Raw genomic sequence first — 112,799 nt, 5'->3', positions numbered from 1 at the left:
AACGTCTAAATATAACGAGTATTATGTTATTTTAGGAAAAGACTATCAAACAAAAATGGGGGTGTAACTCTACAGATAGTACCAATGCATGTTTGGTGAGCCGGTTCCGAGTCAGTGTCCAGAGTGTGGAGTCGTCGCTGTCCGGATACACAGGGTTGCACCGTCCTTTCACGAGCGTGGAGACGAGTGGAGTATCCGCGCCGAGTGCTGCGATTGTCACGATTACACCGAGTGGTTCGACTGACTGGAAACGGGCCGTAAGCGTGGTGTTGCAGTCCACCGCAGTATCTGGGATGGTGCCGGGAGCGGCCGTTGACATTCCTTATCGTCCCCCTACTGGGTAGTTACCACTGTCCTAACTGTGTGGCCTCTCGGAACTGCAACCAGACAGTCCTGTTCTACAGGAGTTGTTGACTGTACTATGAGTTGTACGCTGCCGGTCAGGTTGTCATTCAGGGGGAAAATAACATTACTGACAACTGAGAAGTGTATAGTAACCAAGAGGAAGCCATACGATGTCCAACTCCAAAATTCCAGGACAGTGTCCGAAATGCGGCTCAGTGAACGTTACCGTGATCAAGGTGGCACCGTTGAACCACGATCGCGGTGAGAGATGGGCGACCCGCGTGGAGTGCGACGAGTGCCCGGACTACGTCGAGTGGGTTGACTGATCGCGGTTAGCCGCCAGAGAACGAGAACGACGGCGTCGTCAGGAACGCTGTCTCGTATCCCTCGTGGCGAGACACCTGCGGCGGGGCAACGATCTCAACACCAACAGACGGCTCTTGGGCTGTTGTCTCGACGATTGCGCCGTAGTGATAGCCGATTTCGGGATGCACGGCGGCGGTTAGCGCGTCCTGGAACACCGTCTCACCGTCGGCGTCTACGGTTCCGTCCAGCGACATCATCGGCAAGGGGACGCGATTGTACGGCGTCCGAGCCGAGACGGCGAGATACGACTCATCGTCGGCGAGGAACGCGGCATCCTGCAGCCAGGTGACGGCGTAGACACCGTCGCTTCCCTTGTCCGTCCCGAGCACCGTTCCGGGCAGGGCCGATACTTCGGGGACCTGCGAGGTCGGCACCATGTCCATGTTCATCAGGTCGATCGCCGCGCGTTCGCCCTGTGCGTCCGGGAACTCTTCGAAGGAGAGCTGGTCGCGGGTACTCTGTGCGAAGTCAAATTCGACCGTTGCCTCGCCGGCCTCGCCGAACCGACCGTCGAAGGCCCCCAGCCGGCGCTCGCCCATGCCGTTGACGCGGACCGAGAGTTGATAGACGCCGTCGCCGTCGAGTGCGTAGTTGTCGCCGTAGTGAAACCCCATGTTCTGGGAGATCATCGGCCACGGGGACTTGTCGGCGACTGTCTCGCCGTCGCGCTCGACGGTGATTGACAGCCCGGCTGACACCGGGAGGACCATCTCCGTCTCGGGGTCCCAGACGGTCGCCATCAGGTGAACGCTGTCCTCGCTCCGGATGTCGACCTTTTCGGCCGTCGTTCCGGTCACCGTCCAGAAGCGGTGCGGAAAGGAGTAGCTCAGTCCGACCATGTACTCGCCCGCTTGCGCCATTCCGGCCATCCCCATTCCTTCAGCGTGGGTTGGGCGGTACGTGGCGTCGGGGCGGTTCTCGACCAGCGGTGGGGCGCGTGTCGACTGGGAACTCAGCGAACCACACCCCGCCAGGATCGTCGTGCCGGCGAGACCGGCACTGGCGAGGAACTGTCGTCGATTCATGGACCGCCTTTGGGCCCTCATCTGAAAGACCGTTCTGGTACGATAGCCGAATGCCGTGGCGGGATCTAGACGGCACAAGGCACTTGTCACCGGTCAGTACATTTTCGCACGTGCCCTCCCAATCTGTTCGCCTTGCAGTCCTCGGGGTCGTCGTCCTGACAGCAGGCTGCTTCGGCGCGCCGTCGCCGGGGTCACCGACCCCGCCGGAGGCAACGACAACCGTTGCTCCCCCGACAGGGACCGTCGAGTTCAACGACGGACCGAAAGAACGGCCCGACCGGCCCACAGTACTGAACGAGTCCTCTGTCCGGAAGTTCGTGTACGAGTACCAGTACCGGAGTGTCTACAACGGTCTGTGGCAGGGTGAATATACCGAAATGAGTCTCGCCTGCCGCGTTGATACCGTCACCGAGCGGTCGTGGGGGTACGATGTCGTCATCACCTGTACCGGGTCTTCGACGACTGACCCGCCGGTTGGGTCGACGGCGACGGAAGGACCGATATCCGACTACTTTACCCAGTCATATCGCTACAGCGTCAGTGCTGACGCCCTCGCTCGCGAGTCGGTCGAGAATCGTGATCAAGTATCCTGACGACAACGGAGCCCTCAGGCCGGATCGGCCGGCGGGAGTGCCCGCAGGTCACGCGGCGGGAGCAGGTAGTTCCCGCGTCGCGTGACCGTCATGTACTGGAGGATACCGTTGTTCACCCGCTGACCGACGGCGGATTCGTTGGCGACGTCCGTTCCGTTCATCGCCTGTTTCGTTCCGACGAAGTCGGCGATAGAGCGCTGCAGCGAGAGGAAGTGCAATCCCGCTTCACCGCCGTCGGTCGAATCAAAGTCCCGGCGGAGAATGGTCGGCGTCCCGTCTTCCCTGACGCGGGACATCTTCTGTGCGTGGCCGACGACGCCCTCACGTCGGCCGCTGTCGACCACGTCTTCGGGGCACTCGCCGGCACCGTTGTCAGTGCCGAGGTTCTCGCCGACGCCTTCGACCTTATCTTCGGCGGCGTGGGCCGGACAGAACATCTTTGAGACGCGCTGGTCCCGGGAGTCCTGTTCGTACCACTGCTGGAGCTGTAGCCGGATCTTCGAGAGGTGCTGGGTCGCGCCGCCGGCGAACGGTCCCGAGTCGACCGTCACTCGGTCCTCGGAGGCCTGATTTTCCTTGAACCCGGATTTGAATCCCATGAACAGCGGGGCCTCTTCGGGGACCGGTTCGGAGTCCGGAACTCCGTCGACGTCCTGGTTCTCGGCGGGCAGCCCGGCCCCGACGAATCCTGTCCGTCGCTCTACCTCGCTGAGGACGCCATCGACGGTCGCGCTCATCTCGTGGTCGTTGGCCGTCTCTTGATTGCCCTTCAATGCTTCTTCGGCCTCGATAACGACCCGCTCATCGTCGCTTGCGAGGTGCAGCAGTGCGTCGGGCGTGTCGAGTTCGGGGTCTTCGAAGGGGGCAAGCGCCATTGGCTCGGGGAGGTCGACGCCGGCTACGTCGGCCTCGAAGCGGTCGAAGTAGGCCGGACTGTACCCCAGCGTGAACAGCAATCCATCGTTGCTCCACTCGTAGGCCCGTTCGAGGTCCCGGAGCGCCGTCTCGACCTGTTCGCGGTCGGCATCAGTCGGCGTTCCGTTGCCGGTGTAGTCCAGCAACAGGAGGACATGGTGGCGCGACAGCCGGTGGTTCCCTGCGTCGTCTGTCGCCAACGACGCGTCCCAGGCGTGCTGGCGCTCTGGGAGAGACGAGGGATCGTCGGTTCCGTCCGGGACTGTCCCTGACCCGCGGTCGAGACAGGCGGCCAGCGCCGCGGTGCCGCCGATGGCGACGGCGCTCTTGGCGAACTCGCGTCGGGAAATCCCGCGTTCAGTCATCACCCACACTATGGGCTGCCCGTGCAATTGGGTTGTGGTACAGGACTCGAAATCGGCCACTGTCCGCGGGTAGTCGAGCTAGCCGCTCTCGAAGAGGCGGTCGAGTAACCGGGTGAATCGATCCGACAGGCGGTCGGGGGCTTTGGGGTCAACCGCCGCGAGCAGTTCGACCGTCAGGTCCGGGCGACAGAGCGCCAGCGTCACCCGTCCCTCGCTCCGGCGCTTTTCGACGATATCGTGCTCGACCAGCCCGCTGAGATGGTGTTCGAGCGTACTCCGTGCGATATCGAGGTGGTCGGCCACCTCGCTGGGGCGAGCGGCTTCGCACTCTATGAGCATGACGAGAGCGTCTCTCGCTGTCTCGCGACGGAGAAAGGCGATGGCGTGGCGTTCCCAGGGGTCAAACGACGACGTGTAGTAGTGCGTGCGCCCGTTGACCGACTCGCTGTGAACGCGGTCAAGTCTGGCCAGGTGGTACTGCACCTGCCCCGTCGCGAGGTCCAGCGCCCGTGTCAGCTCTCGGAAGTGGACGCCGGGATGGGACTCGATATGCCGGTAAATCCGTGATCTGGTATCGCTCATAGTCCCTCCTCGTCGAGGCGTTTCTCGACTGTGCGGGCGTAGTACACTGCGCCGAGGACGAGGACGACAAAGACGGTATCGAGCGCGTGTTCGAGGAGATGGTGGGTCGGTGCTGAAACCACTGAAAACCCCGACAACAACGCGATGAGTGGCCGGGCGAACAGCGCGGCAAGTGCGAGCGCAATCAACAGATACGCACGAGTCCCGCGCTGACGGTACGCGGCGAGGGCGAGTCCACACAGGACTGCCCCGGCCACAGCGGAGAGGACGACGACGGCGGCGATGTCCCAGCCCCCGGCACCGAGATGGCCCCCAATACTGAGCGGTTTCATTAGGCGCTCACTTCGGAACCACGGTGCCTCAGTCGTTCGGTTTTGCGCGGCTTTTTTATCGGACCGCTGAGACGTGGCGGTATGGACTGCATCGGCTTCATCTGCGAGCCTGAACACCCGGTGTTCGGTGCCGTCGCAGAGCGGCTCTCCGCCCGGGGGTTTGATGTCCAGTTTCTCCGCCCCGGAAACCCGGTCGCCAAAGCCGATATCGACGAGCTGGCCGCACTCGTCAACACGACGCTCCGGCCCGAGTCGTTCAGCGCTCTCAGATACGCCGACAGGGCTGGTATCGAGACGTGGAACGGGTTCTTGCCGACGACGGCGCTGTCCTGCCGACTCGTCGCCCTGCACGGGCTGGAGCAGGTCGGCTGTCAGGTCCCGTCCGTCTGGTTCGAGAAGCCGGATCGCGATTACATCGCCCGGACCCGCTACTCTTGGGACGGAATGCCGGTGAACCGTGACGAGGGCGATTTCTACCAGGCCCAAGTTCGGGAGGAGCCGGTGGAGTACAAGTACTTCGCCGTCAACGACGGCCGCGAAACCCATCTGCGTGCGATTCAGGTCCGGTCGGAAGTGTCCGGGCTGGACCACGTCATCAGCGAGGAGACCGTCGAGGTGACACTCGCGGCTCGCGTCCGGGAGTTACTGGACCGCTTCGGTGCGCGCGCACTCTGTGTCGAGTTCGTCGAGAGCGAGGAGGGATTCTACGCGCAGGGTGTCGACCCCGCACCGGGGTTCACCGGGACGGGGATGGAACGCCGTGTTGCCGACTCTATCGCCTCATTGACGACGATTGGGGCCTGAGCGGGCAGTGCTGCCGGATGTGTTTGATAACATAGGCCCTGTTGCCAAGGCACAAGATTATACAGGCGTACCGACGTGGTAGCGACCGGAGCTTCACATGAGCACGTTCGTTCATCTCATCGCGGATTACGGCCCGGCCGACCCGGCCTTTTCAGAGGTCGTCCATCGTCTCACTGCCGCCGACCCGACGATGACCGTCCAATCGACCGAGATCAAGCCGTTCTCGACGGTCGCCACGGGGTTCTGGATCGCGCAGCTCGGCATCCACAATCCGTCGTTCGACGACCTGCTGATTTACTCGAACACGGCACCGCGAACAACGGAATCGACACCCGAGCGGCCCGATACCGGCGGGGCGCTCTGCTATCTCGAACTGGACAACGGCGTCCCCGTCGTCGCCGTCGACGCCGGCTACAACCTCTCGTTTATCGCCGACCACGCCACGACGTTCCGCGAGATCGAACTGCCGGCCGACACCGGCCAGTTCCGGTCGCGGGACGTGTTCCCGCGCCGTGTCGCCGAAATCGCGAACGGGAATCACTCGTCGCTCGGCCCGGCGCGGTCACTCGATGACGTGCCGGCCCCGCCCGAGTCCGTCGTCTGTCACGTCGACGGCTACGGGAACGTCAAGACCTCGATTCGGACCTCGGAGTTTGACCCGGCAGCGGAAACGGTCACTGTCGAACTCAACGACAAGTCCCATGAGGTCGTTGTCAGAGATGCCGTGTCAGCCGTTCCAGAGAGGACCCTCGCTATCGTCCCGGGGTCGGCGGGCGGGGGCGACCCATATCAGGAGCTGTTCCTGCGCGGCGGCTCCGCAGCGGCGGCCTTCGGTGATCCGGAGCCCGGCGACGAACTCACGGTTCGGCCGGAACAGGGGTGAGGCGGTGACGGTGATCCCGCTGCCGCAGAGTCCGGCGCAGAACGGGCGGTCGGCGTGCCAGCGGTTCACCACCCTTCGGGGAGTTTATTAGCGCCGTGGGCTACGACACACTTAATGAGTGGCGAGCAGGAACTCGGCATCACCGAGAGCAAGGAGCATTCACCCGGCGAGTGGTACGCCGAGGTCGTCCAGAAGGCCGGCCTCGCGGACTACGCCCCTATGGGCGGATTCATCGTCACGCGCCCACGTGGCTACGCCATCTGGGAGCGTATCCAGAACAACCTCGACGGCTGGTTCAAGAACACTGGCGTCCAGAACGCCTACTTCCCGTTGTTCATTCCCGAGAGCTATCTGGAGAAGGAGAAAGACGTTGTCGAAGGATTCGACCCCGAGGTGGCGTGGGTAACCCACGGCGGCCACGACGAACTCGAAGAGCGTCTCGCGGTTCGGCCCACCAGCGAGTCCATTATCGCGCCATTCATGGCGCAGTGGACCCGCTCGCACCGGGACCTCCCAATGCGACTGAACCAGTGGTGCTCGGTCGTCCGGTGGGAAGCAACGGAGACGAAGCCGTTCTTCCGCACCAAGGAGTTCCTCTGGCAGGAGGGTCACACCGCCCACGCCGACGAGGACGGCGCGTGGGAGGAGACGATGACCCGTCTGGACCAGTACGCCCGCCTCTACGAGGAGGTCATGGCGATGCCGCCGCTGAAGGGACGCAAGCCTCCTCATGATAAGTTCCCCGGCGCGCACACGACGACCACCATCGAGACGCTGATGCCCGACGGCAAGACCGTGCAGGCCGCTACCTCCCACTACCTCGGGACCTCCTTCGGTGAGGCGTTCGATATCACCTACGCCGACGCCGACGAGGAGGAGAACACCGCTCACACGACCTCGTGGGGACTGTCCTGGCGCGCGATGGGTGCGCTCATCATGACCCACTCCGACGACCAGGGACTCGTCCTTCCGCCCGCACTCGCGCCCGATCAGGTCGTCGTCGTGCCGATCTGGCAGGAGGACAACAAGGACGAAGTCATCGACTACGCCGCCGACCTCGCCGCCGAACTTGACGAGGACGGCGTCCGCGTCGAACTCGACGACCGCGAACACCGCAATCCCGGCTTCAAGTACAACGAACACGAACTCCACGGCGTTCCTCTCCGGGTCGAAATCGGCCCCCACGAGGTCGAGGACGGAGAGGCCACGCTGGTCCACCGACCCGACGGCGAGACGGAGACCGTCGACCGCGACGGCATCGCTGACACCGTCACCGACCACCTCGACACTGTCCACGCCAAGCTATACGCCGACGCCGAGGAGACGCTGGAGGGCGAAATCCGTGAGGCTGAGTCCCGCGAGGAAATCCTTGGTACCATCGGCCAGCACGGCGGCTACGTGAAGTGTGGCTGGTGTGGCGACGAGGACTGCGAGGAGCCGATCAAGGACGCGATTGCGGCCGAAATCGTGATGGTGCCCCTCGACCGCGACGAGGAGCCAATCCACGACGACTGCGCCATCTGTGGCGAGGACGCCGAGGAGACGGCGTACTTCGCGAAGAGCTACTGATCAGGTGGTTCGGTTACGTCCTCCGGCACCCGCTCCAGAAACGCGTCCGCTTCGGCTCGGCCCGTTTCCATGAGGTCCTCGATGAACCGGAGGTCGCGGTCGCGTTTCGAGGCTGCTGTCAGCTTTTCATCGAGTTGCAGTCGCCGTATCTCCACGTGTTTGAAATCGTCCGGGAGATACCCCTTTTCGACCCAGTCGTTGACTTTCCGGACGAAGAACAGCTCCTGATTCAGCGAGAGATTCCCGGACAGCTCCTGCCGGCGGTCGGTGATCTCTGCCAGCGATGTTGGGCGATCGTCGCGAGTCTGTGGCTCGATCTGGATGACCCAGATCTCGTCCGGTTTCGGCCGGTCGCCGGTCAGGAACTCCCGAATCGGCGGGTTCTGTGAGAACAGGCCGTCCCAGTGCCAGTGGCCGTTCAGCTCGACGGCTTTGTACAGCAGCGGGAACGCAGCCGAGGCCAGCACCGCCTTCGGTGTGATGGCAGCGTCGGTGAACGTCTCGAACACGCCGTTGTTGACGTTGACTGTGCCGACGGTCACGTGTGGCGGGGCCTCCTCGGCGAGGCTGTCGAACTCCTCGAACGCGATGTGGCGGTCAAGCAGCGACAGGTACCAGTCGTGGCCGACAGCGCCCGATGCCGCGTAGGGCGAGATATCAGCCACGGGGAGCATCCGGTTCTGCAGTCGCTTGTGCCACACGAGAGATTCGTTCAGCAGGAACGAGGGTGGCGTCGTCGCGGCGACATCACACCAGACCTCCTCCAGTAGCGCCCCGGCATAGTCGGGGCCCTCACTGAGCAGGCCGTACCAGGCCGTGACTGCACAGAGAGCGCCGCCTGAGGTGCCACTCAACCCTACGAGATTGTACTCGGCGTTGACCGCTGGTAGGAGTTGTTGCAGCGCACCGGCGGTAAACGCGCTGTGGCTGCCGCCGCCCTGACAGGCGATGGCGACGCTGGGGCCATGACCAGACATGGTTTAATTCATATACGAAGAGCTTGCATAGATAACTGCCGGCTGATGCTGCCGTGAAGCACATTGCTACCGCTGAGGGAGTGTGTGTCTTCACAAAGGTACAGCCAGCAATCTGAAGGAAGGATGGGGTCGGGGAGCGTGTGACATTTTCCTCCGTGCCCCCGATACTTTCTGCTGTCCCTATGTATATAAATAGCCGTCAGACTACAGTCATACAAACGCCAAACGGCGAACAGATACCGTCGTGGGAAATGTAGCACTTCAGACAGTACATGACAGCAGCGGAGGATCAACAGCCCTGATGCAAACGATCAGTTGGAGTGGGTGTCGGAGACAGCGGGCGATTAGTTGAGTGGGTACATCCGTCGCAGCGAGTGACGAATATTATGACCTTATATATTTCCCAGCAAGTGAAATGGATAGATATCCGGAACCAACACGGTTATATCTCGGCCTATGTTATCAGCTGTCATGGACGACGTGTTTGTCGGACGAATTATGTCATCGCCTGTCACCACTGTTGCCGCCGATGCGAACGCGAAAGCGGTCGCCAAGCGGATGCTTGACGAGAACATTAGCTCCGTTGTCGTCGTCGACCCTAACGGAGCGTTGCTGGGGATTCTCACCTCCACAGACTTCGTCGAAATCGCCGCAGAAGGAGGCGATACGGCGGGGTTAGACGTGTCCGAATTCATGACGACGGACTTGGTTACGGTAACGGCAAACGACCCCATCGAGGCGGCCGCAAGCGTAATGCTGGACCACAGTGTCCACCACCTTCCTGTCGTCGACGAAACGGAAGGAGTGGTCGGAATGTTGACGACAACTGACATGACGGCGTACGTTTCGGGTATCGAGCAGTCATCTGCACCCGTGCTCGGCTGAACACGATGTAAACCGCCAGCCTCGGTACGATTATTTATAAATGGTGATACAGTTCAAACAATCGTGACAAATATATACTCCCTAATGTGGGGTTAAACAACACTAATACCATTAGGATTACCCTCTTATAGTGGCATCCCCAGTCGTGAAACACATGGTTGAGCGACAGACAGGTCTCTCTGCAGGCGACGCCGGGCTTGCAGATCCCACGGACGAACGGTCGAACTGTGGTGTCGGGGTCGTCATGGACCTCGACGGCGACAGCGACCACTGGGTTGTATCGGACGGACTCGAACTCCTCGACAACCTCGAACATCGAGGGACAACGGGTGCCGAGCAAGATACGGGCGACGGAGCGGGCATCATGCTCCAGATTCCACACGAGTTTTTCGCCGCCGAAGTCGACGCCGACCTGCCACCCGCTGGCGAGTACGCCGTCGGCACGCTCTTTCTCCCGCAGGACGACGAGGTTGCCGAGAGTCTGAAAGACCTCGTCGAGACGGAACTCGCCGCGGAGGATCTGGACGTCCTGGCCTGGCGCGACGTTCCCACAGACAACAGCGACCTCGGCGCGACGGCGCTCGAATCCGAGCCCGACATCGTCCAGTTTTTCGTCACCTCCGCGACGGGCAAGACCGGCGACGCCTTCGAGAACCAGCTCTATATCGGCCGCCGGTCGCTCGAAAACACTGTTGAGGAGGAAAAGCCACCGGGCCACGAGCGCTTCTACGTCGTTTCGCTCGCAACCGACGTCGTGGTGTACAAAGGCCTGCTCAAGGCCGAACAGCTCGAAGACTACTATCCAGACCTCGAAGACGAGCGGATGCAGTCGACGTTCGCGATGGTCCACGCCCGGTTCTCGACGAACACGCTTGGCGCATGGCACCTCGCCCATCCGTATCGTCGCGTCATCCACAACGGCGAGTTCAACACGATTCAGGGGAACATCAACTGGATGCGCGCTCGGGAAACTGACATCCAGAGCGACGAGTTCGAGGGCGATCTGGAGAAGATCAAGCCCATCATCGACGACCCCGAGCAATCTGACACCGCGAGCGTCGACAACGCGCTCGAACTCCTGCTCCAGGGCGGCCGCGACCTCCCCCACGCCCTCCGGATGCTTATCCCCGAGGCCTGGCGCGGCGAGATGAACGACGTGACCGGTGACCGTCGTGACTTCTACGATTACCACGCCTCGCTGGTCGAACCGTGGGACGGCCCGGCGCTCGTCGCAGCCACTGACGGCGACCGCATCGGTGCCGTGCTGGACCGGAACGGCCTCCGCCCGTGCCGCTACGACGTGCTTGAGGACAACACGCTCGTGATGTCCTCTGAAGCCGGTGCGCTGGAGCACGACGCCAGCGAGATTCAGGAGCGCGGGCGTCTCCAGCCCGGACAGTGTTTCCTCGCCGACCCCGAAGAGGGACGTGTTATCCCTGACGCGGAAGTGTTCGATGACATCACTGACGACAAGTACGGTGAGTGGGTCGCCGAAGAACAGGTTGACATCGACGAGGTCGCCGACCGCGAAGACAACGCACCCCGGGACCCTGCGGACGCACTCCGGAGCCATCAGGCGATGTACGGCTACACGTACGATGAGGTCGACCACCTCATCGAGCCGATGGCCGAGAAGGGGAAAGACCCCGTCGGCTCCATGGGTGACGACACGCCGCTGTCGGTGCTCTCGCAGTTCAACCGCCCGCTGTTCACCTACTTCAAGCAGCTGTTCGCTCAGGTAACGAATCCGCCGCTTGACTACATCCGCGAGGAACTCGTCACCTCGCTGGAGTCCCGGCTGGGCCACCAGCGCAACATCCTCGACGAGAGCCAGGGCCACGCTCGCCAGCTCGTGCTGGACTCGCCGATCCTCACCGACGAGGAGACCCAGTCGATCAAAGATCTGGACGCCAACGGCATGTCCACGAAGGTCATCGACATCACCTACGAGAAGGACGGGGACCTTCGCCAGGCCGTCGAAGACGTGCGGGCCGAAGCCGACGCCGCAGCACGGGAACACGACATTCTCGTGCTCTCGGACCGTGCGGCCAGCGAAGGCCGCGTGCCCATTCCGAGCCTCCTTGCCGTCGGTGGCATCCACCACCATCTCGTCCGCAACGGTCTCCGCAACCACGTCGGGCTCGTCGTCGAGTCCGCTGACCCGCGTGCGGTCCATCACTTCGCGACGCTCATCGGCTACGGAGCCGGGGCCGTCAACCCGTACCTGGCCTACCAGACTATCGAGGACCTGGTGGCCGGACCGGACGGCGCGGACCTGGCTGATGCCATCGATGCCTACATCACTGCCGTTGAGGACGGCCTGCTGAAGACGATGGCCAAGATGGGTATCTCCACGGTCGAGTCCTATCAGGGTGCCCAGATCTTCGAGGCCGTCGGCCTCTCCTCGGACTTCATCGCCGAGTACTTCGAGGGGACGACCTGCCGGACCGACGGTATCGGCATCGAGGAAATCGAGGACGACCTCACCCAGCGCCATGATGTCGCCTGGAGCGAGGAGGAGCCCGACATGCCCCGCCAGGGCGAGTACGAGTTCCGCTCGAACGGCATCCACCACCAGTGGAACCCCAACACGGTCGGCAAGATCCAACAGGCCGTTCGCATGGGTGACTACGACACGTACAAGGAGTTCGCTGAACTGGTCAACGACCAGAACGAGGAACTCCAGACGCTGCGCGGCCTGCTCGAATTCGACTCCGACCGTGAGTCCATCCCCATTGAGGACGTCGAGCCGGTCGAGGACATCGTCGAGCGCTTCGAGACGGCGGCGATGTCTCTCGGGTCGCTGTCGCCCGAGATGCACGAGAACAACGCCATCGCGATGAACCGGCTCGGGGCCAACGCTAACACCGGCGAAGGCGGCGAACCGCCCGAGCGGTTCGACACCGAGAAGGAGTGTACGACCAAGCAGGTCGCCTCCGGCCGCTTCGGTGTCACCTCCGACTACCTCGCGTCGGCCGACGAGCTCCAGATCAAGATGGCCCAGGGGTCAAAGCCCGGCGAGGGCGGCCACCTGCCCGGCAAGAAGGTCAACGAGATGATCGCTCACGTCCGGTACGCGACGCCGGGCGTCGGCCTCATCTCGCCGCCGCCGCTGCACGATATCTACTCTATCGAGGACCTGAAGCAGCTCATCCACGACCTGAAGGCCGCGAACCCCGAGGCCGACATCAACGTCAAACTGGTCTCGGAGGATGGCATCGGGACTATCGCGGCCGGCGTCGCCAAGGCCAACGCCGACGTGGTCCACATCTCGGGCCACGACGGCGGGACCGGCGCGTCGCCGAAGACCTCCATCAAGAACGCTGGCCTCCCATGGGAGCTCGGTGTTTCAGAGGCCAACCAGATGCTCCGGGCGACCGGCCTGCGCTCGCGCATCAAGGTGACGACCGACGGCGGCATGAAGACCGGCCGCGACGTGGCTGTCGCCGCCTTGCTCGGTGCCGAGGGGTACACCTTCGGGACCGCCTCGCTGGTCACCTCCGGCTGTGTGATGGCCCGGCAGTGCCACGAGAACACCTGCCCGGTCGGCATCGCCACGCAGAACGAGAACCTCCGCGAGCGGTTCCCCGGCGAGCCACAGCACGTCATCAACTACATGACGTTCGTGGCTCAGGAACTGCGAGAGATCATGGCCGAACTCGGCTTCGAGACCATCGACGAGATGGTCGGCCGGCCGAGCGTGCTGGCACAGCGCGACGACGTGAGCCAGCCCAAGGCCCAGAAGCTTGACCTCTCCTCAGTCATCGCCGAGCCGGCCGACAACGATGGCCGCTACAAGCAGCGCGAGCAGACCCACGAGGTCGACGAACAGCTCGACTGGGACCTCATCGACGCCGCCGAGGACGCCATCTACAGCGGTGACCCGGTCGCAATCGACACCGATATCAGCAACGTCGACCGCGCGGTCGGGGCAACACTCTCGAACCGTATCTCCCGCGAGCACGCCAGTGACGGCCTCGCAGACGACACTATCCGGGTCGACTTCGATGGCACGGCCGGCCAGTCTTTCGGCGCGTTCCTCGCACAGGGCGTGACGATGGAACTGACCGGGACGGCCAACGACTACGTCGGCAAGGGCCTCTCCGGCGGGAAGCTCGTCGTGAACACGCCGGACCAGGCTTCCTTCGATCCGATGGAGAACATCGTCATCGGCAACGTCGCGCTGTACGGCGCGACCCAGGGCGAGGCCTACGTCAACGGCATGGCCGGCGAGCGCTTCGCCGTCCGCAATTCCGGCGTCAAGGGCGTCGTCGAGGGCGTCGGCGACCACGGCTGCGAGTACATGACTGGCGGTGCGATCGTCGTGCTGGGCGAGACAGGCAAGAACTTCGCGGCCGGGATGTCCGGCGGCGTCGCCTACGTCTACGACCCCGACGGCGAGTTCGAAGCAAAGGCAAACACCGGCATGGTGTCACTGGCCGATACGCTCGAAGGGAAGGACCGCCAGATGATCACCCGACTCGTTGAGAACCACGCGGCCTACACCGACTCCGACCGGGCGGCCGAGCTGCTCGAAGACTGGGACACCGAAGTTGAGAACTTCACGAAGGTGATGCCCGACGCCTACGCCGAGGTCATCGCCGACCGCGAGCGCGACGACGTGCGCAACGAGCCACCGGCCAAGGCCGCGCCGAGTGCCGAAGCCGCCGAGGCTGACTTCGCCGCCTCGACAGACGACTGAAGCGCCGTTATTCCACGTTTTTGTAGACGTTGTCGGTCACAGCCCGCTTCTTTGCGACTACAATCGAATGAGTTCTGGTAGCTGTGATGCGACACTGTGCCAATCAACCGCTGGTCCTATAGCTGTCGGGCCAAAGTGCTGGACATGGTCCCCGTACAACCAACTGTCGTATCGCATCGGAGCACAGCATGAGTGACATTCCCGGACCTGACCCCGATTCTGGATCGGATATCGACATCGATGTCGGCCGAGGTCTCCGCATTGCGGTCAGTGTCGTTGTCGCCCTCGCCGTCGCAATAGCCCTGTTTGGTGGCTACCATCAGGTCCCCGAAGGCCACGTCGGTGTCCAGAAATCGTTCGGCGCGGTAACCGGCGATCAACTCCAGCCGGGCGCACACATCATCGTGCCAGTCAAGGATTCGGTTCAGGACGTGGAAATCCGGCCACGGACCTACACCATGGCCAACACAGAGGGCGAAGGCGACAGACCGTCACAAGCCGATGCGGTGACCGTCCAGACGATCAATGGGACGACGGTCGACATCGACATCACCGTCCGGTACAAGATCCAAGAATCAGACGCATCAGGATTCGTCACTGAATGGCGGACCGTCGGCCAGGCGGAGGAGCGACTTATCCGACCGTCCGTCCGGTCGCAGCTCCGTGATGAGGCCGCAGGTATCCAGACGAGCGAGATATACACCAACGACGGCCGCGAGCGACTCGGCGAGGCAGCACAGCAGAAACTCGAATCTGCGTTCGAGGGCGAAGCGCTCGTCCTCGAAGAGGTACAGGTTCGGACCGTTGACCTCCCGGACTCGTACGACCAGGCGCTCAACGACAAGGAAATCGCAAAGCAACGTGTCGAAGAAAAGAAATTCGAGATTCAACAGGCTGAACGCGACAAGGAACGGCAGGAGATTCAGGCCGAAGCCGACGCCCGAGTCATCGAGATTCGCGGTGAGGCGCTTCGGGACAACCCGGTGGTGCTGAAACAGCAGTACGTCCAGAGCATCGACGATTCGGATAAGGTAATTCTGGCGACTGACGACGAAGGAACGCCCATCATCCTGCAGACTGGCCGAAGCAGCGGCGGAAATACTTCCAGCGCCGATACTGGGTTCTCGACGAACGTAACGAACGCGACGGCCGGCAACTGATCGCAGACACGAGGGTACGCCTCGTTCGTTTTTTCCGCCCCGCCGTTCGTCAAAAATGGCTACCGGTCTTGCGCAGTGGCAGATCGATATCGGGACACAGCGTACCTGTCGAGTCACGCAGTTAGTTGCTGCTGGATAATAACCGCGTTTGACGGGGTGTGCACGACTCGGACGGTCACTGTGTCGCCCGGCTGCAAGTCACAGTCCCCGCCCGCTATCCGGAAGACAATCACATCTCCGGGGCGGAACTCGTCTATAACCAGAGCCCCGGTATCATCAGCACCGCGCTCTGTAAGCGAGCCAGTGCTCTCATCAAAGATGTCATCGCCCTCGATGTTGTCGCTCTGTGGCCGGTCATCGGATTTCACTGGGAGATTGACTAACCGCCCGTGCTTTTCAGTCCCATCGCCGCCACAGTCAGCACTGACGGCCACCTCAATCTCGGAGACGCGGACGATATCTCCAGCAACGTGCCTGATACGGACGATGCCCCCGTCGAACCCATTCTGCGGGGCGAACTCACCGTCTGATTGGCTGATCACAGGCGCTGTGTCATCCAGGTTCTCCGCGAGGCCGAGCGTCGCCACTGACAGCACTGCTGCGAGAACGACAGTTACCGCCACGAGGAGGATAACCGAAATAACTGAAGAGACAGCACGCAACTTACCTGTCACTGCATCTGTTACTGCCCGACTACGTAAAAATATCTGCCCCCTGAGATGTCGTCCTACACCGTACACTGCCGACTCTATCGCCCGTTCTGATGATGGGGTGTCGGTCGTCATGCCACCTCGGTAAACACTCGGTGTCAACTGTTGGACCGCGGCAGACGCTGTCGGTGAGCCACACTGTTTTGCTGGTCCCGTCCGAGCACGGCGTATGGACAGTGTCCTCGTCATCGGCGGCGGTCGGTTCATCGGTCGGCACACAGTCACCGAGTTCCGCGACGCAGGCTACGACGTAACGATGCTCACCCGCGGACAGCGTCAGAATCCGTTCACAGACACCGATGTCGCCCACATCGAGGGCGACCGGACCGACCGGGAGACACTCGAAACCGCTCGTGAGCGGGTCGACCCGGACGTGGTCGTCGACTGTGTGGCATACTTCCCGGAGGATGTCCGGGTGGCGACCGACGTGTTCGCCGATGTCGACGCGTACGTGTATATTTCGAGCGGTGCGGCCTACGGCGCTGAACGGACACCCAAGCGGGAGGGGGAGACACCGCTCGCAGGCTGTACTGCCGAGCAGGCCACAACTGACAGCGCAGAGACCTATGGTCCCCGGAAAGCCGAAGGCGATCGCGAAGTGTTCGCCGCCGCCGAAGACGGCGTGCGGGCGATGAGCGTCCGACCGACCGTCGTGTACGGCCCCCACGACTACACCGAGCGCTTCGCCTACTGGGTCGACCGCGTAGCCGAGTACGACCGGATCGTGGTTCCCAGCGACGGCCTCAGCCTGTGGCAGATGGTCTACGTCGAGGACGTGGCCAGTGCGCTCCGTCTCGTCGCGGAGCGGGGGACGGCCGGCGAGGCCTACAACGTTGGCGACGAGCACGCGCCGACGCTCCGGGAGTGGGTCGACCTACTCGCCGGCGTACACGAGACAGATGTCGAAACAATCGGGGTCGGCGAGCGCGAACTCGGGGCTGCGGGGCTGGAACCCGATGATTTCCCCATCTACCGCGAGTCACCACATCTGCTGTCGACGGCGAAGCTCCGCGACCTAGGCTGGTCATCGACGCCCCACGAGACGGCACTGGCCGTGACTGTCGCCGAGCATCGGGAGAACGACCGAACCGGCCGGGAGTTCGGACCGGACCGTGACACGGAGGCAGCGCTCATCGACCGCCTGACAGTATAGCAGCGATCTGCAGCGGCGCGCCACCTGTTCGTCATCGCCAGCGCGGAGTGAGGCCACCTGTTTCTCCTTCGTCGCACCTAAACTGTTTTCACGCGTGCCCGGAGACAGGCAACCATGTTCGAGAAACGCACCTGGATCCGCCTGCCCCGGAACGTCGTGGTCGGGCACGGGGTCCTCGGCCGGACAATCGAGGCCGTGAGCGAACTCCATCTGACCGGCAGGCCGCTGGTCGTCTCCAGTCCGACGCCACATGATGTCGCCGGCAAGCGGGTCGTCGAACAGTTCGAGGACGAGGGGTACGACCCATCCGAAATCGTCATCGATGAGGCCAGTTTCGACGCCGTGCAGCAGGTCATCGACCACGCGTCGGAGATCGACGCGGGCTTCCTGCTGGGCGTCGGCGGCGGGAAGGCCATCGATATCACGAAGATGGCGGCCGACGACTTGGGTTTGGGATTCGTCTCGGTGCCGACGGCCGCGAGCCACGACGGTATCGTCTCCGGTCGCGGCTCAGTTCCCGAAGGTGACACGCGCCACAGCGTCGCCGCAGAGCCGCCACTGGCCGTCATCGCCGACACCGAGGTGCTGGCGGAGGCCCCCTGGCGGCTGACCACCGCCGGCTGTGCCGACATCATCTCCAACTACACCGCGGTCCGGGACTGGCAGCTCGCTCACCGGCTCAAGAACGTCCACTACTCCGAGTACGCCGGTGCACTCTCTCAGATGACTGCCGAGATGCTCGTCGAGAGTGCCGACTCGATAAAACAGGGGCTAGAGGAGTCGTCCTGGATCGTCGTGAAAGCGCTCGTTTCTTCGGGTGTTGCGATGTCCATCGCAGATTCCTCGCGTCCGGCGAGCGGCGCGGAACACCTGTTTTCTCACCAACTGGACCGGCTCGTCCCCGACGGCGCGCTTCACGGCCATCAGGTCGGTGTCGGCTCGATCATGACCGAATACCTCCACAGCGGCCAGAAAGGGAAGTGGAAAGACGCCAGAGATGCACTGGCCGCCATCGGCGCACCGACAACGGCAGACGAACTCGGTATCGACGACGAAACCGTGATCGAAGCGCTGACCTCGGCCCACCAGATTCGCGACCGCTACACAGTGCTCGGTGACGGCATGAGTGAAGAAGCGGCTATCGAAGCAGCGACCGTTACCGGCGTTATCTAAACCAGTTCTGCGACCGCGACATCGCTCGCGTCGTCCCACCGGATCGACGCGTCAGCGCCGTCGGCTGTTTCGGTAGCATCGCTGTCGAGCTTGGCGCTGTTGATTTCGGCGTCGAACACGATGCTGAGCCGATACACCGTCTCGGCGTCCGGGTCCGCCTCGTTTCGCACGCCACAGATGGTCGCCCGCACCGCGTCTCGAATCGTACACGCGACGCCGGCCGTTTCGGTGACGACCCGCTCGACCGCTGCCGCCGGCCGCTCACCCCCTTGTGTCTGGCCCTGAGGAATCTCCCAGGACCCGTCAGCGTCGCTCAGCAACACGTCGCCCGACTCGTTGTGGACGAACGCGTGGACGTCTACCTGTCCTTCCCGTGAGCGCTCGACAGCACGCTGGTACGCCTCCGAACCCACCGAAAAGGTGGTCTGGTCCACCGGCGTCGAGCCGAACTCCTGTTCGAGACGGGCGAGGCGCTCCTGAACCCGCGCTCGCGAGCGCTCGGCTATCTCCATACGAAACGGTGCTTCGGCAGCGTAATAAATCCGCCTGAACGCTCTCACAGTTTGAAACCGCCCTATGGGCCGGCTGTGATCCCTGTAATCCACGTCCGCCACAGCACTCGGCCGGATGTCTCAGACATGCTCGTCGAGGAACTCGACGACGGCGGTGTACGCCTCGATGCGGTTCTCCCGCTTGCTGATGCCGTGGCCCTCGTCGTCGAAGACGAGCTTCTCCACGGGAACGCCCTGCTCAGCCGCTTGCTCGGCAATTTGCTCGGCCTCGCCAACCGGGACACGCGGGTCGTTGGCTCCGTGGAGGACGAACAGCGGCGCGTCGATGCGATCGACGTTGTTGATAGGTGAGATAGATTCGAGGAACTCGCGGTCCGTTTCGAGGGATCCGTACTCGGCCTCGCGGAGTTCGCGCCGCCAGTCGCCGGTGTTCTCCAGAAACGTCACGAAGTTGGCGATGCCGACCACATCGACGCCGGCCGCCCAGAGGTCCGGGTACTCGGTCAGGGCCGCAAGCACCATGAAGCCGCCGTAAGACCCGCCCATCGCCACGATTCGGTCGGGGTCGACAGCCGGGTGGTCGTGGAGCCAGTCGACACCGGCCCGGAGGTCTTTCACCGAGTCCATCCGCTTTTCGACGTCGTCGAGGTGCGTGTAAGCCTTCCCGTAGCCGGTCGACCCGCGGACGTTCGGCTCGAAGACGGCGTAGCCTCGCGAGAGGAAGTACTGGGTCAGCCCCGAGAACGACGGGCGCCGCTGGCTCTCCGGGCCGCCATGGATGTCGACGATGACCGGCGTCTCGCCGGCAGTGCCGCTCTCGTTAGCTGCACCGTCCGGCAGCGAGAACAACGCAGGAATTTCTCGTCCATCGAAGGAGTCGAATCTGACGACGTCTGGCTCGATGAACGTCTCACGCGGGATGCCGGCCGTCGAGGCGGCCGTCCACTGCTCGCTCTCCCCGGTTTCGGCCTCAACGACGAACACATTGGTGTTGACCGTCCGGCCGGTGACGCTGACGGCGAAACGCTCGGCGTCGGGTCCCCAGGAAACGCCGCCAGCCAACCCTCCCGGCAGGTCCGGCGTCGGGAATGTCTCGATGGTCGTCGGCCCCGTCAGTTCGCCGACGGTGAGTTCGTTGTAGCCGTCGACGTTGCGCGAGTACACGAGGCGGCCACTGTCCTTGTCCAGCGCGACGCCGTCGATGTTCCACTGATCGTCCGATCGGACGATGTCGAGGTCGCCGTCGAGCGAGAGGCGAGCCAGTTCGAGCGTGTCGCTTTCGGCGTCGGTGACGAGATACACTGCATCGCCCTCCGGCCCCCACGACGCGCTCGTGTAGCGGACTTTCCCTTCATGTGGCGTGAGATGGCTGAGGTCCCCGTTGTCGATGTCCAGCACGTAGATGTCCTGGTCGAAACTGGAGTGGGCTTCGCTGACCAGCAGGCGCTCGCCGTCGGGCGAGAATCCGCCCACCGAGAGCCAGCCGTCGCCCTCCCAGACCAGTTCCGCGTCGTCACCGGTCGCGTCGCGGTCCTGTACGTAGATGTCGAAGACAGCCTCGTCGCGGCGGTTCGACGCGAACGCGAAGCGCTCGCCGTCGGGCGACCAGCCGCCCCAGCGGTGTTTCGCGTCGGGCATCCCGGTGAGTTCGTGGACGTGTCCGTCCGCGTCGAGCCGGTATAGCTGCGCTCGCTCGTTGCCGCCCTCGTCCATGCCGAAGACGAGTTCCTGGCGCTCGGGCGAGTAATCGACGAAACTCACAGTGTCGTCGTAGAACGTCAACTGTTCGGGCCAGCCCTGTGGTTCGGTAAGCGACCAGAGCTGGGCGACGCCGGTCGTGTTCATCAGGAAAGCGAGCGTCCCGTCCGGCGCGAACGAACTACCGTAGGCGCTCCGGACGTTGAGATAGCGCGAGAGGTCGTACGCGGTCACAACGGGAGGGAGGGCAGGCATGGCCAAAACCCTTTGTGGCGGCCGCGTGGTCGAATCAGTGCCGTGCAGCGGTCTAGCCAGACAGTCGCTGGAGCGGCTTTTCGCCCTGCCAGCGGGCGTACGCGTACGAGGCAACGAGCAGAATACCGCCAAGCACGAGGAACGAAAGGGTTCGAGCGAGCGTATCGAGCCCCCGCGTGTCGTAAAGGAACACCTTGGTCGTCACCAGGCCGAGGACGACGACGCCCTGAAGCCGGCGACCGCGGTCGTCCAGCGCAAGGCCGACCCCGACGAATGCGAGCCCCAGCACTGCCCAGGCAACCGACAGGCTCGCTCCCGAAAGCTCCAGTCCCAGAAGTACCACTGCGAGTCCGGTCGCGGTCCAGGCGTACGGAGCGGCCACCGGGAGTTCGCGGTCAATGCCGGGTACCGTCGTCGATGCGCCGCCAAACCATCGACCGAGCACGTAGAAAACCGCGATTCCCAGCAGGTAGGCGGCCGGCCGTCCCGTCACGGTCGCAAGCGAGAACGCCGGTAATCTGGTCGCGTCCACGGCGAGCAGTTTGGCGACGGTTCCGACAGCGACGAGGTGCCCGCCGATGCGAACCGCTCCCGCATCGCGACTGGTTCCAAGCGCCAGCGCTCCACAGAGCAAGACGAGGAGGCCGACGGTTTCGGCGAACGGGTCGGCCGCGAGGATGACACTGATCGCGAGTAGAACGACGGCAAGCACCCCAGCGGCGCTGTTTTGCTGTCTCAGGCGTGACTCCGTGACGGCGTAGATACCGCCGAGGGCGAGTCCGACTGCGCCGACAGCTACTCCGTCCGGTGCCGTCGGGAGAAGGCGACGAACGACGCTTTCCAGTAGGATCGCGGCGAACACGGCATTGGACGCGGTCGTCGCTTCCACCAGTCGGCGGTGCCACCGGTCCGTTCGGTCGCTCGCACGGAGTACGTACACACCAGCGGCGTAGACAGCGAACGTTGCGGCGAGGACGACGGCGGCGACCGTGTCGGGTGGCTCCAGCCTGTTCGTCCAGGCGACGTGGAGCACGTAGGCCGGGAGGACGCTGCCGAGGACGAGCCGGCTCCACGGGCGGACAGCGGCGATGGTCACGAGCCCGGCCGTGAGAAGCACGACGTAGGCCGGCGAGACGACGAAGGAACCGGCGTCGAGTCCGACGTAGGCAGTGACGTATCCCAGCAGGAACGCCTCGCCGGCGACAGCCGGTGCGTGGTCCCGGACCGAGAGCGCCGCGGTGGCGGCCACGAGAGCTGTCAAGACCAGCAGCACCGCCCACAGTGGCGCTCCGATGGCAGCGCGGTACGACTCGAAGCCGTAGGCTGCGTAGACGCTGAAATACGCGATTGCGAGGCCAGTCCCGGCGACGAGTCGTCCCCACCGGCTGTAGCCCTGTGCCTCGGCGGCGTACCGGCCGCCAGCGAGCAGTATGAGCCCACCTGCCGTGCCGGTGAGTACACGCCCGAGCGGGCCGAGGTAGCCCGCCTCGATGGCCATCCGAATGAAGAAGACGACGCCGACCACCAGCGCGAGGCTGCCGACCCCGCCGAGCCACTTCATCCCGATGTTGCGCTCCCAGTTCCGTTCGTCGGCCGGTGCGTTGCCGGCAGCTGTCTCGCGGGTCTCTGTCCCTGGCTCCGAACCATCCCCGGACTCCGATTCGGGAGTCGCCGTGTCCGACCCGACTACTGTGCCGGCAGTTTCAGCCTCGATTGACGGCGGCGGGTCGGTGTTTAGCTCCGACTCAAGGGCGGCGATGCGTGTGTGGAGGGCATCGACCTCGGCGCGGAGGTCCCGTACCTCCGCACGGAGGTCGTCTTCATCGCTCATACACCGACACATTGCGGAGTTGCTGTAATAAACCTCCAGCCGAACGACAGCGTTCTGGAGCGTCGACCTGCCGTCTACCGCCGTCAACCGCGAACGGGTGGATTTTTGAGCGGCCACGTCGTCGCCCCTGTATGCGTGTCGCGGTCGTCGCCATGGAGACGAGTCAGTACCGGGACACAGTGGGCCGGACCCGACTGGAGCGAGTGGCTACCGAACTCGCCGCTGCCGGCCACGACGTGACCGTGTTCTGTTCGCAGTGGTGGCCAGGGTTCGACAACCAGCGCGAGCGCGACGGCATCACGTACCGCGCCGTCACCGTCTCGCCGACTGTGCCGTCGTTCTGTGTCCGCCTGCCAGTCATGCTCGCGCGATTCCGACCGGATGTCGTCCACGTCCACCCGACGCCGGCGTCGGTCGCGCTCGCGGCCAAGGCCGGCGCAACGCTTTCGCGAGCGCCGCTTCTCACGGAGTGGTACGGGGACGAGGACGTACCCGAGAGTCGCCGCGCCGACCTCGCGCTCCGGGCCTCGGACTGCCTCGTCACACCATCTGAACTCGTCCGTACGCGGGTCCGCGAACGGGGAGCGACGGCGGACCAGACTGCGATACTCCCACAGAGCATCGACATGGACCTCGTTAGAGAGGCTGACGTCGACGAAGAGATCGACGTGGTGTACGCCCACCGACTGGACGGCAGCGCGAACGTCGAGTCGCTACTGCTCGGGCTGGCGGAACTTAGACAGAAGGGCTGGTCGGCGACGATCATCGGCGACGGTCCGGAACGGGAGTACTACGAACAGGAGGCTGCCGACCTTCGCATTGACGACCGCGTGACCTTCGTCGGTGCGTGCGACACCGAAGAGCGCGTCTCGATTTACAAGGGCGCGCACGTGTTTGTCCAGACAGCGTTCCGGGAGTGCTTCGCCACGGACCTCCTCTGGGCGATGGCCTGTGGCTGTATCGGCATCGTGGAGTACCAGGCCGAGTCGTCTGCTCACGAACTCATCGAACAGCGCGACCGTGCGTTCCGAGTGACGAACCCGCAGGAGATCGCCGACAAAATCACCGAATCGGCCAGTTTCGAGCGCCGGACCGTCGACGAGTCCTTCGCCGAGTTCGACCACGCACAGGTCCGGGCGGAGTACGAAGACCTCTACGAGAAGCGAATCGAGAGTATCGGTCTATTCTGATCGACACGGTGCTCAGACGCACTGACGGCGAGCAGAAACGCGCCGTCAGTCAGTACGGGATGACGCGGAACCCTTCGGGGAGCACCAGCCCGAACACGAGGAACAGCACGGCTGCGATACCTGCTGCCATGATAGCGTAGGGCGCTTGACTCCTGACGTGGACCATATGATCGCTTCCGCTGGTCGACGACGCTAAGACGGTCGTGTCGCTGATGGGCGAGGTATGGTCACCGAAGATGCCGCCACTGAACACCGCGCCGAGCACGAGCGGGAGGTTCGCGCCCGTCGAGAACGCCAGCGGGATGGCGATGGGGAACATGATGCCGTAGGTCGACCACGACGACCCGTCTGAGAAGCTGACAAAGGAGGTCACGAGGAAGACGCCGACTGGGATGATGAACGCCGGCACGCCGCCGAAGACGTTCGTCACGAACGACGAGACACCGAGTATCGTCACCGCGTTCTGGATGGAACTGGCGAACATCAGGATGACAGCCGCGAGGAGGATGCCCTTGAAGCCGACCATCATCGCATCGGTCGCGTCGTCGTTGGACGGGATGTCGCCCTTCCATCGATACAGCAGGAAGCCGACGATGAGCGCGGAGAACGAGGCGAGACCCAACTGGACGCCCCCGATGTTGAATGCCCACGGCCCGCTCGGCGGCGTGATTAGCTGCCAACTGCCGAGCTGGAGCAGCGTGGCCCCCATCCCTTCCTTCCCCTTGACGTAGATGACGGGGCTGGCCCGCCAGAACATCGCACCGAGGCCGACGACAATCATCGTGAGGATCGGCCAGGCGAAGTTCCGCCAGTCCGGCGTGGCGGTTTCGGACACCTCGTATTCGTCCATCTCCGCGGAAATCATCGGGTCAGCGTCGTCGCCGACGACCTTCCCTTCGTTTCTCGCCCGGGACTCTTCGGTTCCCATCCCGTAGATGTTTGGCACGACTTGCCACGCGACGAGGCCAGCGAGGCCGAGCGCGATCCACGAATAGAAGCCGGTAAACAGCGTGTTGAAAAACAGCGGCCAGACAGCCCCGGTCGCCGCGGTGACCTGATCACCGCCAGTGTTCACGAAGTTCGTCATCCCGGACGGCAGCGTTCCCTGCCGCTGTGCCTCGACGAGGCCGCCCCCGATGAAGCCGACCATCGCCGCCCCCCACGTCGAGTAGAACGCAAGCCTGGACGCTGGTGACCCCGCCGAGTCGACGTAGTAGGCCAACTTGGCCCGTGACACGTCGAACTTGTCGGTCAACGGTCGCATCATCGAGCCGACCACGAGGCAGTTGAAGTAATCGTCGATGTGGATTGCGATACCGGCCAGGAACGCGGCCTTCTCGGCGTCTGCGGCGGAGTCGGCTCTCGCCACCAGCGCCTCCAGCACGCCCTGGATCGCCCCGGCTCGGATCATCAGCCCGATCAGCCCACCGATGGCAAAGATGGCAAGCAGGACGTTCTTGACGTACCACTCCCCGAACAGCGGGGCCGTGGCGATGATCTCCGGAACGAGCTTCAGCCCGAAGATACCGCCGAGTACGATGCCACCGACGCCGACCGTCCAGGGACTGCCGTCCTCGGCCTGCGGCTGGACGGTCGCAACCTCACCGCCAGCGGTGATCAGGTCCAACGGGACCCCAACAGCCTGAGGATGTAATGCGCCGACCAGCATGCCTGTGATGACGATGCCTACGAACAGCCCGATAAGCGCGTCCCGGGTGTACCAGGCGAGACCGATGGCGACGAGCGCGGGAACGATCGACCACGGTCCAGCCGCGATTCCCTCAACCATGCCGGCAGGTCTAGGTGGCGCTATATTAAGGTATGTATTCGCAACCGCCTCAGTGAGTGTCCAGACGAAACCCGTTTGAGCGTCGACACCCTCCAATCAGTAGTGACAGCTGAGGAGCCAGCCGACCGAGACGACGACTCGGACTCCGCCACGGAACTCGAACTCGACGCCGTCTACGACGCTATCGACGCCGTCGGTCGTCCGCACCTGACGGCGACGGAGTTCTCCCGAAAGACGGACCTGACACCCGACGAGGCGCGGGCAGAACTGGAGCGTCTCGCCGACGACGGCGACATCGAGCGTCAGGACGTGTCCGAGGTCGAGTCTGTATGGTATCCGACGGACATCGCCGAGGTAACCGACCGAGAGCGCGTGGTCCTGTTTCCCGACCGCAGGGAGGTCGTTGTCGAACACCCCGACCAGTTCACGCGGGCACAGCTCTCGCAGTTCGCCCGCCTGCAGGACACCAACCGCTCGGGCGGCTACGTGTACGAACTCCGCGAGGAGGACATCTGGGCCGCACCGCACGAATCTCTGGAGGACCTGCTAGCGACGATGCGGGACGTGCTGGGCGAGCGCTCGCCCCACCTCGAAGAGTGGGTGACGAGCCAGTGGGAACGCGCCCGGAAGTTCCGCCTCAAGACCCACGAGGACGGGTACGTCGTGCTCGAAGCCGACAGCGACGACCTGATGGGCAACGTCGCCCGGCCGAAACTCGACGACGACCACCTCCGAGCCCCCATCTCGGACTCCGAGTCGTGGGTCAACGAGGACGCGACCGCCGAAATCAAGCGCACGCTGTACGAGGCAGGCTATCCGGTCCGGGACGACCGCGACCTCGAAACGGGCGACGCCATCGAGATGGATCTGCGCCTGCGCCTGCGGGACTACCAGCAGGACTGGGTCGAGCGGTTCACCGAGCAGGGCTCGGGCGTGTTCGTCGGCCCGCCCGGGTCGGGCAAGACCGTCGCTGCGATGGGCGCGATGGCCGCTATCAGCGGCGAAACGCTGATTCTCGTCCCCTCGCGGGAACTCGCGACCCAGTGGCACGACGAACTGGTCCGGCACACCTCGCTGACTGACGACGATATCGGCGAGTACCACGGCGGTGAAAAGAGCATTCGGCCGGTCACCATCGCCACTTACCGGACCGCGGGGATGGACCGGCACCGGAAGCTGTTCGACCAGCGCAAGTGGGGCCTCATCGTCTTCGACGAGGTCCACCACGTCCCCTCGCCGATTCACCGCCGGAGCGCGGACCTCCAGACCAAACACCGGTTGGGGCTGACCGCCACACCGACCAGAGAGAGCGACGACGAAGAGGAGATATTCACGCTCATCGGCCCGCCAATCGGCACGGACTGGGGCAAACTGTTCGACGAGGGCTACGTCGCCGAACCGGAGGTCGAAATCCGCCTCGTGCCGTGGGGGAACGAAACCGAACAGTCCGAGTACAGTTCCACGTCGGGCCACGACCGACGACAGGTCGCCGCCAGCAACACCGGGAAAATCGACGAGATACGCTACGCGCTGGCCGAGAACCCCGCCGCGAAGGCGCTGGTGTTCATCGAGTACCTCGACCAGGGTGAAGCCATCAGCGAGGCCATCGATGCGCCGTTTATCAGCGGCGAGACGCCACACGCCCGCCGGGAGAAGCTGTTCGACGAGTTCCGCCGTGGCGAACTGAACACGCTGGTCGTCTCCCGCGTCGGCGACGAGGGGATCGACCTGCCGGACGCCGAACTCGCGCTCGTCGCTTCTGGTCTGGGCGGGTCTCGTAGACAGGGCGCACAGCGGGCCGGGCGGACGATGCGCCCAGCTGGTGACGCCCGGATGGTCATTCTCGCGACGCGAGGGACGACGGAGGAAGACTTCGTCCGCCGGCAGATGCGCCACCTCGCCTCGAAGGGCATCCGTGTGACCGAGACAGAAGCCGAGGCCGTCGAGCCGCCGGCGAAGACGGAGTGAGCAGGCGAGGGGCTACGCTCGCGCCCGGAAAAACGCGAACACCCCACCGAGTTCGTCGTCGACGGTCTCGACATCGGTGATTGAGAAGCCGGCCTCGGTCAGTAGCTCGCGATTGCGCTCGCGGCCGTGAAAGCTCCAGGCCATCTCGGTCTCGGTTTCCAGCCAGTCCTCGTTGTTGCCTTCCCATTGTTCGTTGCCCAGCGCGGCCAGTAATCGACCGCCCGGTTCGAGCACGCGCTCGAACTCGGCGAAGACGGCGGCGTGTTCCGCTCGCGGGACGTGGATGACCGCGTGCAGTGAGACGACCGCATCGAACGTGTCTGCCGGGAACGGCAGCGCTGCCAGATCTCCCTGACAGAGCCGCGATCCGGGGAGCCGCTCGCCTGCCATCTGTAGCTGCTCGCGAGAGATATCCAGCCCCGTGACGGTGTGATCGGTTGCGAGAACGTCCATCGCAGGCGTCCCTGCGCCACAACCGGCATCGAGGACCCGACTCTCGGCAGGCAGCCGATCCGCGAGGCCCGCGACCAGACCGCGCTCGCGACCCTCGCCGTCACGCTCGGCTGCGTAGGTCGCGGCGATATCGTCGTAGCCGTCGCGGACGATGTCGCGTCGGTTCATACGCGGTGCTCTCGACTGTCCGGAATAGGTTTTTGGGTGGTGTGTGAGCGGGGACACTCCGGGCTCGTCCCCGCATACACGGCTGGCCAGCGATTGAACTTCCGGCGTATAATCGAAGTTACGCCGTATCTGTGTCGAGTCGACGCGCGGTTTCGGCCACGTCCTGAATCTTCTCCGTCTGCCGTTCGTTCGTCGCTGCGAGGTCGTCAAGCTGTGCCGACATCTCGTCGATACCGCTCGACAGTTCGTCGATCATGCTGGCGACTTCCTCGGTCGACGCCGCTTGGTCGTCGGTCGCGGCCGATACTTCCCGTATTCCCTGTGATGCCTCGTTGACTGCCGAAACAATCTCTTCGAGTTGTTCGGCTGCCGTCTCGACCTGATCGATGCCCTCTGTCACCTGCTCGGTCACAGTTTCGAGGCTCTCGACGGCGTCGACGGTCTCGTCCTGAATCTCCGTGACGGTGTCTTCGATCTGGTTCGCGTGTTCCTGTGAGTCCCCAGCGAGCGTTTTGATTTCGTCGGCGACGACGGCGAACCCGTCGCCCGCTTCGCCAGCGCGTGCGGCCTCGATGGAGGCGTTCAGCGCGAGCATGTTGGTCTGGTCCGCGATGTCGTTTATTACTTCGACGATGTCGTCGATCTCGTCGGCCTGCTCCTGTAAGCCCGCGATGTCAGCCGACACCGTATCGACGGCGTCGTCGACATCGTTCATCATGGCCGCGGCCTGCTGTGCGGCTTCGTTCCCGCGCTCAGCTTTCTGCTCGGCCGATGTGCTGGTACTCGCGACTTCCTCGGCGGTCGAGGCAATCTCTTCGATTGTCGCGCTCATATCCGCGACCTCGCCCGCCACTTCGTCCATCGACTCGGACTGACTCTCGGCGGCGGCGTTAATCTGCTTGTTCGTCTGGGCGACCTCCTCGGCGGAGGTGCTCAGTTCGTCGATAGGCTCCTGCAGTCCGCTTTCGACGTCTTGCATCAGCGTCTGCTGGTCATCGATTGCCGATTCCAGACGCTGGCTGTAGGAGTCGATGTAAGTGTCCATCGCGACCTGCTGGTCGAGGTTGAGCAGTTTGAACACTGACAGCGCCCGCGACTGCATTTCTTCGAGGGCCTCGTCCCGGGCAGCGTCGCCCGATTGCAGGTCTTCGACGATGGTCCGCAAGAAGTGTTCGAAATAGATGGTGTAGGCCCCGAGATAGATCTTCGGGCCGAGGTCGAGCATATCGTGAATCTTCCCGATACGGGCCCGGTTCTCGAAGTACTGTTTGTCGTAGGTCCCGGCGACGAGGTCCCGGAGGTACTGCGACTGTGTGTTTTTGAGCTGGTCGACTGACTTGGTGGACCGCCCAAAAATCTCGACAGTCTCGTCGAACGACTGGAGGTGATCGTAGAAGTCGTCGACGACAGATTCCGCCCGGGCGTTCGTCTCATCTGCCATCGCGGTGAGATTGTCGGCGTCAGACTCGTCAAATCCAGTAAAATCCTTCCGCCAGCGTATCTCCCCAGCGTCCAGTCCGATACGATCGGTCAGTGTCTCGCCGTCGACGCCAGACCTATCAGATTCAGTGATACGTTTCCGAGAGCCCGTACTCTCGCTCTGGAATGCCATGGAGAAGAGTCAACCGACATAGGGGTTATATGTTCGCCCCTGATTCTCACCATTGAGAAATATAAAAATGGTGGCCAAATATTTGGGTTGTCGGTCACGTCTGGCGATTATCCGGCCGCCTGTTTAGCAGTCAGAATCAGTCCTCGAACTTCTGTGGATCGCGGGCTGCCTCGGCGACGCGAACGGCGACAACGTTCTCTGGGACATCGTGGACACGAACGATGTCAGCCCCCCGCTCGGCCGCTAGCGTCGTTCCGGCGATGGTCGCCTCCAGACAGTCGCCCGCCTCCTGCCCGACAAGCCCGAACAGCGACTTGTGGGAGTGGCCCACCAGAATCGGGCAGCCGAGTGCCTCGAACTCCGGGAGGCGGTCGAGTAGTTCGAAATCTTCTGTGGGCGATTTCCCGAAGCCGATGCCTGGATCGACGATAATCTGGTCGCGGTCGAGCCCGGCCTTCTCCGCGAGCAGAACGCGCTCGGTCAACTGGTCGATGCAGTCCTGCACCACGTCGTCGTAGTGGATATCGCTGTCCGGGTCGACTGGCGTCTCGATGGAGTGCATCACGACCACCGGCACGTCGTACTCGGCGGCGACGAGGCGCATCTCCGGGTCTTCGAGCCCAGACACGTCGTTCAAGATATCTGCACCGGCATCGAGCGCTGCTCGCGCGACAGGGGCCTTCCGCGTGTCGACGGAGATGGCGACGTCAAGCTCCGAAAGCGCCTCGATAACCGGCACCACACGGTCGATCTCCTCCTCGACCGGGACGGGTTCGGCACCGGGCCGTGTCGACTCCCCGCCGATATCCAGGATGTCCGCGCCGGCCTCGACCATCCGCTCGGCGCGGGCGACAGCGTCCTCGACGGCGTTGTACTCACCGCCGTCGTGGAAGGAGTCCGGAGTGATGTTGCAGATACCCATGACGGCCGTCCCATCGTCCCAGGGGTACGCTGTCGACGTGTCCGACTCGGGCTGTTGGATAGATAGCGCCGACCGCAGTTCGTCGGCGAACGATGCGAGCCCGTAGGGCTGGCCGTCGAGTTTCCCGGCGAGCCGCCTGTACTGGGCCATTGTCGCCATCGTGACCACATCGAGTGACTCCTCGTCCTGACTGCTCAAGCCGGAAATCGCACATTCGCCGCCCAGCGACAGCAGTTCCTCCTTGAGATACTGAGCCTGTCGCGGCTGGACGCGGGTGTGCAGGACGCGGTGGACGCCCTTCCCCCGCATCCGCTGGGTCCCGGCTGCGGTGACGTGGGCGCTCTCGATGGCCTCGCGGGCCTCGGCCAGCGAGTCGATCTGTTTGGGGACCAGCGAGCGCGACCAGTCGGCCCGGGCCTCTCGTACGGCGTACAGCGACCCCACCACGAGGACCGCATCACCGGACTCCGCGGCGTCGAGGGCGAGATCGAGCGCCCCTGCAACGTCGCTGCGCGTTTCGACCGCCGCGTCGGTCGCGTTCTCCACCGCGGTCGCGACGACGTGGTGGGACTCCGCCCGGTCGACGTTCGGCCGGCAAGCGACGACGTGGTCTGGGTCCGGCAGCGCCGCGACGATACGTTCGTGATCCTTGTCAACCATCGCACCAATCACAACGTGGAGGTCGTCGTAGTCGAACGACGACAGCGTCTCCGCGGTGCGCTCGATGCTTCCGGGGTTGTGCGCCCCGTCAAGGACGACCAGCGGCGACTCGTTCATCACCTCGAACCGACCGGGCCAGTGGGCGTTTCGCAGACCGCGTTCGAGGGCTGTCTGTGAGACGTCCGCGACCTGCCGACACAGCGTGGCCGCGATGCCGGCGTTCTGTGCCTGGTGTGCGCCAAGCAGCGGGAGGTGGGTATCGACGCGCCAGTCGGGACCGTCGACCGAGACTGCCCCTTCCAGCCCCTCGCGACCGCCGTACGTGGCCGTCACGTCGGCGTCGTCGCCCTCGCTGACAGTCACAACGTCGTTGGCGACCTCGCGGACGGCGGCGAGTGCGTCGCCAGTCGTCCCGGTCACCAACGGCCCGTCATCGGGGACGACGTGGGCCTTGTCGTGGGCGATTTCCTCGACAGTGTCGCCGAGGATGTGGGTGTGTTCGAGCGTCACGGACGTGACAGCGCTGGCGACCGGGTCGACCACGCTCGTGGCGTCGTATCGGCCGCCGATACCGACTTCCAGCACCGCGACATCGACGTCCTGACGGTCGAACTCCCACAGTGCCATCGCGGTCATCGTCTCGAAGAAGGTGGGCGAGTCGTTGGCCGCGCCCTGTTCGGTCACGTACGTCCGGACCGATTCGACGAACTCGACGAGGGCGGCCTCGGAGAGTTTCCGCCCGTTGAGACGGATCCGCTCGCGCACGTCGTCGAGATGCGGCGACGTGTACAGTCCGACATCGAGGCCGGCTTCCCGCAGCGTTCGTTCGACCATCCGCGCGGTGGACCCCTTTCCGTTGGACCCCGCAATCTGGACGCAGCGAAGCCCCTCATGTGGGTCACCGAGCGACGATAGCAGGTCCTGCGTGGCATCAGTACCGGCTCGCGGGGCGAACCGGCGCAACTCGAAGAGGAAGTTCGCGGCCTCGTGGAACTCCATGGTCGGGCTATCGGAGCCGTTCGCTTTAGCCTGTCGGACTGTTGCGTGTCTCCGGCGTGAAGACGCCCCGAACGCCCGTTTCCTTACCAGTAGTTGGTAATCCAGTTTCTTTATTCAGCTAACCCTCTGAAACTGAAACGGCTGTATCTGTCAGTGCAGGGAAAGAAGACCGCAGTACGATGAAGATACAAACGACACTACGCTACGGTAGTTCTTTGACAGTTTCAACGGCAATCGGGATGGCTTCAACGCCATATTCGATTCGCTCGGATGCCTCCGCCGAACTCATCCCTGGTCCGATTATCCCGAATGCCACGGGGGTATCACGCTGGAGGCTCACGTCACTCAGTTTTCGAGCTGCGGTATGTGCGACAACCTGATCGTGGTCTGTATCACCGGATATTACAGCCCCTAACACGGCAACCGCATCAATCTCGTTCCGGCGCGCAAGGCGGTCAGCGGCCAGTGGGCTGTCATAGACCCCTCGAATAGACACTGTCCGAGCGATCTCGGCATCCAGTTGTGAAGCCTTATTGAGCGCCTGTTCTTCCATTGACTCCGCAATATCCTCGTAGAATTGAGCAATGACGAGGCCAAGTGATACCATTGCGAATCAGAAGTCACCACCTCTCCACAAATATATTATGGATCTCAATTTTGGGAAAGTGATATTTCTCTATTTGTCAGTCGTTGTTACTCCGTTCGCAGGCTCACTGAGCGGGCATTTCACCTCTTCTGCTGAGTAATGAAACCGTATTGTCACAGCTAACCAACACAAAGGCTACTTTCTCACCCTGTGTTGGTTAGCGTACGAGCCACGAAGAAAACGCCCACCAAGCCCTGTCGGCGTTGGAGCGGATCAACGTTGAGGCACTCGACCAAGACGCTCGCGATGCCTACGAACTTTGGTGGGGCACGATCTCGTCCGCGTCGTCGACGACCAAGCGGAAGTCGGCGAACTCGTGGCCGGAGCGGTAGTTGTCTAGCAGCACCGCCACGAGGAGCGTGTGGTACTTCAGACTCGTGTCTGTCTCTTATACACATCTCTGATGNGAGATGTGTATAAGAGACAGGTCCAGCCCCGCCCGATGCATCGTTTCTGGGTCGTTTTCGGTCAGGAGGTCGCGAACGGCGCTCTCCACGCTGTTGTGCGTGAAATCCTGTGGGTCGTACCGACTCTCGCCCTCGACGAGCGACAGTCGAAAGAGCGTCTCGTGGTTCCCGACGGTCTGCTCAGGCTGGCCGCTGGGCCGGCTGAGTGCCGACGCATCTCCGTCCGCGCCGTGAGGAACGCTGGTCTCACGGGAACGCCCGCGAACGTCTCTGGGGCGCAGTCGTGCGGCTGGCCGTTCATCTTGTGAGCTATCACCAAATGAAGAGTTCGACAAGTCCTCGCCTCTCACTCGCTAAACGGGACCGCCGCAATAACTAACCCCGTCGGTGATTTTATTGACTCATATATCGAGTAACTACCCGTGCTCCAGACAGAAATAGAGGGGTATCTTCGGGAGCAGTATCAAGAGGGCACAGCGCTCTATCCGGCATACGACGACTACTGCTTCGCTAATATTCCTGGTACAGCCGCAAGCGTTTTGAACGTCGATGTCGGACCAACGCTCCCTAACGACGTGTTCGGTAATATCGATCCTTCGGCCGAGCACGTCGTGGTTATTTTGTTAGATGGTCTCGGATGGAAGCGTTGGCAGCGAGATTCCGACGACCCGGTCGTTTCGAGTGTCTCGGAGCAGGGTGTCGTGACTCCCCTTACCAGTATTGTCCCCTCCGCAACGGTAAGTGCTATCACTACAATTCATACGGCACGTCCGGCTGGCACTCACGGTGTGTTTGGGCGGAGTTCCTACATTCCGCCTCACAATAGCATCGTACACTCGTTTTCGTTTTCAGAACACACAAACACGTCGGCGTCGTCGTCGACTCCATCTTTTCCACCGCGTGACCTCATCACGGCCGATCCGATCTATCCACGTCTAGAGCAAGCCGGCGTCCGAACACAGATCATTCAACCAGCCCCAACTCTTGGAACCAATTATGCGAACGTCGCCTTCCGGGGTGCCACCCAGATGCCGGTCGAAGGACCAGCAGAGACAGCAGCTAAGCTCAGAGAAGTACTCGAATCGGCCACTGCTCAGACCTACACTTACGTCTACCTTCCACAGATCGATACAGTCACCCACGATCAAGGTCAGGATTCAGAGGCGTACCATCGAACACTGGCCGACATTACACGCCCGTTCAAACGCGAGTTGGGTGAGAAATTAGACGCCGAGACAGCGGCCGACACACTCGTGTTTGTCACCGCCGACCACGGGATGATCGATATGGAACCAGGCCCGCCTGGCTGCCTCGACCTCCGAGACATAGAGGCCGTCTACGACAACTTACGGCGAGTTAATGGTGTGCCTGGGATCTACGGAGCCCAGCAGATGACACACCTCTTGGTGGATCCGGAAACGCAGGACACAGTGATTACAGCCCTCGAACGAGAGAACGTTGACGTCTACCTGAGAAAGACTATCGAGGATGGTAGGTTCTTTGGCGGTGGCTCAGCTGTCGAACAGCGCTGTGGGGATCTTGTTATTACGCATCGGGACCACAAACTCATCCACGACTGGGCCGAATCCGTGATCCCGACTATCGGTCAGCACGGCGGGTTGAGACCGGGAGAAATGCTGATCCCGTTCGGTGTGATCCGTGGGTCGAAATTAAAAACGTGAGCCTGAATCTCGCCAGATTGCTCGATGGGCAGGCTCACTGAGCGGGCGTTTCACCTCTACAGCTGAATAAAGACAGTATATTGGCAACTACTGTTACCTATCGCCACTACCGGTGACAACTACGCCTGGTCGCTCCGGTCACGCGTGGCCCACCGACCGAGCGCGCTCGACAGAATCAGGAACGCGGCACCCAGCAGCGGTGCCGGGTCGATCTTCGCCTCCGGACGCTCGTCCGCGTCCGTCTCAGTGGGCTCCGGCTCCGCTTGCTCCAGAGTGTCCATCTCGGTCGCCGACCCGGCAACGCCGGCCGGCTCGGTGTCTCCACTGCTGTCCTGCTGTCGGTACCCGGACTCACTTTGTGGCATTTCTCCGGCCAGCGCAGTTTCCTCCGCCTCTGGAGTCGGCGTGTCCTCGGTCTCTTCTACCGCTGCTGGTGGCTCGAACTCCGTGTCGGTCGGCGACGGCGTGTCGACGCTCGGCTCAGCCGGCGGTGGCGTCTCGCTTGGACGTTCCGTGGCCCATTCCGGCGTGTCCTCGTCGGTGCTACCGACATCAGTTTCGGCAGCGTTGCGACGGCGGTACCACCAGAGTCCGGCTGTCGCCGCGCCGAGCGCGATCAGCGACAGCCCAGTGCCGAGCAGCCCCCACTGCCGCCACAGTGACCCGAGACGGTCCGTGAGACCGGGACCGGAATCCTCCGTTGCAGCCGGCCCTGTTGGTCCAGATGCGGGGACAGCAGTGGCGTCGTCGACAACGGCGACGCCGGGGACGGCGTCGAGCACCGAGGCGACGGCGTCCCGCTCCACCTCGACTTCGAGAAACGTGGGTGTGTCCATATCTGACCTGTCGTCGGGCGCGTATGTAAAACCCGCTCAGTATTATTCCCGGGCCGGTTCGTACTCGGTGTCGGTTGTCGTGGTCCGCGACAGTTCGGTCTCGATATCCGCGTCGTCCTGTAGTTCAGTCTCCGGGGCCTCGTCTTCGCCGAGAAGCGCCTGTAGTTCTCGCTCGTATTCGGCCTCGGAGAGTTCTCCCTCGACGTACCGGCGCGTCAACGCCTCGTGTCGCTCCTCGGTTGTCGGCTCCGGCGGTGCGAACACGTCCGAGAGGCCGAGCGATGCCAGCGGTGGCACGACGGATTCCAGACGGTCGAGCCCACCAGCGACGCGCTGGCTCTTCGGCACCGACGCCCGCCGGGCCAGCGCACGGACCAGCGCGACCGAGAAGACGATGTCGACGCCCACGAGCAACAATGTGCCAAGCAGGAATCCGGCGAAGGTCTGGATGACCGCGCCGCCACCGAGAAGCGCCCCGACTGTTGCGACGACACCGACGATTCCCAGCCCGACAGTCCCCAGCGTCGTCAGAACGACGGCGGCAAACAGAAGTAGCAGCCGGTTATCTCTCACCCAGTTCACACCAACGATAGCCGGAGGGCGTTGAAATGGTTTGTGTCAGGGTTCCTCTTCTCGTGACTCCGGCTCGCTCCGGGGAATTTCGTCGGTCGCCGGCACGTACGAGCGGCCCGAAGCGGACCACCCGCCCCAGATCCACTCCCGGATGGTAAGCTGGCGCTTGGAACCCTGATCCCGCGCTGTTTCGAGCCGTCGTTCGGTCGTATGGAAGTAGTTGACGACGGTCACGAGGACGACGCCGCCGACGGAATTGCCGAGAAGTACTGGGAGAACGAACTGCCAGAGACCAACAGACAGCGCCAGTTCGCCGATGAACACCAGGTAGAACATCTCCGTCGCGGAGACGACGACGTGATAGAGGTTCCCAAATGGGATCGCCAGAAAGGCGATGTAGATCAACATAAGCCGAGAGATACTGTCCCGCAACGAGTAGTCGACCCAGACGACGCCGGCGACGATGAGGCCGGCGAACACCGCCTTCGAGAACAGCGTTAGCTGTGACGTTGCGATAGCTTTCTGTGCGAAACCGGCGGCGGCCGCCGCCGCGTCGTCGGAAAGAACGTCGGTCGTCGCCAGTGCGAGCGCGCCGAGCATCCCGCCGAATACGTTCGAAACCAGGACGACGCCCCAGATGCGAAGCATCGACGGAATGCTCGACAGCCGTTCGAGGACGAGCGCGACCGGCGGGAGCGTGTTCTCGGTGTAGAGCTGGTAATCCCCGAGAATGATGAAAATAAACCCGAGTGGGTACAGCAGCGCGCTCAGTATCGGGTCGCCGCCGGTCGTGCCGTACAGCGACGCGTACAGCAGGAACGTCACTGTGATAGCGAACCCGCCGGCGAGCCCGCTGAAAAACAGCTCCCGGGTACCGGATGTCACCTCCTCGTCAGCCGCCACGATGATACGCTGGAATATCTCGTCGGCGGAGAACCGATCACGGATGACGCTCCCACCCGCCGGGGCACCGCTTCGAGAGACGTCCACGGCATCGCGGACGGCTTCCTCCCTGTCGTTGTTGTCTGCCATCGAAGGCCGGTTCAATAGCCGGTAGCAAACCTCTTTCGTTGCCGACAATCAGCCCGGCGAAGCCTTGCATTCGAAAAAGTCTGCCGTCAGTCGTGTCTGAACCACCGATAGACTTGCTGCACTCGACTATCGAGGTTCAGCCACTCCCTCGGTGCTGCTCAGTCGTGTCTGAACGACCGCTGACCGGTGAACACCATCGCCATGTCGTGTTCGTCTGCAGCCTCGATGACGCTCTCGTCGTTCTTCGAGCCGCCAGGCTGGATGACAGCCTCGATGCCGGCGTCGGCGGCCTCCTCAATGCCGTCCGGGAACGGGAAGAAGGCGTCCGAGGCCATCACCGCGCCTTCGGCGTCCTTCCCCTCGGCGTGTTCGTCGGCTTTCATCGCGGCCAGTCGGACGGCGTCGACCCGTGACACTTGCCCCATCCCGATACCGACCGTCTCCGTCCCCTTGGCGAAGAGGATACCGTTGGACTTGACGTGTTTGAGCGTGTGCCAGGCGAACAGCAGCGACTCGATCTGCTCGTCGGTCGGCTCGCGTTCAGTGACGACTTCGAGGTCGTCAGCCGAGAGGTGCTGGGTGTCCCGCTCCTGCACGAGTCGGCCACCGACCAGTGGCTTCTCGGTCAGGCTGTCTGTGACCTCGAAGTTCTCATTCACGTCCAGCACCCGGAGGTTGTCCTTCTCGAACAGCACGTCGAGCGCCGCGTCAGTGTAGCCGGGCGCGACGACGACTTCCTTGAAGGAGTCAATTATCTGCTCGGCAGTGGCAGCGTCACATTCGCGGTTTAGCGCGACGATGCCGCCGAAGGCGCTCATCGGGTCTGTCGACAGCGCCTTCTCGTAGGCGTCGGCCACACTGTCGGCGGTCGCACAGCCGGCCGGGTTGGTGTGTTTGATGACCGCGGCGGCGGGCTCCTCGAACTCCTTGATGAGATTTAGCGCGCCGTCGGCGTCGTTGTAGTTGTTGTACGACAGCGCCTTCGCGCCCTCGTTGAGCTGGTCGGCATGGACGACGCTGGCCTCTGAGACGGTCGTGTCGGTGTACAGCGCGGCGTCCTGATGTGGGTTCTCCCCGTAGCGCAGGTTCGACGCGAGGTCGTCCGAGACGATGCGGCGGGCAGGGAAGTCTCCGCCCTCGTCGCCCTCTACCGAGACCGTCCCTTCATCCCAGTCGACGGTGACGCGGTCTTCGGCGAACCACTCGATGACCCGCGGGTAGGCGGTGAACTCGCCTTCGTAGAGCACGCGCTCCTTGAGGCTGTCCTCGTCGTCGTCCTCGAAGACGGGGATGGGTTCCTGCGTGACGATGGGGCCGCCGTCGACGCTTTCATCAAGGACGTGGACGGTACAGCCCGTCACCTTCACGCCGGCGTCGAGGACCTGCTCGTGAGCGTTCGCCCCGGTGAAATTCGGCAGGAGACTCGGATGGACGTTCAACGCGGTCGGTGTCCCTTCGAGGAACGTCTCGCTGAGGACGCGCATGTAGCCGTCCAGCGTGACGAGGTCGAAGTCGTACTCCGAGAGCGCGTCGAGAACGCGCTCCTCGTGGGTCTCGCGCGATTCGTCCGCGTCGTGCTCGACAACTTCGGTCGGGATGCCGCGTTCGGCGGCTGCTTCGAGTACCGGCGCATCTGCGTCGTTAGTCAGAACGACGGCGAACTCCGCCCCGCCCGGGGCGCGGTCCGCGATGTTCATGAGGTTTCGGCCGCGGTTACTGGCCATACCGGCGAGTTTCATGTGGGACTGACCGACCGGACCGTGCAAAGTTGTTGCGAAACCCCCGGCTGGCCTGTTGTGTGCGACCGAGACACACTATTTATGTGTGTTGTCGGCGTGTACCGGTTCGGTGCGCATTTGTAGCCCGCCGCCAACTCGCCCGTATGACGAAGCTACGGTGTCAGCGCGCGGGTGCGGTCGCCGCCGTCGGTGGTGTCGTCTGGGTCGGCTGGGCCGTGGCGCTGTCCGTGACCGGTCAGACCGAAATGAGTACCCCCATCCTCGCCGGAACCACCCTCTCCGCACTCGGCGTCGTAGCCGGCCATTATGCCATTGAGGATTTCTACGGCGCACGGATGAAGCGACCCGGGACCATCGGCGCGTGGGCCGGCGGCCTCGGTGGTCTCGTCTTCGCAGCCGGACAACTGGTTCGCCTCCTCAACGGCGGCGGCGAGGCAGTCATCGGAATCGGCGTGCTCGTGCTGGTCAGCGGGTCACTGCTGGTCGCCGCTGGCCTCGTCAGGACACGTATCCAGCCGCCGTGGCTGGGCGTGTTGCTGGGCGTCGGGACCATTGCGTTTCTCGGGTTCGGGATCCAGCCAGCGACGGCGACCGTCTACGGCCTTGCGTGGGCCGCACTCGGACAGGACCTCTATCGCTTTGACCCGCCGGACGGCCGCTTCGGCGATGCCGATGGCGACTACGGTTGGCTGAACTGAGGATTGCTCGCTAGCGGGACCATCTCTTCACTTTCTTTCGAAGGTACTTCGATGCGGACGGTCCTGAGTATATTTGATATGTTTCGACGGCTTTGGCAACTGTGGATGGGTATCTAAAAGTAATCTAGACGTGTCCTGTAAGAACTACTACCCCTCAAAAATGGGGGTATGGCCCCTCTTAGTGACACATCTATTGTAGCTTAAAAACCATAATATTCATTAGTAAGATATTCAATGCTATTAATGTAATGCAAGCAGTACTACTAGAAGAGTTTCAGGAACCGCTAACAGTACAGGACGTCGAACGTCCCGAGCCAGAGCCAGACGGTGCCGTCGCCGAGGTCATCGGCTGTGGTATCTGCCGGTCTGACTGGCACTGCTGGCAGGGGGACTGGGACTGGTTCGGCTACCGGCCTGATCCGCCACACGTCCTCGGCCACGAGCCGACAGGCCGTATCGTCTCCGTCGGCGATGATGTCGAAAACGTCGAGGAGGGTCAGGAGGTCGCAATCCCGTTCAATTTCGCCTGCGGGAGCTGTGACCTCTGCCGGAACGGGCGTGAAAACATCTGTGAGAACCACATCGGGCTCGGCTTCATGAATCAGGCGCCCGGCGCGTTCGCCGAGGAAGTCCACATTCCCAACGCCGACCTCAACGCCGTGCCGCTCCCGGACGATATCGACGCCGAATCGGCCGCCGGAATGGGCTGTCGGTTCATGACCTCGTTCCACGCGATGGCCCACCGGGCACCGGTCAGTGCCGGCGACGACGTGGTTATCCACGGCTGCGGTGGCATCGGGCTCTCGGCGGTTCACATCGCGAACGCCCTCGGTGGCAATGTCATCGGGGTCGACCTGATGGACGAGAAACTGGACCGTGCGGAGGACCTCGGCGCTGTCGCCACCGTCAACGCACAGGAGGTCGACGACCCCGCAAAGGCGGTCAGGGACATCACTGACGGCGGGGCCGACGTGTCCGCAGACGCCCTCGGTATCGCGACGACCTGCCAGAACGCGGTAAACTCACTGCGTAAGGGCGGCACACACGTCCAGATCGGACTGACCACCAGCGAGGAGGAAGGGATGGTGTCGCTCCCGACCGACGAGTTCGTCGCTAAAGAAATCGACTTCAAAGGGTCGCTCGGGCTCCAGCCGTCGCGGTACAGCGAAATGCTCGATATGGTGGAGTCCAGCAAACTCGACCCGACCGCGCTGGTCGAGGACACGGTCGACATCCATCAGGTGCCCGACGAACTGGCCGCGATGAGTGACTACAACACGGTCGGTATCCCGGTCTGCAACGAGTTCAGTAACTGACGACGCACCCCATTTTACCTGAACCCCCGTTTCTGTCCCGTTGCACTGTCACGCCACGCGTCGCAACTGCATCGCGTCGCGGTTGCGGGAGAACGACACGCTTTTTCGCGCCTCCCGCGCACACTCGGGTATGACCGAGAGAGGGCCACTGGCCGCCGTTTCGCCGCTCGACGGCCGATACGCCCGCTACACCGAACCGCTCGTCCCGTACGCCAGCGAGCGGGCGCTGATGCGCGCCCGCGTCGAAGTGGAAGTCGAATACCTGATCGCGCTCGCCGACCTTGACGCCACGCCGCTGTCGATCAACGACGACCAGCGCGCGACGCTCCGGGCGCTGTACGAGGAGTTCGACGACACGGACGCGGGCGTCGTCAAGCAACTCGAAACTGAGGGGTACGGGGAGTATTCGGCGACCAATCACGACGTGAAGGCCATCGAGTACTTCATTCGGCTGGGGATGCCCGACGACCTCGACGCCGACAACTGGATTCACTTTGGGCTGACTAGCGAGGACGTGAACAATCTCGCCCAGCGGCTGCTGGTCAAGCCAGCCGCCGAGGAGGTGCTGGTACCCGAGCTCCGCGAGATTCGGGATACACTGGTCGAGATGGCCCACACCTACGCCGACGTGCCGATGCTGGCCCGCACCCACGGGCAGCCCGCGACGCCGACGACGTTCGGCAAGGAGATGGCGGTCTACGCCTCGCGGCTGGGGCAGGCCATCGGTCGCGTGGAACGGGCCGCCGAGAGTCTCTCCGGAAAGCTTGCTGGTGCGTCCGGTACATACGCGGCCCATGTTGCCGCCTACCCTGACGTGGACTGGCCGACGTTCGCTGAGTCCTTCGTCGACGACCTCGGACTGGAACACGAACCGCTGACGACACAGGTCAACCCCTGTGACGACCTCGCGGTCCTGTTCGACGCGCTCCGGGGCGCGAACAACATCTTGCTTGATCTCGACCTCGACGTGTGGCTGTACGTCTCGGATCGCTATCTCGGTCAGGAGGCTGTCGAGGGCGAGACTGGTTCCTCGACAATGCCCCACAAGGTCAACCCCATCGACTTCGAGAACAGCGAGGGGAACCTCTCGAAGGCCAACTCCGATCTGGTCTTCCTCGGCGACTACGTCACGAACTCCCGGCTCCAGCGGGACCTCTCGGACTCGACTGTCAAGCGCAACATCGGGGCCGCCTTCGCCCACTGTCTCATCGGCTACAGCAAGTGCCAGAACGGGATGGCGAAGGTCGTCCCCAACGAGCAGGTGATGGCCGATGACCTCGCCGCGACGCCGGAGATCATCGGCGAAGCCGTCCAGACGATCCTCCGACGCGAGGGGTACGCCGACGCGTACGAGCAGGTCAAAAAAGCTACACGGGGCCGCGAGGTCACAATCGAGGACTTCCACGAGATGTTCGCCGACCTCGACGTGAGCGACGAGGTCCGGGCCGAACTGGAAGCGCTGACGCCGACCGACTACACGGGCATCGCGGAGCAGCAGGCCGACGACAGTTGAGGAGCGCTGTCTGGCGGACACCGTTTTGGCGTCGACACTCACCCCCACGGCGAACGCAACTATCACGAGTGTGGCCGCCTTCGTCAGCAATAGATGGTTCTCGGCACTGACTCACGGGTTCTGACGCTGGCGTTCGCCCGGATGGCGGACGCGCTGGGCAACTCGTTTCTCATCATCGTGCTCCCCCTGTATATCGCCAGTGGACAGGTTTCACTCGCCGGCATCGCCGGCCAACAGGTACTCGGGCTCACGCTCCAGACGGAGACGCTGATCGGGCTGGTGCTGTCCCTGTTCGGTCTGCTGAACAGTTTCGGCCAACCCTTTACCGGGCGCCTCTCGGACCGGACCGGCAAACGCCGGGTTTTCGTCCTCACCGGTTTGGTACTGTTCGCTATCGGAAGCGCGGCCTACCCGTTCCTCTCCTCGTACTGGACGGTGCTCGCCGCGCGGGCCTTTCAGGGGATCGGTGCGGCATTCACGATTCCGGCGACGGTCGCGCTGGTCAACGATTACGCCGCGAGCGACGCCGAACGCGGCGGGAATTTCGGCGTGTTCAACACCTTCCGGCTCATCGGCTTCGGTTTCGGACCGATTATCGCCGGCGTCGTCATCACCGGCGGACTCAGCGCGAACGACGTGGTGACTTACCGGGTCGCCGGCACCGCTATCTCCGGCTTCACCGCCGCCTTCGCTATCGCCGTACTGGGCGCTGTTGTGAGCTTTGCCCTCGTGTGGGCGCTGATCAGAGACCCACCGTTCGAGGCGGAGGCCGGAAAAGACCTCTCGATAGCGATTCTGGACCGGGAGGGCGAAGGGCTGGATTCGGTATTCGTCCTCGGTGTTGGCACGTTCATGATGGCCTCCACTATCGCGCTGTTTGCCACGCTCGAAGGCCCAGTTCGAATGCGGCTGGACGAATCGACCCTGTTTTTCAGCGTTCAGTTCGCCGCCGTCGTCATCGCCAACGTCGTCTTTCAGGTGCCCATCGGCCGAGCGAGCGATCGGTTCGGCCGGCGGCCGTTCATCGTCGCCGGGTTCGTCATCCTCGTCCCGTCGGTGTTCGCACAGGGGATCGTGACAGGCCCGTGGCTCATGCTTCTGGCCCGATTCGTTCAGGGCATCGCCGTCGCGCTCGTGTTCGCCCCGTCGCTCGCACTTGCTGGTGATCTGGCCGGTGCGCGCGGGTCCGGAACGACGCTGTCCGTGCTGACGATGGCGTTCGGTCTCGGCGTCGCTATCGGGCCACTGGCGTCGGGCTTGCTGTATAACTTCGGGTCGTTCAGTACGCCCTTCACTGCCGGGGCCGCGCTCGCGTTCGTCGGACTCGTTCTTACGTACTCGCAGGTCGAGGAGACGCTGGACCTCGGGCAGGGGTCGGACCAGCCGGCACCGCAGGACTAAGCATGAGGACTCCGGCCGACTGCGCGGCCGGTCGCCAGCCAGAGAGACCGCTAACCGGAACGATTAGGATGCACGATTCCATATAATGTGGTATGTTCACAGACCGCTCGGATGCGGCGCAACAGCTCGTGGCCGCGCTGCGCCGGCGGGATGTCGTCGGCGATATCGTCGTCACGCTTGCACCGAACGGCGTCCCCGTCGGCAACGTGGTCGCTGACGCGACCGGGCTCCCGATGGATGTCATCGTCATACAACGTATACGTGCGCCGAACCATCCGAGCTTGACTATCGGAGCCGTCGCGCCGGGTGGCTTTTCGTGGATCAACAGCCCGATGATGCGGTTTCTGGACGTGAACTGGGAGTATATTCAGGAGGCGAAGACGCACGCGAGCGACACCGTCGAGTCGCGAGCGGTCGACTACGGCGAGACGTGGGGGCCACTCGATGTGGCCGGCAAACGGGTTCTGCTGGTCGATGACGGGATTCCGACGGGTGCGGCGATGCGCGTCGCAATTCAGCGCCTCCGGAAGGCAGGTGCGAACGAGGTCATCGCCGCTGCCCCTGTCGCACCGCCGGACGTGCTTGAGGAGGTACAGCGGTGGGCCGACGACGTTGTCGTTCCGTTGAAACCGGCGGCGTTCCAGGATACCTCGGACTACTACGAGGAGTTCGACAGTGTGACAGACGAAGACGCGACGACAGCGCTCTCTGATCTCGTCCAGCGGCGGTCGGCGTAGGCCAGCCCATCGGCGAGCCGCCACTCAGACCAGTCGTTCAACCGTCTCCCGAACGGCACGCGCGGCGGTTCGAACTTCAGAAAGGCGGACATACTCGCGTTTCGAGTGCGCGACAGCACCCATTTCGTCGCTCAGAACACCGGGGCCGAACACCACAGTCGGCCCGTTGGTCGCGAAATACGAGGCTTCCGTTGCGGCCCCGAACTGCCGGACCGCGCCACCGCTAGCTTCCTGCAGTGTGCGAACCAGTTCCGCGTCAGTGTCGGTCGCAAACGCCTCGGGAAACGGCGTATCCGGGCGGATGAGGTCCACGGTGAGGCCCATCGATTCCGGGAGCCACTGTTCAAGATGGGCCTGCAGGTCCGCACAGAATGACTCGCTGGTCTCCGGCGGGACGCTCCGCCGGTCGAACGTGATAGTGCATTCGGCTGGGACCTGATTGGTCGCCTCGCCGCCCTCCACCATCGACGGGGTGAGAATGGGGTAACCAAGCGTTTCGTGTTCGCCCGGCCCTTTCTTTTCCTCGTAACTCTCCATCGCCTGCAGTATCGGCGCGGCGGCCCGAATCGCGTTGTGGCCGCTGCCGGGGTCGGCGGCGTGGGCACTCTCGCCGTGGATGGTGACCGTTCCCTCGAACTGGCCGCGGGCGGCCGTACACACATCGAGGCCAGTCGGCTCGCCGACGATGTAGCCGTCGGCGTCGATGGTGTCCGCGAAGTGTGCGCCACCGGTCTGTGTCGTCTCCTCGTCAGTAGAAATCGCCAGTGTGACCTGTCCGTCGTCGGGCGTCACGGCGAGGAACGCATCGAGGAGCGCCGCGAGCGGCCCTTTCGCGTCGCAGGCCCCGCGGCCACAGATGATGTCGCCGTCTCCGCTGCCGCCGGTCCCGTCGACTGTCTCGTCCGGCCCCGGCGGCTCCGTCCGCCGCTCGTAGGGCAGGTGTGGCGGGACGGTGTCGATGTGCGTGTTGAGGAGTATATGCGTTCCGTCGGGGTCTCCCCGAGAGGCGATCACGTTCCCGAGGTCGTCGACCTCCGGGTACTCGCCGGCATCTTCGAGTGTGTCGACCAGCAGCCCCCGCATGTCGTCGACGCACTCTTCTGACTGCGTTTCGATGGCTCGCCGGTGGAACGAGGGGATGTCGAACGCCATTACTGCTCCATGCGGGTCACATCTGCCAGCGTCTCGCGCTCCCTGACGACTCGCGTCTCGCCGCCCTCGAAAGCGATTTCGGCAGGGCGGGGCTGGGAGTGGAACTGGTTCGCCAGTTCGTAGCCGTACGCGCCGGCGTTGCCGATAGCGAGCAGGTCGGTCCGCTCGGGTCGGGCGATGGGTCGGTCGGTACAGAACACGTCGGCGCTCGTACAGCAGGGACCGCCCACGGACACCGGTTCGGCTTCCCGTTCCGGCGCGGTGACGTTCCGGATCGGATGGTAGGAGCCGAACATCGCCGGTCGGATTAGTGTCGCCAGCGAGGCGTCGACGCCGACTACTGTCGCCGCCGGCGTCTCTTTGACCGTGTTGACCTCCGTGAGGATGCACTCGGCGTCGGCGACGACGTACCGGCCGGGTTCGAGTTTGACCTGTGCATCGAGGTCCCCGACCGCCTCGCGGACCTTCTCGCCGACGATCTCCATGTCTAGTGGCTCGACATCTTCCCGGTACGGCACGCCGAAGCCGCCGCCGAAGTCGACGAAGTCCAACTTCGCGCCGTCGGCTATGACCTCCCGGCCCATGTCGGCGACCTTCCCGATAGCCCGACAGTGGTCGTCTAAGTCGTCGTGGAGGACGCCGCTGCCGGCGTGAGCGTGCAGGCCGACCAGCTCGAACCGCTCGCGCACGTCCGCGGCGACCTCGGGCACCTCGTCGTAGGGGATGCCGAACTTGGCGTCTTTCCCCGTCGCTACTTTCTCGTGGTGTCCCGTTCCGATGCCGGGGTTGATGCGGATGGCGACCCGGCCGTCGTAGCCGCGCTCTTCTAGACGGTCGAAGGTGTCCCGCGCACCCGCAGTAATCGTCAGGCCGGGATTCTCGGCGGCCAGCTCGACGGCGTAATCGAGGTCGTGATCCGGCGGATTGACGGCCGTGTACTGCAGCGTGTTCGGGTCCGCGCCGGCGTCGATGGCCCGCTGGAGTTCTCCCCAGGCGGCACACTCGATGTCAGTGCCCGTCTCAAGCAGTTTCGAGAGGACAGCCTGACCGGTGTGGGCCTTCGCAGCGTACATGACGTGGGCGTCGGGAAACGCCGCGGCGAACCGTTCGTAGTTCTTGGCGACGCGGTCGAGGTCGACGACGTACAGCGGCGTGCCGTGCTCGGCAGCCATCGCCTCCAGACGCTCGTGGTTCCAGTCCGCGAGGCGGCGGACCGGCGGCGAGTCGTGGCTCATTGGGGAAACCACGGTGTCGGCGGCTAACAAGGGTTCCGTTTCGATACACACAGCACCCCAACCGGGCATCGCCGCTATCGGGTGACGCTGGCTGGGGACGGCGCTGCACGCAACAACCGTCTGTCGGCGTGCGAGGCCACACCGGTATGTGAGCTGTGCCTGTCAGTTCGAGTCAGGGGTACTGTCGTTAGATGGTCTTCCCAGTCACTCTGAGTGTTCTGCCGACTGCTCTCGAACGTGTACGACACCGTCGTTTGTCACATCGATGCGGAGTGGCACCTGCACCATGTCCTGCTGAATCGCACCATCGACGGAGTCATCGATGAGTTGCAACAGATTCGAGGAACCGTAATTGACCTCCACACCGGCTTCGTCACACGCAGCGTACACCGTCTGTGGAATATCGTAGATATCGGTCCCGGCCTCGATGTCAACACGAACAGGGGCTGTGAGGGTGTTCGCAAAGGCGACCGTCTGGCGTGCCTTTTCGACGTTCTCTCGCGCATTCCGCTCTATGCTCGAAATATTCGCGCGTGACGTGCCGAGCAACTCCCCGATATCGCTCTGACGGACATCGTTTTCGCGGAGCGCCAGCACTTCCGCTTGACGACGCGTTAGCACGCTCTCGTCCGCATCAAAACCGACACCAGCGAGCAGTTCGTCCGGGTCGATTCGCTCATCCATAGCCACAGGTCTGCGGCTGGAGTGAAAACAACGTTGTTGCCGGCCGCGGGCCGGCAGCCCTGATTTGTACTATGGGAGGTGGACCGACCCTGAGCGACAGGGCTGCTCACTGCCGAGTTCACTGTTCGGTAATGGAGATAGTGCTTGGCGACTGCCAGCGGGTCACGTCGCCGCTGGGGTGGCGTGCCATGACAATCGATTCAGCGTCGTGTGCCCGGGCAAACCGCTTTACGATGGCCGTGTCGGCGAAGTCATCCGGGGCATCGATGTACACACGTCTGGTCAGCCCGTCCGTGTGCAGTGACACCCAGCCGGCCAACGCCAGTTCGGTTTTGGGGTCCAGTGTCCCCTCATCAGCGTCAGGCACCACCGCCCGGCACAGCCGCTCGTGCATCCCTGATGGAACGACGTATTTCGTCCCGTCGGGGGCGATGGACACGTTGGCGGCTTCGATCTGCCCGGGTGGGACTTGCGGGAACGGAACCGTCACATCAGTCGAGCGAGATATTCACTGTCTTCGTTTGTGTGTAGTGGTCGATAGTTTCCTCGCCGATCTCTCGCCCGATTCCCGACTGTTTGTATCCGCCGAACGGCTGGCCTGCCGGGAAGTCGTTGTAGGTGTTGACCCAGATGTTCCCCGCTTCGATGTCTTTTGCACACTGGTGCGCCTTCGAGAGGTCTTCTGTGAGGATGCCTGCCGCGAGCCCGTAGTCGACATCGTTGGCCAGCCGGATCATGTCGTCGTAGTCGCTCCAGCTGAACACTTCCTGAACCGGGCCGAATATCTCTTCTTGGACCGCTTTGCTGTCGTGGTCAATCTCGTCGATGAGCGTCGGCGCGACGAAGCACCCATCCGAGAGGGCTTCGTCGTCCGGCTGACTCCCCCCGGTGACGAAGGCCGCCCCTTCCTGTTCTGCCTCCTCAATGTATCCCAGCGTCCGCTCGACCTGCTCCGCGGTTACTTTCGGGCCAAGATCTGTCGATTCCAGCAGTGGGTCGTCCACAGTCAGGTCTTCTGCTGCGGTCGCGAGCTCGTCCAGGAACTCGTCTTTGATGTCTTCATGGACGAACAACCGTGACCCGGCACAGCAGCACTCGCCGGTGTTGAAGAAGATCGACGTAATCGTCGTCTCGACGGCCTGTTCTAGGTCTGCGTCGGGGAACACGACGAGCGGGCTCTTTCCGCCCAGTTCCAGCGTCACGTCGGTGATGTGTTCGGCGGCGCTTTGCATCACCTTGCTCCCGATCTCTGTCGACCCGGTGAACGCTAGCTTCCGGATATCCGGATGTTTCGAGAGGGGTTCACCCGCATCCGGACCGAACCCGGTGACGACGTTGACGACGCCGCCAGGAATCACGTCTTCCGTGATCTCCATCAGTTTGAGAACACTCAGTGGCGTCTCCTCGGCGGGCTTCAGTACGACAGTGTTCCCAGCCGACAGCGCCGGGGCGAGCTTCCAAGCCGCCATCAGCAGCGGGAAGTTCCACGGGATTATCTGTCCAACAACCCCGTACGGCTCTCGGAGTGTCTGGACGTGTCGGCTGTCGTCAGTCTCGATGGTTCGTCCCTCGCCCGATCGAGCGAGACCTGCGAAGTACCGGAAGTGGTCGATAACGAGATCGATATCGATCCGCGCCTCGGTAATCGGTTTCCCGTTATCTAAACTTTCGAGCTTCGCGAACTTCTCGCTTCGCTCCGCAATGGCGTCTGCGATACCGTCCAGCATCGTCTGGCGTTCGCTCGTGGACATCTCGCTATACGTCTCGTCGTACGCGTCCCACGCGGCCGCAACTGCCCTGTCGATGTCCTCGGCGGTGCCGGCTTGCACCTCCGCAAGTGTTTCACCGGTTGTCGGGTCTATCGTTTCGAACGTCTCCCCGGCGCTGCTCTGGACCCATTCTCCACCGATGTACAGTTCCCGCCGATCCGGCAGCACTTCGTTTGCCGCCTGTTCGTGCCGCTTCTTTATCGCTGACTTCCGCTCTGTGGCGCTCTGACCTTTGCTGTCACTAGACATATCTACGGCCGGTATTTGCTACTATTAATACTTAAAGTTGTGCGGTGATGTAGCCAGTAGCAATTACACACGTCTAAATTCCGGAACAGATGAAACCAATATAGGTTTCGTGCTGGCTACACCAGCACGATGGTCGCAATGACACACCACTGGAGGCCGTTACCTCGCTTGCCACGCCACTCTCTGAGTGCGTTCTCTCACTCCGTCACTTCCGGCGTCCCTTCTTGCCGTCGGTGGCGACGACACCGCCGCGACGTGAATGCCGACTGACCGGAGGCGACGACCGTCACGCCTCGCTCGCCACGCTGTCGGGAGTTCTGTAGCCCCTGGCTGCGGCGTAGGTCCAGCCGAGGAGCAGGCCGTACACGAGGTGGGCAACGCCCACTGATGCCACGACGAGGGCGCTCCCGAGCATGCCCGGCAGCGGGACTAGCGGTTCGGGGAACGACTGGACCCCCAACGCGCTCATCGAAACCGGGAGCAAGAACCCTGTCGAGAGCAGGCCGATGGCGGCCGCGAAGACCACGCCACCCGCGACGCTCTCCCCGACGGACTCGATCTGGCCATGAAACACCGACCGGGAGACGACGAACGCGAACAGCAGGCCGGCGAGGACGCTGTTCAGCAGGTGGACCACCCACCCGCCGAGGACGGACGGCCAGCCGTACAGTGCCCCGATGAACGGCATGAGGTTCGCGCCGGCGTGGAACACGACGCCCATCCCGACGCCGGCGACTAGCCCACTCGCACCGCCAGCGACCCATCTGTACCTCGTCACCGCCGAGACGCGAGAGACGGTATGTCCCTGGCTCATGCGACAAAATTTGTGGTATGGTAACAAATATATAGACGATCGTTCACGCCGCGGTAACGAGTGCTTGTTCGCACGACCATAGCAACACACCCGGAGACGATACGTTACAGCCCATGATATTTGCCTTGTCGAGCGCTGCGATTCGCGCGTCCCACTACTCCACGGCTCACGAGGTTCGCCGTTCCGCCGAGGTTCTTCGCTCCGCTCAGAACCTCGCTACTCCCGAAGCGCGTCTTCTCGCTCCGTCGCTTCCAGCGTCTCTTCCTCCACGTCAGTCGCCACGACGGCGGGCTTGTACGCCCCGCCGGGGATCAGGTCGTTCTCGCCGACCGAGGAGTCGACGAAGCGCTGGAACGCACGGCGCTCCGGCGGCAGTTCACCGTACAGCACCTCGTCCTCGACGAGGTCGTACACCGGAATCCGCGGCGTCAGGAGCGTGTTCTCGCCGACGATGGAACCCTCACCGACGACGAAGCCGCTGGTGACGCGACAGCCAGCGCCCAGCGACACCTCGTCTTCGACGATCACCGGCGCGTTCTCGACCGGTTCGAGGACGCCGCCGATGAGCGTGTTCGCGCCGAGTTTGACGTTCTCGCCGATCTGGGCGCAGGAGCCGACGGTGTCACAGGAGTCGACGAGCGTCCCGTCACCGACGTAGGCTCCGATGTTGACGAAAGAGGGCGACATCATGATGCAGTCCTCGCCGAGGTACGCGCCGCGGCGGATGGTGGTCCCGTCCGGGGTGTTGCGCGTTCCGCGCTCGCCGAGGTCCGCGGTCTCTCGGAGCGGGAGCACGTCGTGGTAGTCGACGCCGCCGTACTCGCGGGCGACGGTCTCGCGCAAGCCGAAGTTCAGCAGAATACCTTGCTTGACCCAGGCGTTCGCCTCCCACTCGCCGCCTGACTTCTCCGCGGCGCGGACCTCGCCGGCTTCCAGCGCTGCGAGGAACTCTGCAAGTACATCGAGATGGTCGTCTGTTGCGTCGGTCGCTGAGAGGCCGTCCTGTTTCCGCTGCCAGAGGTCGTCGATGTCCGCTTTGAGGCTCATGGGGTTCACTATTTCGCGGATGGTATTACTTGTCGGGGTTTCGACTCAGAGTGTCTACCAGCGGCGCGAACGTCCAACAATACAGCTACGCCGGTGGCGACAACCAGAAGTGGACGTTCGAGCAGCTGTAGCCTTCGTATCGCCGTCTCATCCGCATGAATCCCCACTGTTCCGGGTGATGTCTCAATGCAGTCGACCACAAGTACTGCGACCGAAACGGTTCGCAGTCAGACACCAGTGCTCCGGCGGCAGCTAGTACCGCTTCAGTCGGCCCCGTGACCGGGAATGTAGCCACACTCCGGACACATACTGATTCGCGGGGCCGTTGCTTCGAACGAGGTTGCACATCGGGGACAGTCGGACGCGGGGAGTCGGATGGATTGGTTCGTAGCCATACGAGATTATTGCAGAGAGCGACGTATAAGGGTAATTCTAATATTTATCGTAGTGTACTAGGCTGTATAATCGGGTATGGAGATCACAGCATCAACCGTGCTACGCGTCGACAACGTCGCCGAACTCGTACCAGCCGGCGTCACGGCCGACGAGCCACGCCGCCGCATCGAGTGCGCCGGCGGCGAACACGCCGCGGTCCTCGGCCCGGTGGGAGAGCGAGAGGACTTCGTCGTTGCCGGCCAGTACGAGTTCGTGCTCCCCACGAATATCGCCGGCCCGACGGGCGAACACACCGATTTCGTCGTCTTCACGCGGTGCGTGTCCCTCCCGACCGTACACCGGTTCCACGTCGCGCTCTTCCTGAATTACGTCGAGGATGCTGCTGGCAGTTCCCGACGGGGCGTCGACTTTGCGGTTGTGATGAGTCTCCATGAGTTCGAGGTCGTAGTCCTTGAGCGTCTCGACGGCCTCGCTGATGAGACGCTGGAGGACCTGAATCCCCTGTGAGAAATTCGTGGCCTTCAGGAGCGGAACCTCCTCGCTGGCGTCTTTCAAGCGACCCATCCCGTCCTCGTCGAAGCCGGTGGTTCCGACGACCATCGGGACGCCCACCTCGACGCAGGCCTCGGCGACGGTCAGCGCGCCTTCGGGGACAGCGAAGTCGACGACAACGTCCACGTCGTACTCCCGGAGCGCAGCGGCGGCCTCGGCGGGGTGGACGACCGGGACGCCGTCAACCGCATCCGTGTCGCTGGTCGCGAAGCCGACCACGACCTCGCTGTCGATGGCGGCCTCGATGACGGCCCCGCCCATCTGGCCGGTGACGCCGTTGACCGCCACTCGCGTCATCGCTCGGCCTCCGCGTACTCGTCTTCAAGGTCTTCGGTTTCGAGCGTGGCGAGCACGTCACGCAGGTGGTCGAGGTGTTCGTCCGAGAGGCGAGTGAGTGGGGAGCGGAGATACGCCGGGCCGTAGCCCCGGATCCGCATGGCCTCCTTGACCGGGATGGGGTTCGTCTCGACGAACATCGCACGGAACAGCGGGCCGAGTTCGTGATGAATTGCCCGCGCTCGCTCGAAGTCGCCGGACAGCGCCGCACCGACCATCGCACAGGTACGCTCCGGCTCGATGTTGGCCGAGACGGAGATACAGCCGGTCCCGCCGACCGACAGCACCGGCAGCGTCATCCCGTCGTCACCGGACAGCACCGCGAAGTCCTCGTCTCGCGTGCGTTCGATGATCTCGGAAATCTGGTTCATATCGCCGCTCGCGGCCTTGTAGGCCCGGATGTTCGGATGCGAGGCGAGTTCGACCGCCGTGTCCGGCTCGATGTTCTGCCCCGTCCGCGAGGGGACGTTGTAGACGATCTGTGGCAGGTCGACGGCGTCGGCCAGCGTCGTGTAGTGGTCGACGAACCCCTGCTGTTCGGGCTTGTTGTAGTACGGCGAGATGAGCAACAGGGCGTCAGCACCGGCCTCGGCAGAGCGCTGCGATAGCTCCAGCGCTTCCTTGGTGTTGTTCGACCCCGAGCCGGCGATGACCGGCACGTCGTCGACGGCGTCGATGACCGCCTCGACAACCTCGATGTGTTCGTCGTGGGAGAGCGTCGCCGACTCGCCGGTCGAGCCGACGGGAACGAGGCCGTCGACGCCAGCGGATTCGAGCCGTTGAGCGTCGTTTCTGAGTGTTTCGAAATCGATACTGCCGTCCTGGTGGAACGGCGTGCACATCGCCGGGAACACGCCGCGGAAGTCGATAGCTGTCATTGCTGAGTGTGGGGTGTCGCTGTGGGTTCGGTTGTTCGGTCGGAAACGGTGCGATAGCCGGCCGATACTACCGGCTGTTGTGTGTCAAACGACCTGACCCGAGACGGAGTCGCCACGTCCGCCACGAGCCGCTAAAACATCGGCTTGCGTTTCGCACGGACGACGCCCTCACCAGGGAGCCACGAGGCGGTTCCGGACTGACGGCGTCGTCGCATGGTCGAGTAACTGCGTGTGACCGACTTAGCTTTTGTGTTCTCGTTGCCGCCTTTCAGGGTGTGCTTGAGCGACTACTGGGGTCTCGAATACGTGTCGTTCTTTGGCTACGGTCAGACTGGGTGGTTTGGTAGCAAAACGGGGTGAGCCCAATATCAATATTGGATATCTCTAAGAAACCATTAAATAGCAAGCTTCGAACGCACTCATATGCCCAGCCGACGGAGGTTTTGTACACAAACTGCAGCAGCAGTTGGGGGCTGTTTACTGTCAGGGAGTGCGGTTGCGCAGACGGATTCGACAGCCGTGAGCGCTTCGGTGGTGGCGGAAACCGGAACTGCACTCACTGACAGTCACGTAGTCTTCGCTGATCGGGAAACGCACGAATGGTATCGCGCCGATATTGACGAGGATGGTAATTTCAGCGCGGATCTCCCGAGTAACACCGGGTACGATGTCATATTCTTCCATCAAAAGCAGGGTGACCTGATACGATCTGCGTTTGATGGAGTCCCCGTAATTGCCGACCTCGACCAGATCCGTGTCGAGAAGGAGCCGATGGAACTTGGCAACTACACTGTCCCAGAGGGGTTTGTGACGACGATTCAGGTTGTTGATTCTAATGGGAACCCACTGGAGAACGTCCCGCTGTCGTTCTACACGCAATACGGTGCTGGAACTGGTCCGCGCTCATTTACCACCAACGCAGATGGGTACGTCACGCACGCAGCGAGTTCGGAGGCGGGAATCGAACTGGCTGGGTCTATGACGATTCGTACGCATCCAGCGAGTGCCAACGGGGAACTGTTAGATACTATCTTCGTTGACGAAGAAAAGTCACTAACTGTCACCCTCCGGAATCCAGAAGAGTACAACGGCATTGTTGTGCACGACGACTCAGGTGACGTGACAGAGCCACCGCCAGAGACACAAACACCACCGGCGTCGGATTCAACAGCACAATCGATACGGACGAAACCTGAGCAAACAGCAGCACAGCAATCATCCAGCGAGTCCTCGACTGGCGATAATTCGAACGGTGTGCAGCGTGGGTTCTTTTCGAACGGTGCCAACGAGCCGGAAGCCCTCTCAGACCCGATGAATCTCACTGTCGGTGGCTTCTTGCTCTCTGTGGCTGGTATCGTGTTTCAGATGGTAGGTGGGAAATAATGGCTCGTGGGCTTCCCGCCGTCTGGAGCGTGATCTTCAGCGCCCCCTTCGTTCTCGGTGGCGCGCACATCTACATCGAGGACCCCAGCCCAACTGTCCCTGCGCAGGTCGGTCTGCCCATCATCGGCTTTGGGTTGTTCATCGTGATTCTCGGGCTCTACATTCACTTCGTGGCCTCACCTGACGAACCAACCATGGGTGAGAACGAACACGTAATCGATACGAGAATGCCGGCACAGCGGGCTGCTGTGGCGAAGACGGTGATCGGGTTTGCTGTCCTCCTCGTAGCAGGGTATTACCTGTTTTTCACTCTGCAGCCGTACGTGTATCCGACTGCGATGTTCATCGGTGGACTCTACCTGTTCTCCACAGGCCTGTTTACCTACTGGACGAACACGCTCACGACGTACTATGTCACAAATGAGCGGCTTATCAAGGAGTACCGGTTCATCTCGCTCGTCAGGCGTGAGCTGCCCTTCAAAAAGGTTCGTGGAGTCGAACAGCGGAAATCTATTTGGGAGGCGTTCGTCGGGCTCGGGAACGTCCGCGTTGCATCAGGTGGCGGTGGGTCGCTGGAAATTGTCGTGAGTAACATCTACGGATCGAGTTCGTTTGCCGATGAGATTCGACAAGCGTTGTAACGAGCTTTCCGCGCTATCGTTACAAGCTTGAAGATCCGTTTTAACGGTTCGAACTGAACTGATACACGGGCTCTTGAGAAGGCTGTAGATGACAGATCGAGCGGCGTCGTAACTACTGCCCTGTCCGGACCAGTTCGACCGACCGACAGCGCTGTTGTCTCCCTCAGTCGGGAGCTACAGTATCGTTACAGCCATGTTTCACGTTTGTATCCCGAAAGCATATTCGGGCCGATAGCCAATACCTGATATGACAGTTTCCCAGCCGGGACAGCGTGTGGCCGTACTGGCCGACGCGCAAAACCTCTATCACACTGCCCGGAGTCTTTACTCGCGGAACATCGACTACGAGGCACTACTCGAAGAGGCCGTTGACGGCCGTGAACTGACCCGGGCGATCGCCTACGTTATCCGAGCGGATTCGCCCGAAGAAGAGTCGTTTTTCGAAGCGCTTGTCGACATCGGCTTCGAGACGCGTATCAAGGACATCAAGACATTCCAGGATGGATCGAAGAAGGCCGACTGGGATGTCGGGATGAGCCTCGACGCGGTCTCGCTAGCGAATCACGTCGATACGGTAGTACTCTGTACCGGCGACGGGGACTTCGCCCGTGTGTGTCGGTATCTCCGCCACGAAGGCTGTCGCGTCGAAGCGATGGGCTTCGAGGAGTCGTCCTCCGAAGACCTCAAAGCAGCTGTTGACGGGTTTATCGACATGAGCGACGATTCCGACCGATTCCTGCTATAGCCGACCCAGTCTGTGGGCAGTCGCTCTGGCGCTGTCTCCACCACTGGTTCAACAAGTAACTGGAGTACTTCCTGCAGTTCAACGGACTCAGAGCTACTTATGCTTGGGTTTCGAAGGAAACGGTTCTCGGCGGTTAGACCGGGCGACCGTCTTCTGACGTTCCCACGAGGAGGGCTCCTGCGGCCAGCCCAAGTGCAGCCAGCGCTCCGGCAGCGGCCGGGATGCCGATGTCGATTGCCCCTGTACCAAGGATGAGCACGGTGCTGATCGCCAGCAGCGCAGCCCCCAGAACCACTTTTCGCGTGTCTGTAGCCATATCACCCCTCACTTGGAAGTCATCCGGTATAAATTTCCCCAAAATCGACGGAGGAAAGTATGGTACAAGACAGCAATGTCCACATCCCATCTGAGAGACGCCACCACTCCGGCCCGGCAGAACGGTATTTCCGGCCCACCTGCATAACTGAAGCAGCAAACACATCCCCTTGTAGCGCCCCCGACCAGTTGGGTCACAGAGACGGTATGTTGCCACGTGCTGAGGATGGTCGGTACACCCTCGCGCTCGTCACGGAACAGGCGCGAGACGAAGACCCACTGCAGTTCCAGGCGTCGTGGTCGGATCACTGACCACGGATCGGATACAGAGGCACGCGCCCCGTGTACTCGGGCCGGGGCAACTGATGGAGCGAACCAATGGCATTCCGGTTCGCGACTCCGTCACCGATAGGACCAGACCGTTGATTCGGAACGGATTAGGGGGAGTGGCATTCACTATTGCCACACGATTTCGGTCGGCCGTGGTTCGGGCAGCCACGGTCGGGCAACCATTTCATTTCGGACTGCGTCGAACAGTGGCACGAGCAGAACCGAAAGGCGGTTTATCACCCGGCATCGAACACGGGCAATGAGTGACGACGAGTTCCGCGGGCTCAGGCGCGCGGCCGACTACCAGTTCGGCGGTGGCGGCGGGACGGCGCTGTTCGCCGGCGCTGACGCCCTCGCCGTAACACACACTAGTTCCGGCCGGCCGCGACAGGTCCATGCATCGGATGGCCGCATCGCCACGTACGGTGACGACGGACGCTTCCGACTCGGACTCGCCGGCGGGAGCAGACTCCTCGATGCCTTCGACGGGCCGCGACACCGCGTGGTCGTTGGCGACGAGAGCGAGCCCTTCATCCGTGAGGGCCGCAACGCCTTCGCGAAGTTCGTGCAGTCCGCCGATAGCGCCCTCCGGCCGGGCGACGAAGCGCTCGTCGTCCACGAGGACGGCTATCTGCTCGCCGTCGGCCGTGCGGAGCTGCCCGGCAGCGGCATGGACGACTTCGAGACGGGGATGGCTGTGAAAGTCCGGCAGGGCGCAGAGGACTGAAGCGGAGTGGTGTCGTGACTTCCCGGTACGCGCCGGCCACCGGGGTGGCACTCTCCAGACCTGCTCGACACCACCTCGTATGACAGAAAGCATTTGCTACTCCCGTCGGGACGAGCGATATGCGCCGCCGCACGCTCCTCGCCGTGCTCGCGCTCTCTCCAGTCGCCGGCTGTGTTGCGCCCGGTGACGACACAGTGACGAACAGCTCAACGCCACCGGCAGCCACAGCGACGCCAACGAAACAGTCGACAGCACCGGTGAGCGAGACCCCACAGAATACGCCGACACCGACAGTAACGCCCGCCCCCGACGACCCGATCCTGTTTGTTGTCGACAACGACACGGACAGTGAGCAAACTGTCACACTCACCATCACACGGGACGAAACGACGGTTCTCGATGAGACGGAGACGCTGGCTGCTGGCGAGTCTGCCGAGTATGACCCGATGATCGGTACGACCGGCGAATACACGATTGCCGTCGAAGTTGTCGGCGGCCCAAGCCGAACTATTGAACGGACGATTGGTCGGTTCGCGGTTAGCAACGGCTCGAATTACTTTGTCGATATTACCGCCGACGAGATTAGGATATACTGGGAAGAGTAGTCACAGCACCAGTCCGGACTGCAGCACCCACACCAGCAGCGTGACCGTTACCGCACTTGCGATGGTCGTCAAAAACACCGTTGCGCTGACGAGTTCACCCGGCGACTGGTCTCCTGCCCCGTGGCTGAACGCGCCAACGAGGATAATTGTCGTCACGCCGGTCGGCGTCGCCAGCAACAGCACGACCACCCGCGCGACCGTCTGGTTCTGGAACCCGACCGCGAGGACCGCGGCGAACGCGAGCACCGGCGCGAGCAGGAGTTTCAATGCGCTGGCGATACCGACGGACCGGAGATCGCTGTCCCCGTCGACGTTCGATAGCTGGAGGCCCAGAATGAGCAACATTACTGGAATCGAGGCGTTGCCAAGCAGTTCCAGTGTCTGCATCACCGTCGACTCCGTCGGCGGCACCGCGCCGACCCATCGGAGTGCCAGCGCCACGACGACGGCATAGACGAGCGGGACCCCGAACACGCGACGCATGTCCGCGAGCGGGCTGCCGCCGCTGCCCCGGGCGGCGATGTAGATGCCGACGGTGTAGAGCAACACGCCCTGCAGTGCAGTCACGAGGACGGCCGTACTGCGCCCGGTCGCACCGAAGGCGAAATCCGCCAGCGGAATGCCGTAGTTCCCGGTGTTGGGGAAGATAGAGACGAGGACAAACGCGCCCAGAAGCGGTTCCGAGTGCCCTGTGAGGCGGCCGACGCCCTCCGCGAGGAGGAGCATCGCCGCGGTGAAAAGCACGACAGCGAGGACGACACTCAGGATCGTGTCGCCGGCCAGCGCCGACGTGGCAAGGCTGTGGACCACCAGCGCCGGCGCGAGGACGTACACCGTGATGGTGTTGAGCGCGTCGGGGTCAGTGCCTTTCACCCGGCCGAGCACAAAGCCGGCCGCAGCGACGGCGACAACCGGGAGGATCGCCGTGGCAAAGATAGACAGCAGTGACACGGCGGGGATGGACGGGCGAGCCTTAGAATCGTTACGAAGCCGTGGGAGTGTGCCGGTTTCGTCCGGTCGGCGAGCCTGTCCCGCGACGAACGCCGGTCCAGGTCCGGGTCGCTACGCTTTTCTGCCCTGCCCCGCCAGTCCTACGTATGTTTGGCGGAGGCGGCGGGATGAACCCGCGCAAGATGAAGCAGATGATGGAACAGATGGGCATCGACATGGAAGACATCGATGCGCAGGAAGTAATTATCCGCACCCCGGACGAGGAACTCGTCTTCGACGACGCGGAGGTCCAGCTCATGGAAGCGCAGGGCCAGAAAACGTATCAGGTCGTCGGCGAGCCCGAGAGCCGCGAGCTCGACTCCGGTGAGGGCTCGGCCGCGGCCGACGAGGCTGACGAAAGCAGCAGCGATCCCGGCGTCGACGAGGACGACGTCGAACTCGTCGCCATGCGGGCCGGCGTCGACGAAGACACCGCGCGAGAGGCGCTCGAAGCCAACGACGGCGACCTCGCGGACGCGGTCGACGAACTGGAGTAACGTGGCGTACCTCTTCGTCCACGAAGACCGCGAGTACCTGCTGGACCCCGGCGAGCGGTTCGAATCCGACCTCGGCATTCTGGAAGTGCCCGAGGACGTGGAACCGGGCGATGTCGTCGAGACGCATCTGGGGACTGGTTTCACCGTCCGCCGACTGCGCGGCCCGGACCTGTTCACCCATCTCGAACGCACTGGCGCGCCGATGATGCCCCGCGACGTGGGGCTAGTCGTCGGCAAGACCGGCGTGGCAGCGGCAGATCGCGTTCTTGATGCCGGCACCGGGACCGGCATCCTCAGCGCGTACATGGGTCGCATCGGCGCTGATGTGGTGACCTACGAGCAAGACCCCGAGTTCGCCGAGGTCGCGCGCCAGAACATGGAGATCGCCGGCGTCGCGGATACCGTCGAGGTCCGGACCGGCGACATCACCGACGACCTCGACGACCTCTCGGGCTTTGACGTGCTGACACTCGACACCGAAGACGCACCGACCGTCGTCGAGCGAACACCCACGCTGCTGGAACGCGGCGGGTCGCTGGCGGTGTACTCCCCGTTCGTGGAGAACACGCGCGAGGTCGTCGCAACGGCCACCGAGGTCGGCCTCGGCGGCGTCGAAACGCTTGACACCATCCAGCGGGAGATGGACTTCGACGACCGCGGCTCCCGCCCATCGACCGGTGGCGTCGGTCACACCGGATACCTGACATTCGCGCGGCGGCCCTGACGGCCTCCGTCGGTCTGCTCACCCCCTGTTGTTGGGGTCGACTTTAAACATGTAGGAGTGCGTATGGTATACTGCATGAGCGAATCAGAGACGCCGATGGAGACGACAACCTGGCCAGACCTCGCAATCGGGCTTTACGACCGCCTGACCGGACGCAATGCGGAAATCACGTACGACTTCGACGATATGGAAGTCGATGTCCCGAGCAAGGCCGGCGAAGACGCCGAGCACGCTCGCTGGCGGGTCGACGGCACGCTGACTATCACGACACGCGATAACGACTGACAGTGGTCACCACGACGAAGGCGGTCGGCGATCTGTTCGACCTGATCGAGCGAAAGCCGGACCTCCTCGTCGACGCCGACCTGACCGTCGAGCGGGACGGGGTCGCGTTCACCGTCAGGGGATACGACGACCTCGTCGCCGTCGACCTGCCGTCGTTCGGGGCGGCGTTCGCCCTCTTTCGGGACCGACCGGTCGAGGGAGCCGACGCCGCCGTGGCACTCGCGGCTGCCGGGCTGACAGCCGAAATCCGCGTTCGCGGAGCGCCCGTCGCTCGCCTCGGTGCGGATGCAGTGCCGAGTCCGCTCGCGAAGCGACTCGGTTTCGGGCCGATCCAACTGTTCCTCGACGGCGTACTGCTGGCGATTACGCCACGGCGCGGATGAGAGCAAGCAGTTCGGTCCGATAGTCCGACGGTGTCCGCCGGAGCGGCTCGGGCGGGTTTTCCACGTTCAGAAGTGTCGCCAGCGATCGGTCGGGATACGCGCCGGCGGCGATGCGGAAGCCGTCGCCGTGCCAGACGCCAACCCAGCCGGTAATCGACAGCGTCGCATCGACCGGTTCGAGGTCGAGTTCGGCGCTGTAGGTCCGGAGCCGCGCTCGGTCGCCGCTGTCGACGCGGACTCGTTCCTGCCGCCCGCGCTCGATGGATTCGAACCCTCTATCGGCCAGTTCGTCGGCGAAGGCCGACTGGGCCTCTGAGCGGACCGTCGGGAGAATCATCGCCGGGCCGATACCCGGCGCGAGCGACGGGGTAAACGACAGTGCAGTCGCGAAGAAGAACCGCCACTGGTGGTCGAGCCCGACCGCATCTCGGACGGCCTCGCGTGTCTCGGCGGCGTCGTACACCTTCGTCGCCCCCTCGACACGGGCCGTCGGCAACTCGAAGACGGTTTCGACGCTCTCGTCGACAAGCTCCCAGCCGCCGTCGCGCAGCCGGTCCGCGGGCACGTCCGGGAACGCGGGGTCAGCGGGCACGGTCCGGCCTCAGTGATCGTCCTCTCGCCACTTGTGTTCGCACTCGGTGCAGGTGAAAAAGCGCGTCTCGGACTCGTCGGCCGCGCGGATCTGTTTCATCTCGTAGAAGGCCCGCTCGTTGCCACACTCTGGACAGCGTGCACCCGTCGTCGGCCCCATGTCCTCGGCGTCGACCTCGGAGGTATCGACGACTTCCGACTCCTCTTGGCCCTGCGTGGTGACGGCCATCTCCTGTTCGGTCTCGGCGTTTCGAGCCTTTTCGTAGCCGCAACTACCACAGACCCAGCGCTCATCGTCCGTTTTCATCATCGAACCGCATTCGTCGCAAAACTCCATTGTAGTACCACCGTTTGCTTGCCGACCGTGTTAAATACCCGGTTTCGCCCAGCCCGTTCTGCCGGCATCCATCGCTGTGCAGTGCGGAACGAACAGCAAAATCGGAGTGTCTCGACAGTATCAGTCGTTGCGAACCCACGCCGAACAGGGTTCCATATCGTCCATGACCTCGCCGTGGAAGGAACAGTACGGCTCGATGTCGCCGTCCTGCATCACGTATTCGAAATGCCGGCAGTTCCCGCAGTAGGTGTCCGGTTCGCCCTGGTGGACCGCCGTCTCTGTGATCGCGTCGCGCTCCGTCGTTGCCGTGCCGCCGTCGGTCGACGTCGACGCTTCCGGGCCGGCCTCAGCTATTCTCGGGTCGAGCGCGTTCTCGGAGGGGCCGGTCTGATCCGCTCTACTCGACGCGGTGTTTTGCTGACCGATGCTCGAACGACTGTTCACCTGCCGGCTCGACTGTCGCTCTGTCGCTGTACCGCTATCCGACCGTGGCGAGGACCGCGTACTGCGGTCAGACTGCGTGCTGCCGGTCGGCTGCCGGCGGCTGTTGGCCGCGCGCGTGTCGCCCGAATGCTGTCCGGTCCCGCCATCGCTGACAGCGCCCTCGTCGGTCGCACTCGCTCGATTCGTCTGTGTCTCGACTGTGCCGTCCGGGTCCTGTCCGAAAAACCCGATGCCGCCCAGCCCCGGCAGCGACCGGGCTTCCTCGACGAGGCGAATCGTCCCTTCCTCGGTAACTTCCATGCGTGCCGTCCCGCCGGGGTCGTTTCGCGTCTTGAACGTCGCAAGCGATGCAAACAGGCACCAGAACGTCGTCACGATACCAGCGAAGTAGACGGCACCGGTGAGAAGTGCCAGTAATGGGTCGCTGCTGGTCCAGCTGTAGGGATACAGCGATAGGAACAGCACGACGCCGACCGCCGCGACGCCTGTCCCGCCAAGAGCAGTCAACCGGATCCGACGACTGGCCGGAAACACCGCGAACACGCCGAGAATAACCGATGGCAGCCCGAGGCCAGCGATGCCGCCGGCGATTCGTCTGGCTGCGTAGGCGTCCAGCCCGTATCTGCTTCCGATGCTGGTCGTTGCGAGCGCGATTGCCCCGACGAGTCCGGCAACACCAACGAGAAACAGGGTTGTCCCGACGAGCTGCTGGCGGCGCGATGCGACGCGCCCAACATCCCCTTCGTACACGTCGGTGAGACTAGTCATGCAGTACACTACTGCTACATCGGATAAAACTACCCGTCAGACAGATGCATGACGCGGGCACGCGCGTACGCAGTTCCGCAGATACGCGAGCCGTTCCGAAAGCACTAATCGGACCCACGGGCACTGTTCGGATATGAGCGACGACGAAAGCGAGGACGCGGAGGAGCCGGCTGTCGAACTCGGCGACGGACCCGACGTTGCCGGTGCGCCGCTTTCCCGCGTTTCGGCCCGGCTTACCTGGGGCATCGAACACAGCACTATCGTCGACCGCGAGGGAGACACGACGATCCGGACGCCGGACGGTCCGCAGGAACTCGCAGCGGTGCTTGAGGACGTCGACGTGCCGTACTTCGCCGACCGTCAGGAGTTCGAGAACGCGGTCCGAGACGTCATCGGGACTGGCCCCGTCCCGACCGAGTAGGCTGGGCAGCGGCCTCGTGTCTGGCCAAGCATCGCCACACTAGCTGGCCTAGCAGCGGTCCATTTGACGACATAGCCCGTACGGCACCTGCTGTCCACGGGGCAATCCGCTATCGTGTTTGAACCGCAGGGTTTGATACCGTTTGCCGCGGAGACAGCGTGTGTTCCGTAGTGGTGGGCTGTCCTGGAAAGAGCGAACCGCATTCGCTGTCTGGGGAGTCGGGGTAATCGTCGTTCTCCGAACTCTGTACGATGTATTCGGCGTAGAGGGGCGCGAGTTAGCTATCGTGGCCGTCGTCTTGTTCTTTGGCTCGTTCTACGGCGTGTTCATGCCAGTCTGGCGACGGCTCACTGCGGAGTGAAGCACAAGAAGCAACGACTGAGCGGTCACAGCGGCGTCATCGGTCCGACGCAGTACGGTTCGTTATCGTCGCTCCACAACACAACAGCTTGCGATCAGTTACCGCATGTTTTCGAGCGCATACACCGTATCGGAGATAATCCACTCCGTCTCACAGTCAGCGTGCTCGATACTGAGCGCGTTGAAGGTCTCTCGTCCGTCATCGACCGTTATTTCGAACGCTCGGCTACGAAGCGACTCGGGATGGGGACTCGGTGGGGACACACATCCTCCTCGTAGGGTGGGACCGATAAACGAGTCGATTCACGGCGAGAGGGCCGTAACACGCCGATTGGCCGCCGTCTGGCGATTGGTCAGGATTCGGGTCGGTCGCTCGCTTCGGCCCTGCCGCGGCGCTTCCCGAACAGGTACGCGGCGACGATGAGTGCGAGGGGAACGACGAGGAAGAGACCCATCATGATGAGGAGGACGACCAGTTCGACAACTCCGGGCATACCCGGAAACAGGAGGAGGAGGAGGACCATACGCTCTGTACACCAGCCCGTCGCAAAAATCCACCTGCAACGTGACGCCGGGACCTGCTCCCATGGTGTCCGGCTTAGACGTGTGGCTCCGGCAGCAGGTCCTCAAACGCCTGCGAGTCCAGCCACTCACAGAGCCTGACGAGCTGTTCGGTCGCGGCCTCGAACATTTCCGCGCCCTTCTCGGCCGTGGCGTCGGTCTGGTCGCCCAAGACGCCGTTGTCGGTGTTATCAGCGGCGTCGTAGAATGTCCGCGAGCCGTACTTCTTTGTCTCCGCCGCCTCGACGCTCGGAATCCCGCCGTCCCGTGCGTCTTCGAGGCGGTCGTCGTGCACCAGTTCGGAGCGAAGGTGTTGGATCATGGCCGTCTCCTTCGGCCCGCCGTGTGGCCCGTTCTGCTCGAACAGGTCGTCCACGAGGTCCGGGATACTCTCGTCCCACATCCACTCGATGGCGTACAGTACCTCGTCGTCCCGGAGCCGCCGGCCGACTTCCCGGAGGTGTTCGACGTTCCCGCCGTGGGCGTTCACGTAGATCACGCGGTCGATTCCGTGATACGCAAGGTTCCGGGTGAACGATTCGACGTAGTCACGAAACACCGGCGCGTCGACCCACATCGTCCCGTTGAACTGCCTGTGATGCGGGCTCACGCCGACGTTGATTGTCGGGGTACAGAGATAGCCAGTCCTTTCGGCGGCTTCCCGGGCGAAGGCCTCCCCGATGAGGTGGTCCGTCGCCAGCGGGAGATGCGGTCCGTGTTGTTCGGTCGACCCGAGCGGCACGAGCGCGAGCGACTCCGTCTCGAAATAGTCGCCGAGATCCGGCCAAGTCTCGTCGGCAAGATACATACCACGTGCTGGTGACGGACGCGTCTTGAATCTGTGCCTCGCGACGACCCTTGCGATGAGATGTCACGGTGCGAACGCCTCAGTCGAATAGCTCGTAGACCCGAGCCTCGTACGGTGCGAGCGTCACTGTTCCCGGGTCCACGTCGTCGCGGTTGTAATTCCCCCCTAGCAGCGTCGCATCGGCGTACTCGACCGGGAGCTCGACGGTCTCGGTCCCATCGTCGAAGTGCAGGGCGACGAGGACTCGCTCGGTTCCCGCGTCTGTCGACAGCGCCCGTGTGAACGCGAAGACGGTCTCGTGGTCGGGGAGTAAGTCAGTGTAGTCCCCGTACACCAGCACGTCTTTGTCGGCGCGTAACTGGATGAGTCGTCGGTAGTAGTTGTAGACGGAGTCCGGATCGGCTTGCTGGTCGGCAGCGTTGATCTCCCTGTAGTTCGGGTTGACCTGAATCCAGGGCGTGCCGTCGGTGAAGCCGGCGTTTTCCGAATCGTCCCACTGCATCGGTGTCCGGGCGTTGTCACGGGTCCGGTAGCCGACGACGTCTTTCACGTCATCGTAGTCGTCGAAGCCCTCCCGGTCGAGTAACTCCCGCGCGTGGTTGATGGCGTCCACGTCGCGGAGGTCGTCCATCGTCTCCCAGTCGGCGTTCGTCATCCCGAGCTCCTGCCCCTGATAGATGTAGGGTGTGCCACGGAGTGTGAGGACGAACGTCCCGAGCAGCGTCGCGGATTCCCGGCGATAGTTCTCGGGGCCGCCGTAGCGGGAGACGCTCCGTGGCTGGTCGTGGTTCTCCCAGTACAGTGTGTTCCAGCCGTCCGCCGCCAGCCCGTCCTGCCAGCGGTCGATGATACGCTTTAGCTCCGGCAGGCTCCAGTCGCCGACCGACCACCGCTCGCCGTCAGCGTAATCGAGCTTCGTGTGCTGGAAGTGAAACGCCATGTCCAGCGGGCCGTCCGCGCCGGCGTACTCGCGAGCCGACTCGACGGTGAGCTGTGGCATCTCCCCGACAGTCATCACGTCGTAGTTCGACAGCACCTGCTCGTCCATCGCGTCGAGATACGACAGCATCTCCGGCCCGTCGATGAAATGCTCGGACCCGACCCACTCGCTATCCGGGTCGCCGTCGGGCAGTCCCTCGACTTTCGACAGGAGATTGATGACGTCCATCCGGAAGCCGTCGATGCCCTTCTTCAGCCACCATTCGATGGTGTCGAAGACATCCTGCCGGACGGCGTCGTTGCGCCAGTTCAGGTCCGGCTGTGAGGTGTCGTACAGGTGGAGGAAGAACTCGCCGCGCTCCTCGTCGTACTCCCAGGCGGACCCCCCGAAGAAGGACTCCCAGTTGTTGGGCGGCACTGGCTCGCCGTCCTCATCTGTCCCGCCCTCTCGCCAGATGTAATAGTCCTCGTACTCCGGGTCGCGCTGGCGGGATTTTCGAAACCACTCGTGCTGGTCCGACGTGTGATTGACGACGAGGTCCATGACGAGCCGCATATCCCGGTCGTGGACTTCCGCGAGCAGCGTTTCCCAGTCGGCCATCGTCCCGAAGTCGTCGTAGATGGCCTGATAATCACTGATGTCGTAGCCGTTGTCCTTCTGGGGGGAATCATAGACTGGATTGAGCCAGATGACGTCGACGCCGAGGTCGGCGACGTAATCCAGGCGCTCGATGATGCCCTGTAGATCGCCCACGCCATCACCGTCGCTGTCGTTGAAACTTCGGGGATAGATCTGGTAGACGACTGCTTCCTTCCACCAGTCGCGCTCTGCGGTCATACACAGGGGTAGCCTGAGGGTTTCCTTAAAGCCACGGATTAATACAACACCCGTTGTAAACACTTCTGCCGCAATCGGAAACGGGGGTTCCAGGGCCGCTACAGCTCCAGCACCGTGTGTCGGGGCAGTTCGAGGTCGTAGCCGACTGCCGAGACCGTCTCAGTCGGCCAGTCGGCGGTCCCGGACAGTAGTTCGATGTCGTCGGCAGAGACGAGATACGTGTCTTCGCTCTTGCTTCCGGCAATAGTCGGGTTCCAGGCGTACCCGTGCGGTAACGTGACTGCGGCCTCGCTTCCGGGTGTGGCGATCCATTCCCGGCCGGCGAAGCCCGTCGCACCGCCCTGATGGTGGTTCTGCCACTCGCCTTCCCAGCCGACCTCGGCGTAGGCGTCCTGTATCGCGTCGAACACGTCGCCCGCTGTGCCGCCATCCCGGCCGACTGCCTGCGTCGCTGCCAGCGCAGTGGTCTCGACGCGTGCAGCCTTGCGGGTGCGCTCCGTGAGCCACTCCGGTGGATCGAACGCGACCGCTCGGGTAGTGCTGACGTGGAGTCCGTCCCGCTGGACGGTCACCGATACGAGCGCGTAGTCGCCGAGTTCAGTGTCTGTTGAGGTGTAATGGCGGTAGGATTGGGCCCGCTCGGCGCTGCCGACGAGCACGACGGGCGTAGCGATGCCCCGGCCTTCGAGCTTCTGTCGAAGCACCGCGGTCACATCGAGTTCGGTGTGCGACGGCTCGACTTTCCGTGCGACAGCCTCGACTGCTTCAGCCGTGTCCCGCGCGAGTTCACGGCACTGTTCGATCTGCTTGTCGGTCAGCGGCTGGCGGAGCTGTGTGGTGTCGACTGATTCGAAGCCGGGGACATTGAAATCAGCCGCCGCTGGGGCCGGACTCGCTTCAGTGACGGCTTCGGCCAGCGACGCCGCGTGCCAATCAAACGTTTCGACGGTCACGTCGCTGTCGAGTTCCTCGTCACGGAGCCGCGGCGCTTCGATGTTATTAGTGATGACCCGTACTCCGTCGCCGTCGTAGCCTGCGGCAGCGACGCCGGTATCGCCCTCTCTGTCGACGACGTTGTCACCACCGCCGGTGAGCCACGCGAAGGAGTTCGGTCGGGCGAACCAGACGGCTTCGAGCCCCGCTGTCCGGAGGTACTGGTCGAGACGGTCTGTAAGCGACATACCCTGACATGCCGCCGGCCCCCAGTAAAAACCAAGGACAACACGCGGTACTGGGACTGGTGCCACAGGACTCACACAGTGGCAATCACGGCACAGACTGGTCGTGACTATCGTGTTCGCCTCCGTTCCTGACTCACTCGGCAACGCCGCTATCAGGGTCTCGGGACTGGAGCAGCGAGTACATGACTGACTGGAAGGCGTCGCTGTCGACAGACTCCACGACGTGGGTGTTCGGTTCGCCGTCGGTCACCCCGTTGATGTCGACGCTGGTATACCCGCGGGTAAGGCCTTCGCGGTCATCCACCGCAACGTGGTACGTCGATACCGCCTCGCGGAGTTCCGGGTATGCGAGCAGCGCGGCGGTGACGCTGTCGGGAAGTGCCGTCCATCCGGGATCGTCGGAACCCTCGCTGTTGAACGCCCGGGCCTGCTCGGTTACCGATTCGAAGAACGACGCCAGTTCAGTGTCGAACGTCGATACCGTCTCGAACTCGGGTGAGTCGAACACCGCGTCTCGAAGACACACGCCCCAGTCGACAAGCGTCACCTCGAAGGCGTCGAACACGCGTCTGGCCGCATCGGGATCGACCCACAGATTGAACTCCGCCGCGGGAGTGACGTTCCCCTCACAGTTGATGTTCCCGCCCATCACCCACACCTCATCAACGAGCTCCGGAAGGTCTGGCTCGCGAGCGTACGCTAGTGCTATGTTGGTCAGCGGGCCGATACAGAGCAGCGTGATCTCGCCTGGGGCCGCCCGACAGCGGTCGACGATCTCGTCGGGGCCAAAGCCCGCCGCTGATTCGACGTCCGTTTCGGGGAACAGGTCCCCGCCGAGGCCGTCCTCGCCGTGAATGTCCGTCGCGTGTTCGAACTCCTTGAGAAGTGGCTGTCTCGCCCCTTCGTAGACGGGCACGTCGAGAGAATCGGCGATGTCGAGCGTGTATTTCGCGTTCTCGACCTCCCTCTCGAAGGGAACGTTACCGGCGACGATAGTGAGTGCTTCGACAGTAACTCGATCACTGAGACAGGAAAGTAGAATCGCCTGTGTGTCGTCGCCCGCGGTATCCGTATCGATGATGACGCGTCGCATATCCGCTCGTCGCATGGCACATACAAATGATACCGGGTCACAACTGTGTGCCACATCCACACTACACTGCGCCACTCGATAGCGACGGGGGGAACGACGAAGTGAGGCTATGAACCGCCGGAGTTATACCATTTCGAGTCGGTATCCGCTGTCGTCACCGAGCGATTCGTACACGATACGTGCGGCGGCGATGTCCTGAATCGCGAGGCCGGTCGAGTCGAAGACGGTAATCCCGGACAGGTCCTCGCGACCCGGTGCGTTTCCGACGACGATCTCGCCGAGTTCAGCATCGATATCCGACTCGTCGATATCGCCGTTGCTCCAGGGGACGTTTATTTCGCCGGAGTGGGTCGTCTGCTCGAAGTCGTCGATGACGAGGGTCGCTTCGCGGATGACGTCGGTGTGGAGTTCCTGCTTGCCTTCGGCGTCAGCACCCATGGCGTTGACGTGGGTGTGTTCCCCGAGGTCGTCAAGCGTGACAATGGGGTCTTCGACCGGCGTGACCGTCGACAGGACATCACACTGGGCCGCCTCGCGAATCGTGCCTGCTCGCACATCGAACTCATCGCCGAAGGTGTCGATGAACCGCTGGACACGGTCGTCGTCGAGGTCGCTGACGATGACGGACTCTATCGGTCGCACCTGGGAAATGGCCTCCAGTTGCGTGTAGGACTGGACGCCGGCACCGATGATGCCAAGCGAGGTCGCGTCCTCGACAGCGAGGTGGTCCGTCGCCACGGCGGCGGCGGCACCGGTTCGCTTCATTGTCAGCGTTGTGGCGTCCATCACGGCAAGCGGGAAGCCGCTCTCGGGGTCCGTGTACACGAGCGTCCCCATCACGGTCGGCAGGTCGAACTCGTCGGGGTTGTCCGGGTGTACGTTCACCCACTTGATGCCCGACGCCTCCCAGTCGTCCGTCTCGAGGTAAGCCGGCATCGACCGGAAGTCCCCGTTGTGCTGTGGCAGGTCGATGTAGGACTTCGGCGGCATCTGCGCCGTGTCGTTTTCGTATGCGGCGAACGCGGCCTCGATGGCCGGAACGAGGTCCGCCATCTCGACGGCCGCCTCGATGTCCGTACTGGGGACGATAGTCGTCTGGTTGTTCTGTCGTGCTGTGGAATATAGTGAATTGCTCATAGTGTTGTGAATGTATTATATCGGTTTATTTGACCGCGCGATACTGGTTTAGCGTTGTCTCGGCTCTCCGTGGCACTCCTAGAACGACCCCTGAGACAGCGTCTTTCGGTGGCTGACACGGCCGCGGTGCTCGGCGTTGTCGAACGATTCGACCGTTGCGAGTACACGACAGCCGACGATATCCGCCTCGCCGTTTTCGAAGTGAAGGCGAGTCTCGCCGACCTGTGCGACCAACTCGCCGGATTCTTCGTCGAGTTCGGTGACGTACACTTCTATCTCTTCGCCCGCCTCGAACGTCGGCGTGGTCGACCTGAAGGACATCCCGGTGAGGAACTTGCTGAACATGCTCATAGACGGGTCACATCCTTGGATTTGCGGTCAGTGGTGTACTCGAGCCCGAAGCCAGTCAACGCGGAGAGGAGGAACACGCCGAACAGGAACCAGCCGTGGAAGACGTACGGCCACACCTGCACGGGGTTGACAACCATCGCGCTGGTGAACCACTCGTACTGTCCCGGGAGGCCCTGTAGCGTCGCGAAGCCGATGAGGACACCGCCGCCCCATGGGAAGATGTACCCGAGCGCCGAGGTGTTCGCGTCGAGGATGTTCGCTCGGCGGTAGCTGTTGATGTTGTACCGCTGGCCGATGCGGGCGATGTACGGCGCAATCGCGATTTCTGCCGCCGTGTTGATCGTAATCATCGAGTTGACGAGGGCGGTACCGACCACCATCGTCGTCTCGGCCTTTCGGACGCCCGTTGCGACGTTTTCAAGCAGCCATTCCTGTATCGCCTCGAAGCCACCGCCACGGATCATAATCTCCGACCCAGCGACGATGAGCAAGACGAGCACGATCAGCGGGAAGAACCCGGCTGCACCGTTGTAGATGGACCCGGTGACGCCGGCGTTTTCGGCCGCGACCACTTCCGCGATGGGTAGTGAACCGGCCCAGCTCGCGGCTGCTGACGTTTCAGGTACTTTGAACAGCAACACATCGCTCAGCGGTGCGAGATCGAAGACGACGTTGAAGACAACCGCAACGATGAGTCCCCACGAAATGGCTTCGACAATGTGTCGGCCCATGACTGCCGTCACGATGACGACGAGCATGGAAATGAGATGCAACAGTCCCGCTGGTTCACTGTTCTGGACGAACAGGTCCTGTGCTTGCTGAGAGATGTCCAGCCCAGCCATCGCGTTTCCGGCGAAAACGTACGCCGCAAGTGCCAGTACCGCCGCAATAACGGCGTATTTGAACCGCGAGGCGACGACGCCGCCAATATCAGCGTCTTGGGTCACCGCGCTCACGATCGTCGTATCGCTGACTGGCGCGAGGTTGTCCCCGAAGACGGCCCCGGAGAGAATTGCCCCGAACAGCAACACCGGGTTCGCACCGAGCAGGATACCGGCCGGGAAGAAAAGCGCCGAGAAGGCGACTGCCGCGCCGTAGCCGGTTCCGATTCCGGTCGTGAACAGCGCTGCGAGGATGAACGTGGCAGCCGGGAACAGCGCGCCCCCGACGTCGGCTGCGTTCGCTGCCCAGACGAGTCCGCCGACGAAGCCGCCTGCTTGGAGCGTGTTCGAGAACATCCCTGCCCAGAGCCACGCAACGACTGCCGTCGCGGCGACTCGCTTCGTCATCCCATCGAAGATGGTGTTTGCGTAGTTCTTCCAGTCTCCTTTGGCGAAGAACATCCCGACGATGAGCGCCACGAGCATTCCCGCGACGAGTCCAGTCGTATCCCCGATACCGAACAGGCCACTCTGGACAATCGCCCACAGGATGAAAACCCCGATGGGAACCACGCTCATCCACCGTCCGCCGTAGAACTCGATTGCTTCGACATCCGGGCCAGAGATCTCCTCTATCTCTGTCCCATCGCCACTATCCGTGTCTGACATGCATTCTGTGCCTCATCAGATACACACGCAAAAGTTCATGATAATAGCTAACTCACCGGTAACAAATCATCGGAGCCGCCTCTGGTGAAGTCTTATCTCTCGACGGGCGCTGTGGGTATATAAAAGTCCACTCTTGTTGGAATTAGAGCAGCGTACCACCCCTGAATATAGCCCGTACTGAAGTGCGGGACGCTAATTTCAGACGCACATGCTAAAATTATAACCTCAGATAATTGAATGGCGCGGATCCATCAGAGTTCACTATAATATCGGCGGAATCTATTCCACTATTACCGGACTTTTTTATACTGGCATCAAGTCCACAGTGGTATGGACAGCTCTGGCGGTCGTCGTCTCCAGACGACCGAAACCTCCCTCGCGATCATCGATGCGGTAAACGAGATGGGGGAGGCGCGAATGAGTGAGCTTGCGGACCGGCTGGACCTCTCGACGAGTACGATTCACGTTCACCTCAAGACACTGCTGGACCAGGAATATCTGGTCAAACGGGGCGAGCAGTACCGACTCGGCATGAAGCTGTTCCACCTCGGCGAGGGCGCTCGGACCCGAAACGAGTGGTACGAGGTCGCCCGTCGCAAAACGCACGAACTCGCCGATAGCTGTGGCGAGGAGGTCACGTTCGCCGTCGAAGAGTACGGACGGGCGATAACGCTGTTCAACGTCGTCGCCAACGTCCCGTCGAAGGGCTTCCAGGTGGGGCGGTACTACTACCTGCACAACTCGGCAGTCGGCAAGGCAATCCTCGCCGCGTTGCCGGAAACCCGAGTCAACGAGATCCTCGACCGGTGGGGACTGCCCGAAGAGACGGAGTACACGATCACCGACCGCGAAACCCTTCTGGAAGACATCGAACGCACGAGCGAGCGTGGGTATTCGGTGAACGATCAGGAAGCGGTCGAGGGGCTTCGGTCGGTCGGCGTACCGGTCACCGCCCCACACGGCGGCGTCCTCGGCGCACTAGACATCTCTGGCCCGCTGTATCGGCTGCCGCCGAACGAGGAACTCGCATCGATGCTGCAGGACGTTGTCGATGAACTGGAGTCGGAACTCGGGGTCCAGTAGCGTTCGGTCGCGCCCTGTCGTCGCAAGCGAGGAACGGCTGTGTGAGGCCGATTCTGTGACCACAGACGTGCCAAATCAAAGTGCAGGCTGCGAGGCTCTACTGCCGTCCGTCCCGGTCAGTGTCTCTCGGACCGAGAAGCGCGGCCTCGACTTTCCGGAGGTGTTCGTGAAACGTCGTCTTCGCGATACCGAGTTCGTCGGCTAGCTCGCTCCCGCTTACCGCTCTCGGGTAGTCGTAATAGCCGCGGTTGCGGGCCAGTTCGAACACTTCGCGCTGCTTGTCGGAAAGCTGTCGGACAGCCAATCCCTCGGATTCCCTGCTTCCGGTGGTCGCGGACGTAATCTGGGTCACGGTGATCGTCGCGTCTTTCTCTGCGCACACGGCGTCGAGTTTCTCCTGTATCGTCGCCCGCGATTCGTCGATAGCGACCGTCCAGTACTCGGTCCCGTCGCGGATTCGGATCGGCTCCTGATTCATGAACCCGTGTGAGACCAGCGCGTCGTGGATGCTCTCTTCGGGGCCGTATTCGACGAGGAGCGTACGCGTCGCTTTGTTTACCGGTGCTGATATCCCGCCGAAGCTACGACGGGTATCCATTTCCGTGACTGCGTAGGTGTGGTCAGACGCCCGGGTCGCTGCAACGAGCGACTCGACCGCGGCCGCCGACTCAGCGTATGCGACGACATGGGCCTTGACCTTCCTGTCGACCAGATACGCCGCGTTGACCAGTAGTCTAGCCGAGGTGGCCGCCGTCACTTCCCGCATCCAGCAGTCGGGATGCTCTAGTTCGAGTGTCAACTGGAGGCCACCGCTGGACGGGGCAGCGGTCATCTCGGAGCCGTCAGCGTCCATTGCTCTCTCCGTGTTCTGTGACGCGATAGCGCTCGCCTGTCCTCGCTTTCATTGCGGGTCGTCTCCAGTGCTCTCACCGGGGGCCACACATGTAAGGCTCTGGTTTGTCGGTGACGCCCGCAGTGTCCAGCAGTATGGACTTGCGGCGAAAATACGACGAAGGCACGTCCGCCGTTGTACTCGCAGAGGGGGCGTTCGGACAGCCGGAAGGCAAGACGGCCAACGGTATTGTTATGCACGGAGAGCTGTTCGACGCGCAGGCCGTTGTGGACTCGGCGTGTCCCAGCCCCCACGCCGGAGCGGCCCTTGATTGGCCTGCTGCCGACGATATCCCGGTCGTCGGAACCGTCACCGAGGCGCTCGATCGAGCCCCGGACGCAGCCGTCCTTGTCATCGGCGTCGCGCCAGCCGGCGGTGATCTCCCAGAAGCTTGGGTCGAGGCTATCCAGTGCGCGATGGAACGGGGCTGTGACGTTGTTTCCGGCCTACACGTGTTCCTGAGCGACCGTCCAGCCTGGACCGAGCGAGCACAGCAACACGGTGTGGACCTCGTCGACGTTCGGAAACCGCCGTCGGTAGCTGATCTGACGCTCGGTGACGGCCGCGGGGACGAGGCCGATGCAGACGTTGTCCTGACGATGGGGACCGACTGTGCAGTCGGGAAGCGAACGACGACCTTCGAACTGTACCGGGCGGCGATCGATGCTGGACTCGACGCCGGCTGGGTTGCGACGGGACAGACCGGCATCCTCGTCGGCGCGGACCGCGGTGTCGTCATCGACCGGGTTCCGGCCGATTTCGTTTCAGGCGTCGTCGAGGACATGGTGCTTGATGTCGCAGCGGACCATGATATCGTGTTCGTCGAAGGGCAGGCCGCCCTCACGCACACCGCATACGGCGGCGTGACCCTTGGACTGCTCCATGGAGCGGCCCCCGACGCAGTCGTGCTGGCCGACGACCCCTCCCGGGAGGCCCGGTCACATTTCGATGACCTCGCTGTCGCCGGTGTCGAGGCCGAACGCCGCGCGATTACCGACCTCACAGAGACGACAGTCGCCGCCCTCTCGACGTGGGGCGACCCGGAGGCGGAAACCGCCAGAACAGGGCTTCCGGCGGCGAACATCTACGACGATGACGGCCCAGAGACACTCCTTACAGCCGTTCTGGGGGCGCTATGACCCGTATCGACCGCGTCTTCGTCGAACCGCTCGACCACGAACTCCGCGAACCGTTCGAAATCTCACTGGGAACCCGAGAGAAAGCCCGGAATCTGGTCGTCGTGGTCGAGACGGACGCAGGCGTCGTCGGTCACGGGGAAGGGTCTCCGTTGCCGCCGGTGACTGGCGAGACACAGGCGGCTGCCGTGGCGACCGCTCGATCGGTAACGTCGATCCTTGAGGGTGCGGCTCTCGCCGACTACCGCGAACTCGTCGATGAGGTGCGGGCCGCAGTGCCCGGAGCGGTTTCGGCACTGTTCGCTGTCGAGACAGCCCTCCTCGACGCCTACTGTCGCGACCGTGGCATCCCGCTCTCGGAGCTGTTTGGTGGCGAGCCGACCGCGGTTTCCACCGACATCACCGTCCCGATAGTCACACCCGCCGCGGCAGCCGAACGAGCCACGCGCGCCGCGGCTGCTGGCTTCGACCACATCAAGGTCAAGACCGGCGGGGCAATCGATGACGACGTGGCCCGGACGGTCGCCGTTGCGGATGCTGCACCCGACGCGACGATTACGGTGGACGCGAATCAGGGCTGGACGCCGAAGGCCACAGAGGAGTTTGTTGACGATGTGGCAGCGGCCGGGGTCGACCTCGCCTTGGTCGAACAGCCGACACCGAAAGACGATATCCGCGGTCTCGCGAGGGCGCGCGACAGACTCCCGGTCCCCGTCGCCGCGGATGAGGCCGTATTCACGCCGGCGGACGCGACCGCTGTGGTTCGCGACGGGGCTGCCGACGTGCTCAACGTCAAGCTCGGGAAATCAGGACTCCTCGGGGCGGCAAGGATTGCAGCCATCGCCGAGGCCGCTTCGCTCGACTGTATGCTCGGCTGTATGCTCGAAGGGGCAACCGGGATCGCGACGAGCGCCCATCTTGCCGCTGGCCTCGGTGCCTTCGACTACATCGATCTGGATGGGCACCTGTTGCTCGACGAAACACCGTCGTCGATGTCGTTCGGACCCGGTATCGATATTGACGGGCCGGGTCATGGGGTTTCACCGCCAGCAGCTGTGAGTGACGCGACCGAGAACTGAGCGTTGTGGCGTTTCGCCACGCAAAATAGCGGCCGAGCGCTTACTCTGCGGACTCCGCCGCCTCTTCGACGTCGGGATCGTCTTCCGAAGTATCACTGCCAGTTGTTGCTTCGTCCCCGTCGCCGCTGTCGGCTGCCGCACTATCCGCAGTGGCAGGGCTGTCGTCGGCTGCTGGGTCAACTGGCGGGTCTGTCTCGGTGGAATCGCTCCGTTTGGTGGCTGGCTCCGTAGTGTCAGTGTCAGCTTCGAGCGATTCAGCCATCTCTGCCATCGCCGCAGCGGATTCGTTCGGCCGGTCTAGCACCGCCTCGGTGTGCATCTGCATCTCCTCGCTGGCACGGATCGTCCCGTCGACCGTCGCATTCTCGTGGAGTTCGACTGTTGTCCCCGAGATGTCGCCCCAGACCTTCGCTCCCGGGCCGACCCGGACGGTGCCGCTGCGGGTCGTTACGTCCCCTTTGATCTCCGTGCCCCGGCCGACCACGATGTCGTCTTTCGCACGGAGGCTCCCGAAGACGACCGTGTCGCGCCCGACTTCGAGGGACTTCGCGCGGATGTTGCCGTGGAGCCGGCAGTCATCGCCGACCGTCGCCGGCGTCGAGACGCGCCAGGCGTCGTCCGAGACGCTCGCACCGCGTGGAATCAGAACCGGATCGTGCTCGTCACTTCCGTTGTCTAACATCTCGTCGATTACCTCTTCGGCCGCGTCTTCCTCGCCGATTCGGAGGAGCTGTGAGAGGTAGACAAACAGGAAGACGATGGTCGGCATCGGGTTGCGGATAACGATCCAGCCGTTCGCCTCGAACCCGTTCTCGATGTCCACGTCGTCGCCGATATCCAGATCGCCCGCGACACGGAGTTCGCCGCCGATATGTACCCGCTCGCCAATGTAGGCGTCCTCGCCGACCAGTACGTTGTCCGCGACGTCACACCACATATCGAGCCGACAGTCACCTTCGGCTTCGATGTGGCCGCCAAAGCGGACTCGCTCGTCGGCAATGACCGTCCGCCCGCGCACGCCGAACTCCACGGTCGACTGGCCGCCGACGATGACGTCACCGTCGGTCACCAGATCGTGTTCCTCGACGGTTGTCCCGTCGGGAATGTCGAGTTCGGACAGCGGGTCGGAGCCCAGAGGCACGATTGCTATAGCGGTTTCGTTCATATTAAACCCTCATGACGTGCATGACGGGCGTCTGACGCTGGTCGGACGGGAACGGCATCGCCGCAGGTTCGCGCTGATTCTAAGCCGCTCATCGAGGCAATTGTGACTCGAAGCCGGACGAGACCTGACAGCTGAACGGCCATAACGAACTAGTCCGCTGATACAGTGGCTCCGGTATGTCACTCGAACGCCATCACCTCTCGCTCGCACTCGTGATGCTACTGACAGCATCCGCTGGCTGTAGCGGGCTGTTCGGCTCTGGAACGGGTACGGGCACACCTGATACACCGACCTCGGCCGACGCCAACGGCCCTGCACCCGGATCGTCTGGGTTCGACGCGGCGGCCATCGAACGCGGGCACTTCGAGACGCTGTCGAACTCGTCGTTCACCACGTCGCTGTCGTTCCAGCTTTCGACGGCCCGGGACGGCGAGAACCGGTCGGTATTCATCAATCGGACCGTTGCTATCGACCGCGACAGCGACCGATCGCTGTCGACGGGCGAACTAGTCCAGGCCAGCGGCGACACGCTGGTGACGACGACCTATACGGCCGACGAGACCACCGCCGAGCGTCGAGTCCTCGTCCGTGGTGACGAGGAGATGACGGACTACCGCTCCGCGTCACCGCCGTACGACGGCCCGGTCCAACCGGTCAACGAGAGCAGCGTCATCGACCGCTCGTTGCTCCAGTCGCTCGGATCGGACATCAACTGGACCTACGCCGGGACGGAGACAGTCGACGGTGACAGCGTCTCGCGGTTCGAAGCGACCGGGAGCAACGTTACCGGCTTCACGGCCGACGACGCCGTCGCGACGAACGTCTCGGCCAACGAGACGACGGATTCAGCCAGTGCAACGGTTCTCGTTGACGAGGACGGCGTCGTCCGGTCGTTCCAGTACCGGGTGACGACCGAACGGGACGGCCAGCCGGTGACGGTGACGCTGTCGCTCTCCGTTTCGCAGGTCGATGACACAACCGTCACGGAACCGGACTGGCTGTCAGAAGCAGAGAACTGACGAACGGCGGCAAAAACTACAGCGACTGCCCGGCGCTGAACTGCCTGGCGACCCACTGTGAACTGTCGAGCGCCTCGACGCCGTGCTGAAGACGCGACAGTCGATCACGTGTTTCCGCTTCGTCCAGTTCCAGCGCCCGCTCGATGGCATCAGCAATCGCGTTGATGTCGTGTGGATTGACCGTTAGCGCGCCGTCGAGATGGGTCGCCGCGCCGGCCAGTTCACTCAGCACGAGCGAACCGTCGCCGTCGACACAGGCTGCCGGGTACTCGTGGGCGACGAGGTTCATCCCGTCGCGATGGGGCGTCACGACCGCGACCTCTGCAGCCCGGTACAGCCCGGCGAGCGTCTCGTTGTCGAGGTTAGCCTCTGTGTAGACGATGGGTTGCCAGTCGTCGGTCCCGAAGCGGTCGTTGACGCGTTCGACGGCATCGAGGACGTCCGCACGGTACCGTCGGTAGGCGGCGATACCCTCTCGCGTTCGGCTCGCCTTCTGCACGTACGTAAATTCGCCTCGGAGGTCCGGCCGCCGGTCCCAGAGGTGCCCCAGCGCCTCGATCCGCTCGGGGATACCCTTCGAGTAGTCGAGTCGCTCGACGCCGAGCGCCAGGCGGATGGACACGTCCGAGCGACTGCCGCCCAGCACGGTCTCCCGGATACTGGCCACGTCAGCGGCCCGTGCTCGATCCCGAACACCCCCGACATCGATACCTAGCGGGTTCGCGACGACTCGTGTCCTGTCACCGCCGCGGATGACTGTCCCGCTGTCCGTGTCGATGGTCGCCGCTGAAAACGCGCTGTCGACGCAATGCAGGAACTGCTCGGCGTACGCTGCCGTATGAAAGCCGATGACGTCGCAGGCCAGCAGCCCATCGAGGAGCGCGTCGCTGTGGGGACAGTGCCGAAACACCGACGGCGCAGGCCAGGGGATGTGCCAGAACTGCAACAGTGTCGCATCTCTCCGCCGCTCCCGGAGCAGTCTGGGCGTGAGCGCGAGATGATAGTCCTGAAACCAGACCGGCTGGCCCGCGTCGGCGACCGTATCGACGGCCTCGGCGAACTGCTCGTTGACGGCGCGGTACTGCTCCCAGTAAGCGGGTTCGGCCCACATCCGACCTGTATCCTCGTGGCAGAGCGGCCAGAGCACCTGGTTAGCGTAGCCGTAGTAGTAGCCCTGTACCGCCGCGTCGGAGAGCGGGACGCGTTTCAGGTCGTACGTAGGGTCCGACGGCGGTACTTCGACGATGCCCTCGTCGGCGACGGCCATGTCAGCGTCGCCGCTGCCCCAGGCGACCCAGGTGCCACCCCGTGACTGCATCACCGGGTCGAGTGCGCTCGTCAGCCCACCCGCCGCGGACTGGACCCGTATCTCGCCGTCGTCGTCCCGCTCGTGGCTATACGGTTCGCGGTTCGAGACAACCACCAGCGAGTCCGGAACGGCACCGTCTTGCGCGGTTACTGACACTCCCCGGCCCATTTGCCGCCCGTAAGGACTGCCCCATCTTGAGACTGTCGTGGGACGCCGGCGTAGCTACAGCGTGTAACCGGCCACCGCCGCCTGGGAGTCCTGTCATCTATGTCTGACGGTAAGAGAAAACTTATACCGGAGGCCTCGAAAGAAACGGGTGAAAGCCGAAAGGGCACCCGGGTAGGGGTACACGGACGTGCCATTTCGGCTCAACTCGGTTTATCTGAACACGAATCCGGTAGCGACAGCCACGCTCCGGGCCAGTGCCAGCGTAGTGTGGTGTGACTGGACGAGGAAACAAGACAGAAGCACGTCCACTCCGTGGTGCCTGACAACAGATGGAATTTCACACCTGGGAACCAGTGTACGAGGCCATCCTCGACGACTTCGGCTACCCCCGTGACGGCGATGAACGCGCCCGTGACCGCTTTGTCGAATTGCTCGGTGACGACGGGACGTACGACCCGGCGAGTCTTGGACTCGACGGTGCAACGGTCGCCGTCGCCGGGGCCGGCCCGTCGCTCGAATCCGAGGCCGACCGGGCAGCCGACGCCGATGTGGTCCTCGCGGCCTCCACGGCCGCCGACCGCCTCCAGACGGAAGGTGTGGCCGTCGACTGTATGGTCACGGATCTGGACAAGAACGCCGACACTGGGCGGGAACTGACAGCTGCTGGGACACCGGTCGTCGCCCACGCTCACGGCGACAACATCCCGGCGCTGGAGGCATACGTCCCGACCTACGACAGCGAGTTCGTCGTGCCGACGACACAGGCGGCCCCCGCCCCACCGGTCCACAACTACGGCGGCTTCACCGACGGCGACCGCGCCGCGTTCCTCGCGGACCACTTCGACGCTGGCTCGCTGGTGTTCCCCGGCTGGGACTTCGACGACCCGTCCGTAACTGTGGAAAAGCGCCGCAAACTCCGCTGGGCCGAACGCCTGCTCCACTGGCTGGAACAGCGCCGCGGCGAGCGCTTCGATGTGCTCGACGGCCGACGCGACGACATCGAGCCAGTGGCGACTGACTGAAAACGACTCCCCGACTCAGGGCGCTAACACATCGATGGTCGTGTCGATAGTGTCCGGTTCGGCAGCGCGGGGGAACGAGATGTTGATCGCGTCCACGCCATCGATATCCTCGAACTGTGCGATATGGTCGCGACATTCCTCGGGCGTACCGGCAACGGCAATGCTATCCAGTAGTTCGTCGCCGATCGCGTCGACGGCGGCCGCTTTGTCGCCCGACCCCCACTGCTCGGCGATCTCGTAAGCGGTGTCCTCGTACCCCTGGCGGGCCAGCGCGTCGCGGTAGAACGTCCCCATCCCGCCGATGTAGAACGCGACGTGCTGACGGGCCAGTTTGCGGGCCTGTTCCCGGTCGTCCATCGCACAGCACGTCAGCGACAGCGTCACCCGCTGGTCGGCCCGGTCGCGGTCACCGAGGTCTGCACCGTGCTCGAAGTCTTCTAGTCGGTCCCGGAGGCCGTCGGCCGTCAGCATCAGCGCGTGCCAGCCGTCGGCGAAGCGACCGGCGAGTTCGACTGATTTCGGCCCGAGACCGCCAGCGTCCACGGGCGGCGCGGGTTCGGGCGGTTCACAGCGCAGTCGGAACCCGGACAGCGAAAAGATGTCACCGTCGTAGTCGACGGTCTCGCCGGAGAGCACCAGTTTCATGATGTCGACGGTCTCCCGTGTGTATTTGAGCGGGTTCTCGAACTCACGGCCGTGCCAGCCCTCGATGACGATTGGCCCGGATGGTCCAACACCGGCGCGGAAGCGGCCGTCCGAGACTTCCTGTAGCGTCGCCGCGGTCTGGCCGAGCAGCGCCGGCGACCGCGAGTACACGTTCAGAATCGAGGAGCCGAGACCGACCGTCGACGTGTGCTCGGCGATGCTAGTCAGCGTTGTCACCGCGTCTCGTCCCCACGTCTCCGGGAGCCAGACTCGGTCGTAGCCACTGTCCTCGGCCTGCTGGCTCATCTCGACCAGCGTGTCAACCGACGGCTGTGCCGCGACCGGGAGATACACGTCGCGCGCTGTCATCTGTCACCCTCCACGCGACGAGCAACGACCGGCCCTGCTCCTGTCGACTGGAACGTATGTGCCTGAGACATGGCTCGCAGTGCGGCCGCACGGGAGATAAAGCCACATGAGAGGGGGAGTGTCTCCCGTTGTCCGCGGTTTATTCACAGGATGGTACCGGCCCGGTACTGTCTCAGAAGGGGGTACTGGCAACGCGACAACAGCCGAAATGTATATTATCTGTCCACAATTCTCGACGAGTGAACCCGTGAATCCATATGCCCTCCTCGGAGCCGCTATCGTGTCCGAACTGCTCGGGACAACGTCGCTGAAACTCTCGGAAGGGTTCTCACGCCCCGTTCCCAGTCTCGGCGTCGTCGTCGGCTACGGCCTGGCCTTCTATCTGGTGTCGTTGACGCTCGAGGACCTCCCTATTGGCGTCGTCTACGGGACTTGGGCCGCGCTGGGAATCGTCGGTGTGGCTGCGATCGGGATTGTCGTGTTCGACGAGCCTATCGACCTCCCCGGTGTCGTCGGCATCTTGCTTATCATCATCGGCGTGTACTGTGTCAACGTCCTGTCCGGGATGTCCGCGCATTGAGCAGGGAACAGTCACGTCAAACGTGATGCTGTGAGTGCGCCCGTACCGGACGGTTGGACGCTCGACTCGGCGACCGGCTATATGAGGCACCCGGTTCTACGAATGCCTATGCCGTTCGACCCGGACCGCGTCACGACGATTACGTTCGACTCGTACAGTACCATCGTCGATGTCGAGGCAGCCCAGAAAGCCCTCGCCGACCGGGTGGACGACCCCCGGCCGGTGTCCCGGCTCTGGCGCTCCCGCTCGCTGGCGTACACCTTCCTCGCCAACCAGATCGATGCCTACAAGCCGTTCTACGAGATGAACCGCGACGCCCTCCAGTACGCGCTGGACGTCCACGGCGTCGATATCACGACGGAAGAGCGCGACGAGATTCTTGCAGTCTACCACGAACTCGACGTGTTTGACGACGTTCGTGACGGCATGAACAAACTCTACGACGCCGGCTACGACCTCTATGTCGTCTCGAACGGTAACCCCGAGATGCTCGATTCAATGGTTGATTTCGCCGGTATCGGCGGCTTGCTCGAAGACACCGTCAGTGCCGACGAGATCCAGACGTTCAAGCCGGCAGCGGAGCTATACCGGCACGCAGCGGAGCGAACGGCGACCGATATCGAGGAAATCGCCCACGTCACTGCGGGCTATTTCGACGTGTACGGGGCGATGCACGCCGGGATGCAGGGTGTCTGGGTCAACCGCGACGACGGTCCGTGGGACGCTTTCGCCGGCGAGCCAGACCTCACAATCGAGTCGTTCCACGACCTTCACGACGGACTGCTGTGAGGAGGGAAACAGACATCTCGTGGTTCTGGTTCGGTGGGTTCGCTGAGAGAGGTAGAAAACGGCGTCGAAGGCGTCTCAAAGAAGATGTGCCAGCTACTCAGAGCAGTCGCTCAAGCAGGCCACGGTCGGGGCGTTTCTCCGCCAGTAGGACCGAACACTCCACGTCGTCGATAATGTAAACATGGGAGATTTGGAGACGAGCCGACGAAGCAGGCTCTCGTCCAATCAGCCTGACAATTCGACTTGCTACCCGCGCATGAGATCCAACACTTCGTCGACGACATCGGTTTCGACGGCGAGAATATACTGCTCGTCAGGCTCCAGAACCGTATCAGCTCCTGCGAGTTCCGTTCGGTCCGCCGTCGAGATCAGCAGACTGCCGGACGGAAGCGCAATTTCATCGAGACGACGCCCCGCCACGGGAGCGGACGGGGCGACGGTCACCTTGATGATATCGAGGTCTGCGGTCGGATAGACGAGCGTCCGGATATCTTCACCGGTCAGTATATCGGCTGCGTGGTCCCCACCGAGATACTCGGGCAGCAGCGTCGCATCGACGACTTCGTCGTACTCGTGATCCGCCTCCGTCTCCGCTCTTGCGATGGTTCGAATCGAGGGCGCGTACTGTTGGGCCTCCATGCAGATGGCGAGGTTCGTGCCCGGTTCGTCAGTGAGTGCGGCGATAGCGTCGGCCTCGGCCAGATCGGCCTGTTGCAGAATCGACGGTCGCGTGGCGTCCCCGTGGATGACTGGCCCGATATACGCATCTGACAGCACCTCGACGCGCTCCTCGTCGGACTCGATCAGCAGTACGTCGTGACCCTGATCGACGAGGTTCTCGGCGGTCTGTTTCCCGACGCGTCCGCCGCCGGCGATGATGAATCGCTTTGTCCGGGCCATTAGCGTACTGTTGAGAACGTGCCATCTTCAATGCCCCGACAGTTCCAGTCGGCTGAGAACATGGACGACCATACTGAGAGGTCGGTCGGCAGAAGCATTTATCAAATCCCCTCACAGTTCTTACAATAGAAGAATTCACCCCGGTACTCAAATGGACCGAACGGAGTACATACAGCGTACGATGGACGGCGTGCCAGTTACAAACAGGATGCATGAGTAAGAGCCAGACGCGGTCGCCCGAGGCTGAACTCGGGCTACTCGACGCGACGATGATCGGAATGGGGGCGATGATCGGGGCCGGAATTTTCGTACTGACAGGGCTGGCCGCCGAAATCGCTGGGCCAGCTGCGATCCTCGTCTTCGCACTGAACGGCGTCGTGACGGCGTTCACGGGACTGTCCTACGCGGAGCTTGCCGCCTCGATTCCGAAGAGCGGCGGTGGCTACGCGTTCGTGCGGGAGATATTCGACGACTTCGCCTCGTTCATCATGGGTTGGATGCTCTGGTTCGCCTACATGATTGCGGGGGCGCTGTACGCGCTGGGCTTTGCGCCGAACTTCCTCGAACTGTTGCACGTCTACGGTGTGGTCCCGTCACCGGACGAGATCGGCGCCGTTGCAGTTCCAGTCATTGAGACAGGACTTCCACCGGCCTTTTTACTGGCGTTCGTTGCGGTGCTGGGTCTTGTAGCGCTCAACGCCGTCTCGACGGCTGCCAGCGGTAGTGTCGAGACGATTTTCACAATCATCAAAGTCTCCATTCTGGTTGTGTTCGTCGCGTTCGGGCTCGCGTCACCGATGTTTTCCGGGGCCGAATTCCAGCCGCTGTTTCCGGAGGGAGGTGGGGCAGCTGCCGTGTTGCCGGCGATGGGGCTCACCTTCATCGCCTTCGAAGGGTACGACCTCATTACCACTGTCACGGAGGAAGTACAGAACCCGCGGGAAAACATCCCGAAAGCGATTTTCATCAGCCTCGCTGTGACTGTCGTCGTCTATCTGGCAGTTGTGACGGTCGCTATCGGGACGCTCGGGGCCGAGGGGCTCGCCGACGCTGGCGAAGCCGGCATCGCCACGGCAGCGACGTCGTTCATGCCGACCGGGTTACCGATTATCCAGAATGGTGGAGCACTCATCGTCTTTGGCGCTGTGTTCTCGACGCTCACTGCCCTCAACGCCGTCGTCATCGCGTCGTCACGCGTCGCGTTCTCGATGGGGCGTGAGGGGCAGTTACTCCCATCGATTGGCCAGATACATCACCGCTACGGGACGCCGTTCGTTGCCATCCTCACCAGCGCCGTCGTGATGCTTGGCTCAGTTGCACTGCCGACACAGAGCGCCGGTAATATGTCGAGCCTGTTCTTCCTGCTCTCGTTTATCATCGTCAACGTCGCGGTCATCAGGCTCCGCCGGGAACGACCGAATATGAATCGGCCGTACGAGATGCCGTTCTACCCGGCACCGCCGATAATCGGTATCGCACTCAATCTGATTCTGACGGGGGTGCTGATAGAGTTCCTGCTCCGGACGGATCCACTGGCGCTGGCACTCAGCGTCGCATGGATCTTGCTCGGCGCGGTCGTGTACTTCGCCCTCAAACGGATAAAACAGCAATCGGACCGCGAGCAAGCGACTGCCGTCAGCGAAATAACACCCGAGGCTGAAGACTAACTCATGACCAGAACACTCGACATTATCATCGCAGGCGGTGGCCGCGTCGGTTTCCAGACAGCCGAGATACTCGCCGACCGCGGTCATGATGTAACGATTATCGAACGCGACGAGCGGATGGTTTCAGACATCGCAGATCAGTGGGTAGCGACGGTTATCCAGGGTGACGCGACGGACCCGGACATCATCGAACAGGCAGGCATCGAGCGAGCGGACGCAATTGCCGCGCTTACGGGTGAAGCCGGACTGAACCTTGCGGTCTGTTTAGCTGCTGCGGAGCTAACACCCGAGATCCGAACGGTCGCGCGTATCGACCGCACAGCCGGTGAGACGTACACCCGGTTTGTCGACGCGGTGGTCTTTCCCGAACGGGCCGGTGCGAGGGTGGCAGCAAACGAAATCCTGGGGAGCGATGTCCAGACGCTTGCCGACGTGACGGGGACCCTCGACATCATGCTCGTCCGCGTCGCTGAGGGTGCCCCGGCCGCCGGAAAAGCACTCACAGACGTCCGCTTTCCCGAGGGAACCCTCGTTGTGTCCGACGATAACGGTGAGCAGATCGCCCGTGCAGACACAACCCTGACACCAGGGAGACGCTACGTTATCGCCGTTGAACCTGATGTCGTCGACGAAGTACTGAATCTGCTTCGCGGCTAGTGACTTGTGATCAGCCCTGCTCTCGCAGACCTTTCCGCGTGATTCGCTTGGTCTTACGAACAGCCATCGGCGGTCGGGACGCGACACAGGGAGGCGTGAAAATCCGTCGCTGTAGTACGACCAGCCGCGGCACCTACACGCGCCGGGACAGCGACGCTCGGAGTTCGCCGGCAAGCTCCCGGTGCCCGTCCTCGGCGAGGCTGTCGGTGACGACCTTCAGCGCAGCCCCGGAGCCGCCGACGTAGAGACTGCCACCGTCTTTCTCGACCATCACTACGTCAGTCACCTCGGCGACGGTCCGGAGGCTTGCCCGAGCGTCGTCGGTCACGCCGCCGAGCAGGAACGTGAGCGTCGCGCCGTCGTCGGTCCCGCCGGCGACCGTCTCGCCGAGGGCCTGATGGCGAGCCACTTCCCGTAACGTTACGTCAGTCAGTTCCGCCACGGTGGGGCCGGAGTCGGTCTCCGGTCGTGTCGTCCGCTCATCGCCGAGCGCGTCGGCTACTTTGACTACATCGTGGGTTTCACGAGTATCGTGTGTTCGGATAATGTGTGCGCCGCGTTCGACTTCCATCGTCGCCGCGGCCAGTGACACGGCGAGCTGGTTCTCCGTTTCGGGCTGATCGGCCAGATCACCGAGGAAGTCCTCGCGGTTGGTCGCGGTGAGCATCGGCCGATCGAAGGCACGGAACTCCCGGAGGCGGCGGAACATCTCCCAGTTGTCCTCAAACTCCTTGCCGTCGTACCAGCCGCCGAAGGCCGGGTCGATGATGGTCCTGTCCGTGAACCCGTCTCGCTGGAGCGCCTCGAAGATGTCGTCGATAGTTTTCAGTGCACCAGGGCTGGCCAGGTCCGGCGGACTGGCCATCTTGACGACCGGCATGTCGTGGTCCTCGACGACGCCTTTCATGTCCGGGTCGGCGAAGCCACACACGTCGTTGATGAGGTCGAAACCGTAGCCGATGGCTTCTTCGGCCACTTCGGCGTAGCGAGTTTCGAGTGACAGCGGGACATCGGCGTCGAGTTCGTCGACGAGCGGGCCGACCTCTTCGAGCCGGTCTTTCTCCATCTCGACTGGCTTGGACTCGTACTTGGGGTTGGCCGACTGCAGGCCGACGTCGATGATGTCCGCACCGGCCGGGACGAGGTTCTCCTCGATAGCCTCGGCGGCTTCCGCGGGGTCCAGATACACGCTCGGCTTGTACCCGGAGTTTGAACTCATATTCAGCACGCTCATGACGCGTGTCGGGTGGCCATCACCCACCGGGAGGCCGTCGATTTCGACCGTTCGCATACCGCTCTCTGGGGACTGTGGATACAAAGGTCCCGCGACATCGGCGGGTCGGTGACGCCATGCAACGTATCACTGACACAGAAACACAGAGTTTTATATACAGCGTTGCATGATTTGTACGGGATGGGTGGGGAGTTAACGGTCTCATTCGATCTCGATTCGTTCGAGACTGTCACACAACAGTTGATGGCTGCGGGGTCCGAACGTGAGATATGCGAGATCGCAATGTCGGGGATTTCGTCTGTGTTCGACGTGCCACTCGGAGCGCTGTGGCTGTATGACAGCGACGCTTCGGAACTGCAGTTGGCGGCGTCGACGGAGCGGGCGGACGAGGTATTCGACTGGCCGGTTACCTACAGACCCGGCAACAGTCTCTCGTGGGAGGCGTTCGAGCGGGACGAAGTTCGGACGTACTCCGAACTCGACGACGAACAGCGCCAGTACAACGAGAACTCGCCTGTCAGCAGCGAGATCATCCTGCCGCTTGCCGAGTACGGCGTTATCAACATCGGCTCGCTTACTCCGGTTACGTTTGACGGCGAAACGGTTCGGCTCGCCCGGATGTATGCGACGCACGTACAGGCGGCACTGCAGAAAGCCGAGCGCGAGCACGACCTCCGCATCCAGCGCGACCGGATGGAACAGTTCATCGGCGTCGTTTCACACGATCTCAGAAACCCACTTCACGTTGTCGAGGGGCGGCTCGAACTCGTGCGAGAGACCGGCGACCTGTCCCATCTCGAAGATGCGGAGGAAGGTGTGGCTCGCATGGAAGCGCTCATCGACGACCTGCTGACCCTCGCAAAGAAGGGATATGCGGTCGAAGACCGAACCGCCATTTCGCTCGAGACCATTGTCGAACAGACATGGGAGATGGCCAGAACGGACGACGCGACGTTGCAGATCGAAGGGTCCGCCCCGGTGTTCGGTGACCAGAACCGCCTCAAACAGGTGTTCGAGAACCTCTTTCGGAACGCAGCGGACCACGCGGGCGACGACGTGACCGTCTGGGTCGGTCCGCTCGTCGACGACGGGACAGCCGAGATAGACAGTGAGGACGAGCGAGCCGAGGGCCGCGTGACCGGCTTCTACGTCGCCGACGACGGACCGGGTATCCCGTCCGACAAACTGAACGACGTTCTCTCGGTCGACGCCTTCTCAGGCAGTAACAACGGCCTCGGCCTGTCTATCGTTGCCCAGATCACTGACGCCCACGGCTGGGACATCTCGGTGACCGAAAGCAGGGCCGGCGGCGCACGATTCGAAGTGACCGACGGGACAAAACCGGTCTCACCGTTTCACTCCTGGTAGCGCGGAGACGGCGACTGACAGCGTCCGAACCGGGTGTCAGTGCTGTCCGTGGTGGGATTGACAGATTTATTTGCTCGCCCACTATATGGTACGTCAGTGCAGACTCCGGAACAGGACATTGAAGCCGTGCTGAAAGAGTCAGGCCCGGATTACGAGGGCTTCCAGTTCGAGACTCCGGGTGGGGGCCACCAGAGCGATGTCTACATGGTGACGCTGCGCCACAACGGCGAGGCGTACGAGGTGGTCGTGAAGTTCAAGCCACAGGGCGATGTCCCGTTCGCCGTCGAACCCTGTCTCCACGACTTCGTCGCCGCCCGGACCGACATCCCTGTTCCACGTATCCTCGTCTACGAAGACGACCCTGACGCCGACGTGTCGCCGTATTTTGTCACCGAACGCATCCACGGCGAGAATCTGGCTGAAGAGTTCGCCGGGCTTTCGACCGAGGACCGACGGCGGGTGCTAGCCCAGTCCGGTCGGATACTCGGCGACATGCATTCCGAGATCGGGTTCGAGGCGTTCGGTCGACTCACGCTCCACGACGACCGGATCATCGTGAGTGACTGGATGGGCAACTGGCGGGAGTACTTCGAGAGCCTCACCAAATCCCACCTCTCTCACCTCGACGGGACGCCTTTCGAGGACATGATCGACCGGGCACGGGACTGTATCGAACCGGCCCTGGAGATGGTACCCGAGGACGGCGTTCCCCGGCTGGTACACGACGATTTCAGGCCGGCGAACCTCATGTTCGAGCAGACAGCGGACGCGCCGATCACGGCTGTCCTCGACTGGCAGGACGTGCTCGCGGCGTTGCCGGAGTACAACCTCGCACAGACCGAGTTCCTCTTCATCGACTCGTCGTTTCAAGATCCGGAACTGCGTGACTCACTCCGAACAGTGTTCCGAGAGGGCTATCAGGAGATGCGCCCGATGGAGTTCGACGAGGGGTACGAGCAGCGACGGCCACTCTATCAGCTCTCGACGCTCCTGTGGCGGATGGCCGGCTTTGAGGCCGCCTTCACCGATGAGTCCGGCCTCGCCGCTGCTCGTGCCGAAGCCCAATACCGCCAGCAGTTCGAGCGGCTCGTCGAGGAGATACAGGCGGATTAGGCCGTTTCGGGCGATTGTTCGCTGTCGACAAGCTCCCACACTGACTCCCAGTCGAGCGTCGTCTGTGCGCCGGGTGACTGTGCCGCGAGTGCGCCACAGGCGTTGGCGACTGCGAGTGCGCGCTCCGTATCGGTCCCCTGTGCGCTGGCGAGCAGATACCCGGCAGCGAACGCGTCGCCCGCGCCTGCAGTGTCGACAGATTCTATGGGATACCCGGCGTTCGTGACAGTCCGGTCGTCGATATGTGCCGTCGCGCCGCAGTCTCCGTGTTTAACGACGACTGTCGGCACTCTGTGGAAAAGGCCGCTGTCCTCGGCGTGGTCGGCTTCCCGGTCGTTGCAAAACAGGATATCTGCGTGTGAGAGCACCGCCGAGTAATCGCGGTATGGGAGCCGGCGGCCGGGGTCGAAGCTCACTGGGACATCCGCGGTCGCGGCATCGCGTGCGAGCGTCGCAGCTGTCGCGGGGTCTTGCCCGGTCAGATGGAGGTGGTCCGCCTCGGCTAGGGTCTCGACCGGGAGATCCGACGCGCAGAACGCCTCGTTGGCCCCGTCGTTTCCGAGCACCGCGACGTCGCCGCTCTCGTCCACGATGAGATATTTCACCGCTGTCGGTTTGTCCGACTCGACCAGTAGCGTCTCGACGCCGGCCGCCGTCAGTTCGCGCTGAGCCATGGTGCCGTGGTCGTCCCGGCCGACGCTACCGAGGACTAGCGGATCCGCATCAAGCCCGGCCAGTGCGACGGCCGCGTTCGATGCACTCCCCCCGCTAGACTGTGACCGGTCGGTGATACGCCCCTCACCGTCGGGCTCCGGGAGGTGGTCGACGTGGAGCGTCACGTCCCAGTTGACGTGACCGGCACAGATGACGCGCATATCCACCGCTGGGAGGGGCGCTGTGATAGCAGTTTCCCACTGCGGTCTATGCAGCATATTTAACATGGACCGGGACGGACCGCTGCACATGGCAACGGTCCCCGATAGCATCCTCCCGATGAGTTGTTGGACTGGCAGACAATTACTCCAGCCAGAGGTGATTGCGTGATGCGTCACGGTGTGGCTGTACTCGCTTGCTTAGTCGTCGTCGGCTCGCTTCCGCTGTCAGTCGCCGGAGCGAGCGTCAACGCGTCGATATCGAACGTCGATGTGTCGCCGTCAACGCCGGCACCGGGCGAAACCGTCACGTTCGAGACGACGGTGCGAAACCTCGAGAACAGCGACGCCCCACTCGAAATCAACGATATCGCGGTCCGGAAATCGGGTGGGCGGGGTGTCACTGAGTACGACCGTGTCTCGAAGCTCGGTTCGATCTCCCCGGGCAGCACGTTGGAAGTGCCCCTGACTGCCTCGTTTGATTCGGCTGGAACTAGAGACCTCCGCGTCATTGTGTACGGTCGTGACCGCGGGACGGGCGAGAACGTCGAGCTCAGATACCCGGTGAAGCTAAACGTCGAAGAACGTCACCCGCAGGTGGATATTACGGCCAACGACTCCGTCGCCGGCGTTGAATCGACCGGCGAAGTTACTGTTGCAAGCGGACTCGACTCCCAGATAACGAACGTTGAAGTCGTCGTCGAAGGCGACGGCGTCGAAATGACGAAGAGCCGGACGGTCCGGTCAAGCGTCGCACAAAACGGGTCTATCACGGCCCCGTTCCGGTTCCGCCCCGAATCCGCTGGCGAACACTCGCTGACCGCAACAATCAGCTACACGGTCGACGGAGATACCACTCGCACCACGACCCGGACGACAGTCATCGATTCAGACCCACTCCGGAACAGTGTGGAACTCGATACGACAGCGGTCGGTAGCGGCACCGACCGCGCGCTCCGGGTCGCCGTCTCTAACGGGGCCAACGCTCCGATCTCGGATATCATGGTCAGTGCAACGTCGGAGAACGCGTCGTTCCAGCGCGTCCTGCTTGAGAACATCTCAGCCAGTACAACCCGGCAAGTGCGACTGAACGCCACGATGGACGAACCCCGCGCGGACGTTACCGTTACTGCCGACTACGAACTCGGAACCGAAACGGAGCAGACGGCCACTGAAACGACGCTCCGATCGGTCCCGGGAACCATAGACCTCACCGGTCTAGACGTGATCCGGCAGGGCGGACGTCTCCAGATTTCCGGGAGTGCGAGCAACGTCGGGTCGACGGATGCGGACAGCGTCCTCGTCAGCGTCGTCGACACAGAGAAGGTCACTCCGGCAACCCCGAACCGCGATTACTTCGTCGGCACGGTCCCGGCCAGTGACTTCGTCTCCTTCGACGTGTACGCCCGGACGACGGGCAACGTCACGTCGGTCCCACTGGCGGTGACCTACATCGTCGATGACACGCGGAAGCGACAGACATTCGATGTCGACACCAACCAGATGGGTGGTTCGGTACCGCAGCCGGAGCAGGATAGCGGCAGCGGGGGCGGTGACCAGAACAGCATGCTGCCGGTGTTCGTCGCCGGTGGTCTGGCGCTACTGGTCGTCGTCGGTGTCCTCGTGCGCCGCTACCGCCGCGGTGACGACGACATCGAGGTATGACGGTCATCGACGCACAGGGACTGGTCAAGCGCTACCGGACTGGTGGCCAGACCCTCTATGCACTGGCGGGTATCGACTTCGCCCTCGAAGCCGGCGAGTTCGTCTCGATTATGGGTCCCAGCGGCAGTGGCAAAACGACCTTGCTGAATATCCTTGGACTGCTGGATACGCCGACGGAGGGGACCGTCCTGCTGGAGGGGCAGGACGTGACTGGACTCGGCGACAGCAAGCGGACCGCTCTCCGCAAGCGAACGATCGGGTTCGTGTTCCAGCACTTCTATCTCCTGCCGACGCTGACCGCCGTCGAGAACGTCGAAGTACCGCTGCTGCTGGACAGTGATCCACAAGTCAAAAAACGGGCCAGAACGCTCCTTGAGCGGCTTGGACTGGGCGAACGACTGGACCACAAGCCCGACGAACTCTCCGGTGGGCAAAAGCAACGCGTCGCCATCGCACGCTCGCTCATCAACAGCCCGAAAGTGGTTCTTGCCGACGAGCCGACAGGCAACCTCGACAGCGAAACTGGGCGTCAGATCCTTGACGAATTTCGCCGCATCGCCGACGAGGACGACGTGGCAATCGTCGCCGTCACTCACGACGACCTTGTCAACGAATACGTCGACCGGACCGTCCATCTGGTCGACGGCACCATTGGGAGGGAACGAAAGAATGGCGGGTAGGTTCTTCCCGGCCGCGTTGATGGCACGGCGCAACCTCACGCGGACGAAGATGCGGTCATTGCTGGCATCGCTAGGTATCGTTATCGGCGTCGTCGCTATCGCTTCGCTAGGGATGTTCGGCGTCGCGCTCCAGTACTCGTTCACCCAGAACCTCGGCAACGTCGGAAACCAGCTCACCGTGTACCCGAACTCCGGCGAAAACGTCACTGAACTCACCGAACGCGATATCCGTACGATCCGCAGAGAGGCGAGCCCGACGGCGACTGTCTCGCCGGTAAAGACACGCGCAGAGCCAGTGTCCTACAACCGAGAGGACGCGGTCAGGAAAACAATATACGGCATTGAGAACCCGGGAGAGTTGTACGAGGCAAAAGAGGGTCGGGTATCGCCGTTCCGATCCGGAGCACTTGTCGGTTCAAGTGTTGCTGAGGCACACGACCTGCATCCCGGGAGCCAGATCACTATCAACGGAACCAGTGTCCGTATCCGTGCAGTTCTTGAAGAGGGCGATGCGTTCTCCTCGACGAACCCCGACAACCGAGTCATCGTACCAGCCACTTCGTTCAGCCAGAGTGGCTACTCGGAAGCGTACGTAATCGAGTCCACTGGGACGCAGGCTAACGAAACGGCCATGGGGATACGCGACTCGCTCAACGACCGCGAGCAGCGGGTCTTCGTTCGGGAACTGGGTTCGCTCGTCGACACCATCGAAGAGCAGTTCCAGATCATCAACACCGTCCTCGCCGGTATTGCATCGATCTCGCTACTCGTGGCCGGCATCTCGATCCTCAACGTCATGCTGATGTCCACCGTCGAACGCCGGGAGGAGATCGGCGTTCTCAGAGCGGTCGGCTACCAGAAGCGGGATGTCCTCAAAGTGATGTTGATGGAAGCGACGCTGCTCGGGTTCCTCGGTGGCATCGCCGGTGTCATTCTGAGCCTCGGTGCCGGGCTGGCGATAAACCACTATGCTGTCGGCGACGCGATGGCCGTCTTCAGGCTGCCAAACGCCTGGTACGTCGGGGCGGCGTTCGCCTTTGGGGTGCTGACGAGTATCGTCAGCGGGCTGTATCCGGCCTGGAAAGCAGCGAGCGAAGAACCAGTCGACGCGCTGCGCGGTTAAATCGTCGCGTCGACGCCCGGTTCCAGCAGTGGGTCGGTTCGGTCGACCGACAGGGAGTCGAACTGTGCGAGCCAGTCCTCGTCGCCGCGCTCGAAGGCCTCCAGCGCGTCGCCGACGGTGTAGGTCCGTTCCTCGTCCGAGCACGGGAACACACCCTCTAGGTCGTCGCCGTCATAGATCGCCAGCGAGACGACCGGGAACACGACCACGTCGTCGACGCGGTCCATCCCGACGTAGCTTCGGTTCCGCCGTTCGAACGCCGGTTCGAGCGAGTGGTCGTTCTGGCCTGCCCAGTCTCTGAACTCCTCATAGGTCCGGATGGCTTCCGACCGCTTGTCCTCTGCCATCGTTCTGATCCGCTGCCACTCGCCGGCCAACATCGACTCGCTGAACACGCCGTTGGCCTCCAGTCGCTTCACCCGATTGAGTACCTGCTGTTGTGCGTCGAATGTACCGTAGGTATCTCCACGAAGATACAGTTCCGCTCGAAGATGTGTGTCCCCTGTCATAGCTTTCTCATCGCTAGCTTCTCCAGAGGCCCTCAAAACTCTTTCCCAGATACACATGCCAACATACCACATGAAACTAAATTATGGAATTTGCGGTATGAGTGGCTCTGTATGCATAATATGGTGTATTTACCTGAATATGGAAGTCCCTTATATTATTAGTACGTCAACACTTATTTTCCTCTTAGGTCGATGTTAGTTTCGATGTTTGTCGAACAAACTATTGGTGAATGTCCTCAGGTTTAGGCAATGGGTTCGTGGATTTATAAGAATCTAAATAGTTGTTTGTCGGGAGCTTTTGTGCTCAGGCAGCCCCGTGACGACCTGTTCGAGATATTGCTAGCCAGGGACTCCACAGGTCTTGCCTGACCCCGCACCCGGTATGGTCGCTGTACCTGTCTGCGACATTTGCCGGATCCGGGAGCGGCGCGCCCGAGAATATTCGATAGCTGCCGAAATCGTGGCCAACCCTCGTCGAAAACACGGGCAGCCGTACCACACTGTGTTCGGACGCCCTCTAGTCCTCCAACCGCACTGTTGGCGAGGGACTCCGTTCACGACTTCACCAGCCAGGGTCGAGTCGTGGCGTACCACGCACTCCCTGTTCGACTATCCGAGAACCCACCGCGTGTTCGGGTTCTCGCTACTCGTCTGCTACAAAAACGATTGACAGCTCGTGGCCGGCCCCTCTCGCCGATTCAGTCGTCTGCGTGCGCTTGTGTTCCACTGGCCACAATATCGATCTCGCCAGCGTCCAGTTCTTCTTCGATTTCGCGAGCGGCCTGCACCATGTTCTCCATCTTCCCGCGGGCGACCTCACGAGGCAGGAGCTTCACGCCACAGTCCGGCGACACGGTGAGTCGCTCCGGCGGCACGACTTCCAGCCCCTTCTTGATGTTCTCCTTGATTTCCGCAACGGACTCGACCTCAGCGGTGTGTGCGTCCAGCACGCCCATGGCGAAGTCCTTCGTGAACTCGTGCTCTTTGAACACGTCGAGCTGGTCGTAGTCGCCGTTGGCGAGTTCTAGGTCGTACTCGTGGACCGGGTAGTCCAGAATTTCGGGGTAGATCCGCGAGTAGTCGCCGTAACAGACGTGCAGGCCGAGGCGCACGTCGTCGGGGATCTCGTCGACAATGCGTTCCAGACACTCGCCGACGATGGCGTGGTCGTCCGGCGTCGTGGCCAGGGCTGGCTCGTCGATCTGGATGTAGCGAGCGCCGGCCTCGACAAGCGCCTCGATTTCCTCGTTGACGAGGTCGGCCAGTTCGTAGGCCAGTTGCTCCTCGCTGTCGTACACTTCGTTGAACGACCAGTTCGCCAGCGTGTACGGTCCCGTAATCGGAACCTTGACCGGTCGCTCGGCCACCTCGTCGGTGAACTCGAACTCCTCGACGAGCCACTGCTCGCCGTACTCGACCTCGTCGGCGACACTCGGCTTGTCGAAGTAGTTGTGGCCCCACACCTTCACACGGCCGTTGAACTCGTAGCCGTCGATGCGGTGGGCGAAGTACTCCACCATCTCGTTGCGGCGCATCTCGCCGTCACAGATGACGTCGAGGCCCGCACGCTCGTGCTCGTGGGTGATGAGTCGCGAGGCGTCGTCTTTCGATTCCTCCCACTCGTCCTCGCCGAAGTCGGCGTCCTCGTCCTCGAACAGCTCTCGGGCACGGTCGTGCCACTTGGGCTTCGGGTAGGAGCCGACGACGGTCGTCAGCAGGAAGTGGTCGTTCGGGTGGTCCGCCGGTTTGAACTGGTCTCGTGGTCCTGTCATCGTTTATGCCTCCGCCGCCTCCAGATCCGCGGCGTTTGCGAGCGCTTCGAGCTTGTCTTCGAACTTGTTCACCGGGAGATAGAACGTTTCCGTGTTCGCCGTCGCGTACACGGTGTCGTAGGCGGTGTTGGTCTGCTGTTCGAACCAGTCGATGCGGTCTCGGATCGTTTCGGGCGACTCGACGAGCGTGTTCTGGCCGTTGACAACGCCAAGCGCCACATCGTCTTTCGTGCCGTACTCCTGCACGTTGTAGACGGTCTGGTCGTGATTCGCCACGAGGTCGAAGCCGATGGCGTCCACGTCAGCGTCCATCAGATGTGCGTAGGCCTTCTCCTCGATTGCACCCCAGTACGTGTGGGCGACGACTTCGGCGTCGGCGGCCGAGGCGATGGCATCGATTGCCTCGGCGGCGCGTTCATCCTCGCCGTCGGCGGGCGTGTTCTCGACCAGCGACGGTTCAAGCAGGAACAGCGTCTCGACATCCGGGAAGGACTTCACTTCCTCGACGAGGAAGTCGGCGATGGCGTCGAGGAACTCGGCGTCGTCGCCGTAGTGCTCGTCTGTAGCGAGGTCCGCAAGCGAGTACGGGCCAGGGAGCACGGCCTGAAGGCCGCCGTCGACGTGGTCGGCGGCCGCGCCGAGGTCTGCGGCGACGTCGCCGCCGTCGGCGGAGAGGTCGCCCTGCACGACCGGCTCTCGATAGAAGTTGTTGTTGTCGTAGTAGCGGACGATGCCTTTCGTCTCTACGCTGTCGTGGACCGCGAGCGGGTGCGCGAGCATGTCGTCCCAGCGGAGTTGGCCCTCGACCACGCGGTCGAGCCCGGCGTCCTGCTGGACGGCGATGACTTCCTCGCGTGCCTCGTCGTAGGCCGCGACGACCTCGCCGGACTCGTCGCCCGAGATGAGGTCGGTCTTCTGATGGCCCTTCAGATCTGCCAGTTCGTCCTTGGCCCAGTCCGGGAGCGGAAAGAGCCCAGGGGTCGTGGCGATTACCTGTGTCATTGCCAAGGAGTAGTCAATGACGGGCTTTAATATTTCCTATTCACTAAAATGCGCAGTAGTAATCAATCCCGATAGAACCGCAAGACGACGAGCGCTTCGTATGGGTGCTTTTCACTCGCAAGCTGCTCGCTCGCTAGGCCGTGTTCGCTGGCGAACGCTCGCACTGCGTCCGGGTCAGTGAGACTGCTGACGAGCATGAGCACTTCGCCACTCGGAGCCAGCACGCGCTCGACGGTTTCGAGGAACGGGTCGACGAGGCGACGGCCGTCGTCACCGCCCGACAGCGCGTGTTCCATCCAGTCGTCCCACTCCTGCTCGGGTGGGGTCGGCAAATACGGCGGATTGAACGCGACGAGGTCGAAGGCATCCGCCCGGAACGACTCGACGAGGTCGCCGCGAACGACCGGGATGCCGTTGTCAGCGGTCTCCCGGCAGGCTAGCGGGCTCACGTCGACGCCGACTGCCTGTGCCCCGGCGTCGGCGAGCGTCGCGGCGACGTACCCGGAGCCTGTCCCCACATCGAGGACGGTATCGCCCGCCTCGACTCGTTCTCGGGCCGTTCGGGCCAGTAGGTCGGAGTCCTCCGCCGGCTGGTACACCGACTCTACGCCCCGCTGGTCGGCCAGCGAGGGGCGGTCGCCGGAGCCACCGTCTCCGTCGCCCCGGTCGCGCGTCTCTTCGCTCATCTCAGGCCTCCGGCTGACCGACCTCGTACGCGAGTGTCGCCAGCGTGGCGAAGTCGGCAGGTGTGAGCTTCCCGGCGCGGGCGCTCATGAGGTCCTCGTCGGCAGCCTCGACCACCGCATCGAGGTCGCCCAGCCCGGAGATGTGGGCCGTGTTGCGGACGGCGTTGCGCATCGTCTTCCGGCGCTGGGTGAACACCGCCTTCAGGAAGTCCATGAAGAAGTCGTCGCTGGGGACAGTGTAGTCGGGTTTCCGCGGCGTCGTCCGGACGAGCGCGCTCGTCACGCGCGGTTGCGGGTCGAACGCCTCAGGCGGCACCGTCTCGACGACCTCCACGTCGGCGTAGTGGCCCGCCGTGACCGAGAGCCGCCCGTACTCGTCCGTCGCCGGGTCGGCGGCCATCCGCTCGGCGAACTCCTGCTGGAACATCAACAGGAGCGGGCGCTGTTCCGGCAGCAACCGAAACGCGATCTCCGAGGACGCGCCGTAGGGTAGGTTCGAGATGCTGGCGGTGAACTCTGGGAGGTCGACTTCGAGCGCGTCACCTTCGACGACAGTGAGGCGGTCCGCCGCGACTTCCTCGGCGAACTCCTCGCGGAGATGTGCCGCGAAGTCCGGGTCGCGCTCGACTGCGGTCACTTTCTCAGCCGTCGCGAGCAGGCGGTCCGTCAGCGCGCCCGGGCCTGCGCCGATCTCCAGTACGTGCGAGAGGTCGATACCCGCGTCCGTCGCGTACTCCGGAATTCGGTCGAGGACCCGGTCGTCGACGAGGAAGTGCTGGTCCTGCCGGGTATCGGCCCGTTTGCCGGCCCGCCGGACGAGCGCGTCGGGGTCCCGAGTCCCTGTTTCGGTTGTAGTCATTAGCGAGCCGTAACGGGTCGCGGTAGAAAAGGGTCGCCTTGTACTGACGGCCGTGGAGATAGCTGCTTGTAGCCGACAGTGTTAGGAGGACTGTTCCTCGCGCCGGACGAACAGCCGGTACTTCAGGTCGTCGTCCTGTAGCTCTTCGAGGATTCGCTCGACGAGCGTCTCCTTGGGGCTGTGGAGGCCGCTGACACGCTCTTCGAGGTCATCGAAGCTTTCGAAGGGCTTTCGCTTTCGCTCGTCGAGGATCGTGTTCCGGAGCTTCTTCCCGATGCCAGGCAGGAGATTCAGCTGGTGGAGCCGCAGCGTGATCGGCTGGGCATCGTTGTAGAAGTCGACAAAGCGTTGTTCGTTCGCTTCGACGATCTCCTCGACGGCGTAGTCGAGTTCCGAGCGGGCACCGCTCGGGATGTCCTCGAACTCGACTTCCGCCACACGGCCGAACTCCGTCAGGTCGACGCGGTCGCCGAAGGCGATATCGACGTCCTTGTCATCGAGCTGCAACTCGTAAATATAAAACTCATCAACGTCGAGCGCGTACGCGAGCGGCTCCTTCTGGTGCTGTGGCCGGTCGTCCCCGGGACGTCCGTGCGGGAGGACATCGAGGACAGCCGCCATCATAGTGTCGCCGCCGCTCTCCGATTCAGTCATGACAGGCAGTACGAGTACAGCACACTTAATGCCGGTGGATGCCCCGAACCGCTTCACGGGACGCCGTCGCTATCTTTGTGTTCGGTTCAACGGCGGCGGAAAGCGACGACTGATCGCGCTGCTGGTCGCCGGGGAAATCAGAGAAAGAGCGGCGGTAGCCGAACTGACGGCGTCGTTACGCGTACTGCTTGACGATGTTGATGATCTCGTCGAGTTCGTCACCGTCGAGCGTGTACCGCTCCTGTGCGAACACGGCCCGGAGCTCGTCGCGGTCCAGCGGCCGGAGGTTCGCGATCTTGTAGGCCGTCGGCGTGTCGACTTTCTCGAGTTCTTCGAGATCTTCGACCAGCTGGAGCGACTCTTCGGGGTCAAGGAGGGCAAAGCGGTTGACGTGCTCGATGGCCCGCTTGAGCTCGTAGCGCATCTCGCGGTCCTCCTCGGCGGCCCGCTCCATCTCGAGGTCTTCGAGTATCTCCTTAGTCTCCGCGACCGTCAGGAACTCCTCACTGACTTTTTCTTTGAATATCGTCATTCTTGCCGGCGCAGGTGCGCAGCGGTGACGATGATGGTCTTCTCTTTGCCACCGTCGACGATATCGACCTTGTACGCGTCACCCTGCTTCCCCTCGACGGTGCCGGTCTGGCCGTCGAACCGCGGGTGGAAGCGCCCGTTCGGCACGGACGGGTCGATCTTGAGGTGAACTTTCTCGCCGTCGTCGAACTCTTCGACGGCGCGCTGTGGCGGCGAGGTGCCGCGGTCGCGGGGCTTGTTCTTGAGCTTGTCTCGTGTTCCTTCGAGAGGTCCGTTTGAACTAGGCATTCTTGCTCTCCGCTAATCCGGTCGCCCTAATAAAACGTGCGTTCCGCGGCCGTCGCCGGCCACGTGCTGGCAGTTGCTATGGAGCCGAGTAGAAAACGACAGCGACGGGTCGATTACAGGCGACCGGTACTCTCGACGGAGACCGACTCGACGTCATCGACGTTCGCAAAGGCCTCTTCGACGGCTTCCGTGCCGCCAGTGTCGTCAGGGACGATGACCGTCGGCGTCAGCGCGACGAGGCCGAAGGCGACGTCCTCGCGCTCGAACCCGTTGATCTTCGTTCCTTCGGGAAGCACGCCCTCGAGACGCTCCTGCAGGTCGTCGAGGTCGACTTCGGGACTCTCCGGCATGACCTTGATCTTGGCTGCTACTTTCCCCATTGTTATGGCCCCATGAAGCCGCAGTCCGGGCATTTGTAGAGGTTGCTCTGCTTCCGGCAGGTGGCACAGCGGTAGATCTGCTGGCCACAGTCCGGGCACTTGAACGCGGCGGCGTTCGTGCCGGCGATGTTGATGCCACACGAGACGCACTTGCGCGCCTGTTTCTGTTGGCTCTCGCTCATACCACTCCGTATCCGACCGCGGCTTTTAACGATTGCCAAACGCGACCGCCACCGCGAGTGACTGCCATGGCCCTAGTTCCCGGGCAGAATGTCCCCGAGTGCAGCACCGATCGCCATCGGAACGAACGCGACCGCACAGATACAGGCCGATTCGTAGACGACTGCGGGGTCCGTTGACCACTCGACCAGCCCCCAGCCCGTAAGCAGGGCGATGGAGACGACCAGCGCCGTTCCGGTGACGCCGACGAGTCGCCGCGGCACGATTCCCAGTATCCGGTTCGCCACTCGAACGTCCTGAAAGTCGGCCACGTACAGAATCGAGATGACCAGTCCGATGGCGATGACGACTGTCGCAGCGAGATACAACGGATGCTGGGCGATATGCAGTCCGGCATCGACCGTCCCGCCCTCAACGGCCATCGGAATCCCGAACAACAGCGAGCCGAGCAGCGCCTCCGCGAGATCGGACCGTCCGAAGCCCCAGACGACCCGGCCGAAGGTCGCAGGCTCGTGATCCTGTGAGTCTGCGGCCGCGCGCATCGCGTCCCGGACCTGCTGTCGCTCGTCCTCTGAGTCGACCAGCTGTTCCAGCTGCTGGAGTTCGTCAAATAGCGTCGCGAATTCGTTGTCTTCCACGTCTGTGTCAGCCGGTGGCCGTTTCGGTTCGCTCATCTGAGATCGCGCTCGCTATCTCGCGTTGGGACGTCCGGGTCCGGGTCGGCCCCGGTCGTGGGCTCACCGTCGTCCCATTCGTAGAACCCCTCGCCGGAGACCGCGCCGCGTTGTCCGTCCGCGACCTTCTGTCGGAGCAGTGCTGGGGGCTCGAACCGCTCGTCGAGTCGGTCGGCGAGGTCTTCGAGCGCTCTTAGCACTGTTTCCAGTCCGTGCCGGTCGGCGCGGACGAGCGGCCCGTCGCGGTCCGACTCCCCGCGCTTGAACGTCCGGTCGATATCACGAACTCCGGCGACGCCGTCTTCGACCATCCGGATTGCCTCGGCGATGGTGGCGAGTTCGAGGCGGAGCGCGGCGAACCCTGGCGTGTCGCGTACGACGACCGGCGACGCGTCCAGACTCTCGACGAAATCCGTGACTCGGTCGCGGGTCGCCGTCGTCGTTTGCTCGGCGATGACGACCTCGACGATAGCACCGTCCGGCGGATCGACGGGATTGAGGCCGACGGCGCGGTCCGGGCTTCGCAGGCCAGTCGCGACGGCGGTCACCGACAACGACGTGTCGCTGACGGCAATGACCGTCTCATCATCGACCATCGTCTCCGTTTCAGCGACAACTTCCCGGTGGCCGTCTGTTCCGCCATCGGTAGCATCGATGACGATATTGCTGCCGCTGACGGCGCTTTCGAGGCCGGTGGTTCCGTCGATATCGGCCGTGACATCCCCGCCAAGTACGTGGCGGATCTCGTCGACCCGGTCCATCACGTCTGACGCATCCGTTCCCCGAAGACGCACTTCGTGGCCCGCACGGACACATCGCTGTGCGATATCCCGCCCCCGCCGTCCGGTTCCGAGTACGGCCACAATCATGACAGTACCACCGCACTCCCGGCGTTAATCCTTTACGCCGCGGCCTGTCGCGGTCCCCACTCCGGTCTGCACCGCTCATGGGCTGGATAGCGAGTCTGGAGCGACGGCAGTACGCTTTTTTCGACACCGGCTGTATCGCCGAGCATGGATATCGGCGTACTGACGGTTCCGCTGGGCGGACAGTCACTCGACGACGCGCTGGCGTATCTCAGCGACCTCGGCGTCGACGCGGTCGAACTGGGGTGTGGCGGCTTCCCCGGCGATGACCACCTCGAGCGGGAGGCGTATCTCGACGACGAGGAGAAACAGGCCGAACTCGAGGCGCTTCTAGACGAACACGACCTCCGTGTGAGCGCGCTGGCGACGCACAACAATCCGCTCCACCCGGACGACGAACGCGCCGCCGAGGCCGACCGGGAACTCCGGGAGGCGATCCGGCTGGCTGACCAGCTTGACGTGAACACCGTCACAGGGTTTTCCGGACTGCCCGCTGGCGGACCCGACGACGAGGTCCCGAACTGGATCACTGCGCCCTGGCCGACTGAACACGCCGACGCCCACGAGTACCAGTGGCGCGTCGCCGACGAATACTGGTCGGACCTCGCGGCCCACGCGGGCGCACATGATGTCGATGTCGCCATCGAGATGCATCCCAACATGCTGGTGTACGAACCCCGCGGGCTGCTGGAACTCCGCCGGCGGACGAACGACCGCATCGGGGCGAACTTCGACCCGTCACATCTCTACTGGCAGGGCATCGACGTGACCGAAGCCATCCGCCTGCTCGGTGAGCACGACGCCATCCACCACTTCCACGCAAAGGACACGAAAGTGTACGACTCAAACGCCCGCGAGAAGGGCGTACTGGACACCGCGCCGTATACGGACGAGGCGGACCGGTCGTGGCTGTTCCGCTCAATCGGCTACGGCCACGACGAGTCCCACTGGAAAGACGTGGTGTCGACGCTACGGATGATCGGCTACGACGGCGCGCTCTCTATCGAACACGAGGACTCGCTGACCAGCGCACGTGAAGGGCTGGAGAAAGCAGTCGACGTGCTCGACCGCGCCGTCTTCGAAACCCAGCCCGGCGACGCCTACTGGGCTGAGTGACCGATATAACCGACGACGCGGCTTTTGCGGCACTCACGCTTATATACTCCGTGTGAGATACTACGACTGGATTATTCGATCCAGTGACACGATATGAATATCGAACTCACCCACAAACCCTCGTACACGCACGTCCGTGTCGCTCTCGACAGCGGCGAGTCGATACTCGCCGAACCTGGCGCGATGGTCAGCCACTCGCCGACTATCGAAATCGAAACGACGACCAGTCGGGACGGCCTCCTCAGCTCCGCGAAGTCGATGCTTGGCGGCGAGTCGCTGCTCGCAAACGAGTTCACCGCCGAGGGCGGCTCCGGAACCGTTACGCTCGCGCCGCCGACGCCCGGCGATGTCCACCACCACGAACTCACGGGCGAGACGCTGTACGCCGTCGACGGCGCGTTTCTTGCTGCTGACCCCGACATCGATATCGACTCCGAGTTCGGCGGTATCAAGTCGATGCTGGCTGGCGCGAGCATCACGCCACTGGCGCTGAAAGGGAGCGGGAACGTTCTCATCGAGGCCTTTGGCGGGCTGGAGACCGTCGAACTCGATGCCGGCGAGTCCTATACAATCGACAACGACCACGTCGTCGCCTGGGAGGACTCAGTTAATTTTGACGCGCACCGCGTCGGCGGACTGAAGTCGACACTGCTCAGCGGTGAGGGGCTCGTGATGGACTTCACTGGCCCTGGAACGGTCTGGTACCAGACCCGTGGCCTCGACTCGTTCACATCGGCTATCGCCGACGCACTGCCTGGGACGGGCGACAACGACGGTGACAGGTCTGGGCTGGACGACTTCATCTGAACGGCCGACGGAGTCGACTAGAAAACAGCCGCGGTCAGGAGAGCGCTTGCGTGATGTCCGTCGACGACACCATGCCGACGTAGTCCTGGTGTTCGTCGATGACCGGGAGGTGTTTGATGTCGTAGGTCGTCATCATCGCGGCGGCCTCGCCCAGTTCCAGCGAGGTCGTCACCCGCTCGACAGGTGACGTCATCACGTCGCCGACAGTCGCCGACGAGAGGTCTTTCCCGGTCGCGACGGCATCGACGATGTCCGTGGTCGTAATAATACCCGCCTGTGCCCCCGGCACGAAGATACCGTTGATGTTCTGCGCTTGCATCTGCGTCGCGGCCGCTTTGACGGTTTCGTCGGCAGAAATCGTCTCTAACGGCGTCGACATGATGTCCTCGATACGGACGGTCGTTTCAGTGGCCATGGAGTATCAACACGGGCATCCGGTTTTGGCTTTTCCCTCGGCGCGGCCCGCCGCCCTGCCGTCACCATGAGCATTATCTCGGCCCCAAGTGAACAGTCGGCTATGACCCTCGATATCGGCATGCTCGGCTATCGGTTTATGGGTAAGGCTCACGCAAACGCGCTGGACCGCCTGCCCATGTTCTTCCCCGAAGCGCCCGCCGTCAACAAGGACGTGCTCGTCGGCCGCGACGAGGACGCGCTGGCTGACGCAGCCGCCCAGTTCGGCTTCGACCGGACCGCGACGGACTGGCGGGATATCGTCGACGAGGTAGACGTGTTCTACAACCTCGGCCCGAACCACGTCCATGCCGAGCCGTCCATCGCGGCGCTTGCGGCCGGCACGCCGACGTTCTGTGAGAAGCCGCTCGCGCCCACGCTCGATACGGCTGAGGAAATGGCCGAGGCCGCTGCTGATGCTGACGTGCCCGCAGGTGCGGCGTTCAACTATCGGTTCGTCCCGGCCATCCAGTACGCGAAGGGGCTCATCGACGACGGCGAACTCGGCGAGATTCACCACTTCCGCGGCCAGTACCTCCAGGACTGGCTGGTCGACCCCGACGCACCGTGGTCATGGCGCAACGACGAGGAGATGGCTGGTAGTGGAGCGCTCGGCGACCTCGGGTCGCACACGGTCGACCTGGCCCGGTTCCTGCTCGGCGACGCCGCCGGCGAAATAACAGACGTGAGCGGCCATCTCCGGACGTTCACCGAGGAACGTCCTGTGGAGGGCAGCGACGAGACGCGCCCGGTGACCGTCGATGACGCCTACAGCGCTCAGATTGCTTTCGACAACGGCGCGATGGGAACGCTCGAAGCATCGCGGGTCGCCAACGGCCACAAAAACGCTCACACCATCGAAATCGAGGGGTCGAAGGGCGCAGTCAAGTTCGACCTCGAACGGCTGAATGAACTGCAGGTGCTCACCGAGGGTGACCGCGGCTTCCAACAGGTGCTTATCACCGACGAAGACGACCCCTACGTCGACCACTGGTGGCCTCCCGGCCACGTCATCGGCTGGGAGCACACGTTCGTCCACGAGAACTACGAGTTCCTCTCGGCCGTGGCAGACGGCGGCGAACAGGAGCCGTCCTTCGCCGACGGCCTCGCCGCACAGCGGGTCCTCGACGCCATCGAACAAAGTGACGACCGCGGCGAGCGGGTCAGCCTGTAGGGCCGCGAACCGAAACCCCCTTTCGGTGGCCACTGGTAGATTCTGGCATGCTCTCTATCGCGCTGGCCGGGAAACCGAACGCCGGCAAGTCTACTTTCTACAAGGCGGCGACGATGGCCGACGTGGACGTGGGGAACTACCCGTTCACGACCATCGACGCCAACCGCGGGGTCAGCCACGTCCGAACAGACTGCCCCTGTCTCGACCGGGAGGAACGCTGTGGTGACGACAACTGCCGGGACGGAAAGCGCTACGTCCCGGTAGAGCTCATCGACGTGGCCGGTCTCGTTCCCGGGGCACACGAAGGTCGCGGCCTCGGGAACCAGTTTCTCGACGAACTGTCGACCGCCGACGTAATTCTCAACGTCGTCGACGCCTCCGGCGGGACCGACGCCGAGGGTGAACCCGTCGAGGTTGGCGAACACGATCCTGTCGAGGACGTCCACTTTATCGAGGAGGAGATGGACCTGTGGCTCGCCAGCATCGTCGAGCGCAACTGGGAGTCAATCGAACGCCAGTCCCGATCGCCGGACTTCAAGCTCGACGAATCGCTCGTGGATATGCTGGCCGGCGTCGGAGCCTCCGAACTCGACGTGGCGCGGACACTGCGGGACCTGGAGTATCCCGAGGACCCCATCGCCTGGACCGACGAGCACCGCGAGGCGCTGGCGACGGAGATACGCCAGCGGACAAAGCCGCTCGTCGTCGTCGCAAACAAGGCCGATATCGCACCGGACGGGAACATCGAAGCCCTGCAGGAAGCCGCCGACGTGGTCGTGCCCGCGACGGCCGACGGCGAACTCGCGTTGCGCAACGCCGCACAGGCCGGGGTCATCGACTACGACCCGGGCGACCCGGACTTCGATATCGTCGGCGACGTGAGCGACCAGCAACGGGAGGGGCTGAACCGCATCCGTGGCGTGATGGACGAGTGGGGCGGCACCGGCGTTCAGGGCTCGCTTGACACCGCCGTCTACGACCTGCTCGACCATCTGACGGCCTACCCTGTCCAGAACGAAACGCACTGGACCGATGGGCAGGAGAACGTCCTCCCCGATGCATTCCTGCTGCGACAAGGAGCAACCCCGAAAGACCTCGCCTACGCTGTCCACTCAGACATCGGCGACGGCTACATTCACGCCGTCGACGCCCGTGAGAACCGGCGCATCAGCGATGAGACGGAACTTGAGGAGGGAGCGGTCATCAAAATCGTCAGCGACGCGAACTGAGCGCGCAGATGGCGCTACAACCGCCATCTCGGCCACCTATTTCGGCAGTAGGTCCCGAAGCGTTGCCCGAATGTCCTCGCTCCCGGGACTCTGTGGCACTTGCCCGAGCACGTCTTGACCGAGTCGCTCCGTCGCCGCGCCGACTGAAAGCCCGTCCAAGAGCGACCCGTATTTCAGCGCCAGCCGTGGCGACAGGTCAAACAGCAGGTCTCGCTTCCCGATGAGCGAGTGGGTTATCGACAGAATTTCGACGGCGTTGTCGACGTACTGCTGTCTGGCGTCGTCGTCACCGTAGCCAGCCAGCGCCGCCAGCAGGAACTGCTCTAGTTCGGTCTCACGGTCGTGGAGTGCCGGCGGGTCCGAGAGGACGGTCGTCCCGTCGGGCCGTTCCGGGAGCATGCTCCGGCGCGGCGCATACGAGAGGACAGCACCAGTGGTGGGCGTGGTTGCAGCGGGCAGCGGTACGGCCAGCCGCTTCGAAGGGGTTGTATCGGTGAAGACGACGTGGAGGTTCGCCGGCTCGCCACGAACCGGCTCGTCCCAGCCGTCGGGAGTATGCGTGTAGCCGCGTCGGAGCGCCTCCCGGAGCGTTCGTTGAATCCGTCCGCCTTCGCCCTGCAGGTCCAGATGGAGCACGACAGGGCCGTTACCGCTCTCGTCGATGAGCGACCACAGTGCCGGAAGCGCGTCCGCAGCGCCAGCCGAGAGTTCGTAGCAGGCCGCACCCTGCTCTGCGGCTAGCAGTCGGGCGAGCGTACTGCCGCGCCAGCCAGTCAGGTCGGCCACGTAGAACCACGGGAGCGTGTGTATCGGGCCGACTGCGGCGTCGCCGGCCGCCGTGTCGATGGTCGGCGGGACCGTTTCGAGATAACTCTCAATAGTCGCTAGTTCGGGGGCGAAATATTCGGTCGTCGCCGGGGGGAGGTCGGTTGTTCGGCGACGATGGTCGTCGACTGAATCCATACCGGGTGTAGGCCCGAGTGCCGGAAAACGGTGACGAGAGAACGACTGGCAGTGAGTCGAACATTCGCGACTGGCGTGTGCGTCCCGGCAGTTCCCGACTCCGAAGCCACTGCCGGCCGACGAATCGGTACGTCTCTCACGTCCGCCACTTCACTGTCGTTTCTGACCAGCGAAGGGAAACCCGTTTTTTGCCCCGTCCCGAATCAGGCGTATGAACGTACGGACGATAGCCGACCTGGGTCCCGACGAACGGGCCGCTTTCTTCGACCGCGATGCCGGTGTCGACGCCGTCAGAGACGACGTGCGCGATATCGTCTCACAGGTCCACGAGGAAGGCGACGTGGCGCTGCGACGCTTCGCCGAGGAGTTCGACGGCGTGTCGGTGGGCAACATCGACATCACCGACGCCGCCGAGCGGGCCTACGAGGAGATCGACGACGAAGTACGCGAGGCCATCGAGGACGCCGCGGCGAATATCCGCGCGTTCCACGAGCGTCAGGTCCCCGAAGACTGGCGTGACGACTTCGACGGGCGGGAACTCGGCCGTCGATACCGGCCGCTCGATAGCACCGGCGTGTATGCGCCCGGCGGCACGGCGGCCTACCCCTCCAGCGCGCTGATGGGCGTCATCCCGGCGAAGGTCGCCGGCGTCGAGCACGTCGCTGTCGCCACCCCACCAGCTGAGGAGGTTAATCCCGTCACGCTGGCTGCTATCCACGTGGCTGGGGCCGACGCCGTCTATCAGGTCGGGGGCGCACAGGCCATCGCGGCACTGGCCTACGGGACCGAGACTGTTAGCGCGACGGACATCGTCGTCGGCCCCGGCAACCGCTGGGTCACGGCGGCGAAGGCCGAGGTCCGTGGCGATGTGGCTATCGACTTCTTAGCCGGTCCTTCCGAGGTCATGGTCGTCGCCGACGGCGACGCGGACCCGGAACTGGTCGCGGCAGACCTCGTTGCACAGGCCGAGCACGACGAGAACGCCTCTGTTGTCGCCGTCACCGACGACGCGGACCTCGCCGAGCAGGTCTCCGACGCCGTTGACAAGCAGGCCGACGGTCGGGAGCGCGAGGCAGTCATCCGTGCCGCACTGGACAACGACGCGTCCGGCGTGTTGCTTGCCCGATCGATGAGCGAAGCCGTCCTCTTCGCCGAGGAGTACGCCGCGGAACACCTCTCGATTCAGGCTGCTGACGACGAATCGCTCCTCAAACGGATTCCCTCCGCTGGGTCCGTGTTCCTCGGCCCGTACAGCCCCGTTGCGGCCGGCGACTACGCGACCGGGACGAACCACGTCCTGCCGACCGGCGGCAGCGCACGGGTCACCGGCGGTCTCTCCGTGGACACGTTCGTCCGGTCGACGACGGTCCAGCGCCTCTCCGAGGATTCACTGGGTGACATTGCGGACACGATTACGACCCTCGCCGAAGCCGAAGGGCTCGGCGCCCACGCCGAGAGTGTCCGTAAGCGATTCGAGGAGTAATGCGGTCTCCGGAGCTTTCCTGCTGAGCAACGCAGACGTATTTTTCCGAACTGTCCTACCGGCGTCACTGTTAACACGTTCGGGCGTCCACGTAAGTGTATGAGCAGCACAGCGGACGACGGCGATCCGAACCTCGGGGGCGAGGACGTAGCCGTCACCGAGCAGGCAGCGGGAGAGGCACTGGACCTCCTCGAAAGCGAGGGAATGGACGTCGACGAATCCGGACTCCGCCTGTATGTCCAGCAGGGCGGTTGTGCTGGACTCTCCTACGGGATGCGGTTCGAACACGAACCGGAAGAAGACGACGAGGTGTTCGAGCGCAACGGGCTCCGCGTGTTCGTCGACGACGCCAGCATCGACTACATCGAAGGGTCAGTACTCGACTACGAGGGCGGCCTGCAGGGGGCCGGGTTCCACGTCCAGAACCCGAACGTGGTCAGCGAATGTGGCTGTGGCGAGTCCTTCCGGACGTAGCTACTCTTCGAGTTCGAACGCCACGACGACTTCGGCCTGGTACTCGCGGCCCTCGACGCCGGCGATCTCGACGCCGAGTTCCTCCACTTCGACCCACTTGAGATTGTCAAGTGTCGCCTCCGCGCGTTCGATGGCGTCGTCAGCGGCCTTGTCGAAGCTTTCCGGACTGGTCCCGATGAGCGTGATCTTCTTGAAAACCATTTGCATGCGATTTGTTCACACGGAAATGTCATAAAAGTACGGACAGGTCACTGAGACTGTCGGTTGAGCAACGTCTCGACGTGACCGACCACGCCGGTGAGGTGTGCAGTCCCCCAGATCGACACGATAATCGCACCGATAGCGTCGAACATGAGATCGAGCATCGTGTCGCTGAGACCGAACTGTGTCAGAATCGTGTCGTTCCCGGTTGCCGACGCGGCGAGCGTGATCGAGAACTCGATGACTTCCCAGAACACACCGAAGGCCATCACGAACAGGAGAAGGAACACGAACATGAACCGCGAGGGGATCGATATCTCGTCGGTGTGCTCGTCGAGCGCGCGAACCGTCGTGTACCCGACAGCGGCGACGACCGACGACGAGAGGGCGTGGGTGAAGTGGTCCCACCACCAGATGGTGACGTAGAAGTTCTCTTCGGACCCAGGCAACCCAACAGTTCCGAGCGCGTGGAAGAATGCCGCGGATGTGATCCACAGCGTCAGCGCGGGGTCGAGTGCGATGCCGTAGTCCCGCTCCAGCAGCGCCGGGAGTTGCGTGACGAGGATGGCGACACCCGAATTGACGATGATACCGACGTTGCCCCGCTCGATACCGACCGCGAATAAGCCGATGAGTGCGAGTGACAGGACCCGCGAAAGCAGTTGCTGGGT

Annotated in this window: 114 protein-coding genes (1 of these 114 only partly in view); 49 read left to right on the top strand and 65 right to left on the bottom strand. The window is 63.0% G+C overall.

The annotated features are described in order from the left end of the window. Positions 1–677: 677 nt before the first annotated feature. Positions 678–1,736: a DUF7350 domain-containing protein gene (locus C443_RS08130; RefSeq protein ID WP_005535465.1), complete on the bottom strand. Its 1,059-nt coding sequence runs from the start codon at positions 1,734–1,736 to the stop codon at positions 678–680. 110 nt (positions 1,737–1,846) lie between these two features. Here C443_RS08130 and C443_RS08125 point away from each other — a divergent pair, with 110 nt between their 5' ends. Next, complete coding sequence (locus C443_RS08125; protein WP_005535463.1) at positions 1,847–2,329, top strand: hypothetical protein; 483 nt, start codon at positions 1,847–1,849, stop codon at positions 2,327–2,329. 14 nt (positions 2,330–2,343) lie between these two features. On the opposite strand, the gene C443_RS08120 is transcribed toward C443_RS08125, so the two are convergent. From C443_RS08120 to C443_RS08110, 3 genes are all read right to left on the bottom strand, one after another. Continuing rightward, complete coding sequence (locus C443_RS08120; protein ID WP_005535461.1) at positions 2,344–3,609, bottom strand: DUF7405 family protein; 1,266 nt, start codon at positions 3,607–3,609, stop codon at positions 2,344–2,346. 78 nt (positions 3,610–3,687) lie between these two features. Then, positions 3,688–4,191: a winged helix-turn-helix transcriptional regulator gene (locus tag C443_RS08115; protein WP_005535459.1), complete on the bottom strand. Its 504-nt coding sequence runs from the start codon at positions 4,189–4,191 to the stop codon at positions 3,688–3,690. After that, positions 4,188–4,523, bottom strand: a complete 336-nt coding sequence (locus tag C443_RS08110) for a DUF7471 family protein (protein WP_005535458.1) — start codon at positions 4,521–4,523, stop codon at positions 4,188–4,190. Before C443_RS08110 ends, C443_RS08115 begins: the two co-directional genes overlap by 4 nt. Positions 4,524–4,604: 81 nt before the next feature. Here C443_RS08110 and C443_RS08105 point away from each other — a divergent pair, with 81 nt between their 5' ends. The 3 genes from C443_RS08105 to proS all read left to right on the top strand — a co-directional run bounded on the left by C443_RS08105 (position 4,605) and on the right by proS (position 7,779). Further along, positions 4,605–5,327: a hypothetical protein gene (locus tag C443_RS08105; protein WP_005535456.1), complete on the top strand. Its 723-nt coding sequence runs from the start codon at positions 4,605–4,607 to the stop codon at positions 5,325–5,327. Positions 5,328–5,424: 97 nt separating this feature from the next. After that, positions 5,425–6,210, top strand: a complete 786-nt coding sequence (locus tag C443_RS08100) for an SAM hydroxide adenosyltransferase (protein ID WP_005535454.1) — start codon at positions 5,425–5,427, stop codon at positions 6,208–6,210. Positions 6,211–6,324: 114 nt separating this feature from the next. Then, the gene (gene proS / locus C443_RS08095) at positions 6,325–7,779 is read left to right on the top strand and encodes a proline--tRNA ligase (protein WP_005535452.1); all 1,455 of its coding nucleotides are present in this window, start codon (positions 6,325–6,327) and stop codon (positions 7,777–7,779) included. On the opposite strand, the gene C443_RS08090 is transcribed toward proS, so the two are convergent. Next, positions 7,773–8,756 carry a patatin-like phospholipase family protein gene (locus tag C443_RS08090; RefSeq protein WP_005535450.1) on the bottom strand — a complete coding sequence of 328 codons (984 nt, stop codon included), beginning with the start codon at positions 8,754–8,756 and terminating at the stop codon, positions 7,773–7,775. The genes proS and C443_RS08090 overlap by 7 nt on opposite strands. 471 nt (positions 8,757–9,227) lie before the next feature. On the opposite strand from C443_RS08090, the gene C443_RS08085 reads away from it, so the two are divergent. The 3 genes from C443_RS08085 to C443_RS08075 all read left to right on the top strand — a co-directional run bounded on the left by C443_RS08085 (position 9,228) and on the right by C443_RS08075 (position 15,503). After that, positions 9,228–9,641, top strand: a complete 414-nt coding sequence (locus tag C443_RS08085; RefSeq protein WP_005535448.1) for a CBS domain-containing protein — start codon at positions 9,228–9,230, stop codon at positions 9,639–9,641. A gap of 154 nt (positions 9,642–9,795) precedes the next feature. After that, positions 9,796–14,343 carry a glutamate synthase large subunit gene (gene gltB, locus C443_RS08080; protein WP_005535445.1) on the top strand — a complete coding sequence of 1,516 codons (4,548 nt, stop codon included), beginning with the start codon at positions 9,796–9,798 and terminating at the stop codon, positions 14,341–14,343. Between the two features lie 188 nt (positions 14,344–14,531). After that, positions 14,532–15,503: a prohibitin family protein gene (locus C443_RS08075; protein ID WP_005535443.1), complete on the top strand. Its 972-nt coding sequence runs from the start codon at positions 14,532–14,534 to the stop codon at positions 15,501–15,503. Between the two features lie 113 nt (positions 15,504–15,616). Here the strand turns inward: C443_RS08075 and C443_RS08070 are convergent, their stop codons facing one another. Further along, positions 15,617–16,288: a type IV pilin gene (locus C443_RS08070; RefSeq protein ID WP_080505464.1), complete on the bottom strand. Its 672-nt coding sequence runs from the start codon at positions 16,286–16,288 to the stop codon at positions 15,617–15,619. Between the two features lie 94 nt (positions 16,289–16,382). On the opposite strand from C443_RS08070, the gene C443_RS08065 reads away from it, so the two are divergent. Continuing rightward, positions 16,383–17,366: an NAD-dependent epimerase/dehydratase family protein gene (locus tag C443_RS08065; protein WP_005535441.1), complete on the top strand. Its 984-nt coding sequence runs from the start codon at positions 16,383–16,385 to the stop codon at positions 17,364–17,366. Positions 17,367–17,480: 114 nt separating this feature from the next. Continuing rightward, positions 17,481–18,539, top strand: coding sequence for an NAD(P)-dependent glycerol-1-phosphate dehydrogenase (locus C443_RS08060; RefSeq protein WP_005535440.1), 1,059 nt, complete (start codon positions 17,481–17,483; stop codon positions 18,537–18,539). Here the strand turns inward: C443_RS08060 and C443_RS08055 are convergent. The 3 genes from C443_RS08055 to C443_RS08045 all read right to left on the bottom strand — a co-directional run bounded on the left by C443_RS08055 (position 18,536) and on the right by C443_RS08045 (position 22,835). Further along, complete coding sequence (locus C443_RS08055; RefSeq protein WP_005535439.1) at positions 18,536–19,051, bottom strand: NUDIX domain-containing protein; 516 nt, start codon at positions 19,049–19,051, stop codon at positions 18,536–18,538. The two genes, C443_RS08060 and C443_RS08055, sit on opposite strands and share 4 nt — an antisense overlap. Positions 19,052–19,171: 120 nt before the next feature. Continuing rightward, on the bottom strand, positions 19,172–20,983 hold the full coding sequence (locus C443_RS08050; protein ID WP_005535438.1) for a S9 family peptidase: 1,812 nt from the start codon (positions 20,981–20,983) through the stop codon (positions 19,172–19,174). Between the two features lie 73 nt (positions 20,984–21,056). After that, on the bottom strand, positions 21,057–22,835 hold the full coding sequence (locus tag C443_RS08045) for a DUF2339 domain-containing protein (RefSeq protein WP_005535436.1): 1,779 nt from the start codon (positions 22,833–22,835) through the stop codon (positions 21,057–21,059). 131 nt (positions 22,836–22,966) lie between these two features. On the opposite strand from C443_RS08045, the gene C443_RS08040 reads away from it, so the two are divergent. Next, complete coding sequence (locus C443_RS08040) at positions 22,967–24,025, top strand: glycosyltransferase (RefSeq protein WP_005535434.1); 1,059 nt, start codon at positions 22,967–22,969, stop codon at positions 24,023–24,025. Between the two features lie 49 nt (positions 24,026–24,074). Here C443_RS08040 and C443_RS08035 read toward each other — a convergent pair whose 3' ends face one another. Then, positions 24,075–25,814: a Na+/H+ antiporter NhaC family protein gene (locus tag C443_RS08035; RefSeq protein ID WP_005535433.1), complete on the bottom strand. Its 1,740-nt coding sequence runs from the start codon at positions 25,812–25,814 to the stop codon at positions 24,075–24,077. Between the two features lie 102 nt (positions 25,815–25,916). Between C443_RS08035 and C443_RS08030 the strand changes: the two genes are divergently transcribed. After that, entirely contained in the window at positions 25,917–27,782 is a 1,866-nt protein-coding gene (locus tag C443_RS08030; RefSeq protein WP_005535431.1) for a DEAD/DEAH box helicase, read from the top strand. Positions 27,783–27,794: 12 nt separating this feature from the next. On the opposite strand, the gene C443_RS08025 is transcribed toward C443_RS08030, so the two are convergent. From C443_RS08025 to ribH, 4 genes are all read right to left on the bottom strand, one after another. After that, positions 27,795–28,403 carry a class I SAM-dependent methyltransferase gene (locus C443_RS08025; RefSeq protein WP_005535429.1) on the bottom strand — a complete coding sequence of 203 codons (609 nt, stop codon included), beginning with the start codon at positions 28,401–28,403 and terminating at the stop codon, positions 27,795–27,797. 118 nt (positions 28,404–28,521) lie between these two features. Further along, a complete protein-coding gene (locus C443_RS08020) occupies positions 28,522–30,015 on the bottom strand; it encodes a globin-coupled sensor protein (protein ID WP_005535427.1) in 1,494 nt (497 codons plus the stop codon). 136 nt (positions 30,016–30,151) lie between these two features. After that, positions 30,152–32,596 carry a dihydropteroate synthase gene (folP, locus tag C443_RS08015; protein ID WP_005535426.1) on the bottom strand — a complete coding sequence of 815 codons (2,445 nt, stop codon included), beginning with the start codon at positions 32,594–32,596 and terminating at the stop codon, positions 30,152–30,154. A 202-nt stretch (positions 32,597–32,798) separates the two neighbouring features. Further along, positions 32,799–33,203, bottom strand: a complete 405-nt coding sequence (ribH, locus tag C443_RS08010; protein ID WP_005535424.1) for a 6,7-dimethyl-8-ribityllumazine synthase — start codon at positions 33,201–33,203, stop codon at positions 32,799–32,801. A gap of 481 nt (positions 33,204–33,684) precedes the next feature. Between ribH and C443_RS21960 the strand changes: the two genes are divergently transcribed. Together C443_RS21960 and C443_RS20770 are read left to right on the top strand one after the other, a co-directional pair. Then, the gene (locus C443_RS21960; RefSeq protein ID WP_204366044.1) at positions 33,685–33,957 is read left to right on the top strand and encodes a hypothetical protein; all 273 of its coding nucleotides are present in this window, start codon (positions 33,685–33,687) and stop codon (positions 33,955–33,957) included. A gap of 114 nt (positions 33,958–34,071) precedes the next feature. Further along, complete coding sequence (locus C443_RS20770) at positions 34,072–35,331, top strand: alkaline phosphatase family protein (RefSeq protein WP_080505463.1); 1,260 nt, start codon at positions 34,072–34,074, stop codon at positions 35,329–35,331. 119 nt (positions 35,332–35,450) lie between these two features. Here C443_RS20770 and C443_RS07995 read toward each other — a convergent pair whose 3' ends face one another. The 4 genes from C443_RS07995 to purH form a co-directional block, all read right to left on the bottom strand. After that, a complete protein-coding gene (locus C443_RS07995) occupies positions 35,451–36,167 on the bottom strand; it encodes a hypothetical protein (protein WP_005535417.1) in 717 nt (238 codons plus the stop codon). A 42-nt stretch (positions 36,168–36,209) separates the two neighbouring features. Beyond that, positions 36,210–36,749, bottom strand: a complete 540-nt coding sequence (locus tag C443_RS07990) for a hypothetical protein (protein ID WP_005535414.1) — start codon at positions 36,747–36,749, stop codon at positions 36,210–36,212. 36 nt (positions 36,750–36,785) lie between these two features. Then, positions 36,786–37,772 carry a formate/nitrite transporter family protein gene (locus tag C443_RS07985; RefSeq protein WP_005535412.1) on the bottom strand — a complete coding sequence of 329 codons (987 nt, stop codon included), beginning with the start codon at positions 37,770–37,772 and terminating at the stop codon, positions 36,786–36,788. A gap of 158 nt (positions 37,773–37,930) precedes the next feature. Further along, a complete protein-coding gene (gene purH / locus C443_RS07980; protein ID WP_005535410.1) occupies positions 37,931–39,511 on the bottom strand; it encodes a bifunctional phosphoribosylaminoimidazolecarboxamide formyltransferase/IMP cyclohydrolase in 1,581 nt (526 codons plus the stop codon). Between the two features lie 143 nt (positions 39,512–39,654). On the opposite strand from purH, the gene C443_RS07975 reads away from it, so the two are divergent. The 5 genes from C443_RS07975 (at position 39,655) to C443_RS07955 (ending at position 45,176) form a co-directional block, all read left to right on the top strand. Further along, positions 39,655–40,209 (top strand): hypothetical protein, encoded by a 555-nt coding sequence (locus C443_RS07975; protein ID WP_005535408.1) that lies wholly within the window; start codon positions 39,655–39,657, stop codon positions 40,207–40,209. Between the two features lie 248 nt (positions 40,210–40,457). After that, positions 40,458–41,525: a zinc-dependent alcohol dehydrogenase family protein gene (locus tag C443_RS07970; RefSeq protein WP_005535406.1), complete on the top strand. Its 1,068-nt coding sequence runs from the start codon at positions 40,458–40,460 to the stop codon at positions 41,523–41,525. Between the two features lie 130 nt (positions 41,526–41,655). Continuing rightward, a complete protein-coding gene (gene purB / locus C443_RS07965) occupies positions 41,656–43,038 on the top strand; it encodes an adenylosuccinate lyase (RefSeq protein ID WP_005535404.1) in 1,383 nt (460 codons plus the stop codon). A gap of 93 nt (positions 43,039–43,131) precedes the next feature. Further along, positions 43,132–44,439, top strand: a complete 1,308-nt coding sequence (locus C443_RS07960; protein WP_005535402.1) for an MFS transporter — start codon at positions 43,132–43,134, stop codon at positions 44,437–44,439. A gap of 92 nt (positions 44,440–44,531) precedes the next feature. Further along, a complete protein-coding gene (locus C443_RS07955) occupies positions 44,532–45,176 on the top strand; it encodes a phosphoribosyltransferase (protein ID WP_005535401.1) in 645 nt (214 codons plus the stop codon). Between the two features lie 24 nt (positions 45,177–45,200). Here C443_RS07955 and C443_RS07950 read toward each other — a convergent pair whose 3' ends face one another. The 10 genes from C443_RS07950 to dapA all read right to left on the bottom strand — a co-directional run bounded on the left by C443_RS07950 (position 45,201) and on the right by dapA (position 54,288). Beyond that, entirely contained in the window at positions 45,201–46,328 is a 1,128-nt protein-coding gene (locus C443_RS07950) for a M20 family metallopeptidase (RefSeq protein WP_005535400.1), read from the bottom strand. Further along, positions 46,328–47,563, bottom strand: coding sequence for a diaminopimelate decarboxylase (lysA, locus tag C443_RS07945; protein WP_005535399.1), 1,236 nt, complete (start codon positions 47,561–47,563; stop codon positions 46,328–46,330). The genes C443_RS07950 and lysA overlap by 1 nt, the downstream gene beginning before the upstream one ends. A 204-nt stretch (positions 47,564–47,767) precedes the next feature. Next, entirely contained in the window at positions 47,768–48,247 is a 480-nt protein-coding gene (locus C443_RS07940) for a Tfx family DNA-binding protein (RefSeq protein ID WP_005535398.1), read from the bottom strand. 118 nt (positions 48,248–48,365) lie between these two features. After that, complete coding sequence (locus tag C443_RS07935; protein WP_005535397.1) at positions 48,366–48,737, bottom strand: hypothetical protein; 372 nt, start codon at positions 48,735–48,737, stop codon at positions 48,366–48,368. 1 nt (position 48,738) lies between these two features. Beyond that, complete coding sequence (locus C443_RS07930; protein ID WP_005535396.1) at positions 48,739–50,265, bottom strand: aldehyde dehydrogenase family protein; 1,527 nt, start codon at positions 50,263–50,265, stop codon at positions 48,739–48,741. 286 nt (positions 50,266–50,551) lie between these two features. Next, positions 50,552–51,079, bottom strand: a complete 528-nt coding sequence (locus C443_RS07925) for a hypothetical protein (RefSeq protein ID WP_049943962.1) — start codon at positions 51,077–51,079, stop codon at positions 50,552–50,554. A 216-nt stretch (positions 51,080–51,295) separates the two neighbouring features. Beyond that, positions 51,296–52,126, bottom strand: coding sequence for a 2,3,4,5-tetrahydropyridine-2,6-dicarboxylate N-succinyltransferase (locus C443_RS07920; protein WP_005535392.1), 831 nt, complete (start codon positions 52,124–52,126; stop codon positions 51,296–51,298). A gap of 263 nt (positions 52,127–52,389) precedes the next feature. Further along, complete coding sequence (locus C443_RS22115; protein ID WP_268237849.1) at positions 52,390–52,521, bottom strand: hypothetical protein; 132 nt, start codon at positions 52,519–52,521, stop codon at positions 52,390–52,392. Between the two features lie 100 nt (positions 52,522–52,621). Beyond that, complete coding sequence (gene dapB, locus C443_RS07915) at positions 52,622–53,371, bottom strand: 4-hydroxy-tetrahydrodipicolinate reductase (RefSeq protein WP_005535390.1); 750 nt, start codon at positions 53,369–53,371, stop codon at positions 52,622–52,624. Continuing rightward, positions 53,368–54,288 carry a 4-hydroxy-tetrahydrodipicolinate synthase gene (gene dapA / locus C443_RS07910; protein ID WP_005535388.1) on the bottom strand — a complete coding sequence of 307 codons (921 nt, stop codon included), beginning with the start codon at positions 54,286–54,288 and terminating at the stop codon, positions 53,368–53,370. Before dapA ends, dapB begins: the two co-directional genes overlap by 4 nt. Positions 54,289–54,807: 519 nt before the next feature. Between dapA and C443_RS07905 the strand changes: the two genes are divergently transcribed. The 3 genes from C443_RS07905 (at position 54,808) to C443_RS07895 (ending at position 57,057) form a co-directional block, all read left to right on the top strand. Then, on the top strand, positions 54,808–55,671 hold the full coding sequence (locus C443_RS07905; protein ID WP_152423028.1) for an Ig-like domain-containing protein: 864 nt from the start codon (positions 54,808–54,810) through the stop codon (positions 55,669–55,671). Beyond that, positions 55,671–56,312: a PH domain-containing protein gene (locus C443_RS07900; protein WP_005535384.1), complete on the top strand. Its 642-nt coding sequence runs from the start codon at positions 55,671–55,673 to the stop codon at positions 56,310–56,312. Before C443_RS07905 ends, C443_RS07900 begins: the two co-directional genes overlap by 1 nt. 247 nt (positions 56,313–56,559) lie before the next feature. After that, on the top strand, positions 56,560–57,057 hold the full coding sequence (locus tag C443_RS07895; RefSeq protein WP_004516675.1) for a LabA-like NYN domain-containing protein: 498 nt from the start codon (positions 56,560–56,562) through the stop codon (positions 57,055–57,057). Positions 57,058–57,190: 133 nt separating this feature from the next. On the opposite strand, the gene C443_RS07890 is transcribed toward C443_RS07895, so the two are convergent. Continuing rightward, positions 57,191–57,373 (bottom strand): hypothetical protein, encoded by a 183-nt coding sequence (locus tag C443_RS07890; RefSeq protein ID WP_005535379.1) that lies wholly within the window; start codon positions 57,371–57,373, stop codon positions 57,191–57,193. Positions 57,374–57,961: 588 nt separating this feature from the next. Here C443_RS07890 and C443_RS07885 point away from each other — a divergent pair. Further along, positions 57,962–58,429, top strand: a complete 468-nt coding sequence (locus C443_RS07885) for a PUA domain-containing protein (protein WP_005535377.1) — start codon at positions 57,962–57,964, stop codon at positions 58,427–58,429. A 119-nt stretch (positions 58,430–58,548) separates the two neighbouring features. Beyond that, entirely contained in the window at positions 58,549–59,034 is a 486-nt protein-coding gene (locus tag C443_RS07880) for a hypothetical protein (RefSeq protein WP_005535375.1), read from the top strand. On the opposite strand, the gene C443_RS07875 is transcribed toward C443_RS07880, so the two are convergent. Then, positions 59,035–59,985, bottom strand: coding sequence for an AEC family transporter (locus C443_RS07875; RefSeq protein WP_005535373.1), 951 nt, complete (start codon positions 59,983–59,985; stop codon positions 59,035–59,037). It abuts the gene before it with no gap. Positions 59,986–60,131: 146 nt separating this feature from the next. Between C443_RS07875 and C443_RS07870 the strand changes: the two genes are divergently transcribed. The 4 genes from C443_RS07870 to C443_RS07855 all read left to right on the top strand — a co-directional run bounded on the left by C443_RS07870 (position 60,132) and on the right by C443_RS07855 (position 61,913). Further along, positions 60,132–60,521 (top strand): nascent polypeptide-associated complex protein, encoded by a 390-nt coding sequence (locus C443_RS07870; RefSeq protein ID WP_005535371.1) that lies wholly within the window; start codon positions 60,132–60,134, stop codon positions 60,519–60,521. A 1-nt stretch (position 60,522) separates the two neighbouring features. Beyond that, on the top strand, positions 60,523–61,245 hold the full coding sequence (locus tag C443_RS07865; protein ID WP_005535369.1) for a methyltransferase domain-containing protein: 723 nt from the start codon (positions 60,523–60,525) through the stop codon (positions 61,243–61,245). A gap of 75 nt (positions 61,246–61,320) precedes the next feature. Beyond that, positions 61,321–61,530, top strand: a complete 210-nt coding sequence (locus C443_RS07860; RefSeq protein ID WP_004962941.1) for a hypothetical protein — start codon at positions 61,321–61,323, stop codon at positions 61,528–61,530. 2 nt (positions 61,531–61,532) lie between these two features. Beyond that, the gene (locus C443_RS07855) at positions 61,533–61,913 is read left to right on the top strand and encodes a hypothetical protein (protein ID WP_005535367.1); all 381 of its coding nucleotides are present in this window, start codon (positions 61,533–61,535) and stop codon (positions 61,911–61,913) included. Here the strand turns inward: C443_RS07855 and C443_RS07850 are convergent. The 3 genes from C443_RS07850 to C443_RS07840 form a co-directional block, all read right to left on the bottom strand. Then, on the bottom strand, positions 61,894–62,505 hold the full coding sequence (locus C443_RS07850; RefSeq protein ID WP_005535366.1) for a hypothetical protein: 612 nt from the start codon (positions 62,503–62,505) through the stop codon (positions 61,894–61,896). The two genes, C443_RS07855 and C443_RS07850, sit on opposite strands and share 20 nt — an antisense overlap. A 9-nt stretch (positions 62,506–62,514) precedes the next feature. Then, complete coding sequence (locus C443_RS07845; protein ID WP_005535365.1) at positions 62,515–62,841, bottom strand: transcription factor S; 327 nt, start codon at positions 62,839–62,841, stop codon at positions 62,515–62,517. Between the two features lie 120 nt (positions 62,842–62,961). Then, positions 62,962–64,053, bottom strand: a complete 1,092-nt coding sequence (locus tag C443_RS07840; protein WP_005535364.1) for a DUF7139 domain-containing protein — start codon at positions 64,051–64,053, stop codon at positions 62,962–62,964. 133 nt (positions 64,054–64,186) lie between these two features. Here C443_RS07840 and C443_RS07835 point away from each other — a divergent pair, with 133 nt between their 5' ends. Both C443_RS07835 and C443_RS07830 read left to right on the top strand, forming a co-directional pair. Continuing rightward, positions 64,187–64,474, top strand: coding sequence for a DUF5789 family protein (locus tag C443_RS07835; RefSeq protein WP_005535363.1), 288 nt, complete (start codon positions 64,187–64,189; stop codon positions 64,472–64,474). Between the two features lie 160 nt (positions 64,475–64,634). Next, positions 64,635–64,835: a hypothetical protein gene (locus C443_RS07830; protein WP_005535362.1), complete on the top strand. Its 201-nt coding sequence runs from the start codon at positions 64,635–64,637 to the stop codon at positions 64,833–64,835. A 98-nt stretch (positions 64,836–64,933) separates the two neighbouring features. Here C443_RS07830 and C443_RS21655 read toward each other — a convergent pair whose 3' ends face one another. The 9 genes from C443_RS21655 to C443_RS07795 all read right to left on the bottom strand — a co-directional run bounded on the left by C443_RS21655 (position 64,934) and on the right by C443_RS07795 (position 73,292). After that, a complete protein-coding gene (locus C443_RS21655) occupies positions 64,934–65,098 on the bottom strand; it encodes a hypothetical protein (protein WP_005535361.1) in 165 nt (54 codons plus the stop codon). An 89-nt stretch (positions 65,099–65,187) separates the two neighbouring features. Then, positions 65,188–65,358 carry a hypothetical protein gene (locus C443_RS21650; protein ID WP_005535360.1) on the bottom strand — a complete coding sequence of 57 codons (171 nt, stop codon included), beginning with the start codon at positions 65,356–65,358 and terminating at the stop codon, positions 65,188–65,190. 74 nt (positions 65,359–65,432) lie between these two features. After that, positions 65,433–66,203 carry a creatininase family protein gene (locus tag C443_RS07825; protein ID WP_005535358.1) on the bottom strand — a complete coding sequence of 257 codons (771 nt, stop codon included), beginning with the start codon at positions 66,201–66,203 and terminating at the stop codon, positions 65,433–65,435. A gap of 79 nt (positions 66,204–66,282) precedes the next feature. Then, positions 66,283–67,980, bottom strand: coding sequence for a glycoside hydrolase family 13 protein (locus tag C443_RS07820; RefSeq protein ID WP_005535356.1), 1,698 nt, complete (start codon positions 67,978–67,980; stop codon positions 66,283–66,285). A gap of 98 nt (positions 67,981–68,078) precedes the next feature. Further along, positions 68,079–69,161, bottom strand: a complete 1,083-nt coding sequence (locus C443_RS07815; protein WP_005535354.1) for a M24 family metallopeptidase — start codon at positions 69,159–69,161, stop codon at positions 68,079–68,081. 133 nt (positions 69,162–69,294) lie between these two features. After that, complete coding sequence (locus C443_RS07810) at positions 69,295–70,254, bottom strand: nucleoside hydrolase (RefSeq protein WP_005535352.1); 960 nt, start codon at positions 70,252–70,254, stop codon at positions 69,295–69,297. 123 nt (positions 70,255–70,377) lie between these two features. Continuing rightward, positions 70,378–71,391, bottom strand: coding sequence for an alanine dehydrogenase (locus C443_RS07805; RefSeq protein ID WP_005535349.1), 1,014 nt, complete (start codon positions 71,389–71,391; stop codon positions 70,378–70,380). 78 nt (positions 71,392–71,469) lie between these two features. Beyond that, on the bottom strand, positions 71,470–71,742 hold the full coding sequence (locus C443_RS07800) for a DUF7513 family protein (protein WP_005535347.1): 273 nt from the start codon (positions 71,740–71,742) through the stop codon (positions 71,470–71,472). Continuing rightward, positions 71,739–73,292 carry a Na+/H+ antiporter NhaC family protein gene (locus tag C443_RS07795; RefSeq protein ID WP_005535344.1) on the bottom strand — a complete coding sequence of 518 codons (1,554 nt, stop codon included), beginning with the start codon at positions 73,290–73,292 and terminating at the stop codon, positions 71,739–71,741. Before C443_RS07795 ends, C443_RS07800 begins: the two co-directional genes overlap by 4 nt. 330 nt (positions 73,293–73,622) lie before the next feature. On the opposite strand from C443_RS07795, the gene C443_RS07790 reads away from it, so the two are divergent. Then, positions 73,623–74,375, top strand: coding sequence for an IclR family transcriptional regulator (locus C443_RS07790; RefSeq protein WP_005535342.1), 753 nt, complete (start codon positions 73,623–73,625; stop codon positions 74,373–74,375). 97 nt (positions 74,376–74,472) lie between these two features. On the opposite strand, the gene C443_RS07785 is transcribed toward C443_RS07790, so the two are convergent. Continuing rightward, positions 74,473–75,228, bottom strand: coding sequence for a helix-turn-helix domain-containing protein (locus C443_RS07785; RefSeq protein ID WP_005535340.1), 756 nt, complete (start codon positions 75,226–75,228; stop codon positions 74,473–74,475). Between the two features lie 134 nt (positions 75,229–75,362). On the opposite strand from C443_RS07785, the gene C443_RS07780 reads away from it, so the two are divergent. Beyond that, on the top strand, positions 75,363–76,406 hold the full coding sequence (locus C443_RS07780) for a DUF1611 domain-containing protein (protein WP_005535339.1): 1,044 nt from the start codon (positions 75,363–75,365) through the stop codon (positions 76,404–76,406). Further along, positions 76,403–77,482 carry a dipeptide epimerase gene (locus C443_RS07775; protein WP_005535336.1) on the top strand — a complete coding sequence of 360 codons (1,080 nt, stop codon included), beginning with the start codon at positions 76,403–76,405 and terminating at the stop codon, positions 77,480–77,482. Before C443_RS07780 ends, C443_RS07775 begins: the two co-directional genes overlap by 4 nt. A 40-nt stretch (positions 77,483–77,522) precedes the next feature. Here the strand turns inward: C443_RS07775 and C443_RS07770 are convergent, their stop codons facing one another. Then, positions 77,523–78,647, bottom strand: coding sequence for a polymer-forming cytoskeletal protein (locus C443_RS07770; RefSeq protein WP_005535334.1), 1,125 nt, complete (start codon positions 78,645–78,647; stop codon positions 77,523–77,525). 176 nt (positions 78,648–78,823) lie between these two features. Between C443_RS07770 and C443_RS07765 the strand changes: the two genes are divergently transcribed. Beyond that, positions 78,824–79,666, top strand: a complete 843-nt coding sequence (locus C443_RS07765) for a DUF7537 family lipoprotein (protein ID WP_005535332.1) — start codon at positions 78,824–78,826, stop codon at positions 79,664–79,666. 16 nt (positions 79,667–79,682) lie between these two features. On the opposite strand, the gene C443_RS07760 is transcribed toward C443_RS07765, so the two are convergent. Beyond that, positions 79,683–81,143 (bottom strand): alpha,alpha-trehalose-phosphate synthase (UDP-forming), encoded by a 1,461-nt coding sequence (locus C443_RS07760; RefSeq protein WP_005535331.1) that lies wholly within the window; start codon positions 81,141–81,143, stop codon positions 79,683–79,685. A gap of 329 nt (positions 81,144–81,472) precedes the next feature. Here C443_RS07760 and C443_RS07755 point away from each other — a divergent pair, with 329 nt between their 5' ends. Beyond that, positions 81,473–82,165, top strand: a complete 693-nt coding sequence (locus tag C443_RS07755; protein WP_005535329.1) for a 6-hydroxymethylpterin diphosphokinase MptE-like protein — start codon at positions 81,473–81,475, stop codon at positions 82,163–82,165. Positions 82,166–82,180: 15 nt separating this feature from the next. Here the strand turns inward: C443_RS07755 and C443_RS07750 are convergent, their stop codons facing one another. Then, positions 82,181–83,179: a TIGR04024 family LLM class F420-dependent oxidoreductase gene (locus C443_RS07750; protein ID WP_005535327.1), complete on the bottom strand. Its 999-nt coding sequence runs from the start codon at positions 83,177–83,179 to the stop codon at positions 82,181–82,183. Positions 83,180–83,426: 247 nt separating this feature from the next. On the opposite strand from C443_RS07750, the gene C443_RS07745 reads away from it, so the two are divergent. Together C443_RS07745 and C443_RS07740 are read left to right on the top strand one after the other, a co-directional pair. Then, on the top strand, positions 83,427–83,759 hold the full coding sequence (locus tag C443_RS07745) for a DMT family transporter (RefSeq protein WP_049943972.1): 333 nt from the start codon (positions 83,427–83,429) through the stop codon (positions 83,757–83,759). Between the two features lie 108 nt (positions 83,760–83,867). Further along, complete coding sequence (locus C443_RS07740; RefSeq protein ID WP_005535325.1) at positions 83,868–84,548, top strand: haloacid dehalogenase type II; 681 nt, start codon at positions 83,868–83,870, stop codon at positions 84,546–84,548. Between the two features lie 246 nt (positions 84,549–84,794). On the opposite strand, the gene C443_RS07735 is transcribed toward C443_RS07740, so the two are convergent. Beyond that, entirely contained in the window at positions 84,795–85,448 is a 654-nt protein-coding gene (locus C443_RS07735; RefSeq protein ID WP_005535324.1) for a potassium channel family protein, read from the bottom strand. 212 nt (positions 85,449–85,660) lie between these two features. Here C443_RS07735 and C443_RS07730 point away from each other — a divergent pair, with 212 nt between their 5' ends. Both C443_RS07730 and C443_RS07725 read left to right on the top strand, forming a co-directional pair. Continuing rightward, positions 85,661–87,115, top strand: coding sequence for an APC family permease (locus tag C443_RS07730; RefSeq protein ID WP_005535323.1), 1,455 nt, complete (start codon positions 85,661–85,663; stop codon positions 87,113–87,115). A gap of 3 nt (positions 87,116–87,118) precedes the next feature. Continuing rightward, positions 87,119–87,772, top strand: coding sequence for a potassium channel family protein (locus C443_RS07725; RefSeq protein ID WP_005535322.1), 654 nt, complete (start codon positions 87,119–87,121; stop codon positions 87,770–87,772). Positions 87,773–87,905: 133 nt separating this feature from the next. Here the strand turns inward: C443_RS07725 and C443_RS07720 are convergent, their stop codons facing one another. Then, positions 87,906–89,063 (bottom strand): dihydropteroate synthase, encoded by a 1,158-nt coding sequence (locus C443_RS07720; protein ID WP_005535321.1) that lies wholly within the window; start codon positions 89,061–89,063, stop codon positions 87,906–87,908. A 123-nt stretch (positions 89,064–89,186) separates the two neighbouring features. Between C443_RS07720 and C443_RS07715 the strand changes: the two genes are divergently transcribed. Both C443_RS07715 and C443_RS07710 read left to right on the top strand, forming a co-directional pair. After that, positions 89,187–90,374 carry a sensor histidine kinase gene (locus tag C443_RS07715; RefSeq protein ID WP_005535319.1) on the top strand — a complete coding sequence of 396 codons (1,188 nt, stop codon included), beginning with the start codon at positions 89,187–89,189 and terminating at the stop codon, positions 90,372–90,374. Between the two features lie 96 nt (positions 90,375–90,470). Further along, positions 90,471–91,487, top strand: a complete 1,017-nt coding sequence (locus tag C443_RS07710) for a phosphotransferase family protein (RefSeq protein ID WP_005535318.1) — start codon at positions 90,471–90,473, stop codon at positions 91,485–91,487. On the opposite strand, the gene C443_RS07705 is transcribed toward C443_RS07710, so the two are convergent. Next, entirely contained in the window at positions 91,484–92,362 is an 879-nt protein-coding gene (locus C443_RS07705) for a carbohydrate kinase family protein (RefSeq protein ID WP_005535317.1), read from the bottom strand. The two genes, C443_RS07710 and C443_RS07705, sit on opposite strands and share 4 nt — an antisense overlap. A gap of 168 nt (positions 92,363–92,530) precedes the next feature. On the opposite strand from C443_RS07705, the gene C443_RS07700 reads away from it, so the two are divergent. Genes C443_RS07700 through C443_RS07690 form a run of 3 tightly spaced genes read left to right on the top strand, consistent with a single transcriptional unit; the run spans position 92,531 to position 95,827 of the window. Next, the gene (locus C443_RS07700) at positions 92,531–94,024 is read left to right on the top strand and encodes a hypothetical protein (protein ID WP_005535315.1); all 1,494 of its coding nucleotides are present in this window, start codon (positions 92,531–92,533) and stop codon (positions 94,022–94,024) included. Beyond that, the gene (locus C443_RS07695) at positions 94,021–94,704 is read left to right on the top strand and encodes an ABC transporter ATP-binding protein (RefSeq protein WP_004593370.1); all 684 of its coding nucleotides are present in this window, start codon (positions 94,021–94,023) and stop codon (positions 94,702–94,704) included. The genes C443_RS07700 and C443_RS07695 overlap by 4 nt, the downstream gene beginning before the upstream one ends. Beyond that, positions 94,694–95,827: an ABC transporter permease gene (locus C443_RS07690; RefSeq protein WP_049943960.1), complete on the top strand. Its 1,134-nt coding sequence runs from the start codon at positions 94,694–94,696 to the stop codon at positions 95,825–95,827. The genes C443_RS07695 and C443_RS07690 overlap by 11 nt, the downstream gene beginning before the upstream one ends. On the opposite strand, the gene C443_RS07685 is transcribed toward C443_RS07690, so the two are convergent. The 12 genes from C443_RS07685 to C443_RS07630 all read right to left on the bottom strand — a co-directional run bounded on the left by C443_RS07685 (position 95,824) and on the right by C443_RS07630 (position 104,231). After that, positions 95,824–96,336 carry an HTH domain-containing protein gene (locus C443_RS07685; RefSeq protein WP_005535309.1) on the bottom strand — a complete coding sequence of 171 codons (513 nt, stop codon included), beginning with the start codon at positions 96,334–96,336 and terminating at the stop codon, positions 95,824–95,826. The two genes, C443_RS07690 and C443_RS07685, sit on opposite strands and share 4 nt — an antisense overlap. 698 nt (positions 96,337–97,034) lie before the next feature. Further along, positions 97,035–98,108 carry a methionine synthase gene (locus C443_RS07680; RefSeq protein WP_005535307.1) on the bottom strand — a complete coding sequence of 358 codons (1,074 nt, stop codon included), beginning with the start codon at positions 98,106–98,108 and terminating at the stop codon, positions 97,035–97,037. Positions 98,109–98,111: 3 nt separating this feature from the next. Next, positions 98,112–99,110, bottom strand: a complete 999-nt coding sequence (locus tag C443_RS07675; RefSeq protein WP_005535305.1) for a methionine synthase vitamin-B12 independent — start codon at positions 99,108–99,110, stop codon at positions 98,112–98,114. Between the two features lie 62 nt (positions 99,111–99,172). Then, on the bottom strand, positions 99,173–99,796 hold the full coding sequence (locus C443_RS07670) for a HemK2/MTQ2 family protein methyltransferase (RefSeq protein WP_005535304.1): 624 nt from the start codon (positions 99,794–99,796) through the stop codon (positions 99,173–99,175). Position 99,797: 1 nt separating this feature from the next. After that, positions 99,798–100,655 carry a 16S ribosomal RNA methyltransferase A gene (locus C443_RS07665; protein WP_005535301.1) on the bottom strand — a complete coding sequence of 286 codons (858 nt, stop codon included), beginning with the start codon at positions 100,653–100,655 and terminating at the stop codon, positions 99,798–99,800. An 81-nt stretch (positions 100,656–100,736) separates the two neighbouring features. Beyond that, the gene (locus tag C443_RS07660) at positions 100,737–101,309 is read right to left on the bottom strand and encodes a DUF655 domain-containing protein (protein WP_005535299.1); all 573 of its coding nucleotides are present in this window, start codon (positions 101,307–101,309) and stop codon (positions 100,737–100,739) included. Between the two features lie 175 nt (positions 101,310–101,484). After that, positions 101,485–101,841, bottom strand: a complete 357-nt coding sequence (locus C443_RS07655) for an RNA polymerase Rpb4 family protein (protein ID WP_005535296.1) — start codon at positions 101,839–101,841, stop codon at positions 101,485–101,487. Next, entirely contained in the window at positions 101,838–102,128 is a 291-nt protein-coding gene (locus C443_RS07650; protein WP_005535295.1) for a 50S ribosomal protein L21e, read from the bottom strand. Before C443_RS07650 ends, C443_RS07655 begins: the two co-directional genes overlap by 4 nt. A 113-nt stretch (positions 102,129–102,241) precedes the next feature. Continuing rightward, positions 102,242–102,508: an elongation factor 1-beta gene (locus tag C443_RS07645; RefSeq protein WP_004593354.1), complete on the bottom strand. Its 267-nt coding sequence runs from the start codon at positions 102,506–102,508 to the stop codon at positions 102,242–102,244. 2 nt (positions 102,509–102,510) lie between these two features. Beyond that, entirely contained in the window at positions 102,511–102,690 is a 180-nt protein-coding gene (locus C443_RS07640; protein ID WP_004516620.1) for an HVO_2753 family zinc finger protein, read from the bottom strand. A gap of 72 nt (positions 102,691–102,762) precedes the next feature. Further along, a complete protein-coding gene (locus C443_RS07635) occupies positions 102,763–103,362 on the bottom strand; it encodes a DUF2391 family protein (RefSeq protein ID WP_005535290.1) in 600 nt (199 codons plus the stop codon). Continuing rightward, on the bottom strand, positions 103,359–104,231 hold the full coding sequence (locus C443_RS07630) for a 3-hydroxyacyl-CoA dehydrogenase family protein (protein WP_049943959.1): 873 nt from the start codon (positions 104,229–104,231) through the stop codon (positions 103,359–103,361). Before C443_RS07630 ends, C443_RS07635 begins: the two co-directional genes overlap by 4 nt. Positions 104,232–104,375: 144 nt before the next feature. Here C443_RS07630 and C443_RS07625 point away from each other — a divergent pair, with 144 nt between their 5' ends. Continuing rightward, positions 104,376–105,344, top strand: coding sequence for a sugar phosphate isomerase/epimerase family protein (locus C443_RS07625; RefSeq protein WP_005535288.1), 969 nt, complete (start codon positions 104,376–104,378; stop codon positions 105,342–105,344). Between the two features lie 93 nt (positions 105,345–105,437). After that, positions 105,438–106,151, top strand: a complete 714-nt coding sequence (locus C443_RS07620) for a TIGR00266 family protein (RefSeq protein ID WP_005535287.1) — start codon at positions 105,438–105,440, stop codon at positions 106,149–106,151. A gap of 34 nt (positions 106,152–106,185) precedes the next feature. Here C443_RS07620 and C443_RS07615 read toward each other — a convergent pair whose 3' ends face one another. Then, positions 106,186–106,566, bottom strand: a complete 381-nt coding sequence (locus C443_RS07615; protein WP_005535285.1) for a CBS domain-containing protein — start codon at positions 106,564–106,566, stop codon at positions 106,186–106,188. A gap of 102 nt (positions 106,567–106,668) precedes the next feature. Between C443_RS07615 and C443_RS07610 the strand changes: the two genes are divergently transcribed. Then, complete coding sequence (locus C443_RS07610; RefSeq protein ID WP_005535283.1) at positions 106,669–107,778, top strand: Gfo/Idh/MocA family protein; 1,110 nt, start codon at positions 106,669–106,671, stop codon at positions 107,776–107,778. A gap of 47 nt (positions 107,779–107,825) precedes the next feature. Then, entirely contained in the window at positions 107,826–109,007 is a 1,182-nt protein-coding gene (locus C443_RS07605; protein WP_005535281.1) for a redox-regulated ATPase YchF, read from the top strand. A 36-nt stretch (positions 109,008–109,043) separates the two neighbouring features. Here the strand turns inward: C443_RS07605 and C443_RS07600 are convergent, their stop codons facing one another. Next, the gene (locus tag C443_RS07600; RefSeq protein WP_005535279.1) at positions 109,044–109,970 is read right to left on the bottom strand and encodes a hypothetical protein; all 927 of its coding nucleotides are present in this window, start codon (positions 109,968–109,970) and stop codon (positions 109,044–109,046) included. A 211-nt stretch (positions 109,971–110,181) separates the two neighbouring features. Between C443_RS07600 and hisD the strand changes: the two genes are divergently transcribed. After that, the gene (gene hisD / locus C443_RS07595) at positions 110,182–111,453 is read left to right on the top strand and encodes a histidinol dehydrogenase (protein WP_005535278.1); all 1,272 of its coding nucleotides are present in this window, start codon (positions 110,182–110,184) and stop codon (positions 111,451–111,453) included. A gap of 99 nt (positions 111,454–111,552) precedes the next feature. Then, entirely contained in the window at positions 111,553–111,927 is a 375-nt protein-coding gene (locus C443_RS07590) for a HesB/IscA family protein (protein ID WP_005535276.1), read from the top strand. Here the strand turns inward: C443_RS07590 and C443_RS07585 are convergent, their stop codons facing one another. Further along, complete coding sequence (locus C443_RS07585) at positions 111,928–112,128, bottom strand: dodecin (protein WP_005535273.1); 201 nt, start codon at positions 112,126–112,128, stop codon at positions 111,928–111,930. A gap of 47 nt (positions 112,129–112,175) precedes the next feature. After that, on the bottom strand, positions 112,176–112,799 hold the 3' portion of the coding sequence (locus C443_RS07580) for a hypothetical protein (RefSeq protein WP_005535272.1). 36 nt of this gene lie beyond the right edge of the window; the window shows 624 of its 660 coding nt (coding positions 37–660); its start codon lies beyond the right edge, outside the window; it ends in the stop codon at positions 112,176–112,178.

The sequence above is a fragment of the Haloarcula argentinensis DSM 12282 genome (assembly GCA_000336895.1).
GTDB classification, from domain to species: domain Archaea; phylum Halobacteriota; class Halobacteria; order Halobacteriales; family Haloarculaceae; genus Haloarcula; species Haloarcula argentinensis.
The sequence above is the reverse complement of the archived record's forward strand: the minus strand, read 5'-3'. Positions and strand labels throughout refer to the sequence as shown.

What these genes read in the sequence shown, in the direction of transcription:
- C443_RS08130 (WP_005535465.1), bottom strand. Translation starts at nt 1,736, where the DNA reads ATGAATCGACGACAGTTCCTCGCCAGTGCCGGTCTCGCCGGCACGACG.
- C443_RS08120 (WP_005535461.1), bottom strand. Translation starts at nt 3,609, where the DNA reads ATGACTGAACGCGGGATTTCCCGACGCGAGTTCGCCAAGAGCGCCGTC.
- C443_RS08115 (WP_005535459.1), bottom strand. Translation starts at nt 4,191, where the DNA reads ATGAGCGATACCAGATCACGGATTTACCGGCATATCGAGTCCCATCCC.
- C443_RS08110 (WP_005535458.1), bottom strand. Translation starts at nt 4,523, where the DNA reads ATGAAACCGCTCAGTATTGGGGGCCATCTCGGTGCCGGGGGCTGGGAC.
- C443_RS08105 (WP_005535456.1), top strand. Translation starts at nt 4,605, where the DNA reads ATGGACTGCATCGGCTTCATCTGCGAGCCTGAACACCCGGTGTTCGGT.
- C443_RS08100 (WP_005535454.1), top strand. Translation starts at nt 5,425, where the DNA reads ATGAGCACGTTCGTTCATCTCATCGCGGATTACGGCCCGGCCGACCCG.
- proS (WP_005535452.1), top strand. Translation starts at nt 6,325, where the DNA reads ATGAGTGGCGAGCAGGAACTCGGCATCACCGAGAGCAAGGAGCATTCA.
- C443_RS08090 (WP_005535450.1), bottom strand. Translation starts at nt 8,756, where the DNA reads ATGTCTGGTCATGGCCCCAGCGTCGCCATCGCCTGTCAGGGCGGCGGC.
- C443_RS08085 (WP_005535448.1), top strand. Translation starts at nt 9,228, where the DNA reads ATGGACGACGTGTTTGTCGGACGAATTATGTCATCGCCTGTCACCACT.
- gltB (WP_005535445.1), top strand. Translation starts at nt 9,796, where the DNA reads ATGGTTGAGCGACAGACAGGTCTCTCTGCAGGCGACGCCGGGCTTGCA.
- C443_RS08075 (WP_005535443.1), top strand. Translation starts at nt 14,532, where the DNA reads ATGAGTGACATTCCCGGACCTGACCCCGATTCTGGATCGGATATCGAC.
- C443_RS08070 (WP_080505464.1), bottom strand. Translation starts at nt 16,288, where the DNA reads ATGACGACCGACACCCCATCATCAGAACGGGCGATAGAGTCGGCAGTG.
- C443_RS08065 (WP_005535441.1), top strand. Translation starts at nt 16,383, where the DNA reads ATGGACAGTGTCCTCGTCATCGGCGGCGGTCGGTTCATCGGTCGGCAC.
- C443_RS08060 (WP_005535440.1), top strand. Translation starts at nt 17,481, where the DNA reads ATGTTCGAGAAACGCACCTGGATCCGCCTGCCCCGGAACGTCGTGGTC.
- C443_RS08055 (WP_005535439.1), bottom strand. Translation starts at nt 19,051, where the DNA reads ATGGAGATAGCCGAGCGCTCGCGAGCGCGGGTTCAGGAGCGCCTCGCC.
- C443_RS08045 (WP_005535436.1), bottom strand. Translation starts at nt 22,835, where the DNA reads ATGAGCGATGAAGACGACCTCCGTGCGGAGGTACGGGACCTCCGCGCC.
- C443_RS08040 (WP_005535434.1), top strand. Translation starts at nt 22,967, where the DNA reads ATGCGTGTCGCGGTCGTCGCCATGGAGACGAGTCAGTACCGGGACACA.
- C443_RS08035 (WP_005535433.1), bottom strand. Translation starts at nt 25,814, where the DNA reads ATGGTTGAGGGAATCGCGGCTGGACCGTGGTCGATCGTTCCCGCGCTC.
- C443_RS08025 (WP_005535429.1), bottom strand. Translation starts at nt 28,403, where the DNA reads ATGAACCGACGCGACATCGTCCGCGACGGCTACGACGATATCGCCGCG.
- C443_RS08020 (WP_005535427.1), bottom strand. Translation starts at nt 30,015, where the DNA reads ATGGCATTCCAGAGCGAGAGTACGGGCTCTCGGAAACGTATCACTGAA.
- folP (WP_005535426.1), bottom strand. Translation starts at nt 32,596, where the DNA reads ATGGAGTTCCACGAGGCCGCGAACTTCCTCTTCGAGTTGCGCCGGTTC.
- ribH (WP_005535424.1), bottom strand. Translation starts at nt 33,203, where the DNA reads ATGGTATCACTTGGCCTCGTCATTGCTCAATTCTACGAGGATATTGCG.
- C443_RS21960 (WP_204366044.1), top strand. Translation starts at nt 33,685, where the DNA reads ATGCATCGTTTCTGGGTCGTTTTCGGTCAGGAGGTCGCGAACGGCGCT.
- C443_RS07995 (WP_005535417.1), bottom strand. Translation starts at nt 36,167, where the DNA reads ATGGACACACCCACGTTTCTCGAAGTCGAGGTGGAGCGGGACGCCGTC.
- C443_RS07985 (WP_005535412.1), bottom strand. Translation starts at nt 37,772, where the DNA reads ATGGCAGACAACAACGACAGGGAGGAAGCCGTCCGCGATGCCGTGGAC.
- purH (WP_005535410.1), bottom strand. Translation starts at nt 39,511, where the DNA reads ATGAAACTCGCCGGTATGGCCAGTAACCGCGGCCGAAACCTCATGAAC.
- C443_RS07975 (WP_005535408.1), top strand. Translation starts at nt 39,655, where the DNA reads ATGACGAAGCTACGGTGTCAGCGCGCGGGTGCGGTCGCCGCCGTCGGT.
- C443_RS07970 (WP_005535406.1), top strand. Translation starts at nt 40,458, where the DNA reads ATGCAAGCAGTACTACTAGAAGAGTTTCAGGAACCGCTAACAGTACAG.
- purB (WP_005535404.1), top strand. Translation starts at nt 41,656, where the DNA reads ATGACCGAGAGAGGGCCACTGGCCGCCGTTTCGCCGCTCGACGGCCGA.
- C443_RS07960 (WP_005535402.1), top strand. Translation starts at nt 43,132, where the DNA reads ATGGTTCTCGGCACTGACTCACGGGTTCTGACGCTGGCGTTCGCCCGG.
- C443_RS07955 (WP_005535401.1), top strand. Translation starts at nt 44,532, where the DNA reads ATGTTCACAGACCGCTCGGATGCGGCGCAACAGCTCGTGGCCGCGCTG.
- C443_RS07950 (WP_005535400.1), bottom strand. Translation starts at nt 46,328, where the DNA reads ATGGCGTTCGACATCCCCTCGTTCCACCGGCGAGCCATCGAAACGCAG.
- lysA (WP_005535399.1), bottom strand. Translation starts at nt 47,563, where the DNA reads ATGAGCCACGACTCGCCGCCGGTCCGCCGCCTCGCGGACTGGAACCAC.
- C443_RS07940 (WP_005535398.1), bottom strand. Translation starts at nt 48,247, where the DNA reads ATGGATGAGCGAATCGACCCGGACGAACTGCTCGCTGGTGTCGGTTTT.
- C443_RS07930 (WP_005535396.1), bottom strand. Translation starts at nt 50,265, where the DNA reads ATGTCTAGTGACAGCAAAGGTCAGAGCGCCACAGAGCGGAAGTCAGCG.
- C443_RS07925 (WP_049943962.1), bottom strand. Translation starts at nt 51,079, where the DNA reads ATGAGCCAGGGACATACCGTCTCTCGCGTCTCGGCGGTGACGAGGTAC.
- C443_RS07920 (WP_005535392.1), bottom strand. Translation starts at nt 52,126, where the DNA reads ATGAGCCTCAAAGCGGACATCGACGACCTCTGGCAGCGGAAACAGGAC.
- C443_RS22115 (WP_268237849.1), bottom strand. Translation starts at nt 52,521, where the DNA reads ATGGCTACGAACCAATCCATCCGACTCCCCGCGTCCGACTGTCCCCGA.
- dapB (WP_005535390.1), bottom strand. Translation starts at nt 53,371, where the DNA reads ATGACGCGAGTGGCGGTCAACGGCGTCACCGGCCAGATGGGCGGGGCC.
- dapA (WP_005535388.1), bottom strand. Translation starts at nt 54,288, where the DNA reads ATGACAGCTATCGACTTCCGCGGCGTGTTCCCGGCGATGTGCACGCCG.
- C443_RS07900 (WP_005535384.1), top strand. Translation starts at nt 55,671, where the DNA reads ATGGCTCGTGGGCTTCCCGCCGTCTGGAGCGTGATCTTCAGCGCCCCC.
- C443_RS07895 (WP_004516675.1), top strand. Translation starts at nt 56,560, where the DNA reads ATGACAGTTTCCCAGCCGGGACAGCGTGTGGCCGTACTGGCCGACGCG.
- C443_RS07890 (WP_005535379.1), bottom strand. Translation starts at nt 57,373, where the DNA reads ATGGCTACAGACACGCGAAAAGTGGTTCTGGGGGCTGCGCTGCTGGCG.
- C443_RS07885 (WP_005535377.1), top strand. Translation starts at nt 57,962, where the DNA reads ATGAGTGACGACGAGTTCCGCGGGCTCAGGCGCGCGGCCGACTACCAG.
- C443_RS07880 (WP_005535375.1), top strand. Translation starts at nt 58,549, where the DNA reads ATGCGCCGCCGCACGCTCCTCGCCGTGCTCGCGCTCTCTCCAGTCGCC.
- C443_RS07870 (WP_005535371.1), top strand. Translation starts at nt 60,132, where the DNA reads ATGTTTGGCGGAGGCGGCGGGATGAACCCGCGCAAGATGAAGCAGATG.
- C443_RS07860 (WP_004962941.1), top strand. Translation starts at nt 61,321, where the DNA reads ATGAGCGAATCAGAGACGCCGATGGAGACGACAACCTGGCCAGACCTC.
- C443_RS07845 (WP_005535365.1), bottom strand. Translation starts at nt 62,841, where the DNA reads ATGGAGTTTTGCGACGAATGCGGTTCGATGATGAAAACGGACGATGAG.
- C443_RS07840 (WP_005535364.1), bottom strand. Translation starts at nt 64,053, where the DNA reads ATGACTAGTCTCACCGACGTGTACGAAGGGGATGTTGGGCGCGTCGCA.
- C443_RS07835 (WP_005535363.1), top strand. Translation starts at nt 64,187, where the DNA reads ATGAGCGACGACGAAAGCGAGGACGCGGAGGAGCCGGCTGTCGAACTC.
- C443_RS21650 (WP_005535360.1), bottom strand. Translation starts at nt 65,358, where the DNA reads ATGGTCCTCCTCCTCCTCCTGTTTCCGGGTATGCCCGGAGTTGTCGAA.
- C443_RS07825 (WP_005535358.1), bottom strand. Translation starts at nt 66,203, where the DNA reads ATGTATCTTGCCGACGAGACTTGGCCGGATCTCGGCGACTATTTCGAG.
- C443_RS07820 (WP_005535356.1), bottom strand. Translation starts at nt 67,980, where the DNA reads ATGACCGCAGAGCGCGACTGGTGGAAGGAAGCAGTCGTCTACCAGATC.
- C443_RS07815 (WP_005535354.1), bottom strand. Translation starts at nt 69,161, where the DNA reads ATGTCGCTTACAGACCGTCTCGACCAGTACCTCCGGACAGCGGGGCTC.
- C443_RS07810 (WP_005535352.1), bottom strand. Translation starts at nt 70,254, where the DNA reads ATGCGACGCGTCATCATCGATACGGATACCGCGGGCGACGACACACAG.
- C443_RS07805 (WP_005535349.1), bottom strand. Translation starts at nt 71,391, where the DNA reads ATGAGCAATTCACTATATTCCACAGCACGACAGAACAACCAGACGACT.
- C443_RS07800 (WP_005535347.1), bottom strand. Translation starts at nt 71,742, where the DNA reads ATGAGCATGTTCAGCAAGTTCCTCACCGGGATGTCCTTCAGGTCGACC.
- C443_RS07795 (WP_005535344.1), bottom strand. Translation starts at nt 73,292, where the DNA reads ATGTCAGACACGGATAGTGGCGATGGGACAGAGATAGAGGAGATCTCT.
- C443_RS07790 (WP_005535342.1), top strand. Translation starts at nt 73,623, where the DNA reads ATGGACAGCTCTGGCGGTCGTCGTCTCCAGACGACCGAAACCTCCCTC.
- C443_RS07785 (WP_005535340.1), bottom strand. Translation starts at nt 75,228, where the DNA reads ATGGACGCTGACGGCTCCGAGATGACCGCTGCCCCGTCCAGCGGTGGC.
- C443_RS07780 (WP_005535339.1), top strand. Translation starts at nt 75,363, where the DNA reads ATGGACTTGCGGCGAAAATACGACGAAGGCACGTCCGCCGTTGTACTC.
- C443_RS07775 (WP_005535336.1), top strand. Translation starts at nt 76,403, where the DNA reads ATGACCCGTATCGACCGCGTCTTCGTCGAACCGCTCGACCACGAACTC.
- C443_RS07770 (WP_005535334.1), bottom strand. Translation starts at nt 78,647, where the DNA reads ATGAACGAAACCGCTATAGCAATCGTGCCTCTGGGCTCCGACCCGCTG.
- C443_RS07765 (WP_005535332.1), top strand. Translation starts at nt 78,824, where the DNA reads ATGTCACTCGAACGCCATCACCTCTCGCTCGCACTCGTGATGCTACTG.
- C443_RS07760 (WP_005535331.1), bottom strand. Translation starts at nt 81,143, where the DNA reads ATGGGCCGGGGAGTGTCAGTAACCGCGCAAGACGGTGCCGTTCCGGAC.
- C443_RS07755 (WP_005535329.1), top strand. Translation starts at nt 81,473, where the DNA reads ATGGAATTTCACACCTGGGAACCAGTGTACGAGGCCATCCTCGACGAC.
- C443_RS07750 (WP_005535327.1), bottom strand. Translation starts at nt 83,179, where the DNA reads ATGACAGCGCGCGACGTGTATCTCCCGGTCGCGGCACAGCCGTCGGTT.
- C443_RS07740 (WP_005535325.1), top strand. Translation starts at nt 83,868, where the DNA reads ATGCCGTTCGACCCGGACCGCGTCACGACGATTACGTTCGACTCGTAC.
- C443_RS07735 (WP_005535324.1), bottom strand. Translation starts at nt 85,448, where the DNA reads ATGGCCCGGACAAAGCGATTCATCATCGCCGGCGGCGGACGCGTCGGG.
- C443_RS07730 (WP_005535323.1), top strand. Translation starts at nt 85,661, where the DNA reads ATGAGTAAGAGCCAGACGCGGTCGCCCGAGGCTGAACTCGGGCTACTC.
- C443_RS07725 (WP_005535322.1), top strand. Translation starts at nt 87,119, where the DNA reads ATGACCAGAACACTCGACATTATCATCGCAGGCGGTGGCCGCGTCGGT.
- C443_RS07720 (WP_005535321.1), bottom strand. Translation starts at nt 89,063, where the DNA reads ATGCGAACGGTCGAAATCGACGGCCTCCCGGTGGGTGATGGCCACCCG.
- C443_RS07715 (WP_005535319.1), top strand. Translation starts at nt 89,187, where the DNA reads ATGGGTGGGGAGTTAACGGTCTCATTCGATCTCGATTCGTTCGAGACT.
- C443_RS07705 (WP_005535317.1), bottom strand. Translation starts at nt 92,362, where the DNA reads ATGCGCGTCATCTGTGCCGGTCACGTCAACTGGGACGTGACGCTCCAC.
- C443_RS07700 (WP_005535315.1), top strand. Translation starts at nt 92,531, where the DNA reads ATGCGTCACGGTGTGGCTGTACTCGCTTGCTTAGTCGTCGTCGGCTCG.
- C443_RS07695 (WP_004593370.1), top strand. Translation starts at nt 94,021, where the DNA reads ATGACGGTCATCGACGCACAGGGACTGGTCAAGCGCTACCGGACTGGT.
- C443_RS07690 (WP_049943960.1), top strand. Translation starts at nt 94,694, where the DNA reads ATGGCGGGTAGGTTCTTCCCGGCCGCGTTGATGGCACGGCGCAACCTC.
- C443_RS07685 (WP_005535309.1), bottom strand. Translation starts at nt 96,336, where the DNA reads ATGACAGGGGACACACATCTTCGAGCGGAACTGTATCTTCGTGGAGAT.
- C443_RS07680 (WP_005535307.1), bottom strand. Translation starts at nt 98,108, where the DNA reads ATGACAGGACCACGAGACCAGTTCAAACCGGCGGACCACCCGAACGAC.
- C443_RS07675 (WP_005535305.1), bottom strand. Translation starts at nt 99,110, where the DNA reads ATGACACAGGTAATCGCCACGACCCCTGGGCTCTTTCCGCTCCCGGAC.
- C443_RS07670 (WP_005535304.1), bottom strand. Translation starts at nt 99,796, where the DNA reads ATGAGCGAAGAGACGCGCGACCGGGGCGACGGAGACGGTGGCTCCGGC.
- C443_RS07665 (WP_005535301.1), bottom strand. Translation starts at nt 100,655, where the DNA reads ATGACTACAACCGAAACAGGGACTCGGGACCCCGACGCGCTCGTCCGG.
- C443_RS07660 (WP_005535299.1), bottom strand. Translation starts at nt 101,309, where the DNA reads ATGACTGAATCGGAGAGCGGCGGCGACACTATGATGGCGGCTGTCCTC.
- C443_RS07655 (WP_005535296.1), bottom strand. Translation starts at nt 101,841, where the DNA reads ATGACGATATTCAAAGAAAAAGTCAGTGAGGAGTTCCTGACGGTCGCG.
- C443_RS07650 (WP_005535295.1), bottom strand. Translation starts at nt 102,128, where the DNA reads ATGCCTAGTTCAAACGGACCTCTCGAAGGAACACGAGACAAGCTCAAG.
- C443_RS07645 (WP_004593354.1), bottom strand. Translation starts at nt 102,508, where the DNA reads ATGGGGAAAGTAGCAGCCAAGATCAAGGTCATGCCGGAGAGTCCCGAA.
- C443_RS07640 (WP_004516620.1), bottom strand. Translation starts at nt 102,690, where the DNA reads ATGAGCGAGAGCCAACAGAAACAGGCGCGCAAGTGCGTCTCGTGTGGC.
- C443_RS07635 (WP_005535290.1), bottom strand. Translation starts at nt 103,362, where the DNA reads ATGAGCGAACCGAAACGGCCACCGGCTGACACAGACGTGGAAGACAAC.
- C443_RS07630 (WP_049943959.1), bottom strand. Translation starts at nt 104,231, where the DNA reads ATGATTGTGGCCGTACTCGGAACCGGACGGCGGGGGCGGGATATCGCA.
- C443_RS07625 (WP_005535288.1), top strand. Translation starts at nt 104,376, where the DNA reads ATGGATATCGGCGTACTGACGGTTCCGCTGGGCGGACAGTCACTCGAC.
- C443_RS07620 (WP_005535287.1), top strand. Translation starts at nt 105,438, where the DNA reads ATGAATATCGAACTCACCCACAAACCCTCGTACACGCACGTCCGTGTC.
- C443_RS07615 (WP_005535285.1), bottom strand. Translation starts at nt 106,566, where the DNA reads ATGGCCACTGAAACGACCGTCCGTATCGAGGACATCATGTCGACGCCG.
- C443_RS07610 (WP_005535283.1), top strand. Translation starts at nt 106,669, where the DNA reads ATGACCCTCGATATCGGCATGCTCGGCTATCGGTTTATGGGTAAGGCT.
- C443_RS07605 (WP_005535281.1), top strand. Translation starts at nt 107,826, where the DNA reads ATGCTCTCTATCGCGCTGGCCGGGAAACCGAACGCCGGCAAGTCTACT.
- C443_RS07600 (WP_005535279.1), bottom strand. Translation starts at nt 109,970, where the DNA reads ATGGATTCAGTCGACGACCATCGTCGCCGAACAACCGACCTCCCCCCG.
- hisD (WP_005535278.1), top strand. Translation starts at nt 110,182, where the DNA reads ATGAACGTACGGACGATAGCCGACCTGGGTCCCGACGAACGGGCCGCT.
- C443_RS07590 (WP_005535276.1), top strand. Translation starts at nt 111,553, where the DNA reads ATGAGCAGCACAGCGGACGACGGCGATCCGAACCTCGGGGGCGAGGAC.
- C443_RS07585 (WP_005535273.1), bottom strand. Translation starts at nt 112,128, where the DNA reads ATGGTTTTCAAGAAGATCACGCTCATCGGGACCAGTCCGGAAAGCTTC.